The sequence below is a fragment of the Streptomyces sp. NPDC039430 genome, from assembly GCF_055639435.1.
Window position 1 is genome coordinate 412,792 of the sequence record NZ_JBVKAK010000005.1, and the last position, 106,865, is coordinate 519,656.

The following is a 106,865-nucleotide window of genomic DNA, read 5'->3' on the forward strand; positions in this document are numbered from 1 at the left end:
CGGAGACATGGCTGCGGCAGGCCGCCAGCACGACGAGTTCCAGCTCGCCCCGCCCGGCGCCCGCGGCGGCCTCGGTCAGTTCCTCGGCGGCCAGCTCGCCTCCGTGCAGGGAGAGATACGCGCTGTGCCGCCGGTTCGCCGCGACCGTTCCGTGGCAGGCGAGATGGAGTACGCCGCCGGTGTTCGCGGGGTCGCGGAGCCAGGCGGTCACTTCGTCGGGGGTGGCCGGGCCGGTGGTGTCGGCCGGGCGGTCGGGGGCGGCCGGGCGGTCGGAGGTGGCCGGGCGGTCGGGGGCGGCCGGGCGGTCGCGGGTGGCCAGGCCGCGCCCGAGGAAGCGCCCGGCCGGGTAGAAGGCGTGGCGTACCGCGTCGGCCTCCTCGCCCGCGTACCGCAGGTCCCCGGTCGGGTTGCCGACGACCAGGGCGGCGCCCGTATGTGGGACCGCGGGCCGCTCCGCGACCTCGCAGAACAGCCGCGCGGAGGCGGCGTACGAGATCCCGGCCGCCTCGACCGCGTACCGCCGGCCGCCCGCCGCGCGGGACTCCCAGGCGGCGTGCCAGGGGACCACGCCCAGCGCGCCCATCGGGACGAGGACGAAGGTGGGCGGCGGTTCGCCGGGCGCCTCGCCCACCCCGAGCCCCTCCAGGAGCGGCTTCATCGCGGCGTACCACGCCCAGCCGCACAGCCGGTCGAGCTGCTTGCGCGGGGTCGACGCCGCCGTCGCGTACGTGTCGCCGCCGCCCGCGCCGCCGCCGTCCGGCACCGGGCCCATGTCACGGGCGGCCAGGGGCGTCGGGTCGTAGGCGCGCAGCGGTGCCGCTTCCTCGCGGAGCAGGGGCAGCGGGAGCGAGCCCACCCGCCCGGCGGCGGTGACGACGACGGCGGCGCCGGGGCGCGACTCGTAGCCGGGGACGAGATAGACCAGGTAGTCGGCGCGTACGGCGGTGAGCGCCGCGCCGATGCGGGCGGGTGGTGGCGGTTCGAGGAGCAGGTCCTGCGGCTGTCCCGGCTCGTCGGGACCGGTGAGTACGGCCAGCACGCGCCGGCGCAGTTCGCTGGGGACGCTCTGTGCCGCGCCGGGCGGACCGGCCTCCACGAGCGGGTCGGCGGGCGAGAGCGGGCCGGTGGGCGAGAGCGGGCCGGTGGCCGGCAGTGGGCCGGTACCCGCCCCCGGCAGCACGTCCGTGCCGCCCGCCGCCCGCCACTCGTCGGCCAGATCCCGGCGCCCGGCGGCGGCCAGCCGCTCGGGGACGGATCGGGACGTGGTCGCCGTGTGCAGGACCAGCCCGCGACAGGAGTCAAGCGCCTGGACCGCCTGGTCGGGGACGTTGTCCTCCAGACACCACGAGGCCACTTCGAGGGCCGCCTGCGTGGCGTTCGCGGCGACCTCGGCGGCGTGCGAGGTACCGGACTGCAGCAGCGCGGCCCAGGTCCAGCCGCGCAGCGCCTTGACTCCGGTACGGCGGCCGGTGCGCCGGTCGTCCCGGCCGGGGGCGGCGCGCAGCCGGTACGCACGGCCGAGGGTCAGCCCCAGCGCCCCGTACAGCCGGTGCTCGGGCCCACCGGTCCGGAGCGCGGCCCGCTCCAGCCAGTCGATGCCGGTGTCGAGATCACGCCGGTCGCGCCCGGCGGCGGCGAGCCCGCAGAGGGAGGTGCCGATGACGTTCGCGTACCGAAGCCAGTCGTCGCTGCCCTCGTCGACCAGCGCGAGCGCCGCTTCCACCAGCGTGAGGGACTCCCGTACGCCCTGCGCATCGCCCCGCGCGCCCGCGCGCAAGCCGCGCGCGATGCCGTTGTCGCCGAGCACCCAGGCATGGTGGTCACGCGGCAGCTTGGCGGCCAGCCGCCGCAGTTCGGCCGTACTCGGCCGGCCGGGCGGCGGCGGGAGCGGGGGGACGCCGAGCCGGGCCGCGAGCTGCTCGCGCTGCGAGTGGACGTTCTCCAGGAGTGTCCAGACCTCGATGCGTGAGGGGTCCTCGGGGTCCATCTCCGCGTGGAGCGCCGCCAGTTTGCCGCGTCCCCGGTCCACGCCGGCCAGATCGCCGCTGAGCGCCGCCCGGTTCGCCTCGAACCCCGCCTGCTGGCCGTCCATGACCCGGCGCATGTACGGGGTGATGGAGGGGCTGTCCCGCAGCCGCTGCCAGGCGGCACCCGCGGTGTCCAGGTCGTCGACGGCGCCGCGCAGCTGGCCGCGCTGGTTCGTGGCGAACGACCGCAGGAGGCCGAAGCTGTCGTGGAGATCGCGCTCGGTGTCGCGCTTGTTGTCGCGCTCGGTCCCGCCCCGGGGGTCGCCCTGGGTGTCGCCCTGGGGGTCGCCCTGGGTGTCGCGCGAACCCGGCCTCTTCCCGCCGCCCGCTCGACTGTTCCCGCCGCCCGCCGCACCGCTCCCGGCACCCGCTTCACCGGACGCGCCGCGCGCTTCACCGGACGCGCCGCCGGTCCCATGGGACCCGCTCAAGGTGGCACTGGCCCGGTCGAGGTCGGCGATGACCTCGTCAAGTCCCGTGCCCGCGCCGGACAGCTCGTCATGGAGCCGGACATACCCGGCGGCCCCGTGCACCGTGCTCTGCCAGGTGGCGTTCTCCGGTCTGCTCGCGCGGGCGGCCTCGAAGAGGGCGGTCTTCCGCTCCTCGGTGATGTGGTTGCCGTGCGGGTCGAGCATCGGCGCCACGCTGAGGAGGTAGCCGGCGTAGAGCCCGTACTCCTCGCTCTCCGGATCCAGGGAGCGCCACCGCTCGTAGAACTGGTCGAACGTACGGGTGAGCCGGTCGGTGCTCGCCACGTCATTGACCAGGGCGCCGTACGAGTCGTCGTCGAAGTCGAGGAAGCTCCGGCCGTGGGAGATGTCCGCCATCATCTCCCGGACCGCCTCCCGGCCCTCGTCGAGCACCCCGTCGGGGTCGTCCGGGCCTTCCGGGCCGGGCGTCATCGCGTGGGACCGTACCCAGGCGAGCATCAGCTTGGCCATGCGCCGCAGCCCCGGGTCCGCCTCCGCCTCCTCGATCGCGAGCACGCGCCGCGCGCAGTCCTCGATGTCCGACAGCCGGGCCGGGTCCTGGTCGTCCTGGTAGCGCGCCTGTTGCAGAGAGGCGAGCACCATCGCGCCGGGCACCGGGTCGCCGTCCCGCTCGGGCCGCCACTCCCGTACGGCCCGCCTGAGCAGGGGGATGGCCCGGTCGCGGGCGGTGTCGTCGTCCTGTTCCGCGGCGTGGTCGTAGAGGAGGCGGCCGAACGCGTCCGCGAAGACGGGCGAGAGCCCCTCCTCGGCGCCGGGCTCGGCGAGCAGGGTGTGCAGTTCGGAGACGGCCGGTGCCAGGTGCGCCCGCTCGCGCCAGTTGAAGTGCAGAGAGGCGCGGACGAAGACGCTTCTGGCCCGCGCCTGCCAGGCCCACCAGGGTTCTTCCATATGCGCCGGGTCCGTCACGCCCTGTTGCTGTTCGCCTTGCTGTTCGCCTTGCTGTTCGCTTTGCTGTGTGCCTTGCTGCTCGCGCTGCCGTTGCCGTTGCCGCTCGCGTGCTTCGGCGAGCGCGTGGACGAACTCGGTGCGGGCCTCGCGCAGCCGGTCACGGTCGGCGGCGGCCCGGCCGCCCATCAGCAGGCTGGTCGCGAGCCCGTACCGGAGCAGCGGGATGTCGTAGCCGGGCGCGGCCCCGGAGATCGCGGTCCGGTAGTGCTCCACCGAGGTGTCGAACTCGCCCTGTTCGAAGGTGAGGTCGCCCAGACACCCGTACAGCTCGGTGGCCTCGTCGGATCCCGCGGCGTGGTCGCCCAGCGCGTCATGCTGCCGGCGCACGGCCGCGGTCAGGAGGTCCGGGCGGCCGGGGTCGTCCTGAGCGGCGCCGCGGTACCGGGCGGCGGAGGTACGGGACAGCAGGAGGCGGGCCAGCGGCGCGTTCCCGGCGGCGAACGGCGAGTTGTCGGGCAGGCCGACGAGCCCGGCGGTCAGCTGCTCCTCCGCCCGCTTCAGGAGCGCGGGGGCGGGCTCCTGGTCGTACTGGTACAGCAGCACCTGGCCGTACAGCACCCGCCAGGCGTACCAGATCTCCTCGCCGTCCTCGCTGCCCTTGCCGCCCTCGCCTTCCTTGCTGCCCTCGCTGCCCTCGTCCTGTGCCGCGCTCGCCGAGAACGCGCGTGGCAGCGCGTCGGCGGCCCGGCGCAGATCGTCGTCCCGGCCCTGCCGCAGATGCAGATGGAAGCTCCACTCCCCGGCCCAGCCCCAGATGTAGGGGAGTTCGGGGTCGTCGTCCGGTGTCCTCGCGGCCATCGCGAGCAACTCGTCGCGTGAGGCGCGCAGTTCGTCGTCGGACAAGTGAGAGACGTCAGGAAACTCGTCCTCGGACAAGAAGAAGCTCCTACGGTGCGATCTGCGCGAGATACGGCGCGAGTACGGAGTTCAGCCAGCGTTCGCCCTCGGGCGTCGCGAAGTCGATGGGCGGCTCGTCGGTCTCCTCGACGATCTCGGTGAGCCCCCGGTCCAGGCATCGGTCCTGGAAGAGGATCACCGCGTGCGCGGCGGGCTCGCGCTTCGACGGCCAGACGAAACCCTGGGCCCAGGGGGCGGTCCGTCCCCGGATCCAGTGCCCCCAGTGCCGGGTGTACGCGTACTGGTCGGGCTCCGACTGGACCAGCCACGCGTCCTGCGCGACGGAGGCGAGATCCGCCCCGGAGACCAGCGAGACGACATCGACGTCGGCGGCCAGCCGCAGAAAGGACAGCCGCTTGCCCCGTACGGAGGCGCGCGGCAGCAGCCGGACCCCACCGCCCGGATCGAACGCGACGGACCGCAGCAGCGACTCGCAGACCGCGGCGGGCGCCGTACGCCCGGCGTAGAGAAAGGGGTAGTCGTCGCAGCGCGTCGCGTCGAACCGGCCGCCGTCGTAGAGGCAGTCGGCCGGTACGGGGTTGAACGCGGTGCCCGGACGCGCGGACGAGTGGACCCGGAAGAGCGGAGTACCGGCGGACAGCGGCACCTTCGTGGGCGTGCGCGGGAGCGCGGTGGGCGGGCGGCTGTTCGGCACGGAATTACTCCCCCTCCACCAAGTAGCGTGCGGTACCGATGAGCTGGCCGTCCTGGCCACTGCCGCCGCCGAGCAGTTCCGCGGGGGCGACGCCGAGGTAGCCGTTCGCCGACAGCCACCAGTCGGCCGCGCCCCAGGGATCACGCGCGGCGTCCAGCAGCCCGTTCACCGTCACGACGACCGGCCAGGGGATGGCCGCGTCGCCGAACTGGAAGGACGGGATCCGGTCCACGGCCCGAGCGTCGGACTCACCGCGCAGCCGGATCAGCCCGGGGGTGCGCGCGTGCGCCTCCGCGGCCCAGTCGTCCAGCATCGGATACGAGAGCAGGCGCTCGCGTACGGGGCCGAGCAGCGGGCCGACCATGGGGTTGCCGTCCAGCAGCAGGAAGGCGAGGTCGGCGGCGGTGAAACCGGCGAAGGTCTCCGACGCGGGCGTCCCGCCTTCCGGTACTCCGCCCTCCGGCACTCCGTCCCCCAGCACTCCGCTCTCCAGCACTCCGGCCTCCAGCGTCCCGCCCTCCAGCGTCCCGGCGAGGCGTCCCGGGCGCCCGGCGACGAGCCGCTCCGCCTCGGCGGGCGGCAGCAGGGCGAGGACGAAGCGCGCGGTCTCGTCGGCCGTCGCCGCGCGGCCGGGCGCATGGCGCTCCATGGACCGCAGCGAACGCAGCGACCGCAGCACGGACGACAGCCCGGCCGGGGCCACGGCCGGGCTGTCGTCCGTGGCCCCGGCGGCGCCAGCCGAACCCGATCGCGGGCCCGAACCCGATGTCAGGTAGGGGCCGAGCCGGCTCCAGTCGGCGGCCACCGCCGCCAGCACACGATATGGATTCACCCGCGCCCTCTCCCCGTGGTGAGCGCCTCGCTCCACCACATCCGTTTCCGGAGCGGGGGCGTCTGCGGCATGCCCGAAAGGATCCCACTGCCGGGCACACCGCTTCAACCGCATCCCCCATCCCATTCAACCGCCCACGCTGGTCGCTTCCCGGTCGCGAACGGGGCGAGTACTGGGGTCTTGACCGCCGTGGACCGCGCGGGCTGCCGTGGCAGCGCGGTGGCGCGCTCGGGCGCGCGGTGTAATCAGCGCGTTACCCCGTGGTTGAAGCGGTGTCACAGTGACCACTGAGACTGGCGGTACGACATTCGGTCCTCCCCCCACAATCCGATCAGGAGGGGACCCCCATAGATGGAGAATCCACCGGCGCGCGCCCAGGCGCTCCGGGGGCTCACCGACGCACGCCCCGTCGAGTCCGGACGGCCGGCGAACGGTCAGCTCTCGCACGCGTCCGCCGTGTCACACCGGCCCACCGTCCTTTCCCGGCGAAGAACCGGCCGATCGACCACCACGTCGACCGCCACTCGGAGTTGTCCCGGAGGCCCGTCCTCCGCCGCGCTCCGCACGTTCTTCACGTTCACGCCAGGAAAGGAATTCCCAGGTGCTCACTTCGCACCAGCCCACCGGCACCGCCGAGGAGACCGAGGCCTCAACCGGCCTCCGCCACGAATCTCCCGGGGAGCCGCCCGCGACCTCCGGTGAGTCACTCGCGACCTCCGGTGAGCCGCCCGCGACCTCCGGTGAGCCACCCGCGACCTCCGGTGAGTCACTCGCGCCCCTCGCGGGACGGGCGCCTCGCGCGCCCCTCGCGGGACGCGTGCTGGCCGTCGGTACGCCGGGGCCGCGGCTGGAGCGGCTCACCCGTACCCTGCGGTCGACCGGGCACGACGTGAGCCATGCCACGCCCGGCCAGGTGAACCCGCGGGTCCAGCAGGCCCCGCCGGACGCGATCGTCGCGCTGTTCGACGAGCGTGACGGCCCCGACGGGCTCGATGTGATCAGAGAGGTACGCGCCGCCCCCGCGGGCCGCGCGCTGCCGCTGGTCATGGTCACCGCCCAGCACGGTTCCGCCGATGTGGTGGACATGCTGCGGCACGGCGCCGACGACTGTGTGGCCGACGAGTCCGACCCGGGCGAGCTGTCGGCCCGGATAGAGGCCAAGCTGCGCCGTGTCCCCGTCCCGGTCGAGAGTCTGCTCCTCGACCCGCGCACCGGCCTCTACTCCGGCCCGCACTTCGAGGAGGAACTCGGCCGGGAACTGAAACGGCCCGGATCCGGCCGCCGCGGCGGGGTGATGGCCATCGTCGGGGTGGTCGAGATGGGCGCCCTGGAGACGCGGCTCGGCCCGCGCGTACGCCGGGAGGTCGCCGAGCGGCTCGCCGCGGTGGCGGAGAAGCTGGGCAGCCCCTGCGACCGGCTCGGCTGGGACGAGGACGGCCATCTGCTCATGCTGATGCCCGGCGTCGACGACGAGACGGCGCTCCTCGGCCTCCAGCGCTTCGCCAGCACGGTGGCAGGCACGCGGTTCATCGTGGCGGACGAGAACGTACGGCTGACCCCGGCGATCGGCTGAACCCCGCTGGCCGGATGCGCCGACCACACGCAGGCCGTGGGCGAGGCCCGGGACGCGGTGGCCGAGGCGATCGGCCACCGGGATCTGCGTCCGGTCATGTACGCGCCCTGGATGCGCGGGGGCCCCGGGCCACCGGCGCCCCCGCCGGCTGGGCAAGGCGGTACGCGCGGCGCTGTCGGCGCTCTCCCCGTTCGTGGTGCTGCTGCTCGGTGCGGGGCTGCCGTTCCTGCTGTACCAGCGGCTGTACGAACGGGGCTGGGACCTTGGGTCGGCGATGTACTGGGTCGTGGTGAGCGGACTGCTGGTGTCCGCCGTACTGATCGTGCTGGAGTGCGTGTTCGCGCTGGACGCGCGGCAACGCCCCGCCGGACCCGGCGGGCTGGACACGCCGATGGGCCGGGAGGGTCAGCCCGACGGGCTCGCCACCCCCGACGCCGCCCCCAACAGTGCCCCCGAAGCCGCCCCCAACAGCGGTCCTGACAGTGCCCCCAACAGCGCTCCTGGCAGCGCCCCCGGCAGCGGTCCCGGCAGCCATGTCGGCAGCGGTCCCGGCAGCCGTCCCGACGTGCCCGGCCGCCCGTACCCACCGGCCAGCGCGGTCATCGCCGCGTATCTGCCGAACGAGGCCGCGACCATCGTGGACACGGTCGAATCGTTCCTGCGCCTCGACTACCCGAACGAGCTGGAGATCGTGCTCGCGTACAACACGCCGCACCCGCTCCCCGTCGAGGTCACGCTCCGCGAGATCGCCGCCCGTGACCCACGCCTGGTCCTGCTGCCCGTGCCCGGCAGCATCTCCAAGGCGCAGAACGTCAACGCGGCCGTCACCCGCGTACACGGCGAGATGGCCGGTATCTTCGACGCCGACCACCACCCGGCGCCCCACGCCTTCACGCACGCCTGGCACTGGCTGTCGAACGGTTACGACGTCGTCCAGGGCCACTGCGTCATACGCAACGGGGACAGCTCCTGGGTCTCCAAGCTGGTCGCGGTGGAGTTCGAGTCCATCTACGCGGTGAGCCACCCGGGCCGCACCCGGCTGTACGGGTTCGGTGTGTTCGGCGGCTCCAACGGATTCTGGCGCACCGATCTCCTCGCCAGGACCCGGATGCACGGATCGATGCTGACCGAGGACATCGACTCCACCATGCGCGCCCCGAACGAGGGCGCGAAGATCACCGTGGACCGCACGCTCGTGTCGCGGGAACTGGCCCCCACCACACTGAAGTCGCTGTGGAACCAGCGGTCGCGCTGGGCTCAGGGCTGGCTCCAGGTCTCGCTGAAGTACCTGTGGCGCGGCCTGCGTTCGCCCGCCTTCACCCCTCGCCAGAAGGCGGGGCTCTTCGTACTGCTCGGCTGGCGGGAGGTACAGCCCTGGCTGACGCTCCAGATGCTGCCCATCCTGGCGTTCGCGGTGTGGAAGGCGGGCGGCCTGAGCCAACTCGACTGGATGGTGCCGGTCTGCCTGCTCGCGACGCTGTTCACACTCTCGGCCGGGGTGGTGCAGGCCGCGTTCGCCTGGCGGCTGGCCGTACCGGAACTGCGCCGGCGCAGGCGCTGGTTCTGGCGGTACGTCTTCGTATCGACCTTCTTCTACTCCCACTTCAAGAACATGCTGGCGCGCCAGGCGTGCCTGAAGGAGGCGCTGGGGGACCGGCAGTGGCGGGTCACACCCCGGGCGGCGGCGAAGGCGACCGCGGCGGAGGTGAACCAGCCGTGAGTACGCGGACAGCGCGGACACCCCCGTCGTCGCGGACACCCTCGTCGTCGCGGACACCGCCGTCGTCGGGGACGCCCGAGTCGTCCCAGTCGTCGCGGACACCCCAGCGGCCGTCGCGGTCCGCCTCGGGGGCCGGTTCCGGGCCGGAGGGCGCCCCGGCCCGCAGCAAGGCCCTGGAGATCCAGGGCTTCCGGGGCCTGGCGGCGCTGAGCACGGTCATCTTCCACGTATGGCAGCAGTACTACCGGTACGACGCGGACGGCTCCCATCCGCCGCTCGACAACCCGTACATCGGGTCGCTGATCTCCCTGGAGGTGATCGACCTCTTCTTCGTGATGTCCGCGTATCTGCTGACGCTGTCGTACGCGCGCGCCGCGATCGACGGCGGCTCCCTGCGCCCCGCCGGGGTGTTCCTGTTCCGGCGGGCGATCCGGATCGTGCCGCTGTACTTCATCGCGGTCCTGGTCGTCTGGTCGAGCCGTAACTCCACCCTGCCGGGCAACTGGCTGGACCTCCTCGAACACCTCACCTTCACCCATGTGTTCGACCGCGAGCAGATCTTCTACACCCTGGGCCCGGTCTGGTCCCTGTCGCTGGAGATCGCGTTCTATCTGGCGCTGGTCGCCCTCGGGCCGCTCGCGGTACGCGCCTGCCGCCCCCTGCGGCGGCGCGCGACACGGGTGGCGGTGTGCGCCGGCGGATGTCTGGTGCTGTTCGTCCTCCCGCTCATCTGGATCGCCGTCGCGCGCTACGTATTCGATGTGCCGCACACCAACTGGCCCGTCTACTTCGGCCCGCAGGCCCGCTTCGGCGGCTTCGCGGCGGGCATGGGGCTGGCCGTCCTGAGGGTCGCCCTCGGCGAACGCGGCCGGTTGCGCACCCGCTGGGCCGTGGCCCTCCCGGCGCTGGCGGTGGCGGGCGCGTACTCCGTGTCGCTGGACTCGAAGCCGGAGAACTTCACGTTCACCTTCTACCACCCGCTGACCAGCCTGCTCTGGGCGCTGATGCTCTTCGGCACCATCCATACCGCCCAGCGGATGCGGTGGCACGGGCTGTTGCGGGCCCGTTGGCTGACGTACACCGGACTGGTCAGCTACAGCCTCTTCATCTGGCACGAGCCGGTCATGCTCCAGCTCCACGCCTCGGGCCTGCTCCCGGCCGGCCAGTCGGGATTCCCGCTGGCGGTGCTGGTCGTCCTGCTGGTCGCCGTGCCCACGGCGGTGCTGAGCTACTGGGTCATCGAGTACCCGTCCAGCCTGCTCGGCCGCCTCAAGGACCGCTCCGGCAAACCGCGCGACTTCTATCCGGAACTGGCGCGGTAGCAGAGCGACAGCGGGGGAGTGCGGGAGTGCGGCCCCTGCGGGGCGCACGGGATCCTCCGCCGCGCGTGACCCCTCACATCCCGGCCGGCGCCGTTCGCCGGCCGGGACGCTTTTTCTCCGCGTGCGCGTGCGCGTCCGAATCAGAATCCGGAACCGGTGAAACATTTCCGCCGGGCCACCGCGTCAGTGAGGTGAGGGGCGGGACGGGGGACCGTGCGCCAGGGGGAATCGGGGGAGCGGGGGACGATGAGGCGCACGGGATGGCTGGGTAAGGGCGGTGACCGGGGACGTACCTCCCGGGCCGATGACTTCAGGGAGTTCGCGGTCGGCCGTACGAACCAGCTCTTCCGTTCCGCCTCTCTGCTGACCGGCGGCGACACCCACCTCGCCGAGGATCTGGTGCAGGAGACCCTCGGCCGGATGTACACGTTATGGGGCCGCGTCGACCGGATCGACAACCCGGCCGGGTACGCGCAGACCGTCCTCGTCCGTACGTTCCTCACCCATCGGCGGCGCCACTCGGCGACCGAACGGCCCCTCGGGGAGATCCCCGAATCGGCCCCGGTCCCCGGCGACGACGTCGACCTGCGCATCGCGCTGCTCGATGCCCTCGCGCAACTGTCCGTCAAGGACCGCGCGGTGGTGGTGCTGCGGTACTGGGAGGACCGCAGCGTCGAGGAGACCGCCGACGCCATGCATGTCAGCTCCGCCGCAGTACGCACCAGATCGGTGCGGGCGCTCGCGCAGCTACGGCAGCGACTGGACGGCAGATTCGCCGAGTTGGCTGCCCGCTGAGCGCCCGCCCACGGGGCTCGGCGCTGATTCTGTCCGGTACATGAGCAAGGAGTGGGGCCGACCATGCCCTCTGAAAAGCCATTTGAAGCACCCTTCGAGGACGGTCTCGGTGAGGCGCTGCGCCGCACCGGCGAAACGTTCGCACCCCCGGACCGGACCGCTCTGGTGGACGCCGGGCTGACCCGGGGCCGCCGACGGGTGGCCCGGCGGCGTGCGGCGGTGGTGACGGGAAGCGCCCTCGTGCTGGCCGCCGTGGGGATCGGCGGCGCGTACGGCGGCGGACTGCTGGGTGGGGGACAGGGGGGCGGCCGGGGCGGCGAGGCCCCCCTCGCCGCAGGCTCCACGCCCACCGGCCCCACGCGCACCGGCTCCACGCGCACCGGCTCCACGCCCCCTGGCTCCACGCGCATCGCCCCCGCGCCGGGCGCCGATCCGGACCTCATGGCGATTCTCACCGGGCTGCTTCCCGACGGAACGCTGAAGAATCCGACGACGAACAGCTCCGACGGCGGCCCGGGCTTCCTCAGCGTGCGCGGGGTGTTCGACGACGGAAAGGGCGACGCCGAGGTCTCGGTCGCCCTCACCCGCGCCACCGGTACCGAGTCGGAGGATCAGGTGACCTGCCCCGACAAGGTCTTCACCGGGCACGACGACTGCGTGGAGAGCGAACTGGCCGACGGCTCCCGGCTCATGGTCTTCCAGGGGTACGTGTACCCGGACCGCCGCGCGGACACCAAGAACTGGCGGGCCGTCCTGCTCACCTCCGACGGCTTCCTGGTCGACGCGAGCGAGTACAACGCCCCGGCCGAGAAGGACGCCGCGATCTCCCGTCCGGATCCGCCGCTGAGCCCCGCGCAGCTGAAGGCGCTGGTCACCTCGGACGCGTGGCGCGCGAAACTGAACGAGCTGCCCCCGCGGCCGTCCGCGCCGCCGCCCGGCAGGGGTTCCGGGACCTCGGCCGGCGCGTACGGGGTGAACGTCCGTGACACGCTGGTCTCGCTGCTTCCGGCCGGGCTGGAGGTGACCGGCGAGGGCGGCCAGGGGGAGTTCGTGTATCTGGTGGTGGACGACGGCAAGGGCCCCAGCAATGTCCAGATCAATGTGCAGGCCGGCATGTGGAATACCGCGAAGGAGCTGTTCACCGACGCGACCACCCTGCCGGACGGCACGCTGCTCACGACCGAGAAGGGCGCGGGGGAGAAAGGGGTCGGCGGCATCAAGATGTGGACCGCCGACACTCTCCGGCCCGACGGGCTGCGCGTCGTCGTCTCCGCCTTCAACGCGGCCGACCACGTCTCCCCGGCCACGCGCGAGAACCCCGCGCTCACCTTGAAGCAGCTCACCGCGATCGCGACCAGCCAGAAGTGGCTGACGCGCCCGTAGTCCTCAGCCCCTAGTCCGCAGCCGCAGTCCGCAGCCCGCGTTCGCGGTCCGCCGCAGCCCGCTGCCCGTAGCCGGTCCTCGTCGTCGGTTTCCGTCCTCCGTTCTCCATCGTCCGTCCTCCGTTCTCCATCGTCCGTCCTCCGTTCTCCATCGTCCGTCCTCCGTCCTCCGTCGTCCGTTTCCCCGGCCCGCGGCGAACGCGGCCCCGCGGCGTACGCGACTCGCGCCGCCCGTGCCACTGCGACCGGCCCGCTGCCCTCACTTCGCGTCGGAGTACCGCTCCACCGTCGCCGTCGTGAACGTGAACCGCACCGGCGTCTCCCCGAAGGCGATCCGCCCGGCCAGCTCCCCGGCCGCGCGGATCGCCTCGGCCACTTCCTGGGCCTCCTGCTCCGGGCAGTGCACGATCACCTCGTCGTGCTGGAAGAAGACCAGCTCCGCCCGCATCCCGGTGGTCGCCCGCCGCAGCGCGGCCAGCATCAGCAGGGCCCAGTCGGCCGCGCTGCCCTGGACGACGAAATTACGGGTGAAGCGCCCGCGCGCCCGTCCGTTCGACGAGGCGTATCCCGGGGTGAACTCGCCGCCGGACGAGGGCGATCCCTCCCCGTCCGCCCCCGGCGCCGGGGATATCTCCTGCGGGATACCGGCTTCGCCGTCGTCCTCCTCGGCCCCGGCCGCGCGCGGGCTCGTCCGCCCCAGCCAGGTCCGTACGAGCCTGCCCTCCTCACCCGCCCGCGCCGCGTCGTCCACATACGCCACGGCCAGCGGGAACCTCCGGCGCAGCGCGGCCAGGTTCTTCAGCCCGTCGCCGGACGTCTGGCCGTAGATCGCCCCCAGCAGCGCGAGCTTCGCGTGGGCGCGGTCGCCCGAGAACGCCCGAGCGGAGAGGGCCGTATACAGATCCCCCTCGTGCCCGGCCACCTCCATCAGCCCCGGGTCACGGGAGATCGCGGCCAGCACCCGCGGCTCCATCTGGTCGGCGTCCGCGACCACCAGCCGCCAGCCCTCGTCGGCGACGACCGCCCGCCGGATGACCTTGGGGATCTGCAGCGCCCCGCCGCCATTGGTCGTCCACCGGCCCGAGACCGTACCGCCCGGCAGGTACTCGGGTCTGAACCGGCCGTCCCGTACCCAGTCCTGGAGCCAGCTCCAGCCGTGTGCCGTCCAGATGCGGTACAGCTTCTTGTACTCGATCAGCGGCTTCACCGCCGGATGGTCGATCTCCGCCAGCTCCCAGCGCCGGGTGGACTTCACCTTGATGCCGGCCTGCCCGAAGGCCCGCACCACATCCGCCGGCAGATCCGGCCGCACCCGTCGCCCGAACGCCGCCGACACCTCGTCCGCCAGCTCGGCCAGCCGCCGGGGCTCGCCCCCGCCCGCGTACCGCTCGCCGAGCAGATCCCCCAGCACCTCACGGTGCACATCGGCGCGCCACGGCAGCCCCGCGCGATGCATCTCGGCGGCCACCAGCATCCCCGCCGACTCGGACGCGGTGAGCAGTCGCATCCGCCCGGGGTGCTCGGCGGCCGTATGACGTCGCTGCTGCTCCGCGTACACATCGAGCAGCCCTTCGAACGGCACCTCCGCGCCCGCGTGCGGCTCGAAGAGCGAGGACTGAGACCCCGGTGCCGCCGACCGGGGCGGCGGATCGGGCGGTACCGGTCCGTGCCGCAGCCTGGCCCAGGCGGCCGCGGCGGACCGGGGCTCCCCGAGCCGCCCCTCGTGGCCGAGCAGCAGCAGCTCGGCCGCCTCGATGTCATAGCACCGCTCGACCCGCACCCCCGCCGCGAGCAGCCTCGGATACACCTCGGCGGTGGAGCGCCACACCCAGCGTCCGACCTCCGGCAGCCGCGCCCGCACCGCCGCCACCAGATCGGGCTCCCGCACCACGGGACCGGCCGCGCGGCCGTCCGTGCCCAGCGGAACGAGCAGCGCGCCGCCGCCCTCCGCCGGGGCCAGAGCCCATCGTTCGGTCATATCGCCGAGTCTCGCAGGAGGGTCTGACAACGACGGGCGGACCCGTCCGGCAGGCGCGCCGGGCCTCGCACCGGGAAGATCGAATCCGTAGCCAGAACCGTGGTCAGAACCGCAGCCGGAACCGCAGTCAGGACCTGATCCGGGACCCGAGCCGGGGCAGGGACCGGAGCCCCCGTCACCGGGGGCCCGCCCCACCGTCATCACTCTATGGAGGCCGAGATGCAAGCGATCGTTTTCGAGGAGTTCGGCGGCCCGGACGTCCTGCACGTCAAGGAGATCGCCGAGCCGCACGCGGGCCCCGGCGAGATCCGCGTGGTCGTGAAGGCGGCCGGAGTCAATCCGATGGACTACAAGATCCGCCACGGATGGATGGAACAGGTCTTCCCCACTCGGCTGCCCGCCGTGCCAGGTCAGGAGATCGCCGGGGTGGTGGACGAGATCGGCGCCGGGGTCACGGGCGTCGCGGTCGGCGATGACGTGCTGGGGTGGTCCACCACCGGCGCCTACGCGCAGTACGCCCTGGCCGAGACGGTCGTACCCAAACCGGCCTCGCTGGGGTGGGCCGAGGCCGCGGCCGTTCCGGTCGCGGGGGAGACCGCCGCGCGGGTGCTCGACGAACTGGCGCTGCGTGACGGCGAGACCCTGCTGCTGCACGGGGCGGCGGGCGCCGTCGGTTCCGTGGCCGCCCAGCTCGCGACGGCCCGTGGCGCGATCGTGATCGGCACGGCGTCCCCGGCCAACCATGAGTACGTGCGCTCGCTGGGCGCCATCCCCGTCACGTACGGCGACGGGCTCGTCGAACGCGTCCGCTCCGTCGCGCCGCAGGGCGTCGACGCCGTCTTCGACGCGGCGGGCATGGGAGCGCTGCCCGACTCGATCGAGCTGCGCGGCGGGACGACCGACCGGATCGTCACCATCGCCGACCCCGCCGCGGCCGGACTCGGCGTCCCCTTCTCGTCCGGCATGTCCGGCGACGCGTTGGTCGAACGGAAGCGCGCCGGCCTCGCGGAGAACGCGCGCCTGGCGGCGGAGGGCGCGCTGCGGCTGCGGATCGCCGGTACGTTCCCGCTCGCGGAAGCGGCACAGGCGCAGCAGACGAGCGAGGAAGGTCACGCGCGCGGGAAGCTCGTCATCGCGCCCTGAGAACCCGCCCCCTGGAGCGTGACGGCCCGACCGACGGGGCCCGCGGCCCGAACGACAGGACACGACGCCGGAACGACAGGACACGAGGCCGGAACGACAGGACACGAGGCCGGAACAGCGGAACGCCCGGCGCGCGGCCGGAATGGCCGATACGGCCTCGTATGGGTGATGTGGCATGGCGGCACTCCCCTCGGGCAACATAGGTTGCTTTCGGTGACCTACTGATGTCCGAGAGTAACGATGCTCACTGACAGTGGACTTGCGCACGACGTCTACGGCCAGGATCCGCCCTGGCTGCCCCTCGCGCGGATCCCGCTCCCGCACAGGCCGGAGGCGGCTCCCAAGGCCCGCCGTCACGCCCGTGAGGTTCTCGCGCTGCGCCGCGTGGACAGTGAGCTGATCGCCACCGTCGAGCTGGCGGTGAGTGAACTCGTCACCAACGCCGTGCGCCACGGCATCTGCGTCTGCGGCTGCACCCGCGGCACGGTCTCCCTCACCCTGCTGCGGGCGGGGGCCCGCCTCCGGGTCGAGGTCGCCGATCCGTCCCGTACGCCCCCGAGGTGGCCCACGGGGATCGAGTCGGTCGACGCGGAGGCGGAGGAGGGCAGGGGGTTGTTGCTGGTCACGGCCCTGGCGGCGGACTGGGGCGACCAGGCGGGCCCCACCCGGGGGAAGGTGGTGTGGTGCGAGTTCGCGTCCGCCGCCCAAGCGGCCCCTCGCCCCCGCGCCGCCCCGCGCGCGGCCACCGCTCCAGCCGCCCCGCGCGCGGCCGCAACCCCAGGCACCCCCGCAGCCCCGGCCGCCCCCGCAGCCCAGGCCGCGTCCGCCGCCCCGCCTGCCCCGGCCGCCCCCGCCGTGGACGCGCCCGCGACATAGAGGTCACGCCCCGGCTCAGCCCTCCAACTCGCGGATCACGCGCGCCGGATTGCCCACCGCCAGCACGCCCGCCGGGAGGTCCTTCGTCACCACCGACCCCGCGCCGACCACCGTGTTCTCGCCGATCGTCACTCCCGGGCAGACGATCACCCCGCCGCCGAGCCAGACGTTGTCACCGATCGTCACCGGCGACGCCCGCTCCCAGCCCGCGCGGCGCCGCTCCGTGTCGAGTTCATGGGTCGGGGTGAGGAGTTGGACATTCGGCCCTATCTGGACGTCGGAACCGACGGTGATCGGCGCCGCGTCGAGAAATACCGCGTTGAAGTTGATGAACGTACGGGCGCCGATACTGATGTACGTCCCGTAGTCGCACTGAAAGGGCGGCCGGATATGGACACCCTCCCCCACCGAACCGAGCAGCTCCGCAAGGATCTTGGCGCGGTCGGCCGACGCCGCGCCGCCGTTCGCGTTGTACGCCGCGCACAGCGCGAAGCGCCGTTCGTTCTCCGCGCCCAGCTCCTCGTCGTCGGGGAGATACCACTCCCCGGCCAGCATGCGCCGCTTGTTCTCGCCCATGGATGCCCGTGCCCTCTCTCGTCCGTCCCGCCGTCCGCCGCAGGCGTCCACGGTAGTGCGCCGTGCGAACCGGCGATGAGATATCCACAGCCTGTGGACAACGATCGGGAACGCGGACCTGCGACCATCGGAGCGCGGCAAGGAGCAGTTCCGAGGAGGCACCCCGCATGATCATGGAGCACACCGAGGCCGCGGCATGACCGGCGACGACTCCGCCGGCGCGGCGGCCCGTACCGTCGAGCGCGCCCTCACGGCCGTGCTCTCCGCGCGGGCCGGGGACGGTGGCGGCGCCGACGGCATCGACACCGGCGCCTCCCTCCTCGCCGCGGATCCGGCGGCGGACGCGGAACTGCGGCGGCGCGGCGAGCAGTTCGTACGACTGGCCTGGGAACGCGGCTGGCAGCCCGCCGATGTCGTACGGCTCGTACGCCGCGACCTCGACGGCCCGCACCTGCGCCTTCTCGCCGAGCTGACAGCGGCCGAGGCGCGGCGTTACGAACGGCTGCCGCCCCGCTGGGCCGCCCAGCTCGCGGATCTCGACGAGGAGCGCGGCACGCGCCCCTACCGGGCCGACCGCTTCTCGTACGCCACCGCCGTGCTGGAGTTGTATCTGCTGCTCGCCCGGCTGCCCGCGATCGAACCGGTCGGTCCCGTGCCCGGTACGCCCGTGCATCTCGCCGCCCCCGCGGACGGCGAGCCGCGCATGCTCACCCGGATCCGCGCCCTGCTCGCCAAGGCGGAGGCGACCGGATACCCGCAGGAGGCGGAGGCGCTCACCGCCAAGGCGCAGGAGCTGATGGCGCGGCACAGCATCGACGAGGCACTGCTCGCCGACCGTACGCACCGGGGCGATGTGCCCGGCGCGGTGCGGATCGGGGTGGACGCTCCGTACGAGACGGCGAAGGCGATCCTGCTCGACGCCGTGGCCTCCGCGAACCGCTGCCGCGCCGTCTGGAACAGCGCGTACGGCTTCTCGACGGTCGTCGGCTTCGAGTCGGACCTGGAGGCGGTCGAACTGCTCCATACGTCGCTGCTGGTGCAGGGCACGGCCGCGATGACCCGTGCGGAGGCGGCCCAGCGCGCGGCCGGGCGTAAGCGGACGAAGACATTCCGGCAGTCGTTCCTGCTGGCGTACGCCCACCGCATCGGCGAACGCCTGGCCCTCACCACGGAACAGGTGACGGCGGAGCAGGAGTCGGCGACGGCCGCGGCAACGCGGGCGGCCGAAGCGGGTGCCGGCGGGCTGCTGCCCGTACTCGCCGCCCGCGAGGCGGCGGTGGCCGACCGTACGGACCGGATGTTCCCGGAGACGGTGGCGACGCGCGTGCGCGGGGCGACGGACGCCGAGGGCTGGACCCATGGCACCTCCGCGGCGGACGCGGCGCGGGTGCCGGGCGGACCGGGCGGACCGGGCGCGGCGGACGGGCCGGGCGGGACGGGGCGGCGCGGCCGGATACGCCCCACCCGTTGACCACCCCGCCCGCTCGGGCAACAGCTCGACCGGTCATCCGGCCGACCGGTCAGCGGTCGGGACGGATACGCCGTGTCCGCTTCACGACCGCATCACGACGGCTCACGACGTCGGCGGGTCCGTCGGCAGATCGCTCGGCATTCCCTCCGGCAGCTTGTCGTCCCCGGCCTTCGCCAACGTGTCCTTCACGCCCTTGCCCCAGGAGATCACCAGGGTCTTGCCGTCGTTCGACTCGATCGTCCCCATCGTGCGGTCGGTGTTGCCGTCGACGCACGTGAGGGAGAACATCGGCTCTCCCATGTCCTCCACCGCGCCCTGGCAGACATGCCGGTCCGCGACCAGGGCGACCTTGCCGGACTTGACCGACAGGGCGACGGTCTTGCCGTCGCTCAGCCCGGCCCACGTGCCCTCGACGCTCGCCGTGTCCGTGTCCCTGTCCGTGTCCGAGCCGGAGCCGGAGTCCGCGCCCGAGCCGGAGTCCGCGGTCGCACCGGAGTCCGCGGTCGCACCGGAACTCTCGCCGCCGGTCGCGCTCGGCGCCGCGGCGCCGCCCCCGTCCTTGGCCGAGTCGCCGCCGTCACCGCCGCAGCCCGTGAGCGCGAGTGCGAGTGTCACCACGAGCCCGGCCGCGGCCGCGCCGCTCTGCACGATCTTCCGCACGTTCAAGTCCCCCTGGAGCCTGGAGCCTGGAGCCTGGAGTCCGTCGACCGGATCCTGCCGCCGGCCGGACCGCGCAAAACTACCAGGACGACTTACGCACACCCGGCAGGAATCCGGCGTGCGCCTGCTCACGCATCCGCACCCTGGAGAGGCCGAACTTCCTGAGATGGCCGCGCGGCCGGCCGTCCACGCTGTCGCGGTTCCGCACCCGCGTGGCGCTCGCGTCGCGCGGCTGACGTCGCAATTCCTCACGCGCGGCCAGCCGTTCCCCGTCGGTTGTGCCGGGGCGCCGGATGATCTCCTTCAACTCGGCGCGGCGCGCGGCGTACCGCGCCACGATTTCCTTGCGCCGCTCATTGCGGACGATCTTGCTCTTCTTCGCCATCAGACGTTCACCCCGCGGGCGCGGATCCGGGCGACGGCGGCCTCGATACCGATGGAGTCGATGGTCTTGATCGCCTTCGCGCTGAGGGTGAGCCGGACATTCCTGCCCTCGCTGGGCAGCCAGTAGCGCTTCCGCTGGATGTTGGGGTCGAAGCGGCGGGAGGTGCGCCGGTGCGAGTGGGAGATCTGGTTGCCGAAGCCGGGCTTGGCCCCGGTCAGCTGGCAGTGCGCGGACAAGGTCACACATCCTTCTCTTTGGAAATGGAAACCATTTCCATATACTAGCCCCATGGCACGTAACGAACTGCGCCCGATCATCAAGCTCCGCTCCACCGCGGGGACCGGCTACACGTACGTCACCCGCAAGAACCGCCGGAACGACCCCGACCGCCTGACGTTGCGCAAGTACGACCCGCTCGTCCGCCGGCACACCGACTTCCGCGAAGAACGCTGACCGGCGACGACAGCCGGGCGAAGAAGCATGACGAGCGCGAAGAGAAGACCGAAGCAGAGAACGAAGCAGAGAACGAAGAGGCCGATATGAAGCCCGGAATCCACCCCGCGTACCAGCCCGTCGTCTTCCGCGACAAGGCCGCCGGGTACGCCTTCCTCACCCGCTCCACCGCGACCGCCGAGAAGACGGTGGTCTGGGAGGACGGCCGGACGTACCCCGTCATCGATGTCGAGATCTCCTCGGCGAGCCACCCCTTCTATACGGGTACCGCGCGCGTCCTCGACACCGCTGGCCGCGTGGAGCGCTTCGAGCGCCGCTACGGCCGCCGCCCCGAGGCCCGCTAGGTGGGACCCATCGACGACAACAGACTCCCTGTCGCGATCGTCTGCGGGCTGCACTCCGACGCCCGCGAGGCAGCCGTACGACGGCTTCTCGCCACCGTGCCCGGCAGTGTCGCGCTCCATCACGACCTGTCGACGGCCACCCGCGGCACGGTCATACGCACCGTCCGCGACGCCACCGAACTGGTCTCCACGGGCGAGGCACCGCTGGTCAACGACTGCGCCTGCTGCGCCCTGCGGGAGGATCTCGTACCCGAGCTGACCCGGCTCGCGGACGGCGGCCTGACCCGGCTCGCGATCGTCGAGCTGTGGGACTCGGTCGAGCCCCGGGCCATGGCCGAGGTCATCGCCGCGCACGGCGAGCGTCTCGTCGTCAGCTCCGTGCTGACGGCGGTCGACCCGGCGCTGCTGCTGCCGTATCTCGGCAACGGCGACGATCTGGCCGACGCCGGGCTCGCGGCCGCCGCCTCCGACCAGCGGACGATCGCCGATACCTGGGCGCGGCAGCTGGAGTACGCGCCGGTGCTCGCCGTCGTGGACAGCCCGCTCGCGGACGACGAGGACCGCGCGCTGCTCGCCCAACTGCACCCGACGGCACGGCAGGTACGCGTCGACGGCGAGGGCGCGTCGGCCGGGGAACTGGCCGAGGCCGCGTTCGGCGGCTTCGATGTCGAGGCCGCCGCGGCCCGCCAGCACCCGGCCTGTGCGCTGCTGCCGCAGGAGGCGGACGAGTGCGGGGTCGGTACGTACGTCTGGCACCGCGCGCGCCCCTTCCACCCGGAGCGGCTCTACCAGGCGCTGGAGGATCTGACCTGCGCCGCCGCCCGCAGCCGCGGCCGGTTCTGGCTCGCCGACCGTCCCGACACGCTGCTGCACTGGGACGCGGCCGGCGGCGCGCTCTGTGTGGAGAGCGTGGGGCCCTGGCTGGCGGCGCTGCCCGACGCCGCCTGGGAGACCGTTCCGCCGCCGCGCCGGGCCGCCGCCTCGCTGGACTGGCATCCGCTGCACGGCGACCGCTGCCAGCATCTGGTCTTCACCTCGCCCGGCCTCGACCGGGAGGGCATCGAACAGCTGCTGGACTCCTGTCTGCTGACCGATGCCGAGTACACCGCGGGCCGCGCCGCCTGGAAGCGCCTTCCGCCCGCCTTCGACAACCTCCTGGAGGTCTGATGTCCACCCGTCCGATGTCCACCCGTCCGATGTCCACCCGTCGTGGGGACCGCAAGCCGCCCGCGCCCCGTCCCAATCCGCTGGACACCGCGGGCATCACCTATGTCGACTACAAGGACACCGCCCTGCTGCGGAAGTTCATCTCGGACCGCGGCAAGATCCGCAGCCGCCGCGTGACGCGGGTCAGCGCCCAGCAGCAGCGGCAGCTGACGCGCGCGATCAAGAACGCCCGGGAGATGGCGCTCCTGCCGTACCGCTCGACGCCACACTGACGCGCCGGGCGGCGCTGTCCAACCGCTGTCGGGCGGCCGCCAGTTCAACCGCTGTCGGGCGGCCGCCAGTTCAACCGCGGTCGTACGGGGCCGCACCGCCGCCGTGCGGCCGACGTACCGAGACTCCCCGCGCCCGGACCGCGCGGGGAGTCTTCTTGTCCTCACCGGGTACACGGTCACTATTCCGCCACCATTCCACCCGCCGAGGGATCCGCGGAGCCCTTCAGCGCGTCTCACTACACAGAGCGGGCGATCGGATGCCGGGGGGCGGGCCTGTAACCAAGGGAACACCCCGCGTGCACGTGCATTTGCTCATGCAGCGGCACATGAAACACAGCTATGATCCGAGAAAGTTGACGACTGCACCTTGCAACTCGGGGAGCGACCTGTGCACCACGTGTTCAACGGCATTACGGCCACAGAGCTTCACGGAGTCGTCTGGCAGAAGAGCAGGCACAGCAACTCCCAGGGATCCTGCGTGGAGTTCGCCAAGCTGCCCGGCGGCGAGGTGGCGGTACGGAACTCACGCCACCCCGACGGGCCCGCGCTGGTCTACACGATCGCCGAGATCGAGGCCATGCTGCTGGGCGTCAAAGACGGGGAATTCGACCATCTGACGGCGAGCGGTTGACCGACGGCGGGCGGCCGAGCGTGCGGCTCAGCCGGTCGATCCCGTCCGCCGTCAGTCGGCCACCCGCAGCTGGAACAGCGCCCAGACCACCTTGCCGTGCAGCGACCCCGCCAGCGGATGCCAGCCCCAGGTGTCGCTGAACGACTCGACCAGGAACAGCCCCCGGCCGGACTCCGCCGCGCAGTCCTCCTCGGTCTTCCGTGCCTCCGGGCTCGCGTGGCTCGGATCCCGCACCGCGCACACCAGTCGCGACGACCACCGCATCAGATGCAGCCGTACGGAAGCGTCCTGGGGATCCCGCGGGGTGTCGGCGGGCAGGGCGTGCCGCAGCGCGTTGGTGACGAGTTCGGAGACGACCAGCGCGACATCGTCGAAGCGGTCGTTCAGCTCCCACTGGGACAGCGTGTTCCTGGTGAACTGCCTGGCCCCGCGCACCGCTTCGTAGCGGGCGGGCAGAGCACACGAAACCGAGCCCGCGGCCGCCGAGGGATCGATGGGGGGAAGCCCCTGCCTTAACGGCTCGAGCATGGTCGATCCATTCGTCCCCATGCGAGGCACTCCCGGGATTCGCGGCCGTAGCGATACTGCGGTGGTCCAGCGTCACAACACGTCAATCACGAACGAGCACGCAGGTGCGCGGGGACCATGGTTCCGAATGCGTACGGCAGATGCAAGGGCAGATGCACGTGCACGCGCCGGACTTCACCCCTCCCGTGACGGTTCCGGCCTATTTCTCCTCGTGACCAGTTTTACCCTCTCCGCAAAGCCTTCTTATTTCCGTAATCGAATGAGTACGGGCTGAAGCGTTTTGATGGCAGAATCCGGCACTTGGAGTTCGGGGGTGCTCCGGGGAGATCCACATGTGATGGGGAGGGTTGGAGACGTGACCGCAGCCGAATCGGGCGGTTCCGTGGTGCGGCGCATCCTGCTGGGCTCACAACTGAGGCGGCTGCGCGAGACGCGCGGCATCACTCGTGAGGCCGCCGGCTACTCGATCCGCGCATCCGAGTCCAAGATCAGCCGTATGGAGTTGGGACGGGTGAGCTTCAAGGCCAGAGACATCGAGGACCTGTTGACCCTCTACGGGGTCGCCGACGAGGGCGAGCGCGCTGCCCTTCTCGGCCTCGCCCGGGAGGCCAATGTCGCGGGGTGGTGGCACAGCTTCGGCGACGTGCTGCCCGGCTGGTTCCAGACATATATCGGTCTCGAAGGTGCCGCCTCACTGATCCGTATCTATGAAGTGCAGTTCGTGCACGGTCTGTTGCAGACCGAGGCGTACGCGCACGCCGTCGTCACCCGTGGCCAGCCCGACGCGCCCTGCGCCGAGGTGGAGCGCCGCGTCGCGCTCCGGCTGGAGCGGCAGAAGGTCCTCGTCTCCGAACGCGCGCCGCGTTTTCACGCCATCCTCGACGAGGCGGCGCTGCGCCGTCCGTACGGCGAGCGCTCCGTGATGCAGGGACAGCTGAGACATCTGATCGAGATCTCGGAGCAGCCGAACATCACGCTCCAGGTGATGCCCTTCAGCTTCGGCGGCCACGCCGGCGAGAGCGGCGCCTTCACCATGCTGAGCTTCCCCGAGTCGGATCTCTCCGATGTCGTCTTCCTGGAGCAGCTGACCAGCGCGCTGTATCTGGACAAGCGCGAGGAGGTCGCCCAGTACGAACGAGTGATGGGCCGACTACAGCAGGACAGCCCGGGACCGGAAGAGAGCCGAGATGTCCTGCGCGGACTGCTCCAACTGATCTGAGACATCAGTACGATGACCTCATATCAGGAGTTTGCACCTGCAGCACCTGCAGTAAGGGATCGCATGTCCTACTTCACCGACCTGGCCCACCAGTACATCGACGGCGAGTGGCGGACCGGCAGCGGCTCGTGGGACATCATCGACTTCAATCCGTACAACGGGGAGAAGCTCGCGGCCATCACGATCGCCACGGTCCAGGAGATCGACGAGGCGTACCGCGCCGCCGAACGCGCGCAGCGCGACTGGGCCGCGACCAGTCCGTACACCCGTCGCCGGGTCTTCGAGCGTGTCCTCAGGCTGGTCGAGGAGCGCAGGGACGACATCATCGAGGCGATCATCGACGAGCTGGGCGGTACGCGGCTCAAGGCGGAGCACGAGGTCGGTGCGGCGCAGGAGTTCCTGCGCGATGCCATACAGCTGTCGCTGCGGCCCGAAGGCCGGATTCTGCCGTCCCCGGTTGACGGCAAGGAGAACCGCGTCTACCGGCTGCCGGTCGGTGTCATCGGTGTGATCACCCCCTTCAACTTCCCCTTCCTGGTCACGATCAAGTCGGTGGCGCCCGCGCTGGCGCTCGGCAACGCCGTCGTGATCAAGCCCAACCAGAACGCGCCCATCGTCGGCGGCGGGCTCATCGCCAAGCTCTTCGAGGACGCGGAGCTGCCGGCCGGTCTGCTCAACGTCGTGGTGACGGACATCGCGGAGGTCGGGGACGCGCTCATCGAGCACCCCGTGCCGAAGGTGATCTCGTTCGCCGGCTCGGACCGGGTCGGCCGTCATGTCGGAGCGGTGGCGGGCGGCAACTTCAAGCGGGCGATACTCGAACTGAGCGGTAACAGCGCGCTGGTCGTCCTCGACGATCTCGACGAGGCGGGGCTCGACTACGCGGTGGACGCGGCGGTCGCCAGCCGCTTCATCTACCAGGGCCAGGTCTGTGTGGCCGCCAACCGGATCCTCGTGGACCGCGCCGTCGAGAAGCGGTTCACCGAGAAGTTCGTGGCGAAGGTGGCGTCGCTCAGGACGGGCGACCCGCGCGACCCCGAGACCCAGATCGGTCCGGTCATCAACACCTTCCAGGCGGACGCCCTGGCGGCGGTGGTGGACCAGGCGCTGGCGGAGGGGGCGACCGCGCTCGTACGGGGGCGTACGCGCGGCAATCTCGTGGAGCCGACGGTGCTGGCGGGCCTGGACGAGGACTCCCCGCTGATGCGCCAGGAGATCTTCGGACCCGTGGTGCTGCTGGTCCCGTTCGACGGGGAGGATGAGGCGGTACGGCTCGCCAACAACACCCCGTACGGGCTGAGCGGGGCCGTGCACACCTCGAATATCGAGCGTGGCGTCGCGTTCGCCAAGCGGATCGTCACGGGCATGATGCATGTCAATGACTCGACCGTGCAGGACGAGCCGCTGGTGGCCTTCGGCGGGGAGAAGTCCTCGGGGCTCGGCCGGCTCAACGGCGACGCGACGGTGGAGGCGTTCACGACGCAGAAGTGGATCTCGGTGCAGCACGGCCGGACCGCGTTCCCCTTCTGACGCCGACGCCGACGCCGACGCCGACGCCGACGCCGACGCCGACGCCGACGCCGACGCCGACGCCGACGCCGACGCCGACGCCGACGCCGACGCCGCGCCGACGTTGACGCGTCGCACGGTCGTGCGGTCGTACGGTCGCGGGCCCGGCGGGGGTGCCCCGCTCCGGGGTCATAACCTGGAGCTATGTCAGCGATCCGTTTGCTCGTGCTCTGCGCGGTCCGCCAGCACGGCCGGGCCCATGGCTATCAGGTACGCAACGACCTGGAGTACTGGGGCGCCCACGAGTGGTCCAACGCCAAGCCCGGGTCGATCTATCACGCGCTCAAGCAGATGGCGAAGCACGGCGTCCTGCTGGCCCACGAGGTCGCGCCGAGCACGGCGGGCGGGCCGCCGCGTACCGAGTACGAGCTGACGGACGCGGGCCGCGAGGAGTATCTGCGGCTGCTGCGCGAGGCGCTGACCACCTACGACCAGAAGATGGACGTGCTGTCGGCGGGGATCGGCGCCATCGTCGATCTGCCGCGCGCCGAGGTCATCGAGCTGCTCAAGGAGCGCGTGGCCGGGATCGAGGCGTGGCGGGCCGCGGTGACCGAGCACTACGTGCCCGAGGAGGGCCCGGAACAGCTCGGGCACATCGGCGAGATCATGAACCTGTGGGTGCACTCGGCGGACTCGGGCGCGGAGTGGACGCGGGGGCTGATCAAGCGCATCGAGGGCGGCGCGTACACCTTCGCCGGTGAGGGCGAGCCGTTCGTGGGGGTGCTCGCCGAGGGCCAGGAGAACCCGTACGCGACGGGTGTCCCCGATGACGGGGATCAACACTAATCAAGTTTGACTAATCGAAGGGCCAGGGTTACTCTTCCGGCTCGGTAGTCAAGTTTGATTACCTGGGTGGGAGGCGAAGACATTGACCGACGTGGCCGATGTGGCCGATGTGACCGACGTGATCGTGGTGGCGGGCGCACGAAAGCGATACGGCGAGAAGCGGGCCCTCGACGGGTTCGATCTGAGGGTGGAACGCGGCACGGTGCACGGCGTGCTCGGACCGAACGGCGCGGGCAAGACCACGGCCGTACGCATCCTGACCACGCTGCTGCGGGCCGACGAGGGGCTGGTGCGGGTGGCCGGGCTCGATGTGCGGACCCACGCGCGCGAAGTGCGGCGCAGAATCGGGCTACTGGGACAGCACGCGGCCCTCGACGAGGACCTGAGCGGCCGGCAGAACCTGGAGATGTTCGGACGGCTCTACCACCTCGGCGCCCGGCGCGCCGGGCAGCGGGCCGGTGAGCTGCTGGAGCGGTTCGGCCTGACGGACACCGGCCGCAAGGCCGTCAAGCAGTACAGCGGCGGCATGCGGCGCCGGCTCGACCTCGCGGCCTCTCTGATCACCGACCCGGAGGTGCTGTTCCTGGACGAGCCGACGACCGGACTCGACCCGCGCGGCCGGGCGGAGGTGTGGAGCGCGGTGCGCTCGCTGGTCGGCGGCGGTACGACCGTACTGCTGACCACGCAGTATCTGGAGGAGGCCGACCAACTGGCCGACCGTATCTCGGTGGTGGACAGCGGACGGGTCATCGCGGAGGGCACGGCGGACGAACTGAAGGCGCGGACCGGCGGCGACCGCATCGATGTCGTCCTGCGCGACGCGGACCGGCTCGCGGACGGCGCACGGGCGCTGGCGCGCGCGACGGGTACGCACGCCGTCAGTACGGACGTGGACCGGCGGCTGCTCAGCGCGCCCGTGGCGGACCGGATGGCGGCGCTGACCGAGACCGTACGCGCCCTGCACGCGCAGGGGATCGAGGCGGCGGACATCGCGCTGCGCCGGCCGACGCTGGACGAGGTCTTCCTCCATCTCACGGGCAAGGACGACGCCGAGCGCGGGGAGAGGGACGGGGACGCCCCTCAGGAGCGACAGGAGGTGACGGCGTGACGACGGTGAACGCCACGGCATCGGGGTCCGCGGATCCGGACACGGCCACCGGAGGCGGCGGGCTCGGCTGGGCCCTCGCCGACTCCTGGACCATGACCAGGCGTGAACTCGCCCGCTGGGCACGGCAGCCGGTCCAGGTCGTCGTCGGACTGGTCTTCCCGGTGATGCTCCTGCTGATGTTCGGCTACCTGATCGGCGGCGGCCGGGGGATCGAGGGGGAGTACGTCGAGTTCCTCGTACCGGGCATGCTCGCCCTGACCATGGCCTTCGGCCTGGAGTCCACGATGCTCGCCGTCACCCAGGACCTGAACAAGGGGGTGGTGGACCGTTTCCGTTCGATGCCCATGGCGTCGTCGGCGGTCCTGGTGGGCCGGAGCGTGGCGGACATGCTCCAGTCGGCGGTCAGCCTGCTCGTGATGACCGGCGTCGGCTACGCCATCGGCTGGCGCTGGCACGCGGGCACCGCGTCCTTCCTCGGCGCTCTCGGACTGCTGCTGCTGTTCCGGTTCGCGATGCTCTGGCTCGGGATCCAGCTGGCGATGGTGGCGGGCCGTCCCGAGATGGTGCAGGCGGTGCAGATCCTGGTCTGGCCGATCGGCTTCCTCTCCAACGCGTTCGCGACACCGGAGTCCATGCCGGGCTGGCTGGGCGCGGTCGTGGAGTGGAACCCGATGTCGGCGACGGCGACGGCGGTACGGGACCTGTTCGGCAACCCGGCCGCGGCGGGCGGCTCCTGGGCGGCGGAGCACGCGGGGACCCTGGCGGTCCTCTGGCCGGTGGCACTGCTCGCGCTCTTCTTCCCGCTGGCGGTACGGCGGTTCGGGAGGCTCAGCCGCTGATCCGGACGCGTACGGCCGGTACGAGGCCGGCCCCGCCCCGGCCCCCGCCCCCGGCCCCCGCCCACGGAGCCACTCTCCGCGGGCGGGGTCCGGGGTCCGGGGGTCGGACAGGGCCGGGCGGGGCAGGCCCCGGGCGGTCAGTGGTGGAAGGCCGTCGCCGTGGACCTGTCCCGGCCCAACGGGCGGTCCTGGCCGCGCAGTTCGGGCAGTACCCGCTTCAGATCGGCCACCAGCAGCGCCGCCAGGTCGGCCGAGAAGCCGTTGCGGCAGACCACCCGCAGCACGGACAGGTCCTCGCGATGGGCGGGGAAGGTGTACGCCGGCACGAGCCAGCCGCGCTCGCGCAGCCGGCGCGAGACGTCGAAGACGTCGAAGGCCGTCACACCGGGAGCGGTGGTGAAGGCGAACACGGGCAGTTCGTTCCCGCGCGTGAGCAGCCGGAAGTCGCCCAGCTCCTCGATCCGCCCGGCCAGCTTCCCGGCGATGTCCCGCGCGGTCTGCTGGACGGCGCGGTAGCCGTCCCTGCCCAGCCGCAGGAAGGTGTAGTACTGCGCGACGACCTGCGCGCCCGGCCGGGAGAAGTTCAGCGCGAACGTGGGCATGTCACCGCCCAGGTAGTTGACGCGGAAGACCAGTCCCTCGGGCAGCTCGGCGGGCGAGCGCCACAGCGCCCACCCGACGCCCGGGTAGACCAGCCCGTACTTGTGCCCGGAGGTGTTGATGGAGGAGACGCGCGGCAGCCGGAAGTCCCAGACCAGGTCCTCGTCGAGGAAGGGCGCCACCATGGCCCCCGACGCCCCGTCGACATGGACGGGGATGTCGAGCCCCGTACGCTCCTGGAGCGCGTCCAGCGCCGCGCACAGCTCGGCGACGGGTTCGTACGAGCCGTCGAAGGTGGAGCCCAGGACGGCGACGACCCCGATGGTGTTCTCGTCGCAGAGCTCGGCGGCGGCCTGGGGGTCGAGATGGAAGCGGTCGCCCTCCATGGGCACCTGCCGCGCCTCGACCTCCCAGAAATTGCAGAACTTGTCCCAGCAGACCTGCACGTTGACGCCCATGACGAGATTGGGCCTGGCCGTCGCCGGGTAGCGTGCGGTATTGCGCGCGGCCCAGCGGCGCTTGAGCGCCATCCCGGCCAGCATGCAGGCCTCGCTCGATCCCGTCGTCGAGCAGCCGACGGTCGTCGCCGGATCCGGTGCGTTCCAGAGGTCGGCGAGCATCGCCACGCAGCGCCGCTCCAGCTCGGCGGTGCGCGGGTACTCATCCTTGTCGATCATGTTCTTGTCCCGGCACTCCGTCATCAGCGCCGTGGCCTGCGGCTCCATCCAGGTGGTGACGAAGGTGGCGAGATTGAGCCGCGAGTTGCCGTCGAGCATCAGCTCGTCATGGACCAGCTGGTACGCCGTGTCCGGCGGGGTCGGGCCGTCGGGAAGCCGGTGCATGGGCGGCGCCGAGGTCATCTCGCTGGTCGGATCGGCCTCCCCGTAAAAGGGGTTGATCGACAGTCTGCTCAGCTCGTCGCGTTCGCTCGGGGGCATTCCGGCTGCCCGGTCCGCGCCTCGGTGGAGTGGCATCGGCGGATCTCCTCGGGATGGGTACGGTTCCCCTCGCGAGAATACGGACGAAAGGGGTGAACCGCCCGCCGGGTCCGGGGGGTCATCGCAGGGCCGTGCCGTCCTCGCGCAGTTGCATCCACGGCCGGCCGGTGACCACCAGCCAGGCGGGCAGGGCGGCGACGCAGAGCAGCGCCAGCACATCGGGGTCGGCGACCAGGACCGCCGCGGTGAAGAGGCTGAGCCAGCCCTGCCGGGTGATGGCGAGCAGGACGCCGAGGACTCCGCAGACCACTCCCAGGCCGGGCTGTACGGCCGGGACCAGCGCGTGGGCGCAGAGGCCCAGCGCGGTCCCGACGAAGACGGCGGGGAAGATCCGCCCGCCCCGGAAGCCGCAGGCGGCGGCGGTGAGCAGCGCGGCCAGCTTCACCACCGTCATCAACGCGAACGCGCCCGCCGACCAGCCCTCCGGGTCGGCGGCCAGTGTCTTCACCTCGTCCAGTCCCTTGAACAGCGTCAGCGGCCCGCCGAGCGCCCCCAGCAGACCGAGCACCAGCCCGCCGGCGGTGACCGCCAGGACGGGGTGGCCGAGACGCCGGAAAGCGGCGTGGACGTACGGGAACGCGTAGCAGGCCGCCAGCCCCAGCGCCGCCGCGAGCGGAGCGATCACGAGCGCCGCCAGCAGATCGCTCCAGTGGGTGCCGGTGTACGGGGGCAGGGCGAGGTCGAAGGCCGGGTGGGCGATCAGGGCGGTGACGAGCGCGCCCGCGCCGGCCGCGATCAGCGGACCGAACAGCTTGTCCCAGAGCGAGCCGGGGCCCGGCCGCGCGGCGAGCGTCTCGCTCAGGACCAGGGCCGCCGCCACGGGCGTACCGAACAGCGCCCCGATCGTGCCCGCGGCGGCGAGGGAGAACCAGAGCGCCGCCGGGGCGCCGGGCGCCGCCTTGCGGCCGAGCCAGTAGGTGAGCGCGACATTGGCGGCGGTGACCGGATTCTCCGGGCCGAGGCTCACCCCGCCGGCCAGCGCCAGCACCGCGACCACCAGCAGCCCCGGCACCACCCCGGGGCGCAGCGGCTTATCGACCAGCCCGGTGGTGGCCGGGTCCGGCCCGGCGTGTCCGTGTACCTGCCGTACGACGATCCCCACCGCGAGCCCCGTGGCCGTGAGCATCACGATCATCCAGAGCGTGGAGTAGCGGCCGGCCCCGAGCGCGTCGGGGAGCGTCCCCCACAGCACGTCCTTCAGCTGATCCGCGACCTCGCTCACGCCCAGCAGCACGAGCGCCGAGGCGGCGCCGATCAGGAGGGAGGGAGCGACCAGCGGCAGCAGCGTGCGGGCCGAGGGTGAGGGTGAGGGGGAGGAGGGGGAGGTGGACGGAGTGTCATGGGCCACGCGCTCACCGTAACCGTCCGTAATGCCCTCGCTTCCCGCTCCCCGCTCACGCCTCCTGTGGGGCGGTCGCGCCGGACGGACAGGGCCCGGGGCACGGTGGCGCCCGGCGGGCACGCTGCTTTGGGTGGGTCTGCACCGGCTGCGTCCGGTGTGGGACCCCGGCCGGATCCGGGGTGTGCCCGTAAGGGCCCGGGTGGAACCTGGAAGGGACGGTAGGCGTTGATAGCTTGTGCGCGGCCGAATACGCCGAATCGACGATCGACCGACTAATGACACAGGAGTCCGGAACCCGTGACCACCCTTGCACTCGGACCCAGCTGGCTGGATCCGGATTATCTGATCGGGACCTTCGGGCTGATCGGTGTTCTGGTCATCGTCTTCGCCGAGTCCGGCCTTCTCATCGGCTTCTTCCTGCCGGGCGACTCGCTGCTCTTCACCACCGGCCTGCTGGTGACGGCCGGCACCCTCAAGACCCCGCTCTGGCTGGTCTGCCTGCTGATCGTGATCGCCGCGATCATCGGTGACCAGGTCGGCTATCTCTTCGGCCGGAAGGTGGGGCCCGCGCTGTTCAAGCGTCCGGACTCCAAGTTCTTCAAGCAGGAGAACGTCGAGAAGGCGCACGAGTTCTTCGAGAAGTACGGACCCAAGTCGCTGGTCCTCGCGCGCTTCGTGCCCGTCGTCCGTACGTTCACGCCGATCATCGCCGGTGTGAGCCGGATGAACTACCGCTCGTTCATCACGTACAACGTCGTCGGCGGCACGCTGTGGGGCGCGGGCGTCACGCTGCTGGGAGCCGCGCTCGGCAAGATCGAGTTCGTGACCAAGAACATCGAGATGATCCTGATCGGCATCGTGGTGCTCTCGGTGCTGCCGATCGTGATCGAGTTCCTGCGGGCGCGGTCCAAGTCCAAGAAGGCCGCCGCGCGGCAGCCCGCGGTCGACGACGGTCTGGTCGGCCCGGGTACGGCCGCGACGGACGGGCGCGCCCCCATGACGCCCCCCGGCGCCCCGGGTGCGCCGGGCGCCCCCGGCCCTGGCCCCGGCAGCGGTGGCCGCGGCCGTCACGCCAAGCGCTGACCCGCCCCCGACCCGTCAGAAGCCGCGCGTCCGCTTGGCCGCGCGGCGGCTCGACGCCCGGCCCGCCCCCGGCACCGTGAGGAACAGCCGGGCGATCTCCCCGCCGAGGTTCACCCCGACGGCGATCGCCAGCGCCAGTGCCACCGCCTGGGACAGCGAGGTCAGCCCGCGGGCCGGCTCGTTCTGCGCGAAGCCCAGCAGCCCGAAGTAGGTCGCCGAGCCGGGCAGCAGCGGTCCGATCGCCGCCGTGATGTAGGGCAGCGCGGAAGCGAACTGGTAGCGCGAGAAGAGCTGCCCGAACAGCCCCACGAGACCGGCGGCGACCGCCGTCGCGGCCACCGGCGAGATACCGCCCACGTCATGCATCGCCGCGTAGACGATCCAGGCCACACCGCCGTTGAGCGAGACCATCAGGACGGTCGAGCGGTCCTGCTGGAGCAGGATCGCGAAGGCGAAGCTCAGCGTCACCGCCGCGAGCGTCTGGGCCACCGGCCGTACGTCACTGTGCAGCGCCGCCTCCGGCGTCAGCTGCGCGTGCAGCTGAACGCCCAGATAGAGCACGAGCAGCACCCCGACGACGATCGCGATGAAGAAGTACATGACTTCCAGGAGCCGTGCGGCGGCGGTGATGTAATAGCCCGTCAGCCCGTCCTGCACCCCGGCCACCAGCGCCCGCCCCGGCAGCAGCGCGAAGAGACCACCGGTGATCACCGCCGACGGCCGGCCCTCCCACGACACGAGCGGGCCCAGCAGCGTCAGCGCCACCCCCATCGCGGCGGGCGGCATCGCGGCCACCACGAACTGATAGAACTCCGGCAGCCCGCGCCCGGCGCACAACCAGGCCAGCCGGTCACCGAGCATCGCGCCGAGCGCCGCCGCCGCGAACACCACCACGCCACCACCGACCAGCACGGACGCCGCCCCGGCCAGCAGCCCGCTCGACACGGTCAGCGCCCAGCCGGGGTACGGGTGCCGGTTGCGGCGGATCTCCGCGAGCCGCCGGTACGCCTCCTCCAGCGTGACGTCCGTGTCCTCGGTGGTGATGTCGTCGATGAGCGTGTAGACGGCGGACAGCCGGGTGTAGTCGGTGCCCCGTCTGCGTACGGTCCTGCTGGCCGTCACCGGGTCGTCCACGAGCGACGGCTGATGGGAGATGGACAGCAGGGTGAAGGTGACGGTCGGCTCGCAGCGGTCGAGGCCGTACGCGCGGCTGACCGCGAACATGGCGGCCTCGACGTCCTCGGCGCCCTCGCCGCCGGCCAGCAGCAGCTCACCGATACGGAGCGTCAGGTCGAGCACCCGGGGCACGGCGGGCCCCTGGTCGTCGTGGCGCTGGACCCTCTCCGGTACGGGGCGCTCGCCGGACGGCATCCGCAGCAGGGTGCGCATCCGGTCCTGCCAGGGCGCTTCCTTGTTCAGCCGGACCACCGGGACGCCCCGGGCGGGCGTGTACGCGGGGGACGACTGCCGGCCGCCGGCCACGCCGGCCGGCGTACCGCCCGGCAGATCGAAGGCCGAGCCCTCCGGCTCGGCCTGCTGCTCCGTGCTCAGCCCCTCGGGAAGCGCGAACTCCGATGTCGGATGGTCGTCCTCGGGAAGCGGCGGCTGCTCCATCCCGGACGGTGGAGTGAAGGCGCTGTGCGCCTCGTCCGTCTGAGGCTTCCGGTCCTCGGGACCGTCCGACTCCGCCACCACCCTCTGCTCCCTCGTTCCTGGGGCCGGATCTCGGCGCCGCGCAGCCACACGTCTGCCCAGTATGGGCATGGACATGGGCAACCACACACGCGGACGGGCGGCGCACCCCTCGGGGGGTACGCCGCCCGTCATCCGCCTCTCGGCCGCCCGGCGGCCGGCCGGTCACACGCGCGGGCGCGCGGCCGGTGCGCGGTTCAGCGCCTGGTCAGTGCGCGCCGCCCTGGGCCTCAAGCCGCTTGTACGAGGCCTCGATCTCGGCCTCGGCCTCGGCGCGGCCGACCCAGTCGGCGCCCTCGACGGACTTGCCGGGCTCCAGGTCCTTGTAGACCTCGAAGAAGTGCTGGATCTCCAGGCGGTCGAACTCCGAGACGTGATGGATGTCGCGCAGGTGCTCCACCCGGGGGTCGGACGCCGGGACGCACAGCAGCTTGTCGTCCCCGCCGGCCTCGTCCGTCATCCGGAACATGCCGATGGCACGGCACTTGATGAGGCAGCCTGGGAAGGTCGGCTCGTCCAGGATGACCAGCGCGTCCAGCGGGTCGCCGTCCTCGCCGAGGGTGTTCTCGACGAATCCGTAGTCCGCGGGGTAGCTGGTCGAGGTGAAGAGACGACGGTCAAGACGGATCCGACCGGTCTCGTGGTCCACCTCGTACTTGTTCCGCGAACCCTTAGGGATCTCGATGGTGACGTCGAACTCCACGGGTGGCTCCTCCATGATCAACACATTTGTCAGTGGTGCTGCGTCTTCACGCAGGAGACCCCCCGTCCGGGAGCGGACGGAGAGCCCACTGCTGGCCGGGGTGCCATGCTCGTCGCAAGGCGCAGTGATTAAGTGTCCCCCACGCAGCAGTGTGATCGCGAAAGGGGCTGGTCAACCATGCTTGAGCCGAAAGTGTGGCAGCTCACGGCGGGTTCCGTCGTGGTCGGCATGGCGCTCGCCGCCGCGGCGGTGGCCGCGGCCGGCCCCTGGGACTCCGGTCAGCGTAGGGCCGAGCGGGACTGGGCGGTCGCGCAGAGCCGTACGGGTGGCGCACATCACGGCCCGTCCGCCCCCCGCACACCCGCGCCCGCCCCCAGCGCCGCCGGCGTGCTCCCCGAGCTCTCCGCGCCCGGCGCCGCGCCCCCGAATGCCGGAACCGCGTCCGTGGATCTCAGGAAGAAGCTCGGACCGCTCCTCGACGACCCCGCGCTCGGCAAGTCCCGGTCGGCGTCCGTCATCGACGTCACCACCGGCCGACCGCTTTACGGGAGGGCGGCCGGCACCCCGATGACCCCGGCCTCCACGGTCAAGATCGCGACGATGGCCGCCGCGCTCTCCGCCCTCGGCCCCGACCACCGCATCGCCACCACGGTCACCTCCACCGCGGACGGCCGGAGGATCACCCTGGTCGGCGGCGGCGACGCCACCCTCGGCCGGGCAGGACTGCGCGCCCTCGCCGACGACACCGCCCGCGCGCTGCGCGACCGGGGCGTCACCAAGGTCGAATTCCGCTACGACACCTCCCTCTACTCCGGCCGCCGCGAACACCCGATCGGCCCCAACGACAACATCGCCCCCGTCGTCGCCCTGATGGCCGATCAGGGCCGGCTGGACACGTCCCGCAGCGGACCGGCTCCCCGCAGCGGCAACCCGGCGGGTGACGCCGCCCGCCTCTTCGCCGGACTGCTGCGCGAACGCGGCATCCGCACCTCGGCCGCGCCCGAGCCCGGCACGTCGCCCAAGGGCTCGAAGACCGTCGCCAGGACCTACTCCCGTCCGCTCTCCGACCTCGTCGAACGCGCGCTGACCGAGAGCGACAACGACATCGCCGAGTCGCTGGCCCGGCAGACCGCCATCGCGGCCCGCGAGCCCGCCAGCTTCGAGGGCGCGGGCCGGGCCGTCGGCGCCGAGCTGAAGAAGCTCGGACTGCCCGTCACCGGTGCCCGCTTCGCCGACGGCAGCGGCCTGAACCGCCAGGGCAGGATCAGCGCCGCCCTGCTCACCGCGCTGCTGGCCCGCGCGGCCGACCCCGCCCGCCCCGAGCTGCGCCCCGTGCTCACGGGGCTGCCGGTCGCCGGATTCAACGGCACCCTCCGCGGCCGGTACGCGGACGCCGGACCCGCCGCCGGACTCATCCGCGCCAAGACAGGCACGCTCACCGGGGTGAACGCCCTGGCGGGCACGGTCGTCGACGCCCGGGGCCGGCTGCTGGCCTTCGCCTTCATGGCGGGCTCCACCCCCGCGCCCGGCACCGCCCAGAAGGCCCTGGACCGGCTCTCCGCGGCGCTCGTCCCGTAACGAGCGCCCGCCAGGCTCCGCGGGCCCGCCCCTGCGGGTCCCTGAGGGTCCGCCGCGCCCCCTAAGGGCCCGCTAGGGGAAGAACCGGGCCACCCACACCCCACCGCTCCCCGGGCCGAGCACGTACGGTTGACGCATGACGAGCATCGGTGGTGCCCAGATGGTCGACTGGAATCTCGCGGTGGCGACCGCGACCCGCCTCGTGCGGCCGGGACCGGAAGTGACCCGCGACGAGGCGCGAGAGATCGTCGCCGAGCTGCGGCGGCACGCGAAGTCCTCGGAGGAGCACGTCCGCGCGTACACGCGGATGGTCCCCGACGGCCACGAGCCGCCCGACACCCCCGTCCTGGTCGTGGACCGGGCGGGCTGGGTCAAGGCGAACGTCGCCGGGTTCCGCGAGCTGCTCAAGCCCCTCCTGTCGAAGATGCAGGACCGCCGCCCCGGTGGTCCCGGCGGCGCCGTGCTCGGCGCGGTCGGCGGCAAGGTGACCGGCGTGGAGCTGGGCATGCTCCTGTCGTTCATGTCGTCCCGCGTCCTCGGCCAGTACGAGACGTTCGCCCCCGCCACCCGCGATCTCCCCGCCTCCGCGGACGGCGGCGGCCGGCTGCTGCTCGTGGCCCCCAACATCGTCCACGTCGAACGCGAACTGGACGTGGAACCCCACGACTTCAGGCTCTGGGTCGCCCTCCACGAGGAGACCCACCGCACCCAGTTCACCGGTGTGCCGTGGCTGCGCGACCACCTCCAGGGCGAGATCCAGTCATTCCTCGACCAGACCGAGGTCGACCCGATGACCCTTCTCGAACGGCTCCGCGAAGCCGCGCAGACCCTCGCGGGCGGGCGCCCGGAGGGCGAGGAGGACGAGGACGGCCGCAGCATCGTCGAGCTGGTGCAGACCCCCGGACAGCGCGAGATCCTCGGCCGGCTCACCGCCGTGATGTCCCTGCTCGAAGGCCACGCCGACTATGTGATGGACGGCGTGGGACCGGCCGTCGTGCCCTCGGTCGCCGAGATCCGCGAGAAGTTCCAGCAGCGCAGGGCCCGCGGCGCCGGCCGCCTCGACCAGGCACTGCGCAAACTGCTCGGCCTCGATGCCAAGCTGCGCCAGTACCGGGACGGGGAACGGTTCGTACGGGCCGTGGTCGAGGAGACCGGCATGGACGGCTTCAACCGGGTCTGGACCTCGCCGAACACCCTCCCGACCAAGGCGGAGATCGCTAAACCGGCGGACTGGATCGCACGGGTGCACCGCGGGGCGGACTCCTGAGCCGGGCGCGGCTCACGGCAGAAGTACGCCTCAGGTATCACCCATCCGAGGGACCGTGGGTGAGGGATAGGCGTGCAATGCTCGGGTAATGGCTCGGTTCTGTCACCATCGACGCACTCTGAGTGACGCTCTCCGTCCTTACTCCGACCGAGGCACCCCCCAAATAACATCACGAAGGGCACCGGATATGGGTCCCCATCCTGCGGTCGCGGCGATACGCCTGGCGGTCCGCCGCGTACTCCACGACGTCCTCACCGACCGGGCGGAGAATCATTCCGCCGCCCCGCACGTCCCCCTCGGCGAGCAGCCGCTCGTGCTCGTCGCCTGCTCCGGCGGCGCCGACTCCATGGCGCTCGCCTCCGCCGTCGCCTTCGAGGCCCCCAAACTTTCCGTCCGCGCCGGAGCCGTCACCGTCGACCACGGACTCCAGGCCGGCTCCGCCCTCCGCGCCGCCGAAGTCGTCACCCGACTCCGCGCCATGCGCCTCGACCCCGTCGAATCCGTCGCCGTGACCGTCGGCCGGGAAGGCGGTCCCGAGGCGGCCGCGCGCGACGCACGCTACGCCGCGCTCGACGCCGCCGCGGAGCGCCACCGCGCCGCCGCCGTCCTGCTCGGCCACACCCGCGACGACCAGGCCGAGACCGTGCTCCTCGGGCTCGCCCGCGGCTCCGGCACCCGCTCGCTGTCCGGGATGGCCGCCGTCTCCGGGGCGGCCGGCCGCTACCGGCGCCCCTTCCTCCAGCTCGACCGGCAGACCGCCCGCAAGGCCTGCCTCGTCCAGTCCATCCCCGTCTGGGACGACCCGCACAACACCGACCCCGCGTACACCCGTTCACGACTGCGCCACGAAGGACTGCCGGCCCTGGAGAAGGCGCTCGGCAAGGGCGTCGTCGAGGCCCTGGCGCGTACGGCACAGCTCTCCCGCGACGACGCCGACGCCCTGGACACCTGGGCGGCCACCGTCGAGGAGTCCGTACGGGACGAATCGGGACAACTGCAGTGCGCCAAGCTGTACGTCCTCCCGGCCGCCGTCCGCCGCCGCGTACTGCGCCGCGCGGTCATCGCCGCGGGCGCCCCCGCGGGTTCGCTGTTCGCCCGTCACATCGAAGAGGTCGACCGCCTGATCACCGGCTGGCGCGGCCAGGGAGCCATCAACCTGCCCGGCCGCGTGGAGGCCCGGAGGCAGGGTGGCAGACTGGTCATCCGGCAGGGCTGAAGCGCTGATGCACTTACGGCTGTGTCTCCCGGGCCGCCAGTGCCTTGGCCCCGGACCCCCGGCCGACGACGAAAGTGATGCGGGTGGACGACAAGGACATGGGCAACGACCTCCAGTCGGTGCTCATTACCAAGGAAGAGATCGACGCGAAGCTGGCCGATCTGGCCGCGAAGATCGACGCGGAGTACGCGGGCAAGGACCTGCTTCTCGTCGGAGTCCTCAAGGGCGCCGTCATGGTCATGGCGGATCTGGCGCGGGCGCTGTCCACCCCCGTGACGATGGACTGGATGGCCGTCTCCTCGTACGGGGCGGGTACGCAGTCCTCCGGCGTGGTCCGGATCCTCAAGGACCTGGACACCGACATCAAGGGCAAGCACGTACTGATCGTCGAGGACATCATCGACTCGGGTCTGACCCTGTCGTGGCTGCTCTCCAACCTCGGTTCGCGGGAGCCGGCCTCGCTCGAAGTCTGCACCCTGCTCCGTAAGCCGGATGCCGCAAAGGTCGCGATCGACGTCAAATGGATCGGCTTCGACATTCCCAATGAGTTTGTCGTGGGATATGGCCTGGATTACTCGGAAAAGTACCGCAACATGCCTTTCGTCGGGACGCTCGCTCCGCATGTGTACGGCGGTTAGAGCGCACCTCGGCGCAGCTGAGCGCTCCGAAGAGCGGCGAAGTTCCACGGAAAGGCTTCGCCGCGACCGGGAACCCCAGACCCCCTCGCGCCGTTGGAGCATGGGAGGACGGGTTTGTCACCCGTCCCGTGCGGTCGCGGGCCACAATGCTGGGGTACCGTCCGAAGAACAGTCTTTTCTCACAGCAGCATTTACCTACGGGCAGGAGGGACGGGGCGACTTCGCTCCGTATGGATGGACGTGAAGCGATACTTCCGTGGGCCGGTCATGTGGATCGTGCTGGCCGTCCTCGCCGTGGTCGTGTTGATGCAGGTCGTCGGCTCGTCGGGCGGCTACAAGACGGTGGACACCGGTGAGGTCGTCCAGGCGATCGACAAGAACCAGGCCGAGCAGGTCAGACTGACCACCGGCGACGAACAGATCATCAAGGTCGATCTCAAGAACGGCCAGAAGATCAATGGCAGCGACAAGATCCAGGCGAGCTATATCGGCAGCCAGGGCGCGACGCTGGCCAAGACGCTCCAGACCAAGTTCCAGAACGGCGACATCACCAAGGGCTATACGGTCTCGCCGTCGAAGCAGAGCCCGTTCGTCTCGGTGCTGCTCTCGCTGCTCCCCTTTGTCCTGATCGTCGTGGTCTTCCTGTTCCTGATGAATCAGATGCAGGGCGGCGGCTCCCGTGTCATGCAGTTCGGGAAGTCCAAGGCCAAGCTGATCACCAAGGACACCCCGAAGACGACCTTCGCCGACGTGGCGGGGTCCGACGAGGCGGTCGAGGAGCTCCACGAGATCAAGGAGTTCCTCCAGGAGCCGGCGAAGTTCCAGGCCGTCGGGGCCAAGATCCCGAAGGGTGTGCTGCTCTACGGCCCGCCCGGTACGGGCAAGACGCTGCTCGCCCGCGCCGTCGCGGGTGAGGCAGGAGTGCCCTTCTACTCGATCTCCGGGTCCGACTTCGTCGAGATGTTCGTCGGCGTCGGCGCCTCGCGCGTGCGTGACCTCTTCGAGCAGGCCAAGGCGAACGCCCCGGCGATTGTCTTCGTCGACGAGATCGACGCCGTCGGCCGGCACCGCGGCGCGGGCCTCGGCGGAGGCCACGACGAGCGCGAGCAGACGCTGAACCAGCTGCTCGTGGAGATGGACGGCTTCGACGTGAAGGGCGGCGTCATCCTGATCGCCGCCACGAACCGGCCCGACATCCTCGACCCCGCGCTGCTGCGCCCGGGGCGCTTCGACCGGCAGATCGCCGTCGACCGCCCGGACATGCAGGGCCGGCTGGAGATCCTGAAGGTCCACCAGAAGGGCAAGCCGGTCGCCCCGGACGTCGATCTGGGTGCTGTCGCCCGTCGTACGCCCGGCTTCACCGGCGCGGATCTGGCGAACGTGCTGAACGAAGCGGCGCTCCTGACGGCGCGCAGCGACAAGAAGCTGGTCGACAACCACTCCCTGGACGAGGCGATCGACCGCGTCGTGGCGGGCCCGCAGAAGCGGACCCGGATCATGTCCGAGAAGGAAAAGAAGATCACCGCGTACCACGAGGGCGGTCACGCCCTGGTCGCTGCGGCGTCTCCGAACTCCGACCCGGTGCACAAGATCACGATCCTGTCGCGCGGCCGGGCCCTGGGTTACACCATGGTCCTGCCCGACGAGGACAAGTACTCGACCACGCGCAACGAGATGCTGGACCAGCTCGCCTACATGATGGGCGGGCGCGCGGCCGAGGAACTCGTCTTCCACGACCCGACGACCGGCGCGGCCAACGACATCGAGAAGGCCACGGCCACGGCTCGGGCGATGGTCACGCAGTACGGCATGACCGAGCGGCTCGGCGCGATCAAGTTCGGCGGCGACAACACCGAACCGTTCCTCGGCCGGGAGATGGCGCACCAGCGCGATTACTCGGAAGAGGTCGCGGCGCTGGTCGACGAAGAGGTCAAGAAGCTCATCGAGACCGCGCACAACGAGGCGTGGGAGATTCTCGTCGAGAACCGCGATGTGCTCGACAATCTGGTCCTGGCCCTCCTGGAGAAGGAGACGCTGAACAAGGAACAGATCGCCGAGATCTTCTCCACCATCGTGAAGCGCCCGTCCCGTCCGGCATGGACCGGCTCCTCGCGTCGTACACCGTCGACGCGGCCGCCGGTGCTCTCGCCCAAGGAACTGGCACTGACCAACGGCGCCTCCGGCTCGAACGGCATGCCCGCCGTGACGAGCGGCGAGACGCCCACCGAGGCGGTCCCCGAGGAGCGCCCCGAGAGCTGATCCCGGCGCCTCACCTGGCCCGGAATGGATGCCGCGCCCCCCAGGTTTTAGCCTGTGGGTGCGCGGCATTCGTTTGCCCGCCCACAGGACGGCACAGGAACGAGGCACACATGACCGACCCGGTGATGCTGGACGGGGAGAGCCCCATCCGCGAATTCGATGAGAAGCGGGCCGAGAATGCCGTGCGCGAGCTGCTGATCGCGGTCGGGGAGGACCCGGACCGCGAGGGCCTGCGGGCGACTCCCGGCCGGGTGGCGCGGGCGTACAGGGAGATATTCGCGGGGCTCTGGCAGACGCCGGAAGAGGTGCTCACCACGACGTTCGATCTCGGCCACGACGAGATGGTCCTGGTGAAGGACATCGAAGTGATGTCTTCGTGTGAACATCATCTTGTCCCCTTTGTCGGGGTGGCTCATGTCGGCTACATCCCGTCCTCGGACGGGAAGATCACCGGTCTCTCCAAGCTGGCCAGGCTGGTGGATGTGTTCGCCCGCCGGCCGCAGGTCCAGGAGCGGCTGACCACACAGATCGCCGATTCACTGATGGAGATCCTGGATCCGCGCGGGGTGATCGTGGTCGTCGAGTGCGAGCACATGTGCATGACCATGCGAGGGGTACGGAAGCCGGGTGCCAAGACGATCACGTCGGCCGTCCGCGGCCAGCTGAGGGTTCCCGCCACCCGCGCCGAGGCGATGAGCCTGATAATGGCGCGCTGACCCAAGGGCGTCCGGCGCGCGCCGCCCGCTCGGGGAACGTGTCCGCTCAGGCGGCCGGGCCCGCTGGGGCCGTGCCGTTCTTGTCGTGGTCTTCCGGGAGTTTGCAGACCCGCTCCAGGAAGAAGGCCGCGATGATCACCGCGATGCCCGCCAGGACGGAGAACGCCGCGTAGATGGCCTGGTCGCGGCGGGCGGGGATGTCGAGGGAGCCGAGCAGGAAGACGCCCGTGCCGCCGTACATGCCGGAGACGAGGGCCGCGACCAGGGCGCTGGCCTGGCCGAAGACGACCGCGCGGGCCGCCATCAGCGGGTTCACGCCCTGCGCGCCGGGGCGGCGCTCCCGCTGGGCCTTCAGCCGGGCGCGCAGCGAGAGGGCCGTCGCGGCCAGGACGACGGCGATCACCGCGAGGACGATCGGCGCCGCGAGGGGGACGCTCGGCAGTGTGCCGACGGAGTCCCACAGGCGGGCGGCGCCCCAGGAGAGCACGCCCGCCACCACGAACAGGCCGGCGAGGACGCCGATCCGCAACTGCTTCACCGAGAAAGCCCTTCGCCTCGCTGTACCGACCCTCGCCGTGCTGACACGCGCCGTGCTGACACGCGCCGTACCGGCCCGCGCCGTACCGACCCCGTGAGCCTAACCACTACTCGGGCAGGCGGAGTTCCAGATCGGTCCTGGTCCGGACACCGCCGCGGTCGACGTCCGCCAGCAGTTCGGCGACCGGGCCATGGCCCGGGACCTGCGCTTCCGGTTCCACGTCGTGCCACGGCGCGAGCACGAAGGCGCGCTCATGGACCCGGGGGTGGGGGAGGGTGAGCAGCGGGTCGTCCGAGACGACGTCCGCGTACGCCACGATGTCCACGTCGATGGTGCGCGGTCCCCAGCGTTCCTCGCGGACCCGGTCGAAGGCTTCCTCGATGGCCTGGCCGCGCTCCAGCAGCGAGGACGGCGGCAGCGTCGTCTTGATCACGACGACCGCGTTGAAGTAGGACGGCTGGGAGCCGGGCTCGACGCCCCAGGGCTCGGTCTCGTACACCGGGGAGACCGCTTTGACCCGCAGCCCCGGGGTGTCCTCCAGGGCGTCGATCGCGCCCTGGATCGTCTCCAGGCGGTTGCCGAGGTTGGAGCCGAGGGAGACCACGGCGCGTTTCGGGTTGGACAGTGTGGTGTCCGCGGCGTCGACCTGCGCGACCACGGAGGCGGGTACCGGCTGTACGGTCGGGTCGCCCTGGGGACCCCTGGCGGAAAACACACTCATACTCGGCTCCGGGTGATGGTGATGGTCACATCGTCGAAGGGGACGGTGATCGGGGCGTCCGGTTTGTGCACGACCACCTCGACCTCCTGGACGCCGTCGTGTTTCAGGCACTGCTGGGCGATCCGTTCCGCCAGCGTCTCGATCAGGTCGACCGGCTCTCCCTGGACGACCTCCACGACCTCTTCGGCCACGATCCCGTAGTGCACGGTCTTCGCCAGGTCGTCGTCGGCGGCCGCGGGGCGGGTGTCGAGGCCGAGCATCAGGTCCACGATGAAGGTCTGGCCCTCCTCGCGCTCCCGGGGGAAGACGCCATGATGCCCGCGGGCCTTGAGGCCGCGCAGCGCGACACGATCCACGCGAATCACTCCTGCTGTCGTTGGTCGTCGGGGCACCCGGCCGGTGCGGGCGGCTCGGTGTCCTCATGTGAATCTACCCGCGGGCACGGACAGTGCCGTGGCGTGGGGGTGAGGGACAGGTGCGGGATTGCCCGGCAGCCGCCCCTGCCCCGGGCCCGCCGATCGGTCCGCAGGGGCTGCCTACCCACTCACGCGGGTGTCTCGTCGTCCGTTTCCTCATCGGTTTCGGTCAGAACCGGTGAGCCGTGATGTGACCAGATTTTCCACCCTTCGGGTGTCCGGCGGAAGACGTTGGTCGCGACGACCAGCTGGCCGACGAGCGGTCCGAGCTCGCCGCTCTCCTCGGCCGGACCGCCGCTGAGGATGTTCTCCGTGCAGGTCACGAGGGCGGTGTCGGCGCAGACCGACACCACGACATCGGTCAGGAAGAACTGGATGTACTCGGTGTTCGCCATGATCAGCGCGTACGAGCGGAGGACCTCGCCGCGGCCCGTGAGTACGGGCCAGCCCGGGTGGACGCAGGAGATCCCGTCGTCGTCGCCGTCCAGCCAGAGCTCGGACAGCGCGTCGAAGTCGCCGCGCTCCATGGCCTCGTAGAACGTGGTGTTGGCGACCTCGACCTGTTCGTTGTCCGTACGCGCGGTCACTGGGCTCCCTCGACGGCGCGGGCCACCCGTACCGCGTCGGCGGTCGCCCGTACCTCATGGACGCGGACCGCCCAGGCGTGCTGGTGGGCGGCGATCGCGGAGACGGCGGCGGTGGCCGCGTCGCGCTCGCGGGCGGGCGGCGGCGGGGAGCCCTCGCCGCCGGCGAGGACATGTCCGAGGAAGCGTTTACGGGACGCCGCGACCAGAAGCGGCCGGCCCAGGGCGCGCAGCTCGGCGAGGTGCGCGAGGAGCGCGAGGTCGTGCTCGGCCCGCTTGGCGAAGCCGAGACCGGGGTCGATGACGAGCCGCTCGGGGGCGACGCCTCCGGCTATCACCGCGTCCATGCGCGCGCGCAGTTCGGCGACGACCTCCGCGACGACGTCCGTGTAGACGGCGCGGCTGTTCATCCGGTCGCTGAAGTCGCGCCAGTGCATCACCACGAAGGGCACGCCCATGGCGGCGACGGCCGGGACCATGGCCGGGTCGGCGAGTCCGCCGCTGACGTCGTTGACCAGCGCGGCGCCGGCCGCGACCGCCTGCTCGGCGACGGACGCGTGCATGGTGTCGACGGAGACGGTGACGCCTTCGGCCGCCAGGCCCCGTACGACGGGGACCACGCGCCTCAGCTCCTCGTCCTCGTCGACGCGGGTGGCGCCCGGCCTGGTCGACTCACCGCCGACGTCCACCATGTCCGCGCCCTCGGCGACGAGATCGAGGCCGTGTTTGATGGCGGCGGTGGTGTCGAACCAGCGGCCACCGTCGGAGAAGGAGTCGGGCGTCACATTGACGACCCCCATCACCGCACAGCGGTCCCAATCCGGCAGCCCCTCGACCGTGCCCCGCGCGCGCAACGTACTCATACGCCCACCCTAGGGGGTCTGCCCGGGGGCGGGCGGCCCGGCCGGATCCGCGCGGCAGGCGCGTGACGGGCGCCGGACAGGGTCTTCTCGGACGGACCGGGTCCGCTCGTTTAGGCCGTACGGATCTCGTGGTCGGGCGGGCTCTGGATGTCGTGGGCGCAGGGGCGGGGGTGGCGGTCGCGGGCGAGGTGGCGCAGGGGGCGTGGCAGCGAGAGGGTGACGAAGCCCTCGGCCCGCATCGCGGCGAAGCCGATCCTGGGCAGTTCGCCGGTGCTGCGGAAGACCACGTAGCGCGGTTCCCAGCGCGGCTGGAACTTGGCGTTGAAGCGGTACAGCGACTCGATCTGGAACCAGCGGGAGAGGAAGACCAGCAGCCCCCGCCAGCCGCGCAGGACGGGTCCCGCGCCCAGCCGTTCGCCGCGGGCGAGTGCCGAGCGGAACATCGCGAAGTTGAGGGAGATCCGCTCCACGCCGAGCGCGGGGGCGGCGTGCAGCGCGGCGACGATCAGCAGTTCGTTCATGCCGGGGTCGGCGGAGCGGTCGCGGCGCATCAGGTCCAGGGACATCCCGTCCGTACCCCAGGGGACGAAGTGGAGGACGGCCTTCAGGTCGCCGTACGGGCCGGTCGTGTCCTCGCCCGGTCGGTGGGCCGTGGCGAGGACGGAGTCGCCGTCCGCGGGGTCGCCGATCCGGCCGAGTGCCATGGAGAAGCCGCGTTCGGTATCGGTGCCGCGCCAGTCGTCGGCGGCGCGGCGGATCCGGGCCAGCTCGCCGTCGGAGAGATCACGGACGCGCCGTACCCGCGTTTCGTAGCCGGCGCGCTCGATGCGCTTCACCATCTGGCGTACGTTGCGCATGGCGCGTCCGTGCAGGGAGAAATCCGGTACGTCCACCACCGCCTCGTCGCCGAGCTCCAGCGCGTCGAGTCCGGTCTCGCGGGTCCAGACCTCGCCGCCCGTCTCGCTGCAGCCCATGACGGCGGGGGTCCAGGAGTGGGCCTTGGCCTCGTCCATGAAGCGTTCGATGGCGCCGGGCCAGGCCTCGACGTCGCCGATCGGGTCGCCGCTGGCGAGCATCACCCCGGAGACGACGCGGTAGCAGACGGCGGCCTTGCCGCTGGGCGAGAAGACCACGCCCTTGTCGCGGCGGAGCGCGAAGTGGCCGAGGGAGTCGCGTCCGCCGTGCCGGGCGAGCAGGGCGCGCAGCCGCTGTTCGTCGTCCTCGGTGAGGCGGGCGGCGGGGTGTTCGGGGCGGAAGGCGAGATAGCAGGTGGTCAGGGCGGTGAGCAGGCCGAGCGCGCCGAGGGAGTCGCCGACGGTGCCGCTCACGATGCCGTTGTAGTCGATGGGGCCGTCGAGGCCGAACAGGCCGTACAGCACGTGTTCGAGCCGTTCGGCCAGGCCGGGGTTGCCGACGGTCCGGTGCGGATGGACGCTGACGATGATCAGCCCGAGGCCGATGGAGCCCGCGCCCATCAGGAAGAAGTTGGCCAGCGCCTTCCAGCGGCTGCGCGGGTCGGGCAGGGCGGCGAACTCCCCGCGGTGGCGCAGCAGCAGGGTGAGCAGCGCCACGGAGAGCAGGGCTCCGAGGAGTGAGTGCCGGTAGCCGAACTGCGCCACGGCGCCCGCGGGCAGCAGGATGACGGCGGCTCGCCAGGCACGCCGCTTCCGGCGTTTCAGACCGTGCGCGAGCAGGAGCAGGAGTACGCCGGCGCTGATGGAGAGTGCGGCGGAGAGCGGGCCGAGCGCCCCCGGCAGTACCTCGGCGAAGGTGTGCATCCGGCTGTGGCGGAAGCGGGGGAAGACCCCGGCGGCGATGTCCAGCAGCCCGATGAGGGTGCAGGCGGTGCCGACCAGCGCGGGGACGGATTCGGGGCGCGGGCCGCGGAACAGCCGACGGGTCCACCGGAACAGACGGCGTGTCAGTGGCTTGGGGGGTATGGGCGTGCTGTGCTGGAACCGACCCGGAACCGATCCTGATTTATCCCCATCTAGCGTCACAGACATCGCTTCCCGTGGCTCCGCGAGAGAGTGTGGTGCCCGAGTCCGCTTCTTCTTCGCGGGCCGGACATTTTGCGACCTCTAGGACGGGGGTTTCGGAGGTCGGGTTCCTCAGCGTTTCGGAAAATCTCACAGGAGAAAGCTCGGTCGACATGGGTCTTACCAGCCGTAAAGTCCTGGCCTTGGCCGTCCTGCTGGCTGTTGCGCTGTTCGTCGTGACCATCTGGCTCTGGCCGCGGCTGTCGCGGAGCACGCCGCGTGTCGTGCTCGGCCGGGTCGGACTGCTGTTCTCCACGCAGGTGGCGGTGTTCATGGCGGTCGGTCTCGTCGCCAACAACTCCTTCCTCTTCTACGGTTCGTGGTCCGACCTGTTCGGCCGGAAGCAGGATCTGGGGGCGGTCGTCGACCACTCGGCCAGTGGCCATCACGTGACGGTGATGGATACGCAGCGGACGCCCACGCCGGGCGGCTCGGTGCCCTCGGTGGCCGGCCAGGTCCAGCGGATCGTCGTCAGCGGCCCGAAATCCGGGATCGACAGCACCGCGTATGTCTATCTCCCGCCCGAGTACTTCCGCCCCGGGTTCGTGCACCGGACCTTCCCGGTCGCCGTGGTGCTCACCGGCTATCCGGGGATGGCGGAGAACCTGATCAAGGGGCTGAACTATCCGAAGACCGCCTGGCAGCTGGCCAATGACGGCAAGATGCAGCCGATGGTGCTGGTGATGCTGCGGCCCACCGTGGCGCCGCCGCGGGACACCGAGTGCGTGGACATCCCGCGCGGTCCGCAGACCGAGACGTTCTTCGCCAAGGACCTGCCGCTGGCGGTGTCCCGGACGTACCGGGTCGGGCGCGAGCCGAAGAGCTGGGGGATCATGGGCAACTCCACCGGCGGCTACTGCGCGCTGAAGATCGCCATGCACCATCCGGAGCGCTACTCCGTGGGCGTCGGGCTCTCGGCGTACTACAAGGCGCCCGTCGACCCGACGACCGGTGATCTCTTCCGGGGCGACAAGCAGCTGCGGAACCGCTCGGATCTGCTGTGGAGCCTGGACAACCGGCCGCAGGGCAGGGTGTCCTTCCTGGTCACCTCGTCCAAGAAGGGCGAGGGGAATCTCAGGGCCACGCGGACGTTCATCAGCAAGGTCAAGGCGCCCTCGCATGTGTCGTCGATCATCCTCGACAGCGGCGGGCACAACTTCAACACCTGGCGCCGGGAGATCCCGCCGGCCCTGGAGTGGATGAGCGGGCGGCTGTACTCGAACTGACGCGCAGGGCCTGGTCGCGGTGGCGTGAGGCGGGCGCGGGCCTCGGGCGGGCGCGGGCCTCGGCCGGATGCGTCGGCCGGATGTGTGCCTCGGGCAGACACCGCCCTCAGGCGGAGGCGACCTTGCTGACCGTCTCCAGCTCCACCTCCGTACGGGGGATGGCCTGCGCGTCCGCGTCGATCGACCGGCGCAGCGCCTCGTGCAGCCTGGCCGGTGTGAGGACCCCGAGGAAGCGCCCGGTCTCCTCCTTGTCGATCACCGCGATCCACCCCGCGTCGTGCTGGAGCATCGTGGCGAACGCCTGCTTCAGGGAGGCGCCGACCGGCAGCCACGCCTCCATCCGGCGGGCGTGCTCCCGTACGGTCCCGGAGGCGCCGGTCCGCTCGGTGGAGATCCAGCCGTGCAGATTGTCGGCGGAGTCCAGGACGACGGCCCAGCGCGCGCCCTCCTCGGCGAGCTTCGCCGCGGCGCGCTCCAGCGAGTCGTCGAGATGGACGAGGGGCGGCTGTTCGAGGTCGCCCTCCTCGATGGAGGTGACGGAGAGCCGCTTCAGACCGCGGTCCGCGCCGACGAAATCGGCGACGTACGGGGTGGCGGGTGTGCCGAGCACGGCGGCGGGGGCGTCGAACTGTTCGATCCTGCCCTGTCCGTAGACGGCGATACGGTCGCCGAGCCGGACCGCTTCCTCGATGTCGTGCGTGACGAACAGCACAGTCTTGCGGACCGCCGCCTGGAGCTTGAGGAACTCGCTCTGCAGGTGGTCGCGTACGACGGGGTCGACCGCGCCGAACGGCTCGTCCATCAGCAGGACGGGCGGGTCGGCCGCCAGGGCGCGGGCCACGCCGACGCGCTGGCGCTGGCCGCCGGAGAGCTGCTCGGGGTAGCGGTCACCGTAGACGGACGGGTCGAGTCCGACCAGGTCGAGGAGTTCGGCGGCGCGCTCCCGGCCCTTGCCGCGCTGCCAGCCGAGCAGATGCGGGACGGTCGCGGTGTTCTCCAGGACCGTCTTGTGCGGGAAGAGGCCGACCTGCTGGATGACATAGCCGATACGGCGCCTGAGCTGGACCGGGTCGATGGCGGATATGTCGTCCCCGTCGAGGAATATCCGTCCCTCGGTCGGCTCGATGAGGCGGTTGACCATTTTCATGGTCGTGGTCTTGCCGCAGCCGGAAGGTCCGACGAGCGTGACCAGTTCGCCCTGGTGGACCTCGAAGGAGAGGTCGTCGACGGCGGTCGTGCCGTCCGGGTACCGCTTGGTGACGTGCTCGAATCGGATCATGGTTCCCCATTGTGCGGCGTGTTGTGTGAAGGCCATGTTGCTGGAATGTGGCGGGCTTCCGCGAATGTCAGTGGTCGGGGTTAGGGTCGCCAGGACATAGAGCCAGACATACGTTCGGGAAGACGGGGGAGGCGGGGATGGATGAGTACGCAAGGGTGCCTGGCGGCCAACGACTGGATCTGCGGGGAATATCTCCGCTCCCGTAGCCAGGAGTTGATCGACGCCACGGTCCAGCATGTGTGGATCACCGCGGTGTCGGTCGTCGTAGGGCTGCTGGTGGCATTTCCGCTGGCCCTGCTGGCGCGGAGCAGGCCGGCATTCGCCGGACCTGTGCTGGGGCTGACGACGCTGCTCTACACGATTCCGTCGCTCGCGATGTTCTCGCTGCTGCTGCCGGTCTTCGGGCTCTCCGCGGGGCTGGTGATCACCGGCCTGGTGCTCTATTCGCTGACCATTCTCGTGCGCAACATCATCGCGGGGCTCGAATCGGTGCCGGAAGAGGCACGGGAGGCGGCCCGCGGGATGGGGTACGGACCGGGGCGGCTGCTCTGGGAGGTCGAGCTGCCCCTGGCGCTGCCCGCGCTGATGGCGGGCCTGCGCATAGCGACGGTGTCGACGGTCGCGCTGACCACGGTCGGATCGATCGTGGGCCGGGGCGGTCTCGGCAATCTCATCGAGGACGCGCTGCCGAGCTTCTTCAAGGCGCAGGTGCTGACGGCCTCGGTGCTGTGCGTGCTGCTCGCCGTCGTCGCCGATCTGCTGCTGCTCGGAGTGCAGCGGCTGCTGACGCCCTGGACGCGGATACGGCCGGCGCGTACGGCCCGCCGTAAGGACGCGCGGACCGGCCCCGCCGGGGCCGGTCCCGCCGATGCCGTGAAGGTGGCGGGCTGACCATGGGAGTTCTGGGAGAAGCGGTCGGCTGGCTGACGACCGGGGCCAACTGGTCCGGCGACAGCGGCGTGTGGCGGCGGCTTGAGGAGCACATATTCGTCAGCGGCATCGCGCTCGCGCTGGCGTGTGCGATCGCCCTGCCCATAGCGCTCTATCTGGGGCATATCGGCAAGGGTGGCGCGCTCGCGATCAATATCTCCAATGTGGGCCGGGCGGTGCCGGTGTTCGCCGTGCTCGCCCTGTTCATGGTCTCGCCCCTGCGCAACTCGGGCTCGGTGCCCACGATCATCGCGCTGGTGCTCTTCGCCGTGCCGCCCCTGCTGACCAACGCCTACGTCGGGATGCGGGAGGTGGACAGCGCGGTCGTGGAGGCCGCCCGGGGGATGGGCATGTCCGGGCGCCAGCTCTTCGTACGGGTGGAGCTGCCCCTCGCGTACCCGCTGATCATGACCGGGCTGCGCTCGGCCTCCGTACAGGTGGTGGCCACCGCCACCATCGCGGCGATGGTGGGACAGGGCGGCCTCGGCCGGATCATCACCGCCGGCTTCAACACGTACAACACCCCGCAGGTGGTCGCGGGTGCGCTCCTCGTCGCGCTGCTCGCGCTGCTCGTCGAAGGGGTGCTGGTGGCGCTGGACCGGGTCATCGACCCGGCGCCCTCGCCGGCGGCCCGCCCCTCCGGCACGGACCGTGTGACGACCGAGTCCGTATGACCGACCCCGTGTGACGACCGACCTTTCTGGCTTCTTGGAGATGGTGAACCTCATGAGCAAGACCTCGCGCCTCGCGGGTGCCGTACTGGGAGTGGTGGCCCTGACCACCTCGCTCGCCGCGTGCGGCGGCGACAGCCTGGAGAAGGACAAGGGCGGCTCCGCCGACTCCGCTTCCGGTTCCGGTTCGGGGAAGAAGGGGTCGCTCGTCATCGGCGCGGCGGCCTTCACGGAGTCCAAGGTGCTGGCGGAGCTGTACGCCCAGATCCTGGGCGACGCCGGCTACTCCACGTCCGTCACCACGGTGAAGAACCGTGAGCTGTACGAACCGTCCCTGGAGAAGGGCGAGATCGACGTGGTGCCCGAATACGCCGCGACGATCACGGAATTCCTCAACGCCAAGGTGAACGGCGCCAAGGCGGCGGAGGAGAAGCCGCTCGCGTCCAGCGACTCCGCCGCGACGGTCGCCGAGCTGAAGAAGCTCGCCGAGCCGCGCGGACTGAAGGTGCTGCCCGCCGGTCAGGCGGTTGATCAGAATGCCTTCGCGGTCACCAAGGAATTCGCCGAGAAGAACAAGCTGAAGACCCTTTCCGATCTTGGAAAGTCGAAGCTCAAGGTGAAGATCGCGGCGGGCGACGAGTGCGAGGTGCGGCCGTTCTGCGCCCCGGGCCTGAAGAAGACGTACGGCATCGACGTGGCGGGCATCGACCCCAAGGGCGTCGGCACCCCGCAGTCCAAGCAGGCCGTCAAGGACGGTGTGGACCAGGTCGTCCTGAGCAGCACCACCGACGGCACGCTCGACAGCTTCGGACTGGTCGTCCTCGAAGACGACAAGAAGCTCCAGAACGCCGACAACGTACTGCCCGTGGTCAATGCGAAGGACGCCGGTTCGGCGGAGATAGCCGAAGTCCTGGGCAAGCTGACCGACGCGCTGACGACGGACGATCTCGCGGGGCTGAACCTCAAGGTCGATGCCGAGAGGGCGAAGCCGGAGGATGTCGCCAAGGAGTACTTGGAGTCCAAAGGTCTGGTCAAGAAGTAGCGGCCGGACGGCATCGGTTCGGTAACCGCCGCCAGGCAAAACGGAGTTCTGTAGAGGAAACAGGAGTGGAAGGGGAGGAGGGCCGGCAACGGGCCGGGAAAGATTGTCCGACCGGCCCCCCATTCGGTCTCCACGCACGGTAAATTTCAGGCCATGCCACGTGGACGCCACCGCCATTCCCCACCCCTCCACAAGCTTCTGCCGCCGACGGCGGTCGCCGGAGCCGCGGTTCTCTGCGCCGCGGGCGCCTGGTTCCTCGCCGAGCCCGTGGTGCTCCGCGGTCTGGTCGCGGTGGCGGCCGCCGCGGCGGTCACCGGCGCGGGCTTCATGCGTGGCTGGGACCGCAGCGCCGGGCGCCGGGTCGCCGAGCTGACACGCGCGCGGGAGAGCGACGGCTGGAAGACCGAGGAGCGCATAGCCGAACTGGAAGCGGACGTCGAGGAGTCGCGCGAGCTGCGCCTCAAGCTCGAAGCCAAGCTGCGCGTCAAGCGGATCGAGCTGGCGGGGCTGCGCGGTGAGCACGCCGCGCTGCTGCGCCGCTACGCGACCGCGGAGACCGAGCGCGCGACCGCGCTGGAGGGGCGGCGTCAGCTCGCCCTGGAGGCGGCGGCCGAGCCCAAGGCGCTGACCGCGGGCGGCACGCCGGGCAAGGCCGCGTACGTCAGCGCCGCGCGGGCCCTGGACGAACTGCCGCGCAACGCCGCGGTCCAGCAGGCGAAGCGCACGGTCGAGGCGGCCCGCGCGCGCGACCTCGCGGAACGGGCCACGGAGGCGGGGGAGTCGCGGGGGAAGCACGCGGCGGGCGCCGGGGCCGAGCAGCACAGCCGCCCGTCGTCCGCCCTTCCCGCCACGCGCGTGCCCACGGCGTCCGCGATCGTCCCGTACGCCCCGGCGGACCGTCCCGCCCGCCGTCCCGAGGGCGGCTTCGACTTCTTCGGCGCGCAGGCCGCCGCGCAGAACGCCCGCGACGGCCTCAGGACGGCGGACGCCGACGACACGGAGCAGCCCGCACCGGCCGCCGCACTGGCCCGCGTCGAGCGTGAGGACCTCGCCGACGTGGTGGGCGAGGAGGCTCTTGCCGAGCGGCGCAGGGCCGAGGAGCGCGGGATCGGGCAGGTCATCGATCTGACCGCGCACGACGAGACCGAGCCGCTCGAACTGGGCGAGCTGCGCAACGCGATCAGCGGCTGATCGCGGGCGGTCGCCCCATCACCCCGGGCCGGGAGACGCGCGACTCGCCGGGACCTGACCGGACGGTGCCAAGGGCCTGCCCCGGACTGTCGCCGGGCGCGAACGGCCGCCCGGAGCCGGCTCCTGAAGTGCTCCTCGGACCGGCTCCTTGAAGCGGCTGCCCGGACCGGCTACTTGTCCCGGACCGGCTACTTGTCGATGTCGCCGACGACGAAGAACAGCGAGCCCAGGATCGCCACCATGTCGGCGACCTGCGTCCCGGGCAGCAGCTCCGTCAGCGCCTGGATGTTGTTGAACGAGGCCGAGCGCAGCTTCAGCCGGTACGGCGTCTTCTCGCCCTTCGACACCAGGTAGTAGCCGTTGATCCCGAGGGGGTTCTCGGTCCACGCGTACGTATGCCCCTCGGGCGCCTTCAGCACCTTGGGCAGCCGCTGGTTGATCGGCCCGGGAGGCAGCTCGGCGATCCGGTCCAGACAGGCGTCCGCCAGGGCCAGCGCGTTGTGCGTCTGCTCCAGCAGGCATTCGAACCGTGCCAGGCAGTCGCCCTCCTCGCGGGTCACGACCGTGAGCGTGTCGCGCAGTTCGCCGTACGCGAGATACGGCTCGTCGCGGCGCAGATCGAAGTCGACGCCCGAGGCGCGGGCGATCGGCCCGGACACCCCGTACGCGTGGACCGCTTCCCGCGACAGCACCCCGACCCCGCGGGTACGGCCCCGGAAGATCTCGTTGCCGAGGACCAGCCGGTCGTACACGTCCATCCGCGAGCGCACCGAAGCGATCGCGTCCCTGGCGCGTCCCTGCCAGCCCGCGGGGAGGTCCTCCTTGAGGCCGCCGACCCGGTTGAACATGTAGTGCATCCGGCCGCCGGAGATCTCCTCCATCACGCCCTGAAGCTCCTCGCGCTCCCGGAACGCGTGGAACACCGGGGTGATACCGCCCAGTTCGAGGGGGTACGAGCCGAGGAACATCAGATGGTTGAGCACCCGGTTCAGCTCGGCGAGCAGCGTTCTGGTCCATACGGCGCGCTCGGGCACCTCCATGCCGAGCATCCGCTCGACGGCCATCACCACGCCCAGCTCGTTGGAGAACGCCGAGAGCCAGTCGTGGCGGTTGGCGAGGACCAGGACCTGCCGGTAGTCGCGCGCCTCGAAGAGCTTCTCCGCGCCCCGGTGCATATAGCCGATGACCGGTTCCGCCTGCTGGATCACCTCGCCGTCGAGCACGAGGCGGAGCCGGAGCACCCCGTGGGTGGAGGGGTGCTGCGGGCCGATATTGAGCACCATGTCCGTGCTCTCCGCCGCGCCGCCGATACCGACCGTCGTCCGGGTGGTCTCCGTCATGGGCGACATCCTCTCAGAGCGCCTGTCATGCTCCCCGGCCCCGTGCCCCGTCAGCCGGGAAGCCCCCCGGGGCCTCCTGAGCCGGGAAGGTGCCCTGCCCCGGGAAGGCGCCCTGCCCCGGGAAGGCGCCCTGACCTGGGACGGCCTCCTGATCGGGGAAGGCGCCCTGACCCGGGAGGCCGACGGGCTGGACGAGCCAGCGGAAGTCCCCCAGGCCGCCCCGGGCCGTCAGCTCCGCCGCCTCCCCGGCCGCCCCGAGCGCCCGTACGTACGCCGCCGGATCCGTGGTGGCGAGGGACAGCGGCGGCCGTTCGCCGCTCACCCCCAGCCGGTGCAGGGCCTCGCGCTGGGCCAGCAGCTCCGCGCCGGGCAGCGCGCAGGCGTCCAGGGCCACATGGGCGGTGAGATCGCAGCCGCCGTCCGGTACGGGAGGCACCTCCCGGCCCGCCCGGAAGCCGGTCAGGGTGCCGAAGGGCGGCCGCGCGTCCCGTACATGCGCGTAGTCGACCGCGACCGCGAGCCCCCGCTCCAGGGTGGCGACGGCCGCCGCCCACGCCTCGTCGCGCGGCCGGCCGATCTCCGCGCGGGTGCCGGGGCCGGCCGGCGGCCACCAGCGGGCGAGCCACTCGGCGTCGGGCCCTTCGACCGGCTCGCCCGGCTCCTCGGAGCCGTCCGGCCGGACGAGGACGTACCGGGCGACCCCGTCGGAGCCGGTCTCCGCGAGGTCGAGGGGGATGTTGTCGAGCCACTCGTTCGCGAAGAGCAGCCCGCTGACCCCGGCCGGCGGCTCGGTACACCACTCGATACGGGGATCCAGGCCCGCGGGCCGCGGCGCGCGTTCGACGGCGTACGGGCGTACCGCCAGCCCGTCCGGGACCGCGGCCAGGATTCCGGAAAGCAGCTCTCCGCGGCCCGCGCCGACATCGACCAGCGCCACCTCGTCCGTGCCCAGCCGCTCGGCGGTCAGGGCAAGCAGCCGGGCCACGGCGGCGGCGAAGAGCGGCGAGGCGTGGACCGACGTCCGGAAGTGCCCGGCCGGTCCCTCGGGGCGCAGATAGAAGCCGTCGGGGCCGTACAGCGCACGCTCCGCGGCCGTGCGCCACCGGACCGGTCCGGTGGCGCACCGGCCGTCCCTCGCCCCCCGCGGCCTACCCGGCACCCCGCGCGACTTACACGTCTCATCCGTCACGGCGTCAAGTCTCCACCTTGGGGAGTACGATTCCGCCGACCGGATCGGCCCTCCGGTTGACCCTCCGCCTTGTCCGCCTCACTACGCTGGGTTACGTGCAGCGCTTCTACGACTTTCTCCGAGGACACCCGACGGGCGTCGACGGCTTCTGGGCCGTCCTGCTCTTCGGGCTTTCCCTGTTGTGGGTGGTCCAGGAGAACCAGGGCGTGGTGGCGATTCCGCTGGTCCTGCTTCTGAGCGTCTCCGTCGCGCTGCGCCGACGCGCGCCCGAGAAGGTGCTGCTGCTCATGCTGGGCCTGGGCCTCGCCCAGGTCGCCCTGGACGTGGAGCCCAACCCGGCCGACTTCGCGATGATGGTGATCATCTACACCGTCGCCGCGCAGGGCGGGCCGCGCTGGGCCTCGCGGCTCGCGCTGATCGGCGGGCTGCTCGCCGCGCCCTTGTCGCAGGTGCGCTGGCCCGAGGGGGGCATCAGCATCGCGGGCCGGGTCGGCTACGCCATCGTCATGGGCGTGCCGTTCGCCCTCGCCTGGGTGCTGGGCGATTCCGTTCGTACCCGCCGCGCCTACTTCGACCAGCTGGAGGAGCGCGCCACCCGGCTGGAGAAGGAGCGCGAGGCGCAGGCCAAGGTCGCGGTCGCAGCCGAGCGGGCCAGGATCGCCCGTGAGCTGCACGACGTCGTCGCGCACAACGTCTCGGTGATGGTGGTCCAGGCGGACGGCGCCGCCTATGTGCTGGACGCCGCGCCCGACCAGGCCAAACAGGCCCTGGAGACCATTTCGAGCACCGGCAGACAGGCGCTCGCCGAGATGCGCAGGCTGCTGGGCGTGCTGCGCACCGGGGACGGCAAGGAGAGCGGCGAGTACGTGCCGCAGCCCGATGTCGGGCAGATAGAGGATCTGGTCGAGAAGGTACGGGACGCCGGTCTGGCCGTGGACTTCCGGATCGAGGGCACCCCGCGTCCGCTGCCCAGCGGGGTGGAGCTGACCGCGTACCGCATCGTGCAGGAGGCCCTCACCAACAGCCGCAAGCACGGCGGACCCGATGTGGGCGCCAGCGTGCGTCTGGTGTACTTCGACGACGGGCTCGGACTGCTCGTCGAGGACGACGGGCGGGGCGCGGCCCACGAGCTGTACGAGGACGGCGGGGCCGACGGGCGCGGTCATGGGCTCATCGGCATGCGGGAGAGGGTCGGTATGGTCGGCGGCACACTGGACGCCGGGCCGCGGCCCGGCGGCGGCTTCCGGATCAGCGCGCTGCTGCCGCTGAAACCCGCGAACTGAGGCGCGCGGGGGCGTACCGGCTCCCGCCGTCACGCTCCCGCCGTCACTCGCTCCACCGGCCCCCACCGGCCCCCACCGGCTGCTCCCCCTCTCGCTGCTCCCCCTATCGGACAAGGACCCCGCAGATGTCGATCCGCGTCATGCTCGTCGACGACCAGGTGCTGCTGCGCACCGGATTCCGTATGGTGCTGGCCGCGCAGCCCGACATGGAGGTCGTCGCGGAGGCCGGGGACGGCGCCGAGGCGATCGAGAACCTTCGCTCCACCGCCGTCGACGTCGTCCTGATGGACGTCCGTATGCCCCGGCTGGACGGCGTCGAGGCGACCCGCCGGATCTGCGCGGAGCCCGACGCTCCGAAGGTGCTCATCCTGACCACCTTCGACCTGGACGAGTACGCGTTCTCCGGGCTCAAGGCCGGGGCGAGCGGATTCATGCTGAAGGACGTGCCGCCGAGCGAGCTGCTCAGCGCGATCCGCTCGGTGCACAGCGGGGACGCCGTCGTCGCCCCGTCCACCACGCGGCGGCTGCTCGACCGCTTCTCGCCGATGCTGCCCAGCGCGGGCAAGCCGCGGCACAAGGAGCTGGACCGGCTCACCGACCGGGAGCGCGAGGTCATGATGCTGGTCGCGCAGGGGCTGTCGAACGGGGAGATCGCCGGCCGGCTGGTGCTCTCCGAGGCCACCGTGAAGACGCACGTCGGCCGGATCCTCACCAAGCTCGGACTGCGCGACCGGGTGCAGGTGGTCGTCCTCGCCTACGAGACGGGACTGGTGCGGGCCGGGGGCGGCGGTCCCGTCTGAGCCGCGTCAAGCCGCGTCAAGCCGCGTCCGCGCGCCGGCATCTCGCGGCCGTTCAGCTGCTTTGCCACCCGCGTCCGCGTCCGCTTCTGCTTCCGTGTCCGCTTCGGCTGAGGACCGCCGGACGGAGGTGGCGCGCCGTCAGCGCAGCACCCCCTCCAGGAAGTCGCTCCCGAGCCGGGCCACCACGGCGACATCCAGCTGATGCAGCACATAGCGTCCGCGCCGCTGGGTCGTCAGCAGCCCCGCCTTCCGCAGCACCCCCAGATGCCGGGAGACCTCGGGCGCCGTGATCCCGTACGTATCGGCCAGCTCGCCCGTCGAGTACGAGCCCCGGGCCAGGCTCCGGCACAGCCGCATCCGCATGGGGTGCGCGACGGCCTCCAGTCGCTGCCGGACCGTGTCGACGGGGGTGGCGTCCGTCAGCTCCTGCGTGGAGACCGGGTACTGCACGACGGGCTGCCAGCCGGGCGCGGCCAGCGCCAGCAGATGGGGCCAGCCGAAGGCGGTCGGCAGGAACGTCAGCCCCCGTCCCGTCGCGGCCGTACGGCCATCGGTCAGCTTGTCCACCACGATCCTCGTACGCGGCTCCGCCTCCTCCAGCGTGACGGCGGGGGAGACGGCGGCGACGGCCTCCGCGAGGCCCTTGCGGCGCAGTATCTCGGTCTTGTGCCGGGCGTCGGCCGCGAGCTGGACCCGGACGCGCCGCCAGGTGTCCGCGAAGAACGCCTCGTCGCAGTCCTCCAGGAGCCGCCGTATCCAGGCCCTGACCCCAGGAGGATCGGCCAGCATCTGCCGCACGAACGCGGCTTGGCGCGGACCGCGGGCCGCCGCCAGCTCCAGCACGCGCTGCCGCACGCCCGCGTCGACGAGCGGTGACGGCAGCCCCTCGCCGTACGGGCTGGAACAGGAGATCTCCAGCGCCGCGCCCACATACTTCTCGTCGTCCATCAGATCGAGGTCGTCCAGCTCCTCGGCGAGCGTCTCCCGGGGCGTGGCGGGCAGCAGGATGTCGGCGCGGGTCGACCGCCACAGGAAGTCCGCTTCGTGCAGCCGGTCGGCCAGCTCGGGTTTGAGCGCGGCGGAGGTGGTGGTGATCCAGCCGTGCAGCCGGGCGTGGTGGGCGGGCTCGGAGAGCGTGTGCAGCGCGGCACCCAGCTCCGCCAGCGGGGACGGGCCGAAGGTGATCCGCTCCCGGGGCAGGCCGGTGATGTCGATGAACACGCTCATGAGGCCATGGTGCACGCCGCCACTGACAATCGGGCCGTCGATTGACGGCCCGCGTCAAACGGTGCGACCGGAGGCTCAGGACCGCGCCTCCAGCACCCGGGTCACGAACTCCTCGACCGCCGCCCGTACCTCCTGCGCCGTCCACTCCAGCCCCGGCTCCGCCACCGTGACCTCCGTGCAGGAGACACCGGGAAGAGCGGCGGCGGCCGGGGCCGACCAGACCCGGAACAGCGCGGTCTTCGTCTCCTCCGCCTGCCGCACCGCCGCTTCGTTCAGCACGTCCGGTGGGTACGGCAGCCACACCTGGAACTGATGGGTGTGCGGCGGCTCCGGGTGTACGCGGAACCACGGGACGGCGGACGCCGCGAAGCCCTCGGCCAGCGCCGCCGCCACCACGCGCGCGTGCTCCACGTACGCGGGCAGTCTGGGCAGTTCGCGCTCCAGGCCCATGAGGGCGGCCAGCGCCGCCGGGTACTGCTGGAAGACCTGGCCCCCGTAGCGGTGGCGCCAGACCCGCGCCTCCTCCACCAGCTCCGGGGGACCGGCGAGCACCGCGCCCGAAAGCCCGTTGAGCGACTTGTAGAAGGACACGTACACGCTGTCCGCGAGCCCCGCGATCTCGGCCGGTGAGCGCCCGAAGTGCGGGGCGCATTCCCACAGCCGCGCGCCGTCGACATGCACCACCGCGTCCCGCTCGCGCGCCGCCGCCACGGCCGCCACCAGCTCGTCCCAGGACGGCAGGACGAACCCCGCGTCGCGCAGCGGCAGTTCCAGCATCAGCGTGCCGAAGGGCTCGGCCAGGTCCTGGATCTCCGCGGCGGTCGGCAGCCGCGGCTCCTTCGTCGGGTGGACCGTACGCAGCCCGCTGACCACCGACAGCGCACCGGCCTCGTGCACCTCGGGGTGGGCGAGCGGGTGCAGCGCCACCGTGCTGTTGCCCGTACGCCCCGCCCAGCAGCGCAGCGCCACCTGCTGCGCCATCGTGCCCGTCGGGAAGAAGGCCGCGGCGGGGAAGCCGAGCAGCGCGGCCACCCGCCGCTCCAGCTCCGCGACGATCCCGTCGCCGTACACGTCCGGATGTTCGTCCATGTCGTACACGGACGCCGCGTCGGCGGCGAGGGCGGTCAGCTGTTCGCCCATCGGCCGGTCCATCGGCGTGCGGACCAGGACGCGTTCCGACGCCCGCCACGCGGCCAGCCTGCGCCGCCGCGCGTCCTGTGCGGTCTTCTCGCCGTCCGGCCCTGGCGTATGAGGCGTTTCGCCGTCCGGCCCGGTCGCATGGAGCTTCCCGCCGTCCGGTCCGGCCTTGTCGGCCCGGTCGGTCCGATCGGCTCCACCGGCCTGCTCACTTGTCTCTCCCATGGACCGATCATTGCCCACGCGCGGCGCCCTGCCCACAGCCTGTGGACAGTCAAGTGGCGGAGCGCGACGCTGGCGTAGCATGGCGGGAAATCGTCCGGTACCCACCGCGGACTGGAACGGAAGGCCCCACCGCGTGAACTCCACAGCACAGGAACCCTTCGATCCCCGGGACCGCCCCGCGCGGCTCACGGTCGGCGTCGTCGGAGCGGGCCGTGTCGGCCCCGCGCTGGCCGCGTCCCTGCGGCTCGCCGGGCACCGTCCGGTCGCCGTCTCGGGCGTATCCGACGCCTCGGTACGGAGGGCGGCGGCACTGCTGCCCGACATCCCGCTCGTCACCCCCGCCGAAGTCCTCGCGCGCGCCGACCTGGTGCTGCTGACCGTGCCCGACGACGCCCTGCCCGGACTGGTCGAGGGCCTCGCCGAGACCGGTGCCGTACGGCCGGGGCAGCTGCTCGTGCACACCTCGGGGCGGTACGGCGCGAAGGTGCTCGACCCGGCCCTGCGCGCCGGCGCCCTGCCGCTCGCCCTCCACCCCGCGATGACGTTCACCGGCACGTCCGTGGACGTCCAGCGGCTGGCCGGCTGCTCCTTCGGCGTCACCGCTCCCGAGGAACTGCGCCTGGCCGCCGAGGCACTGGTCATCGAGATGGGCGGCGAGCCCGAGTGGATCGCGGAGGAGTCCCGTCCGCTCTACCACGCGGCCCTGGCCCTGGGCGCGAACCACCTGGTCACGCTGGTCGCCCAGTCGATGGAGCTGCTGCGCACCGCCGGGGTCGAGGCGCCCGACCGGATGCTCGGCCCGCTGCTCGGCGCCGCCCTGGACAACGCGCTGCGCTCCGGGGACGCCGCCCTCACCGGGCCGGTCGCGCGCGGGGACGCCGGTACGGTCGCCGCGCATGTCGCCGAGTTGCGCGCGCACGCGCCCGGCGCGGTGGCCGGGTATCTCGCGATGGCCCGTACGACCGCGGACCGGGCGCTGGCGCACGGTCTGCTGAAGCCCGAGCTGGCGGAGGACCTCCTCGACGTCCTCGCCGACGGCGACACCCTCGGGGACGCCCGTGGGGACGGCGCCGGGGGCACCCGATGACCTCGCGCCCGCGTCCCGGCGCCTCGCGCCCGCGTCCCGGCGCCTCGCGCCCGCGTCCCGGCGCCTCGCGCCCGCGTCCCGGCGCCTCGCGCCCGCGTTCCGACGCCCTGCGCCCGCGTTCCGACGCCCTGCGCCCGCGTCCCGACATCCTGACGCGCATCCCGAAGACGACCGCGCACGCGCATCCTGGAGACGTGGAGAGAGACGTGGAGACCATTCGATGAGCCTCGAACTCGCCCCCACGCGCGCGGACCTCGACCGCCTCCTGGAGAGGCGCCCGGCGCCCGGCCGTATCGCGGTGGTGATGACCATGGGCGCGCTCCACGACGGGCACGCGAGCCTCGTACGGGCCGCCCGCGCCCATGCCGGACCCGACGGGTTCGTCGTGGTCACCGTCTTCGTCAACCCGCTCCAGTTCGGCGCGGGCGAGGACCTGGAGCGCTACCCCCGCACGCTCGAAGCCGATCTGAAGACCGCGGCGGAGGCGGGCGCCGACGCCGTCTTCGCGCCGTCAGCCGACGAGGTCTACCCCGGCGGCGCCCCCCAGGTCACGGTCACCGCGGGCCCCATGGGCGCGCGCCTCGAAGGCGCCTCGCGCCCCGGACACTTCGACGGGATGCTGACCGTCGTCGCCAAACTGCTCCACCTCACCCGCGCCGACGTCGCCTTCTTCGGCCAGAAGGACGCCCAGCAGCTCGCCCTGGTCCGCCGGATGGCCCGCGATCTGAACTTCCCGGCCGAGATCGTCGGCGTACCGACGGTCCGCGACGACGACGGTCTCGCGCTCTCCAGCCGGAACCGCTATCTGTCCGTCCCCGAGCGCCGCACCGCCCTCGCGCTGTCCCGGGCCCTGTTCGCCGCCCGCGACCGGCTCGGCGCCCAGCAGGCCCTGCGCGCCCGCGCCGAGTACGCGCCCACGCCCGGCGCGCGGGCCGCCGCCCTCTCCGCCCTCGGCGAGGCCCGGCTCGCGGCCGACGCCCACGCGGTGGCCGCCGCGGGCGGCGCGGGCGAGGACTGGAACGGAGCCGACGGCGTACGGGCCGCGGCCCGCACCGTCCTCGACCAGGCGACCAGGACCGTACCGCCGCTGACCCTCGACTATCTCGCCCTTGTCGATCCCGCCGACTTCACCGAGGTCCCCGACGACCACACCGGCGAGGCGGTCCTCGCCGTCGCCGCCCGCGTCGGGACCACGCGGCTGATCGACAACATCCCGCTGACCTTCGGAGCCTCCCAGTGACCGGAACCGGTATACGGCTGACCGCCCCCGCGCCCGGGTGGGCCATCGACGCCGATGTCGTCGTGGTCGGCTCCGGCGTCGCCGGTCTCACGGCGGCCCTGCGCTGCACCGCCGCCGGTCTCCGTACGGTCGTCGTCACCAAGGCCCGGCTCGACGACGGTTCCACGCGCTGGGCGCAGGGCGGCATCGCCGCGGCGCTCGGCGAGGGCGACACCCCGGAACAGCATCTGGCGGACACCCTCGTCGCGGGCGCGGGCCTGTGCGACGAGGAGGCGGTCCGCGCGCTCGTCACGGAGGGCCCCGCGGCCGTACGGCGGCTGATCGGCACCGGCGCGCACTTCGACACCTCCGCCACCGGCGAGCTCCAGCTCACCCGTGAGGGCGGCCACCACCGCCGCCGTATCGCCCACGCGGGCGGCGACGCGACCGGCGCCGAGATCTCCCGCGCCCTGGTCGAGGCGGTGCGCGACGCCGCGCTCCGTACGGTCGAGAACGCGCTGGTCCTGGACCTGCTGACGGACGAGCACGGCCATACCTCGGGCGTCACCCTCCATGTGATGGGCGAGGGCCAGCACGACGGAGTCGGCGCGGTCCGCGCCCCCGCGGTGATCCTGGCCACCGGCGGCATGGGCCAGGTCTTCTCGGCGACGACCAACCCCGCCGTCTCCACGGGCGACGGGGTGGCGCTGGCGCTGCGGGCGGGCGCGGAGGTCTCCGACCTGGAGTTCGTCCAGTTCCACCCGACGGTGCTCTTCCTCGGCACCGGCGCCGAGGGCCAGCAGCCGCTGGTCTCCGAGGCGGTACGGGGCGAGGGAGCCCATCTCGTCGACGCGGACGGCGTCCGGTTCATGCTCGGGCAGCACGAACTGGCGGAGCTGGCCCCGCGCGACATCGTCGCCAAGGCGATCATGCGCCGGATGCTGGAGCAGGGCGCCGAGCACATGTACCTGGACGCCAGGCACTTCGGCGCCACGATGTGGGAGACCCGCTTCCCGACCATCCTGGCGGCCTGCCGGGCGCACGGCATCGATCCCGTCACGGAACCGGTGCCGGTGGCGCCGGCCGCCCACTACGCGTCGGGCGGCGTCCGTACGGACCTGCGCGGGCGGACGACCGTACCGGGGCTGTACGCGTGCGGCGAGGTCGCCTGCACGGGCGTCCACGGCGCGAACCGGCTGGCCTCCAACTCCCTCCTGGAGGGCCTGGTCTTCGCCGAACGGATAGCGGCGGACATCGCGGCGAACAGCCCGGCGGGCAGCGGGGAGCGCACGGCCGCGCCACGCGCCGCCGCGGCCTCCGGTCCCGCCGCCCTCCGGCCCGCGTCAGCCGGACCGGCCGAACCCGCCGGCACCGTCCCGCTGCCGCTCATCGCCCCCGAGGCCCGCGCGGTCATCCAGCGGATCATGTCCGAGGGCGCGGGCGTGCTCAGATCCGCCGCGAGCCTGTCCACGGCCGCGGCGGCCCTGGAGACCGTGTACGAACAGGCCCAGGAGCAGGACCAGGAGGCCCGGTCCCAGTCCCGGTCCCAGACCCTGTCCCGGGTCCAGGACGGCCCCGGCCACGGAAAGGCCGCCGTCCCCGGTGTCGAATCCTGGGAGACGTCGAATCTGCTCTGCGTCGCCCGGGTCCTGGTCGCCGCCGCCCTGGAGCGCGAGGAGACCCGCGGCTGCCACTGGCGCGAGGACCGTCCGGAGCGCGACGACACCGACTGGGCCCGCCATCTCGTCATCAGCCTGACGCCCGACCGCCGGCCGGTGCTGCGCCGCACGGCCACGGCCGCGTTCCCGCCCGTGGAACCCGGCTCCGCGGACCCCGGCCCCGCGCCCCTCGCCGTATCCAGCCCCGCAACCCCACCCCCCGCCGACGCCCCCAGGGAGCCGTAACCGTGAGCACGCCCGAAGACAGTCCGCGCCCCGAGCCCGTGGACGTACCGCTCATCCAGATCGGCGCCCCGGCCGCGACGCCCGCCGCCCAGGGCGGCTGCGGCGACGGCTGCGGCTGCTCCGCGGGCGAGGACGGCTACGGCCCCGACGACCTGGAGTGCGGCCTCGACCCCGCCCTCGCCGAGCTGCTCGCCGCCGCGGGACTCGACCCCGTCCAGGTCGAGGACATCGCGCATGTCGCCGTCGCGGAGGACCTCGACCACGGCGTGGACGTGACGACCGTCGCGACCGTCCCCGAGGACGCCGTCGCCACCGGCGACTTCACCGCCCGCGAGAGCGGTACGGTCGCGGGTCTGCACATCGCCGAGGCCGTGCTCTCCCTCGTCTGTACGGAGGAGTTCGCCGTCGAGCGCCATGCCGCCGACGGCGACCGCGTCGAGGCCGGCCAGAAGCTGCTCAGCGTCACCACCCGCACCCGCGATCTGCTCACCGCCGAGCGCAGCGCGCTCAACCTGCTGTGCCGGCTCTCCGGTATCGCGACCGCCACGCGCGCGTGGGCCGACGTACTCGAAGGCACCGGCGCCAAGGTCCGCGACACTCGCAAGACCACGCCCGGACTGCGCGCCCTGGAGAAGTACGCGGTGCGCTGCGGCGGCGGGGTCAACCACCGGATGTCGCTCTCCGACGCGGCCCTCGTGAAGGACAACCACGTCGTCGCGGCGGGCGGGGTCGCCGAGGCGTTCAAGGCCGTACGGGACACGTTCCCCGACGTACCGATCGAGGTCGAGGTCGACACCCTCCACCAGGTCCGCGAAGTCCTGGACGCGGGCGCCGATCTGATCCTGCTGGACAACTTCACCCCGGCCGAGACGGCGGAGGCCGTGGGCATCGTCGCGGGCCGCGCGGTGCTGGAGTCCTCGGGCCGGCTCGTCCTCGGCAACGCGCGCGCCTACGCGGAGACGGGCGTCGACTTCCTCGCGGTCGGCGCGCTCACCCACTCCTCCCCGATCCTCGACATCGGCCTCGACCTGCGAGAGGCCGGCGCCTGATGCTGCTCACCATCGACGTCGGCAACACCCATACCGTCCTCGGACTGTTCGACGGGGAGGAGATCGTCGAGCACTGGCGCATCTCCACCGACGCCCGCCGCACCGCCGACGAACTCGCCGTGCTCCTCCAGGGACTGATGGGGATGCACCCGCTGCTCGGCGACGAGCTGGGCGACGGCATCGAGGGGATCGCGATCTGCTCGACGGTCCCGTCCGTCCTGCACGAACTGCGCGAGGTGACCCGCCGCTACTACGGCGACGTCCCCGCCGTCCTCGTGGAGCCCGGCATCAAGACGGGCGTGCCGATCCTGATGGACAACCCCAAGGAGGTCGGCGCGGACCGCATCATCAACGCGGTCGCGGCGGTCGAGCTGTACGGGGGCCCGGCGATCGTCGTCGACTTCGGCACGGCGACGACCTTCGACGCGGTCAGCGCGCGCGGCGAGTACGCGGGCGGTGTCATCGCCCCCGGCATCGAGATCTCGGTCGAGGCGCTCGGCGTCAAGGGCGCCCAGCTCCGCAAGATCGAGCTGGCCAGGCCGCGCAGCGTGATCGGCAAGAACACGGTCGAGGCGATGCAGGCGGGCATCCTGTACGGCTTCGCGGGCCAGGTCGACGGGGTGGTCGCGCGGATGGCGCGCGAGCTGGCCGAGGACCCCGAGGAGGTCACGGTCATCGCGACCGGCGGCCTCGCTCCCATGGTGCTGGGCGAGGCGTCCGTGATCGACGAGCACGAGCCCTGGCTCACCCTGATCGGGCTGCGCCTGGTGTACGAGCGCAACGTCTCGCGTATGTGAGCACCGCGCGCGGGCGCGGGCGGGGAGCACCGGCGTACCCCGTTCGCCGTCCCTCGTTCGACCGTCCCTCGTTCGGCGGGCGGGCCGCGCCAGAAGAGGGGCGTTAAGCGGATTTTGTCCCTTTGGCGCGTAGTGTCGCCGCATGCCCACGCCATACGGATCCCGCGGCGGCATGGCCTTCGGTGCGGACGAGCTGAGTGTGCTCCGACGTGCCCTCGCCGTTGCCCTCCATCCCGCCCCGCTCCCGAACGAGGACGTCCGGGCCTGCCTGGCCCTCGCCGAGTCCGTGGACGAGGCGGTGCGCGAGGCCGGGCGCCTGCGGGCCTTTCTCCAGGCCGACCTCGCCAGGTACCGGGAAGCGCTTCCCGGGTCCCTCACGGGCTATCTGGAGCTGCTCCAGGACGCTCTGGCGGCCGGCTACCGCCCCCGGCCCGACGATCTCGCGGCGCTGCGCGCCCTGCGCGGCAATCCGGTCGCGGCGGCCCTGCTCGACCGCTGCCGGCGGCTCGCGGACCGGTCGGCGCGCGCCGGGCTGGCCGGTCTCCCCGCCGTCACGGCCCCCGCGCCCCGCACCCGCCTCCTCGCGCTCCCCGGCGGACGCGCCGCCGACGAACCGGCCCGGGAGCCCCGCGAGCCCCAGAAACCCCAGAAGCCCCGCGGACCCGGCCGGCCCGGCCAGCCGGAGCGCCCCGAGAAGGACCGGCCGATGCCCAAGCCGTCCGAGGTCTTCCCGCCCCGCCGCCGGCCCTCGCCCCCGCCGGAGGAGCGCGCCGCCGGCTAGCTACTCTGGACGGCATGGACTACGTATCCGCGCTCCTGCCCCCCGTGGTGATGGCCGCTTTCTTCATCGGCCTGGTCGTGACGATCGTCAAGAGCCAGGGTGGTCCCAACAAGTCCAAGGAGGACGCCGCCGTCGACGCGGCGATGGCCCGCGCGGAAGCCGCCCGGCAGCAGGGCGGTACCCCGGGTCCGCACAAAGCCTGAGGTACGCGCGGCGCTCACCATATGACCAGGACGTACGACTGATTCCAGTCGTACGTCCTTTTTGTTACGTCAATAACCGGCCATTCGGACATCTCGCACTATGGTGACGCTGTGCCCCGACAATTGGGAGACCTGGAAGACGCCGTCATGACACGCGTCTGGCAATGGAACCGTCCGGTCACCGTCCGGGAAGTCCTCGAAGACCTTCAGCAGGAGCGGTCCATCGCCTACACCACCGTCATGACCGTAATGGACAATCTCCATCAGAAGGGCTGGGTGCGCAGGGAAGTCGACGGCCGCGCCTATCGATATACGGCGGTCTCCACCCGCGCCGCCTACGCCGCGGCCCTGATGAACGAAGCCTGGTCGAAGAGCGACAACCCCGCCGCCGCGCTTGTCGCCTTCTTCGGCATGATGTCGTCGGAGCAGCGTCAGTCACTGGAGGACGCGGTCCGCCTGGTGAACCGGGACCGGCCGGAAGGTGACCGGCCGGAAGGCGACCGTGCGGAAGAGGGCCGCGCGGAAGAGGGGCGTACGGAAGAACTCGCCGCCGAAGAAGCCGATTCGGAAGCGATCAGTACGGAAACGGAAGCGGTCAGTAACGAAGGGGTCGGTGTGCAAGACCCGGAACAAGACCGCGAAGAACCGGAAGGACCGGAAGGGCGGGAAGCGTCCGAAGAGCCGGCCGAGGGCGCCGACGCCGGGCGCGAGTCGGGGCGATAGCGTCCAGTCATGCCGTCAGCCGTTCCGCATCCCAATGCCGAAGCAAATGCCCTCACCGTCCGACGGGCCAGGACCAGGGATGTACCGGCGGTCCGCCGTCTCGTGGACCCTTACGTGAGCGAAGGCATCCTCCTCGACAAAGCGCCGGTGACGCTTTACGAGGACATCCAGGAGTTCTGGGTCGCGGAACGCGACGAGGACGCGAGTGTCATCGGGTGCGGTGCCTTGCATGTGATGTGGGAAGACCTCGCCGAAGTGCGCACACTCGCCGTGGATCCCGCCGTCAGGGGCACCGGCGCCGGGCATCAACTACTGGACAAGCTGCTGGAGACCGCCCGCTGGCTCGGAGTGCGGCGCGTATTCTGTCTCACCTTCGAAGTCGAGTTCTTCGCGAAGCGCGGCTTCGTGGAGATCGGCGAGACGCCGGTCGACGGAGATGTGTACAGAGAGCTGCTGCGTTCCTATGACGAGGGTGTTGCCGAGTTCCTCGGTCTCGAACGGGTGAAGCCGAACACCTTGGGCAACAGCCGGATGCTTCTGCACCTGTGATCGCCGGGAAGACACCAGACCCTATGTCCGAATCGCGCACGTTTCCCGTGTTCTCGCTGCACTGAACCCCTGCCGGGGGTTTGTGTTTTCCTGAGAAAAGCGGTTTCCTTTCCGCGTACTGCATTTTCGATGAAAGGAAATCCGGTGGCACAGAAGGTTCAGGTCCTTCTTGTCGATGACCTCGACGGCGGCGAGGCGGACGAGACCGTGACGTTCGCTCTGGACGGCAAGACCTACGAGATTGACCTCACGACCGCCAATGCGGACAAGCTGCGGGGTCTGCTCGATCCCTACACCAAGGGTGGCCGGCGCACCGGCGGTCGTGCCGCGGGCAGCCGTGGCAAGGGCCGTGTCGCCGTCGGCGGTAACAAGGACACCGCGGAAATCCGCAAGTGGGCGAAGGAGAACGGCTACAGCGTCAACGACCGCGGCCGTGTTCCCGCCGAGATCCGTGAAGCCTACGAGAAGGCCAACGGCTGAGTTCTCGTACGAAGAGTATTTCCGCGCAGCAAACGGGCCCGGTGGCACGCAGTCGCCGCCGCGTCCACGAGTCGTACGAGATCGGGGGCACCCCCACCGCTGCCCCCGTCACCGCCTTCGTACCCGAACGGTGCGAGCGCCGGCAGTGTCGGCTCCACCTCGCGTCCGGGCTCGGGGGGCCGCAGCCAGACGGCGGCCCCCTGCGCGGCGGCTCCCGTGGCACAGGGCCACCGGGGCGGTACGGGGGCCGGCATCCGTCCGCCCGCGCCGAGCGCGGTCAGGCCCAGGGCGATCCCGCCCCACTCCAGCCAGTCGAGCAGCCCCGGCACCTCGTCGGCACTCCCCGCGGCCACCAGAAACGCCATCCGCTCCCCGTGGAGCGCCACCGGCCCTGTCGTGCCCGTCCGCCGCAGCACCGCGTCCCCCGCGTCGGCGGGCAGCTCCAGTACGTCGAAGCGGAGCCCGGTGAGCAGCTGGACCGGCGGCCCCGCGACGGTCGCCCAGCTCAGCCCCTTCTCGTACCACCACGCGAACGCCCCCTCGGGCGCCCCCGCGGACGACTTCCCGGATGCCCCCTCGGACGCCCCCGCGTGATGCGCCTGGGCGTGCGACTGCGCGCTGCCGCCTCCGAGCGGGGCGCGGGGGAGCGGAACGGTGAAGGACATACCCGGGGCAACTCCCCAACCCCGCCCGGAGTTACGCTGGGTCCGCATCCGATCGCGGAGAGTTCCGGGTGCGGGGGCGCGGGAGCGCGTTCGGGAGCGCAAGGGTGTTCGCCCGTAGCGGAGGGAACCGGGGTGCGCCGCATGGAGTGTCACTGCTTGCGGGTAAGACATTCCTAGTGGGAAGGGGCGACACGCGGTATCCGGGCGTCTCACGTTCGCCATCGGCGTACTGATGGTGGGGGTATATGCCTGGCCTGCGGGAACATCGTCTCGCACCATCGGGTTGGAGCTGTTGTCCGGCGTTCGGGGCTGGGAGCCTGGGACAGGTAGTCGGCAGTTGGAATGAGCGGTCCCCGCTTGCGGGACTAAGCTGCGGAAGGACAGGGAGGGGACCGACCCCTTTACTGCCTGACCGCTCTGAGGAGCGATTAACGATGTTCGAGAGGTTCACCGACCGCGCGCGGCGGGTTGTCGTCCTGGCTCAGGAAGAAGCCCGGATGCTCAACCACAACTACATCGGCACCGAGCACATCCTCCTGGGCCTTATCCATGAGGGTGAGGGTGTCGCCGCTAAGGCCCTGGAGAGCCTCGGGATTTCGCTCGAGGCGGTCCGCCAGCAGGTGGAGGAGATCATCGGGCAGGGGCAGCAGGCCCCGTCCGGCCACATCCCCTTCACCCCCCGTGCCAAGAAGGTCCTGGAGCTGTCGCTCCGCGAGGCTCTTCAGCTGGGCCACAACTACATCGGCACGGAGCACATCCTGCTCGGCCTGATCCGCGAGGGCGAGGGCGTCGCCGCCCAGGTCCTCGTGAAGCTGGGCGCCGATCTCAACCGGGTGCGGCAGCAGGTCATCCAGCTGCTCTCCGGATACCAGGGCAAGGAGGCCGCCACAGCGGGCGGTCCTGCCGAGGGCACGCCCTCCACGTCCCTGGTCCTCGACCAGTTCGGCCGGAACCTCACCCAGGCGGCCCGCGAATCCAAGCTCGACCCGGTCATCGGGCGCGAGAAGGAGATCGAGCGGGTCATGCAGGTGCTGTCCCGCCGTACGAAGAACAACCCCGTGCTCATCGGCGAGCCCGGCGTCGGAAAGACGGCGGTCGTCGAGGGGCTGGCCCAGGCCATCGTCAAGGGCGAGGTGCCCGAGACCCTCAAGGACAAGCACCTCTACACCCTCGACCTCGGCGCGCTCGTCGCCGGTTCCCGCTACCGCGGTGACTTCGAGGAGCGGCTGAAGAAGGTCCTGAAGGAGATCCGCACCCGCGGGGACATCATTCTCTTCATCGACGAGCTCCACACCCTGGTGGGTGCGGGTGCCGCCGAGGGCGCGATCGACGCGGCGAGCATCCTGAAGCCGATGCTGGCCCGTGGTGAGCTGCAGACCATCGGTGCGACGACGCTCGACGAGTACCGCAAGCACCTGGAGAAGGACGCGGCCCTGGAGCGCCGCTTCCAGCCCATCCAGGTCGCGGAGCCGTCGCTGCCGCACACGATCGAGATCCTCAAGGGTCTGCGCGACCGCTACGAGGCGCACCACCGCGTGTCCATCACGGACTCCGCCCTGGTCGCCGCCGCGACGCTCGCCGACCGCTACATCTCGGACCGCTTCCTGCCGGACAAGGCGATCGACCTGATCGACGAGGCCGGCTCCCGGATGCGTATCCGCCGGATGACCGCTCCGCCGGACCTCCGCGAGTTCGACGAGAAGATCGCGGGCGTCCGCCGTGACAAGGAGTCGGCCATCGACTCCCAGGACTTCGAGAAGGCGGCGTCTCTCCGTGACAAGGAGAAGCAGCTGCTGGCCGCGAAGACCAAGCGGGAGAAGGAGTGGAAGGCCGGCGACATGGACGTCGTCGCCGAGGTGGACGAGGAGCTGATCGCCGAGGTCCTGGCGACGGCCACGGGCATCCCGGTCTTCAAGCTCACCGAGGAGGAGTCCTCGCGGCTGCTCCGCATGGAGGACGAGCTCCACAAGCGCGTCATCGGCCAGAAGGACGCCATCAAGGCGCTCTCGCAGGCGATCCGCCGTACGCGAGCGGGTCTGAAGGACCCCAAGCGTCCCGGTGGCTCGTTCATCTTCGCCGGCCCGTCCGGTGTCGGTAAGACGGAGCTGTCCAAGACGCTCGCCGAGTTCCTCTTCGGCGACGAGGACGCGCTGATCGCGCTCGACATGTCGGAGTTCAGCGAGAAGCACACGGTCTCGCGTCTCTTCGGCTCGCCCCCCGGATACGTGGGGTACGAGGAGGGCGGCCAGCTCACCGAGAAGGTGCGCAGGAAGCCGTTCTCCGTCGTCCTCTTCGACGAGGTCGAGAAGGCCCACCCCGATATCTTCAACTCCCTGCTCCAGATCCTGGAGGACGGTCGGCTGACCGACTCCCAGGGCCGGGTCGTGGACTTCAAGAACACGGTCATCATCATGACGACCAACCTCGGGACCCGGGACATCTCCAAGGGGTTCAACCTGGGCTTCGCCGCCCAGGGCGACACCAAGACCAACTACGAGCGGATGAAGAACAAGGTCAACGAAGAGCTGAAGCAGCACTTCCGGCCCGAGTTCCTCAACCGCGTCGACGACACGGTGGTCTTCCACCAGCTCACCGAGGAAGACATCATCCAGATCGTCGACCTCATGGTGGACAAGGTGGACGAGCGGCTGAAGGACCGGGACATGGGCCTTGAGCTCAGCGCGAACGCCAAGTCGCTGCTGGCCAAGAAGGGTTACGACCCGGTCCTGGGCGCCCGGCCGCTGCGCCGGACGATCCAGCGCGAGATCGAGGACGTCCTCTCCGAGAAGATCCTCTTCGGCGAGCTGCGCCCCGGTCACATCGTGGTCGTGGACACCGAGGGCGAGGGTGAGGCGAAGAAGTTCACCTTCCGCGGCGAGGAGAAGTCGCCTCTGCCGGACGTCCCTCCGATCGAGCAGGCGGCCGGTGGCGGCCCGAACCTGACGAAGGACGTGTGAGGCTCACACCCCTGGGGTGAGTGACTGAAGGGGCTGCCCCGGACCGTGTTTCCCACGGTTCCGGGGCAGCCCCTTCTTCTCGGCGCAGGCCCGTCTCAGTCGTGCACGGTCGGCTGGTCGAAGAGGATCTCGTCGCCGACGACGGTGTGCGGTACGGAGACCCAGCGGGGCGAGATGGTGACCCGCAGGCCGTGCAGGGGAGGCAGATCAGGCTCCCAGCCCTCTGGCATGGTGGTGATGATTTCGAGCTGTGAGAGCGAGGTCCACTCGGGGAGCGAGGAGAAGTCGATCGGCTTCTCACACTGGATGGTGAGGCTCTTCACCCGGGGGTGACCGGTGGGCAGTTGTTGTGCGAGCGGCGAATCTCCGTAGGTGAGCCGCAGCGACGACAGTTCCGGCATCCGGTGGATGGGGGAGAGATCGGCGTGCGTCAGCCGGTCCACCTCCAGCTGGAGCACTTCGATCCCTGACTCCCGCAGGCCCGAGAGGTCTTTCAGGGCTGAACAGCCGGATAGCGTCAGGTTGTTCAGCCGCGGCAGTTCACGGAGGAACGACAGCTCGTCCAGCGCTTTGTTGGAGAGGACGAGCAGCCTCTCGAAGCCAAAGCCCGTAAGAAATGAGCCGAGTCGTGCTCCGCCGTAACTGCCGAGGAGCATGAGCGAGGGAAAGGCGGGCAGTTCGCGAAGATGCCGCAATTGGCCGGCATCGGTCACGGTGAGCATCGTGCCCGCGAAGGGCATGCGGGCCAGTACCTCCCGCGCGTACGGTCCCGCCGGGAATCGGCTCCAGCTCGTCGCGAACTGCACCCGCACCAAAGCGCTTTCGTGCGGCGCGTACCGGCGCGCGAGGGGAATGGCCTCCGGGCCGCCGATTGCGCAGATGAGCCGGACGACGCGTTGGGCCGTCACCGAATCGGCATCGGCCGGTCCGGGAAGAAAAGGCAGTACATAGGGCCCCAATGAGGCGAGTTTTTCCACCGGCGCCATCGGGTGAGGCGGAAGAATGGCGCGTACACGCGACTCGACCTCTTCGGCGACCGTCTCGTCCACCACGACGGCGTCGAGGAAACAGCGGGCCGCGAGTACGTACAGCTCCGCGCGTCGCGTCCGGTCGGAGGCGGCCTCCCCGGCGGCGAGCAGGCCGCCGATCAGCTTCCGGATCTCGTGGGGCCGGCAGTGGCCGACCGCCAGCAGAATCGTGTCGTGCCACCGCTCGTCGTGGGCGTTCTGGAGCAGCTCAAGGAGCGACCCGTCCTCGATGAACGCGCGGGCCGCCAGATAGTCCTGGAAGGTGCGGTGGATGAACTGGACTTCTCTGTCGCCGCGTTCCTGGAGGAGACCACTGCGGTTCAGCAGATGCGTGAGCACGGTCGTCGCCGTGCCCTGCGCGCTCACCAGGGGCAGCCGTCGCATCGCCACCTCGATCTGGCGCTCGGCGTCCTGGTACGAGAGCTGGGTCTGACCCGCCCGCACCAGCCAGACCGCGACGGACTGCAACAGCTCCTGGTGCTCCTCCAGACCCATCGTGATGCCTTCGGGGCGCCGGATCCCGCGCTGGCTGTCCCGGCTGCCGAGGAGCATGGCCAGCGTGGAGCGGTACAGCTCCCAGCGGGTGTCCGGCAGCAAGCCGCGCCTGCGGCGGTGCAGGGCGCAGATGACCGCGCAGAGCAGCGGGGTCCGGGCGAGGGCGAGCAGGGCCGCGTGCTGCCGGAAGCGTGTCTGTAACTCCGTTTCCAGCGCGCGCAGTTCGGCCTGTTCCTCGGCGGCGAGCGCCTGGTCGGCGTAGCCGTCGCACTCCCGTCGCGCGGCTCGGTGCCAGGCCGCGACGAAGGCCTGGATGTCCTCGTCGCGCATGGGCAGGAGGTGCAGCTCCGCGAAGCCCTGGGAGCGCAGCCAGCCCTGCTCGACCGCGAGCGGTCGTACGGTGGTGAGGCAACGGGTCCCGGGGTAGAGGTCCAGCAGCTCGGTGAGCCACGTACGGGCCTTCTCGCGCTCGGCGGGCGGCACTTCGTCGATGCCGTCGACCAGCAGGAGGGCCCGGCCGGACGCGAGCACCCGGTCGGCCCAGCCGTCCGGTGCCCTGCCCACCGGGATCTGGGCCGCGGTGTGGAGCTGGTCGAGGTCCGCGAGGCCGGTACCGCGGGCGTGCAGCGTACGCAGCGGGACGACGAACGGCACCAGCCCGTTGAGGTCGGCGAGTTCGGCGTCGAGCGTGCCGGACGCCGCGTGGGAGGCGAGCCACCAGACGAGGGTGGTCTTGCCCGCGCCCGCCTCGCCGCGCAGCAGCGTACGGGGCCGGTCCGCCAGCAGGTCGTCGATCCGGCGGGGCAGGGCGGGTCCGGATCCGAAAGGGACCTCGGGTCCTGGGACGAGCCCGTCCCGCCGGCCCGCCTCCAGGCTCAGATACGCCGTGTCCAGGTCCCAGCTCGTCTCGCGCGTGCCCAGTTCGTCGATCCCGAAGACGCGGGTCTTGCGGTACCGGGCCCGCAGCGCCCGCGCGTACCGCTCCTCGAAGCGCTGGTCGCCCGGGTGGAAGTCGGTCACCCGCTCCGACCGGAACGAGTCCAGGAAGACATCGGTGGCCAGGATCCGGTCCATCGGTATGCCTTCGACCCGCAGCTGGCCGCGCCCCTTCGGGACCTGCGTGACGATGCCGAGCAGCACCGGGCCGGCGAAGACCGGTGAGCCGGACAGGCCCTGGAGCGGCGACGTGCCGTCGTGGCGCTCGGCGGCCGCGGGGTGATCCAGCTCACAGACGAGGAGGGAGCGCAGCGAGCCGGCCGAGGGCAGTACGGTCGCGCGGTACTGGTCCAGTTCCAGGGCGCCGTCGTGCCCGTACCGCTGGATGTCGGGGAACCCCACGATCTCGCAGTGCGGGAGCGGTGAGGTGGTGGCGAGCGCGCCGATACGGAGCCGGCCGAGCGGAGCGGCCCGTTCCGCGTCGATGAGGTCGTGGTCGGCGAAGAGCAGCGCCGTATCGAGCGACGCGTCGCGCCACTGGACCTCGGAGGTGACCCGCCCCGCCCGGCCGGGGTGGGCGATCATCGGTCTGTCGTCGCCGCCGACCACATGCGCGCAGGTCAGCACGAGGCGCGGGGCGAGCAGCACGCCCGTGCCCTGCGTCTCTCCGCATACGGCGACGACGCGGGCGGTGCTCATCGCGCTCCGCGGCCGAATCCGGCCGTACTGCCCTGGTCGTCGTTGCCGACCTTCCACGGGGTGCCGGTGCGGGCGTCCCGGGGCGTCAGTGTGAACGCGACCCTGTGGGTGCGGCCCGTCGCGCGGGTGCCGTCCGCGCCCGCCTCGACCACCCAGGCCTTGACCTTGGCCCCGCCCTTGATCTCCTTGCGGAGTTCCAGCGTGAATTCCATCTGGATGTCGCCCACCTCGAAGGCCAGGGGCCGGTCCGTGGCGCGGGTGGCGGCGTCGAGGAGCTGGTCGCGTACGGACTCGATGGCGTCGGCGAGTTCGATGCCGTCGAAGTCATGGCCGTGGCCGTCGGACGGGGCGGTCATGGTGGTGTCCCCCTTGGGCGCGATCGCCCCGGTATGAGGCGGTGGTCCCTGCCGGTGATCGGTCGGATTAACCGGGACTTTGGTCCTGAATCGGAAGGCATTCCTACCCGGTGGCCGTGACAAGCAGCACAGGCGTTTCCGAGCCTACTAGCCGTCGTAGTCGCGGCGCCGGGCGTCGGCCGGGACGTTCGGCCCTGTCGCGGGCGGGGCTTTCGGGGGGATGGCGCCGACTGCGCCGCGCACCGGGGCCGGCCGCCGGTCCCAAGGCGTTCCACGTGCGGTTAAACCAGTTGAAATCAGCACATAAAGCATGCCTGTGGCGCGTCCGCCGGGGGCGTCAAGAGGCGGATTGCCCGGGGGATCGCTACGACGTGATGCCGTAGATGGGGTGTTTTGGGATGAGGTGGGGTCCGGGTTACCAAGGTGAGGCCAGCCCGGCGCTCGTGTGCCGGGTCCCTTGATGCCCGGAGGTTTACCCGTATGTCGCAGCGCAAGCTGTCCCGTCTCTCCCGACCGTCCGTCCTTCGTACCCGTGCCGGTGTCCTGGCTGCCGGACTCGGAGTGTCGCTGGCGGCCGGAACCGGGGCCGCGTTCGCCGCGACCGGTGGTGACGCGACCACCGGCGCCGCGGCCACCGCCTCGACCGTCTCGGCCGCCACGCACCAGGCCGCCGCCCACGCCAAGCCCGCCTCCAAGGCGGACGACGCCAAGGCGAAGGCCGCGAAGGCGAAGGCGAACGCCAAGAAGGCCGTCTCCTGGACCGACCCGGTCAAGCACTACAAGCTCAGCGCCGGCTTCGGCATAGGCGGCGGTATGTGGGCGAGCAAGCACTCCGGCCAGGACTTCGCGGTTCCGACCGGCACGCCCGTCCACGCCGTCCACGGCGGCACCGTCGTCAAGGCCGGCCCGAACGGCGCCGGTGACGGCCCCGCGTACGGCAACGCGATCGTGATCAAGCACAAGAACGGCACGTACTCGCAGTACGCGCACCTGTCGCAGGTCAAGGTGTACGTGGGTCAGCAGGTCAAGACCGACAAGGTGATCGGGCTGTCCGGCAACACCGGCAACTCCAGCGGCCCGCACCTGCACTTCGAGATCCGTACGACCCCGAACTACGGCTCGGGCGTCAACCCGGTCCCGTTCCTGCGCTCGGTGGGCGTCAAGGTGTGACCGTCGCGGTGTGACTGTCACGGTATGACTGTCGAGGTGTGACCGTCACTATGTGATCCGGTGAGCCTGGCTCATCAGCTCGGTGGAGACCTCCAGGATGGCCTTGCGCTTCTCCTCGGGGTCTCCATCGACGTCTCTGAGGGCGAGCATGCCCGCGTGCATCGTGAAGAGCGCGCTGAGGCAGCGGACCCGGTTCTTCATGGAGGCGTCCGGGTCCTGGATGAGATCGAGCATGTTCATCATCCGCCCCTTGAACGTCTCGCCGACGCTCAGCTCGCGGACGGTCGCCTGGTTCTCCTGCATGAAGCGGAAGAGCGGGGCCGCGCCGTGCAGCGCCTCGCTGTAGCGGCGCAGGATCTCCTGCTTGGTCTCCAGGGTGTGCGGCTGTGTACCGCCCCAGGCGATCAGATCGTCGAGCGGGCGCGTCAGATCCTCGAAGAGGCTGATCAGGATGTCTTCCTTGGTCTTGAAGTGGTAGTACAGCGCCGCCTTCGTGACGTCCAGCCGCTCGGCGATCTCCCGTAGCGACGTCTTCTCGTACCCCTGCTCGGCGAAGAGCTCCAGCGCGATGTCCTGGATGCGCTGGCGGGTGTTTCCCCGCCGCGGGTGCTGTGTGCTGCCCATGGGTGCTCTCCCGAGAAATAACTTACTTGACGCCCGGCAAGTTGCGGTCTACCTTATCCCACTGTAGTCGACTTGCCGGGCGGCAAGTAAGTACCAGGGGAAGTACAGGGGAGTGGGGACGATGAGTCCGACCGGTAAGCAGACGAAGCAGCTACAGAGCCCAGGAAGTCCAGCGGGCGCGGGAAGTCCAGCGGGCTCGGGAAATCCGGCGAGCCCGGCGGATCCAGCGGGTCCGGGAAGCGTGGAGAAGTCCGCGCCGCAGCCGCGCAGTGTGCGCGTGGTGCTGCTCGCGCTCATGATCGCGATGCTTCTGGCGATGCTGGACAACATGATCGTCGGTACCGCGATGCCGACCATCGTCGGTGAGCTGGGCGGCCTCGCGCATCTGTCCTGGGTGGTGACCGCGTACACCCTGGCGACCGCCGCCTCCACGCCGATCTGGGGCAAGCTCGGTGACATCTACGGCCGCAAGGGCGTCTTCCTCGCCTCGATCGTGGTCTTCCTGATCGGCTCGGCGCTCAGCGGCATGGCCCAGGACATGGGCCAGCTGATCGGCTTCCGGGCCGTGCAGGGCCTGGGCGCGGGCGGTCTGATGGTCGGCGTCATGGCGATCATCGGCGACCTGATACCGCCCCGGGAGCGCGGCAAGTACCAGGGCATGATGGCGGGCGTCATGGCGCTCGCGATGATCGGCGGACCGCTCGTCGGCGGCACCATCACCGACCACCTCGGCTGGCGCTGGAGCTTCTACATCAACCTGCCGCTCGGCGCGCTGGCGCTCGTGATGATCACGGCCGTCCTGCACCTGCCCGCCAAGGACCGGAGCAAGGCCAAGGTCGACTATCTCGGTGCCGCGCTGCTGACCGTCGGCATCACGGCGATCGTGCTGGTCACCACCTGGGGCGGTACGGAGTACGCCTGGAGCTCCGCGATGATCATGGAGCTGATCGCGATCGGCGTGGTCTCCCTCGTCGCCTTCGTCTTCGTACAGACCAGGGTCCCCGAGCCGATCATGCCGCTGCACATCTTCCGCAGCCGCAACTTCTCGCTGATGTCCGTGATCGGGTTCCTGACCGGCTTCGTGATGTTCGGCGCGGTGCTCTTCCTCCCGCTCTACCAGCAGGCCGTACAGGGCGCCTCGGCCACCAACTCCGGTCTGCTGCTGCTGCCGATGCTCCTGTCGATGATGGCCGTCTCGCTGGTCGCGGGCCGGATCACCACCAGCAGCGGCAAGTACAAGATCTTCCCGATCCTGGGCGGTGGCCTGATGGTCGTCGGCCTGTTCCTGCTGGCGCAGATGGACACCGGCACCTCGCGGCTGACCTCCGGCGTCTACATGGCCGTCCTCGGCGCGGGCATGGGCTTCCTGATGCAGATCACCATGCTCGTCGCGCAGAACAGCGTCGAGATGAAGGACATGGGCGTCGGCTCGTCCACCACCACCCTCTTCCGTACGCTCGGCGGCTCCTTCGGCGCCGCCATCATGGGCGCCCTGTTCACCAGCCGGGTGCAGGACGAGATGGCCGCCCGCGCCGGAGCGGGCGCGACGGGTGCCACCCAGCAGTCGGCCCAGCTGGACGCGGCGAGCCTGGCGAAGCTGCCGGAGATGGTGCGCGAGGCGTACCAGCACGCGGTGTCGACCGGTACGCACGCGGCGTTCACACTGGGCGCGGCGATCGCGGTGATCGGTTTCGTCGCGGCGTTCTTCGTCAAGGAGGTCCCGCTGCGGGGCGGGGAGCCGAAGCCGGCCGACGCCGCCGACCAGGGCCCGGCCCCGGCCCCGGCCCCGGCCTCGGCTCCGGCGGCTGACGGCAAGGTCACGCAGTCGGCCTGAGCCTCCGGCGTACGACGCATCACTCAACGGCTCACGGCCCCTGGCGCTCACCGGCGCCGGGGGCCGTGGTCAGTGCACGGGAGAGCCTCAGCCGCGGTCACGCGGGCATACGGTCACGCGGGCATACGGTCACGCGGGTCGCGCGGTCAGCCCGGCAGCCGCAGTATCGGGAAACTGCCCGTCGTCGTCGGAGCGTGCTCCGGCAGCCACAGGACCGCGATCGCGCCTCCCGAGCCGTCCCGGCCCTCGATCCCCTCGGGCGACGCGTTCCGGAAGGTCAGCCGCGCTCCGAGGACCCGGGCCTGGCCCGCCGCGATGGTCAGGCCCAGCCCGTGGCCATGGCCCGCGCGGTCGGTCGCGCCCGTACGGAAGCGGCTCGGGCCCTCCCGCAGCAGGGCGTCGGGGAAGCCGGGGCCGTGGTCCCGTACGCGTACCACCCGGCCCTCGACCGTCACCTCGACGGGCGTCCCGCCGTGCTTGGCGGCGTTGGCCAGCAGATTGCCCAGGATGCGTTCCAGCCGGCGCGGATCCGTGCTGACCCAGGAATCGTGGACGACCTTGATCTTGATCGCGGGGTTCAGCACCCCCACCCGCCGCGCGACGAACTCACCGAGAGCGATCTCCTGGAGTTCGGCGCGTTCCGAGGCGCTGTCGAGCCGCGCGACCTCCAGCACGTCCTCCACCAGCGTGCGCATGGCCTGGGCCCGGTCCCGTACCAGCTCCGTGGGGCGGCCGGGCGGCAGCAGCTCGGCGGCGGTCAGCAGCCCGGTCACCGGCGTACGCAGCTCATGGGCGATGTCCGCGGTGACCCGGCGCTCGGCCTCGATGCGCTCGTTCAGCGCGTCGGTCAGCGCGTCCACCGCGCGGGCCAGCTCATCGGTCTCGTCCCGTACGACGCCGCCGACCGCGTCCCCGACCCGCACCTCCGTATTGCCCTGCGCGACCCGCCCCGCCGCCGCGGCGGCCCTGCGCAGACGCCGCGAGAGCTGTCCGCCGATCAGCACCCCCAGGGCGCAGCCCCCGAAGACCACCGAGACCGAACCTATGATCAGCGACCGGTCCAGATCCTTCATGATCGTCGTGGAGTCGGCGAACTTGCTGTGCAGCGAGAGCACCGTGCCGTTGCTCAGCGGGACGGCCGCCCACACATCGGGCACACCGCTCGCGGTCTCCTGCACATGGGTCGCGCGCCTGCCCTGGTTCATCTTCGCGCGCAGATCGCGCGGGAGCGTCGGGTCATTGAGCTTCGTGCCGAGCCTGGGCTCCTTCGTCGACTCGTACATCCGCTCCGCGAACAGCAGCCGCTCCATCTGCACCTCGCGCGAGTTGTCGAGCATCGAGACCCGCGCCGAGTTGTGCACCACCAGGCTCAGCGCCACCGCGACCAGCGCGCCGACCGCCGCGATCGCGATGCTGATCTTCCACCGGACACCGGTGCGCAGGGTGAGCCGCTTCATGCCTTGAGCTTGTATCCGAAGCCGCGGACCGTATCGATCCGGTCCTGGCCGATCTTGGTGCGCAGCCGCTGGACATGGACGTCCACCACCCGGGTGTCTCCGCCCCAGCCGTAGTCCCAGACGCGCTCCAGCAGTCTGTCGCGGGAGAGCACGGTCCCGGGAGCGGACGAGAACTCCAGCAGCAGCCGCATCTCCGTCGGCGTCAGCGCCACCGGCGCGCCCGCCCTGCGCACCTCCATGCCCTCCGTGTCGATCTCCACATCGCCGAAGGTCAGCACCCCGTTCTCATCGGGCTCGCCCGGTCCGCCGCTCTCCCCGGCCGGCCCGCCCGCGTGCCCGAAGCGGCGCAGTACGGCGCGGATCCTGGCGACCAGCACCGCGCCGTCGAAGGGCTTGGTCACATAGTCGTCGGCGCCCGCCTCCAGCCCGAGTACGACATCGATCGAGTCGGCGCGCGCGGACAGCATGATCACGGGGACGGTCGACTCGTCACGGATACGCCGGCACAGGCTGACGCCGTCCAGACCCGGCACCATCACATCGAGCAGAGCGATGTCGGGACGGTCCGCGCGGAACGCGTCGAGGCCGGCGAGCCCGTCCGGCCTGGCGGTGACCACGAAGCCGTCGCGCTCCAGCGCCAGCTGGGTGGCTTCGCGGATGACATCGTCGTCCTCGACGAAGAGGACATGGGTCTCGGCCATCCCGTGGTTCTCAGCTCTCAGTTCTCGCTCGTCGGGGCGGGCACGACGGATGAGGAACCCTCGCCGTTGCCCACCGCTCTGCTGTAGTCGTTGCGCACGCGGTAGCGCTCGCTGAACTTGCTGTCGGCCCAGCCGTACGTCACGACGTCCTCGCCCGACGGGAAGGACAGCGGATCGCCCTTCGCGTACACCTGCTGGGTGACGACCAGCTCACCGCGGTCGATCGTGGCGTAGACGGCGGGCTCCTCCGCCGCGAAGACGTTCTGGTATTCCTCGTTCCGCTCGCGGTACACATACGTCCCGACGCCCACCGAGTCACCGCACGTCATCACGTTGACCACCAGATCGGGCGCGGTACCGCCGGTCAGATTCCCGTACGACGTGTCCACCGGGTACGAGTCCTCGCCGCACGGTTTGAGGTCGGCCTTCACACGCGGGCTGACCGCGGGGTCCTGCCGGAGCAGCGTCACCGCGTTGACGGTCTTGGCGGGGGTCACCGCGGACACCCTGGGGGTCGGCGCGCCGCGCTCCACGGGGGAGGTCACGGCCGCGCCCTCGTCCCTGGTGCCCGTACCGCCGGTCGAACAGCCGGACACGAGCAGGCCGGCAGCGGCGAGCGCGGACAGTGCCGTACCCACCGCGAAGGGTCCGCCTGCCGGCCGCCCCGGGTCTCTCAGGCCGCGCACCTCTCCCGCCCCCGCTCCTCATGACCGCCGTGGCCGCCGCGTGTGACGCGAGCGCCCCGGCCGTCACCTCTGTCGCTCCCGTAACTCCCGCCGCTCCTGCCGCGACGGAGATCCGACTGCTCCGGCGCGTCGGCGTCCAGGCCCTGGCCGGCCAGTTCCCGGCTCTCCAGCTCCTGACGGAGCCGGGCCAGCGCGCGGTGCAGCGTGCTCTTTACGGTACCCGCCGACATGCCGAGCGCGGCAGCCGTCTCCTCCGTGCTCATCTGCTCCCAGTGCCGCAGCACCACCACGCTGCGCTGCTTGGGCGCGAGCACCCCCAGGATGTCCATCAGCAGCGCGCGGTCGGCACGCTGCTCGGTGCCGTCGTCGATGCTCGCGTCGGGCAGCTGCTCGGTGGGGACCTCTTCGAGCTTGCGGGCGCGCCACCACTCCGTACGCGTATTGATCATGACGCGGCGCAGATAGGCGTCGGCGAGCGACTTGTCGGCGATGCCGTCCCAGCGTCCGAACGTACGGGCCAGCGCGGTCTGGAGCAGGTCCTGCGCGTCGACGGGATCGGGCACGAGGCGACGGGCGCTCCGCAGCAGGGCCTCCTGCCGGGTCCGTACGTACTCCTCGAATCCGAGCACCTCACCGTGCGCCATGACAACCGCCTCCCACCCCGTGACCATCCATGCCGTTCGCTTACGGCACCGAAATTACGGAGCGGTTGTCACGAGGCTGTGCGGGACAGCCGTCGGAGGACGCACGGCTGTCCATCGGTTGTGTAACGGCCGCCGGACGGGCAGCCGTGACACGGTGCGCGGCGGGCGCGGGATCAGCGCGGTTCTGCCCGGTTCTGCGGCAGCCGGTAGACCCCGTTCTCCATCGGCTCGACCAGCCCGTCGGCGACCAGCCCGTCCAGCGCCCTGGCCCGCTGCACCGGTTCGTCCCAGACCGCGTCCAGGACCCCCTGCGGCACCGGCGCGACCGCCTCGCGCAGGACGGCCAGGAGCTTGCCGCGCACCTGACGGTCCGTACCCGCGTACGTCTGGCCGCGCCGCGCGGGGCCCTCGTACCGCGGTTTCCCGGCCAGCCGCCAGGCGCACCGGTCGGCGATCGGGCACCGTACGCAGCCCTCGTTCTTCGCCGTGCAGATCAGCGCGCCCAGCTCCATGGAGGACGCCGCCCAGCGCGCCGCGGTCGGGGCGTCCTCGGGCAGCAGCGCGCGGGCCAGCTTGCGTTCGGCGGCGGTCGTCGCGTTCGGCGGGTACTGGACACCCGCCACGGCGCGCGCGAAGACACGGCGCACGTTCGTGTCGAGCACCGCGTGCCGCTGTCCGTACGCGAACGAGGCCACGGCCGCGGCCGTGTACTCACCGATCCCGGGCAGCGAGAGCAACTGCGCGTGCTCGCGCGGTACGTCACCGCCGTGCCGCTCCGTTATCGCCTGCGCGGCGCCGTGCAGCCGCAGCGCGCGGCGCGGATAGCCCAGCCGGCCCCAGGCGCGGACTGCCTCGCCGGGGGCCTCGGCGGCCAGATCGGCGGGGCGCGGCCAGCGGCCGAGCCACTGCTCGTACACCGGGAGCACCCGGTTCACCGGGGTCTGCTGGAGCATGAACTCGCTGACCATCACCCCCCAGGCGCCCGCTTCGGGGCGGCGCCAGGGCAGATCGCGGGCGTTCGAGTCGAACCACGCGATGACGGGGGTGTGGAGGGCGGCCGGATCGACGGCGGTCGGGGAGGACGCGGAGTGCGCGGAGGTAGCAGTCATGGCACCACCGATCCTGGCATGTCCCGGGCCGTGGAGGGTGCGGCAGGCGCGGGCGGGGCCGAGGTGTCACGCGCCCGGTCCCGCGCACGCCCCACGTTCACCCCCGCCCGCCCGTCCCACGCGCCCGGTCACGCTTGCCTTGTCACGCCCGCCCGGTCACGCTCGTCTCGTCACGCCCGCCCGGTCATGCCCGCTCGGTCATGCCCGTGTGATCGGCTGTGCGTGTCCGCCCCGGTCCGGCGAGGAGGAGGGCCAGACCCGACCCGCTCGTCCGCATCGTCCGGACCAGCGTGCCCACGGGCCGTGCCGCCGCCAGGACCACGACCGTCGCCACCACGCCGCCGAACACCAGCCCCACCGCCACGTCGTGCGGATAGTGGACCCCGACGAAGACCCGGGAGAACGCCATCAGCAGGGCCATCGGGACGGTGAGGTAAGCGAGTACGGGACGGGCGACGGCCAGCGCGATCGCCGCCGCTCCGGCGATCGTGGCGTGGTTGCTGGGGAAGGACCAGTCGCCCACCGGCGGACAGGGGATGAGCGAGGCCCCGGCTCCGGCGACCGCACGGCACGGCCTCTCCTCGGTCAGCGCCGACTTGGTCAGTTCACTGCAGACATACGCGACGGCGGTCGCGAGCGGCGCGAGGACCGCGACGGCCACGGCGCGTGAACCGGCCGGCCGCGCGTACCACCACACCGTTATGAAGAGCACGCCGAACAACAGCAGTCCGGCCTCTGTCCAGAGTTCTGCGAGGTGTTGGAACCAGGAAGGGGTCGTACGGGCGAAGTCGGTGATTTCGCGATAGAGATCGCTCGTTGCGCTGCTGTTCATGGGGAGAACGTACAGAGATCATCGGGAGTTCCCCTCACCCGAAGACCGGGGTGTACCCCTGCCGAAAGGAAGGAAGTCCCGGTCACCGGCGGCCGCTCCGTGATGATGATCCGTAAAACTTGCGAGACGGGCGGCATGGGGGGCGGGAGTTGGCGCCGATCTCTCGTACAGTTTGCGCCGTGGGATCTTTGCGCAATCCGGTCGGGCCGCTTCCCTCCACCATCTACTGGCGACGGAGGGCAGTAGCGGCGACGCTGATCGCGCTGCTCGCGTTGCTCGTCGTATGGGTCGTCACCTCCCGCGGGGGTGACGGCAAGAACAGCGGGGACACAGCGGACGGCGCCAATCCCGCGACGTCCATCACCCCGGGCCCCTCCGGTTCCGGGCCGGCCATCAGTGAACAGCCGGGCGGACGCGACGAGTCGGGCTCGACCGACGGGACCGGCGGAACCGGCGGCACCGGTGGGACCGGCGGCGGCCAGGGCGGTACGGACGGCGGCGGCGACGGCGGCAAGAACGGCGACACCGGCGGCGCCGGCGGGGCCGGTTCCGGCGGTCCGGACGGCGCCGCGAGCACCGGCGGCGCCAGTGGCGGCGGTTCGGCGGGCAGCGGTGGCGGAAGCACCAGCTCCGGTCGGCAGGTACCGGCCGGCTCCGGACTGCCCAACTGCCCGCCGAGCGCCCTCACCCTGCGCCTCACCACGACGAAGGTCGCCTACGCGCCCGGCGAGAAGCCCGCGTTCCGGCTGACCGCCACGAACACCTCGAACACCGCCTGCAAGGCCGACTTCGGGCCGAAGGCCGTGGTGCTGACGGTCGCCAACGCCGACGACGAGGACGTCTGGTCGTCCGAGCACTGCCCGAAGACCGGCGCGGTGCTCTACGAGGTCCCGGCGGGCGGAACGATCACGCGCACTGTCGAGTGGAACCGCGGACGGAGCGCGCCGGGCTGCGCCACGCCGCCCGCGGGGGCCGTGGGCCCCGGCACGTACCTGGTGGAGGCCAAGACCTCGCGCGCCTCTGTGAAGCAGGGCCAGGCGTCCATCCGCCTGGAGAAGGACTGACAGCCGTCCGCACCGGCGCATGAGACGGCGCCCCGGCCCGGGAGTGGGCCGGGGCGCCGCCGTCGTTCACGCGCCGAGGTCGCTCGCGTGGCGCCGTTGTTCGCGTGCCGCAGTCGTTCACGCGCGGCCGTCGTTCGCGTGCCGCCGTCGCTCACGTACGTACGCCGCTGAAGGCGCCGTGTGGAGACGCCGCTAGACGTACCGCTCCAGGATCGAGGACTCCGCCAGCCGCGACAGCCCCTCGCGCACGCTGCGGGCCCGCGCCTCGCCGACGCCGTCCACCGTCTGCAGATCGTCGACGCTCGCCGCCAGCAGCTTCTGGAGCCCGCCGAAGTGCTCGACGAGCCGCTCGATGATGGCGCCCGGCAGCCGCGGCACCTTGGCCAGCAGCCGGTAACCGCGCGGCGAGACCGCGGAGTCGAGCGTCTCGGGCGCGCCGCTGTAGCCCAGCGCCCTTGCCACGATGGGCAGTTCGAGCAGCTCGGGATGGCTCAGCGAGTCCAGCTCGCCGAGCGCCTCGTCGACCGTACGGGAGCGCTTGGCGGTCGGCTCGGGGACGTAGTCCCGTGCGACCAGGTCCCGCTCCGGCTCCACGCCCGCGATCAACTCGTCCAGCTGGAGCGAGAGAAGCCGGCCGTCGGTGCCCAGCTCGACCACGTACTCGGCGATTTCCGTGGCGATCCTGCGCACCATCTCAAGACGCTGGGCGACGGCCGTCACGTCCCTGACCGTCACCAGGTCCTCGATCTCCAGCGCGGAGAGCGTGCCCGCGACCTCGTCGAGACGGAGCTTGTACCGCTCCAGGGTCGCCAGCGCCTGGTTCGCCCGCGACAGGATCGCCGCCGACTCCTCCAGGACCCGGCGCTCCCCGTTCACGTACAGCGCGATCAGCCGCATCGACTGCGAGACGGAGACGACCGGGAAGCCGCACTGCTTGGACACGCGGTCGGCCGTGCGGTGCCGTGTGCCCGTCTCCTCGGTGGGGATGGACGACTCGGGGACCAGCTGGACGCCGGCCCGCAGGATCTTGGTGATGTCCTTGTCCAGGATGAGCGCGCCGTCGAGTTTGCACAGCTCGCGCAGGCGGGTCGCGGTGAACTCCACGTCCAGCACGAAACCGCCCGTGCACATCGACTCGACGGTCTTGTCCATGCCCAGGACGATCAGACCTCCGGTGTTGCCGCGCAGGATCCGCTCCAGGCCGTCGCGCAGCGCCATGCCCGGCGCGACAGCGCTCAGGGAGGCGCGCATCAGCGCTTCGTTGCCGGAGCCCGCGCCGGACTTTCCGGGCGCTGATGCCCGGTCGTTGGCTGCCACTGCACTCCTCCGGCTCGTACGGATGGGCGAGACCAGGGCAAAGTCTACCGGCGAGCGTTGTCTTCCCGTGGGGCGTCCGCACGACCGCGGCGCGGCAGCACCCTGAGAGCATCACCCATGTCGGCGACTTCCGTGACCTTCATACCGGCGGGGATCTTCCCCGGATCGGTGGGAACAAGCGCCTGCGTGAAGCCGAGACGGTGGGCCTCGGCCAGCCGCCGCTGGACGCCCGTAACCCGTCTGACCTCGCCCGCGAGCCCGACCTCCCCGATCGCGACCAGGTTCTTCGGCAGGGGCGTATCACTGGCCGCGGACGCCAGCGCGAGGGCGATCGCGAGATCGGCGGCGGGCTCCGTGAGCTTCACCCCGCCGACCGTCGCGCTGTAGATGTCGCGCTTGCCGAGCGCGCTGATCCGGCCGCGCTGCTCCAGCACGGCGAGCATCATCGACACCCGGGAGGTCTCCAGACCGGACGTGGTGCGCCGGGGGGAGGGGATCTGCGAGTCGACCGTCAGCGCCTGCACCTCGGCGACGAGCGGCCTGCGCCCCTCCAGCGTGACGGTCAGGCAGGTGCCGGGGACGGGCTCGTCACGCCGGGTGAGGAACAGACCGGACGGGTCGGCGAGCCCGGTGATCCCCTCGTCGTGCAGCTCGAAACAGCCGACCTCGTCGGTCGTCCCGTAGCGGTTCTTGATCCCCCGGACGAGCCTCAGCCTGGCGTGCCGGTCGCCCTCGAACGACAGCACGACATCCACAAGGTGTTCGAGCAGCCGCGGCCCCGCGATCGCGCCGTCCTTGGTGACATGCCCCACCAGGAGCGTCGACATGGCGCGCTCCTTGGACGCCCGGATGAGCGCGCCCGCGACCTCACGGACCTGGGCCATACCGCCCGGCGCGCCCTCGATCTCCGGTGAGGCCACGGTCTGGACGGAGTCCAGGATCAGCAGCGACGGCTTGACCGCGTCGAGGTGACCGAGGACCGCGGAGAGATCCGTCTCCGCGGCCAGATAGAGATGGTCGTCGATGGCCTTGATCCGGTCGGCGCGCAGCCGCACCTGGCTGGTGGACTCCTCGCCCGTCACATAGAGCGTGCGGTGCTCGTCGCTCGCCGACTTCGCCGCGACATCGAGCAGCAGCGTCGACTTGCCCACGCCCGGCTCGCCCGCGACCAGCACGACGGCGCCCGGCACCAGCCCGCCGCCGAGCACCCGGTCCAGCTCGTCCACGCCCGTGGAGCGCGCGGTGGCCGTACGGGCGTCGACCTGGCCGATCGGCAGCGCGGCCGTGGAGACCCGGCCCGCCGCCGTGGTCCGTACCGCGGGCGCGCCGTACTCCTCGACCGTGCCCCACGCCTGGCATTCGGGGCAGCGGCCGAGCCACTTGGCGGTCGTCCAACCGCACTCGGTGCAGCGGTAGGACGGCCTGTCCTTGGCGGATTTCGTACGGGCAGCCATGGCGTCACCGTATAGGGACCCACTGACAGCGCCGACCACGGGCGCTACCGGGCCTGAAGGAAGAGGAGCGCATCGGGGCGTGCGATTCCTGTCCCCTTTTGAGGGATACCTTCACCCGTAAGGATTAAATGTGCTCAAGAGGTGTGAAGGCTGTGGGTCCCTCTGTCTAACGTCGCCGGGTGATGAGCAGCAGCCCCGACACCTCCACGCACACCACCGGCGCACACCGCGCGCCCCGTCGTGCGCCCCATCCGGTGCCGCACCGTCAGGCCGCACGTTACGAGCCGTACCTCGACGGTCTGTTCACCTACTGCCTCTCCGTGCTGTGCGACCACGACGTCGCGACCGAGGTGCTCGGTGAGGTGCTGTCCATCTCCGAGCGGCAGTACAGCCGTTGCCCCTCGGGCGCCGGGGAGCGCAAGGCCTGGCTGTACGCGCTCGCCCGCTGGTCCTGTCTGCGCAGGCTCACCGAGCAGCGCCGCAGCCGGCTGGGGGCGCATTCGGCCCAGCGCGAGCCCGAGCCCGCCCCGGCGGAGACGCTCCCGCCGGAGACCGCCGAGCGCCGACGGCGTGAACTCGCCCTGCTGGCCTGGCCGGAAGCCGCCGGTACGACGCCCGAGCAGCGCGAGATCCTGGAACTGGCCGTACGCCACCAGCTGGGCCCGGTGGAGGTCGCCGCCGTGCTGTCCATGGAGCCCGCGGCGGCCCGTGAGCTGCTCGCCTCCGCCGCCTGCGAGGTGGAACGCACCCGCGCCGCGCTCGTCGTCGTGGACACCGGCGGCTGCCCGTCCGTCGCCCGGCTCACCGGCGACCATCAGGTGCTGCTCTCCGCCGCGCTCCGGCGCGAGCTGGTCCGGCACGTCGACGACTGCCCGCGCTGCCGCCGCGTCGCCGAGCGCGCCGAGGCGGCGGGCCCTTGGCCGGGGTCGCGCCCCTCCTCCCTCACGGGGCCGGAGCGCGCGGGCTCGACGGCCGCGGACCCGACGGTCTCGGACCCGACGGTCTCGGACGGAGCCGCCGCGCGGTCCGCCCCGCCCGCCGTGCTGCCGCTCATCGTGGCGCCGAGGAAGGCCACGTACGAGGCGATGGACCGGGCACCCCGGGCGCGGGCGGCGGCGCCGCGCTTCGGCCGCAACGGCTTCCCCATGGACCCCAAGGACCGCGCCGCCCGCCGCGACCGGCTGCGGGCGCGGGCCGTGACCACCACCGTCGTGGCGACCGTCGTCGCCGCCCCCGTGCTCGCGCTCTGGGCGGCGTACCGCGGCGCGCCGGAGACGGGGGACGGCCGCGACGGCCCGTCGGTCAGCGCCGGCGCGACCGAGGGCCCGGCCGGGGCGGACGGGAAGCCGCGCAAGTACTACGAGATCGCGGGCACCGCCCAGGACGGCTCGGGCCCCGGCCGCGGCCCCGGCGGGGAGGGCACCGCGCCCGGCGTCTCGGTCGAGGTCATCAGCGACGGTCTGCCCGTACCGCCGGCCCTCCCGGGGCAGCCGGCCCTCGGCAGGCTCTCGGTCGAGGCGCGGCCCCAGGGCGACACGACGATGATCACGCTCAGGGCGTCCGGCGGCGCGCCGGTCTCCTGGACGGCGGGGACCAAGGCCCCCTGGCTCCGGCTGAGCCGCCACTACGGCACGCTCGCGCCCGGCGAATCGTTCACGGTCCAGGTCTTCGTGGACCACCGGCGCGAACCGTCAGGGCCGTGGAGCGCGCGGGTGGCGATCTATCCGGCGGGATCGGTGGTGAAGATCTACGGCTACGGCTCCAGACCGCCGTTCTCCGGTCACGCGGGCCGGCCGGGTCACCCCGCGTACTCCACGCTCCCCGGACATCCGGGACACCCCGCCGATCCAGGCCCCGGCCAGGGCCCCGGCGCGCCGACGCCTACCGGCCCCGGCCCGTCCCAGCCCTCCGGCCCCGGCCCCGGCCCGGGTCAGGGGTCCTCGGATCCGACCGGTCCGACCGGTCCGGCCGCTCCGGCCGATCCGGCCGATCCCGGTACCGGAGCCCCCGTCTCCGGCGATCCGCAGCCGACCGACCCGCCCCCGGACCCGAGCGTCACGCCCTAAGGCGTGTCTTCGAAGTCCCGCCTGCTCGGCCTTCGGACGGACGGCGCCACTTTGAAGACACGCCCTGGACCCGTCCGGCCGATCTGCGCGGGCCGAAGACCGGCCGGACAGGAACTAGGCCCTGTCCGAACGCTGCCGCGCCGGGTCCGCCGGGTGCGGTGCCACCAGCGGAAGCTCGCTCGCCAGGCGCTGCTCGCACAGCTCGGCCAGCCGGTCGTACCCCTCCTTGCCCATCAGCTCGGTCAGCTCGGGCCGGTACGTCTTGTACACCGGTTCGCCCGCGCCGTGCGCCGAGGTCGCCGAGGTGCACCACCAGTGCAGATCGTGGCCGCCCGGCCCCCAGCCGCGCCGGTCGTACTCACCGATGGACACCTGAAGCACGCGCGTGTCGTCGGGCCGCTCGATCCAGTCGTACGTCCGCCGTACCGGCAGCTGCCAGCAGACGTCCGGCTTCGTCTCCAGCGGCTCGCGGCCCTCGCGCAGCGCCAGGATGTGCAGCGAGCACCCGGCGCCGCCCGCGAAGCCGGGGCGGTTCTGGAAGATGCAGGAGCCGTCCCAGCGGCGCGTCTGACGCTCGCCGTCGTCGTCGGTCTGCGTCCAGCCGGTGGTCGTGCCCTCCTTGTGGAACTGCCAGAGGTCCGGGGTGAGGCGCCCCACATGACCGGCGACGCGCTTCTCGTCGTCCTCGTCGGAGAAGTGCGCGCCCAGCGTGCAGCAGCCGTCGTCGGCGCGGCCCGCCTGGATGCCCTGGCAGCCGCTGCCGAAGACGCAGCTCCACCGCGAGGTGAGCCAGGTCAGATCGCAGCGGAAGACCTGCTCGTCGTCGGCGGGATCGGGGAATTCGGCCCAGGCACGGGGAAAGTCCAGCCCCTTCTCGTCCGGGACGTCCCGGACGGTGCTCGTGGCCTCCTCCTGCTGGTGCTGCTTCTTCGGGCTCTTTGCTTTGCCCGGCTTCGCCTTTTTCGTCTTTGGCACAGGTCCAGCGTATGCGCGCGGTCGCAGTAGCGTTCCGTTCATGAGACTCGGAGTCCTCGACGTCGGTTCGAACACGGTTCATCTGCTCGCGGTGGACGCCCACCGCGGCGCCCGTCCGCTGCCCGCGTATTCGTACAAGGCGGAGCTGCGGCTCGCGGAACTCCTCGACGAGGACGGCGCGATCGGTCCCGACGGAGTCGACCGGCTCGTCTCGACGATCACCGACGCGCTCCAGGCCGCCGAGGACAAGGGCTGCGAGGACGTCCTGCCCTTCGCCACCTCCGCCGTGCGCGAGGCCAGCAACGCCGAACAGGTCCTCGGGCGTGTCAAGAGCGAGACCGGCGTCGATCTGGAGGTCCTCACGGGCGAGGAGGAGGCCCGGCTCACCTTTCTCGCCGCCCGCCGGTGGTTCGGCTGGTCGGCCGGGAGACTGCTCGTCCTGGACATCGGCGGCGGCTCGCTGGAGATCGCGTACGGACTCGACGAGGAGCCCGACACCGCCGTGTCCCTGCCCCTGGGCGCGGGCCGGCTGACCGCGGGCTGGCTGCCGGGCGACCCGCCCGACCCCGTCGACGTGAAAGCGCTGCGCCGCCATGTACGGGCGCGGATCGCCCGTACGGTCGGGGAGTTCTCGCGGTTCGGCAGCCCCGACCACGTGGTGGCGACATCCAAGACCTTCCGCCAGCTGGCCCGGATCGCCGGGGCCGCGCGCTCCGCCGACGGGCTGTACGTGCAGCGCGAACTGAGTCGTACGTCACTGGAGGAGTGGGTGCCCAGGCTGTCCGTGATGAGCGCTCTCCAGCGCGCAGCGCTCCCCGGAGTCTCAGACGGCCGGTCGTCGCAGCTGCTGGCGGGAGCGCTGGTGGCGGAGGGGGCGATGGACCTGTTCGGGGTCGAGTCGGTGGAGATCTGCCCCTGGGCACTGCGCGAGGGCATCATCCTGCGGCGGCTCGACCAACTCCCGACCACGTAGAGGGTGCCCGTACCCTGTCTCCGTGGCAGAACCTGTGGTGCGCATCCCGGATGCGAAGGTCGCGCTCTCGACGGCTTCGGTCTATCCGGAGTCCACGGCGACGGCTTTCGAGATCGCCGCACGCCTGGGATACGACGGCGTCGAGGTCATGGTCTGGACCGATCCCGTCAGCCAGGACATCGAGGCGCTGCGCCGACTCTCCGACTATCACGGGGTGCCCGTACTGGCCGTCCACGCGCCCTGTCTGCTCATCACGCAGAGGGTGTGGTCCACCGATCCGTGGGTGAAGCTCCAGCGGGCGCGGGCGGCGGCCGAGAAGCTCGGCGCCTCCACCGTGGTCGTGCATCCGCCGTTCCGCTGGCAGCGGCAGTACGCGCGTGACTTCGTCACCGGAATATGGCGGATGGCGGACGAGACGGACGTACGGTTCGCCGTCGAGAACATGTACCCGTGGCGCTACCGCGACCGGGAGATGCTCGCCTACGCGCCCGACTGGGACGTGACCAAGTACGACTACCGGCATTTCACCGTCGATCTCTCGCACACCGCGACCGCCCGCACCGACGCCCTGGCCATGATCGGCCGGATGGGCGACCGGCTGGGGCATGTCCATCTCGCGGACGGCAACGGGTCGGCCAAGGACGAGCATCTGGTGCCGGGCCGGGGCACGCAGCCGTGTGCCGAGCTGCTGACGGGGCTGGCGGGCAGCGGATTCGACGGGCATGTCGTGATCGAGGTGAACACGCGGCGCGCGATGTCGGCAGCGGAGCGTGAGGCCGATCTGGCGGAGGCGCTGGCGTTCGCCCGGCTGCATCTGGCCTCGTCGTCCCCCTCGTCCGCATCGCCCTCGTCGACATCACCCGCGTCCGCGTCCGCGCCGTCCTCGTCCTCGGCGAAGGCGAAGCGGCCGGGGCCGTCCTCGGCGCGGTCGCCCCGTACCGGCTCCCCGGGGATGCGCCCGTCATGAACGGCACGGCTCCGCGCCGCCGCGGCCGCCCCGCCCGCCAGGAGGCCGGCACCGGCCCCAGCGCCCGGCAGAAGATCCTCGACGCGGCCCGTGCGGAGTTCGCCGAGCGCGGCTACGACAAGACCTCCATCCGGGGCATCGCCAAGGCGGCGGGCGTCGATCCGGCGCTCGTCCACCACTACTTCGGTACGAAGGACGAGGTCTTCGCGGCGGCCATCGAGGTCTCCTTCGAACCGGCCCTGATGCTGCCCGCGCTGCTGGCCGGGGGACCCGACGGCATCGGGGAGCGGCTCGCCCGCTTCTTCATCGGCGTCTGGGAGAACCCGGTGACCCGGGCCCCGCTGCTGGCGGTCATCCGCTCCGCGCTGACGCACGAGGCCGCGGCGAAGGTGCTGCGTACGTTCGTCCTGCGGCGGCTGCTGGAGCGGGTCGCGGAGGAGCTCGACGTACCGGATCCGACGTTCCGTGCCGAGCTGGCCGCGTCGCACATGATCGGGATCGCCCTCCTCCGCTATGTGATCCGGGCGGAACCGCTGGCGTCGGTGGACACCGAGGAGATCATCACGATGGTGGCCCCCACGATTCAGCGCTATCTGACCGAAGCCTGATCCCTGCCGGGCCGAGCCCCGACCGATAGCTGAACAGTCGTTCCGCATCCCGGACACGCTGTCCAGATCTTGGATCCGGGGCGTACGCTCGAAGAAGTCATTTCTGCCGAAGGATCTGCTGAAGGAGCGAGCGACGATGCCCGAGCTGAGGTCCCGCACTGTCACCCACGGCCGCAATATGGCGGGCGCACGTGCTCTTATGCGCGCATCGGGCGTAGCGAGCGAGGACATCGGCAAGCCGATCGTCGCGGTGGCCAACTCCTTCACCGAGTTCGTGCCCGGCCACACCCACCTCGCGCCGGTCGGCCGGATCGTCTCCGAGGCGATCAAGGCGGCGGGCGCGGTGCCGCGCGAGTTCAACACCATCGCCGTCGACGACGGCATCGCGATGGGCCACGGCGGAATGCTCTACTCCCTGCCGTCCCGCGATCTGATCGCCGACTCCGTCGAGTACATGGTCGAGGCGCACTGCGCGGACGCGCTGATCTGCATCTCCAACTGCGACAAGATCACCCCCGGCATGCTGATGGCCGCGATGCGCCTCAACATCCCCACGGTCTTCGTCTCCGGCGGCCCCATGGAGGCCGGCAAGGCGACCCTGGTGGACGGTACGGTCCGCAAGCTGGACCTGATCAACGCGATCTCGGACGCGGTCAACGAGAACGTCTCGGACGAGGACATCCTCCGTATCGAGGAGAACGCCTGCCCGACCTGCGGTTCCTGTTCCGGCATGTTCACCGCCAACTCGATGAACTGCCTGACCGAGGCCATCGGCCTCTCGCTGCCCGGCAACGGCTCGGTGCTGGCCACGCACACGGCGCGCAAGGCGCTGTACGAGAACGCGGGCCGCACGGTCGTCGAGATCACCAAGCGCCACTACGAGCAGGGCGACGAGACGGTCCTGCCGCGCGCCATCGCCACCCGCGCGGCCTTCGACAACGCCATGGCCCTCGACATCGCCATGGGCGGCTCCACGAACACCATCCTCCATCTGCTCGCCGCCGCCCAGGAGGCCGAGCTCGACTACGACCTCGCCGACATCGACGCGGTCTCGCGCCGGGTGCCCTGCCTGGCCAAGGTCGCGCCCAATGTGGCCCCCGGCGGCACGTACTACATGGAGGACATCCACCGGGCCGGCGGCATCCCCGCCATCCTGGGCGAGCTGTACCGCGGCGGTCTGCTCAACGAGGACGTGCACACCGTCCACTCGCCGAGCATCAAGGACTGGCTGGAGACCTGGGACGTCCGCGGCGGCTCGCCGTCCGACGAGGCGGTCGAGCTGTGGCACGCGGCCCCCGGCTGCGTCCGCTCCGCCGAGGCGTTCTCCCAGTCCGAGCGCTGGGACACGCTCGACACCGACGCCGCGGGCGGCTGCGTCCGGGACATGGCGCACGCGTACTCGAAGGACGGCGGCCTGGCGGTGCTGAAGGGCAACCTCGCCGTCGACGGCTGTGTGGTGAAGACGGCCGGCGTCGACGAGTCGATCTGGACGTTCGAGGGCCCCGCCGTCGTCTGCGAGTCGCAGGAGGACGCGGTGGAGAAGATCCTCCGCAAGGAGATCGCCGAGGGCGACGTCATCGTCATCCGCTACGAGGGCCCGCGCGGTGGCCCCGGTATGCAGGAGATGCTCTACCCGACCTCGTATCTGAAGGGCCGTGGTCTGGGCAAGTCCTGCGCGCTGATCACGGACGGCCGCTTCTCCGGCGGTACGTCGGGCCTCTCGATCGGCCACGCCTCCCCCGAGGCGGCCTCGGGCGGCACGATCGCGCTGGTCCACGACGGCGACCGGATCCGGATCGACATCCCGAACCGTACGATCGAGCTGCTCGTCGCCGACGACGAACTGGCGAGCCGCCGCGAGGCGCTGAACGGTGTGTACGCCCCCGCTTCCCGTGAGCGCAAGGTCTCGGTGGCGCTGCGCGCGTACGCGGCGATGGCGACGAGCGCGGACAAGGGCGCGGTGCGGGACGTCACGCGCCTGGGCTGACCGCCTCCGTACGCATGTACCCGGGCCGTGCGCCCCGGATCCCGCCGGCGGGATCCGGGGCGCACGGCTTTTCCGTGAGCGGGCCAGGGCCTACCAGCGGTCCGGCCGCCGGCTGTCGACCGCGAAGACGGACCCGTCGGGCGCGGTGGCGAAGACCGCGCCGGGCCCGGTGACGGGCGCGGGCAGGGTGGGCACGAGCGTGCGCGGCCCGTCGTCCATCCGCGGCTTCGTCTGCCCGAGCAGGACGCCGCGTTCGGCGTCCACGGCGAGCAGCCGGCCGTCGCCCGCGCTCAGATAGACGCGGTCACCGGCGACGGTGGGCCGTGACGCCCGGGTGACCGATGTCTCCAGCCGCCAGCGCACACCGGCGCTCCCGCTCCCGCTGCCGCCCGCCGACCCGGCCGCGCCGGATCCGGTGGTGTCGACGGCGAGCAGCGAACCGGTGTACCCCATGACGTACACCGTGTCGCCCGCCACGGTGGCCTGCGCCTGGTCGACCGGCGTGGGCAGCGGGACGCGCCGTACGGTAGGGCTCGACGCGTCGAGCCGTACGACCTCGTTCGTATAGCCGTCGGCGTCCTCGGAGAGCAGGAACAGCGCGTCGCCCGACGCGCCCGCCGGGGTCAGGCTGCCCGTCAGCCTCTTCGTCCAGCGCACGGCGCCGTCGGCCGGATCGACGGAACTCACCTCGGTGGCCCGGCCGTCGGACGACGGCGTGGCGGCGAACAGCGGACCGCCCTCGGCGGCGGAACCGCCCGCCGCCGTCCAGACCGTGCCGGTCCCACCGCGCTGTCGGCTCCAGCGCTCGTCCCCGGTCGCGCTGTCGAGGGACCGTACCCGTCCGTCGTAGGCCACGAGCAGCACCGTGTCACCGACGTGACGGACAGACGCGTACGAGGAGATCGGGACGGACCAGCGCGTGGCGCCGGAGTCCGGATCGAGCGCCTCCAGCCGGGCCCCGCCGGAGCCGGTCACCTGCAGCAGCCCGCCCGAGAGAACCGGCGCCGCGCCGACATCGGCCTCCGCACCCGCCTTGCCGCCCTTGACGGACCAGTCGAGCCGGCCGTCCGAGGGATCGAGCCGGGCCGCCTTGATGCCGGGAGCCGTGCAGTAGACGGCCGCGTCCGCCGCCGAGCAGACGGGTATGCGGCTCTCGCCGCCGCCGGTGCCGGGCAGTTCGACGTGCCAGGGCTGGAACGTGCCGCCGGGTCTGACCGCGGCCGGCCGTGCGGGGGCGGCGGTGTCGTCCTCCAGCGCGGTGCGGACACCGACGAAACCGGCCGCCGCGACGGCGGCCAGCACGACACCGATCGCCGCCCACCGGACGGTCCGCGCACGGCTCGTACCCCCCGCGCTGTTCGTACTCCCCGCGCTCTCCGACTCGTTCGCGCCCTCCGTGCTTTCCGGGCTCTCGTTGTTCTCCGTGCTGTCCGCGCCGTCCAAGGGCCTGATCCGGAGCTGCCGCGTCCGGGACCGGGCGGGGCGGGCATGGGTGGCGGGATCCGGATCCGCGTTCTCGGCGGGGGCGGGACCGCGCTGCGCCGGTACGAGCGGACTCGCCCCCGGCGACGACCGCCGCGCGCGGTGGAGCGCGCCCGCACCGGGGGCCGACGAGGGGCGCAGCGCGGCCATCATCTCGTCCGGCGTCGGCCGGTCGGCGGGCTCCTTGGCCAGACACCGGGTGATCAGCGGCAGCAGCGACTCCGGGACCCCCGCCAAGTCCGGCTCGTTGTGCACGACTTGGTACGCGACGATGTACGGGCTGTCGGAGTCGAACGGCCCGCGCCCGGTCGCCGCGTGGACCAGCACCGCGCCCATGGCGAACACATCGGCGGCGGGGCCGACTTCACGCGGCCGCTGGAACTGCTCAGGCGCCATGAACGGTGGTGTGCCGATCAGCTTGCCCGTCTCGGTCCGCAGATCACTGTCCGCCGGGCGGGAGATACCGAAGTCGATGACTTTGGGGCCGTCCGGCGCCAACAGGACATTGCTCGGCTTGAGATCGCGGTGCACCACACCGGCCCGGTGGATGTCCCGCAGCCCCTCGGCCAGTCCCGCGGCGAGCCTGGTCAGTTCCTCGGCGTCCAGCGGGCCGTTCCGCTTCACCCGCTCGGAGAGGGTCGGGCCATCGATGAACAGGGTGGCCATCCAGGGCCGTCCGGCCTCCGGGTCGGCGTCCACGACGGGCGCGGTGAAGGCGCCGCTCACCCGGCGGGCGGCGGCGACCTCTTGCCGGAACCGGGCCCTGAACTCGGGATCCGACGCATGGTTGGTATGGATGACTTTGACGGCGAGACGCAGTCCGGAAGCGGAGGTGGCCAGATGCACCACACCCATCCCGCCTGCTCCCAGGGCTGATTCGAGCAGGTAGCGACCGGCGTATTCCGGACGCTCCGCTTCCGGGGCCGACCCGGTGTTGCGCAGTGGTGGCATCGCCCACCCCCGTGTATTCGTGCGCAAGCGCGACGCACGGAGCCTAGTCGATGATGCGTGCTATCCAGCCATGGGTTGCTAGCCTGCGCGGCGCAGAGTACGCACCTTCAGTGGGGGAGGACCGAATGTCAGTCGAAGAGGTTGAGAGCGGCGTGGGGAATGCCGTGGGGGATGTCGTGGAGGGTGCCGGGGAGGCACCGGCGGGGACGCTCGCCGAGAGCGCGGTCGCCATGGCCGGGCCCGTGGAAACGCTGGCGGCCAAGCGGTACGCGGTCCACCCGGACTACCGCGTGAACGTGCGCAGCGGCCCCGGCACGAACTACCAGCTCGTCAAGGTGCTCCCGTACGGCGCGAGCGTCCCGATCAACTGCCAGAAGCCGGGGGAGTGGGTCACCGGCCCGTACGGGACGACGAACCTCTGGGACAACATCGCCAACGGACAGTTCGTCTCGGACGCGTATGTCTACACGGGCAGCAGCGGCTATGTCGCGGAGCGCTGCGCCTGATCGGGCTGATGCTGATGGGGCTGATGCTGATGGGGGTGATGAGGGCTGCTGGGGGTGGCCGGGCTGACCGGGCGCCGCGACGCGTGCCGGGGATAATCGCCGCGTGAGCGAGCACCCCGTACCTCCCGTCCACCCCGACCAGCCTGAGCGGTCCGAGCGGTCCGAGCGGTCCCGGTCGCGCGCGCCCCGCGGCGACGGCGGACCCGAGCCCGAGGCCATCCGCTTCTTCGGTACGACCTGGGTCGGCCACGACGGCGGCTACGCACTGCGCCGCGTCGTGGTCGCCGCGGGCTCCCTCGTCACCACCGTCGCCGCCTGCTTCGTGCTGCGCTTCGCGTACGAGGGACTGGAGATCGCGGACGTGGGCGCGTTCGTCGGGGTGCTCGTCATCGCGGTCTTCTCGGTGTGCGGCGCCATCGCGTTCCGCAGGACCTGGGACGGTTTCCAGCGCCGCCCGGCCGGCCCGGCCCGCGAGGAATCCCTGCGCAGCGTCAAGACGATCGGCTTCATCGGCGCGCTGCTCGCGTACTTCCTGCGGTCTCTCGCCGAGGCCCCGGGCGAGGGGCTGCGCCGCGGGGAGTACGAGACGGCCGTCGCCCAGTACGAGCGCCGCCGCGGCGCCCGCGCCGGAAACCCCGCCGCCCGCGCCGGAAACCCCGCCGCCCGCGCCGGAGGCAAGGGCGGGAAGCCCAAGCGCGGGTAGACACCCACGACTCAGGTCGCGCCCCGCCGCCGCGCCAGGATGGGCGCATGACCGAACGCGCTCTCTCCTTCGACGCCGTGGCCGACCAGTACGACGAGGCCCGCCCCGGCTATCCGCCCGCCCTCCTCGACGCCGTCGAGGAACTCACCGGCCGCCCGCTCAGGGGCTCCCGCGTCGTCGACGTGGGCGCCGGCACCGGTATCGCCACCCGCCTGCTGCGCGCACGCGGCTCCCTCGTCACCGCCGTCGAGCCCGGACCGCTGATGGCGGCCAGGCTGCGCCGCGCCGCCCCCGGCATTCCGCTCGTCCGGGGTCTCGGTGACGCCCTGCCCCTGGCGGACGGCAGCGCCGACCTCATCACGTACGCCCAGTCCTGGCACTGGACCGACCCGGCCCGCTCCGTGCCCGAGGCCCTGCGGGTCCTGCGGCCCGGCGGCGCGCTCGCCCTCTGGTGGAACATCTCGGACGGCGATGTGCCCTGGATCGCGGCGCAGGACGAACGGGTCCGCCGCTGGGCCGGCGACGTACACCACGGCGCCCACAGCTCCAGCGGCCGGGCGGGGAATCTGCCGGCCGCGATGGACCGGGTGGAGCGGCGCGTCCCGTGGACCCGCCGCGTCACCCTCGACACCCACCTCGCCAATCTCGGCAGCCATTCCGTCTTCCGTACGCGCGGTGAACAGGCCGCAGCCGACTTCTTCGCGGACGAGCGGGCGGAACTGCTCGCCCTCTTCCCGGACGGGACCGTCGAGGAGGCATATGCCGTCGAACTGACGGTCATCGTCCGCGCTTGACGGGCGCAGCGGCCGCACCCATTATTCATCGCATGATGAATTTTACTGAGGGCGCCATCCGCGCCCGCGGTCTCACCGTCCGACGGGGCGACCGCACCGTCCTGCGCGGCCTCGACTTCGCCGTGGCGCCGGGCCGGATCACCGGCCTGCTCGGCCCGTCCGGCTGCGGCAAGTCGACCCTGATGCGCGCCGTCGTCGGCACCCAGGCCAAGGTCACCGGCGCCCTGGAGGTCCTCGGCCTGCCCGCGGGCGACGGCGCGCTGCGCGCGAGGATCGGCTATGTCACCCAGGCCCCGTCCGTCTACGACGATCTGACGGTGCGTCAGAATCTCGACTACTTCGCCGCCGTGCTCGACCCGGGACGGGCCCGCCGCGCCGCCCGCCGCGAAGCGGTCACCCGGGCCATCGGCGACGTCGACCTCGCCTCCCACGCCGACTCACTCGCCGGCAGGCTCTCCGGCGGCCAGCGCAGCCGGGTCTCCCTCGCCGTCGCCCTGCTCGGCACGCCCGAACTGCTCGTCCTCGACGAACCGACCGTCGGCCTCGACCCCGTACTCCGCCGCGACCTGTGGGAACTCTTCCACCGCATCGCCGCGGAACGCGCCGCGACGATCCTCGTCTCCTCCCATGTGATGGACGAGGCCGAACGCTGCCACCGCCTCCTCCTCATGCGCGACGGCGAGATCCTCGCCGACGACACCCCCGACGCCCTGCGCGCCCGTACCCGCACGGAGACCGTCGAAGCGGCCTTCCTCCACCTGGTCGACGAGGCCAACGCACTCCAGGAGAGCGCCCGATGAGCACCGCGACCCCCGGTACGACGACGGCCCCCGGCACGACAGCGACCCCCCGCACCGCCCCGGCCCCGATCTCCGCCGCCCGCACCCTCGCCACCGCCGCCCGAGTGCTGCGCCAGCTGCGCCACGACCCGCGCTCGATCGCGCTGATGATCCTCGTCCCGTGCGTGATGCTCTTCCTGCTCCGCTACGTCTTCGACGGCAGCCCCCGCACCTTCGACGCCATCGGCGCCTCACTGCTCGGCATCTTCCCGCTGATCACCATGTTCCTGGTGACCTCGATCGCCACCCTGCGCGAACGCACCTCGGGCACCCTGGAACGCCTGCTCGCCATGCCCCTCGGCAAGGCCGACCTGATCGCCGGGTACGCCCTGGCCTTCGGCCTGCTCGCCCTCGTCCAGTCCGTCCTCGCCACCGGCCTCGCGGTCTGGGCCCTCGGCCTGGAAGTGGTGGGATCCGCCTGGCTGCTCCTCCTGGTCGCGCTCCTCGACGCCCTGCTCGGCACGGCACTCGGCCTCTTCGTCTCCGCGTTCGCCGCGTCCGAGTTCCAGGCGGTGCAGTTCATGCCCGCGGTGATCTTTCCGCAACTCCTCCTCTGCGGCCTCTTCGCCCCGCGCCCGACCATGCAGCCCGTCCTGGAGGCGATCTCCAACGTCCTGCCGATGTCCTACGCCGTCGACGGTATGAACGAGGTCCTGCGCCATACGGACGTCACCGGCGACTTCGTCAGGGACGCCGTGATCGTCGCGGGCTGCGCGGCGCTCGTACTCGCCCTGGGCGCGGCGACCCTCCGCCGCCGGACGGCCTAGACGTACCGCTTCCCCCGGACGTACAGCTCGCTCCGTACGTACGGGTTCCCCCGTCCGTACCGCTCCTCGGACACCTCCCGCGCGCGGCCCGGCCCCGGTGCGAGGATGGTCGGGAAGGACAGCACGCAAGGAAAAACAGCACACATCCCACCGGCGAGGTGACCCCGCAATGCCCCAGACAGTCGCAGTCCTCGGTACCGGAAAGATCGGCGAGGCCCTGCTCAGCGGCATGATCCGGGCCGGCTGGCGGGCCGCCGACCTGCTGGTCACCACCCGCCGTGCCGACCGGGCCGAGGAACTCCGTGACCGGTACGGCGTCGAGACCGTCACCAACGCGGACGCCGCCAAGCGCGCGGACATCCTCATCCTCGCCGTCAAACCGCAGGACATGGGCAAGCTGCTCGACGAACTCGCCCCCCATGTCACCGCCGACCGCCTGATCATCAGCGCCGCCGCCGGAATCACCACCGCCTTCATCGAAGAACGCCTGGCCTCCGGCACCCCGGTCGTACGCGTCATGCCCAACACCCCCGTGCTGGTGGACGAGGGCATGTCCGTCATCTCGGCCGGCAGCCATGCCCTCGCCGTCCATCTCGCCCACGCCGAGGAGATCTTCGGCGGCGTCGGCAAGACCCTCCGCGTCCCCGAGTCCCAGCAGGACGCGGCCACCGCCCTCTCCGGCTCGGGCCCGGCGTACTTCTACTTCCTGGTCGAGGCGATGACCGACGCCGGCATCCTCCTCGGCGTGCCCCGCGCCCAGGCCCATGAACTGATCGTGCAGGCCGCCATCGGCGCCGCCGTCATGCTCCGTGACAGCGGCGAACACCCCGTGAAGCTCCGGGAGGCCGTGACCTCCCCGGCCGGCACCACCATCAGCGCCATCCGGGAGCTGGAGAACCACGGTGTACGGGCGGCCCTGATCGCCGCGATCGAGGCCGCCCGCGACCGCAGCCGCGCCCTGGCCACCGGTAACGGCTGACACCCGGACGGACGCGGCTGCCCGCCGGACCACGGCCCGGCGGAAGACCCCGGCTGAGCCGACGGTCCGGGCTCAGCGAACGGTTCCGGCTCGGCCGACGGTCCCGGATCGGCGGGCGATCCCGGCTCAGCCGGCGGGCAGCAGACCGATGGCCCGATAGGCCGCGTCCACCACCGGACGGGCCATTCCCCTGGCCCGCTCCGCTCCCTCCTTCAGTACCAAGTCGACATAACCGGGATCCGCGGCCAGCGCCGCGTGCCGCTCCCGCAGCGGCCGCAGCATCTCGACCACCGCTTCCGCCGTGTCCTTCTTGAGCGCGCCGTACGAGTCGTACGCACCGGCCAGCTCGTCGGGGCTGCCGGTGCCGCAGGCCGCGAGGATCTCCAGCAGATTGGCCACGCCCGGTTTGGCCTCCGGGTCGTACTCGACCTCCCGCCCGCTGTCGGTGACGGCCCGCATGATCTTCTTCCGCGCCACATCCGCGTCGTCCAGGAGATAGACGATCCCCGCGCCGGACTCGTGCGACTTGCCCATCTTCGACGTCGGATCCTGGAGATCCATGACCCGCGCGGCCACCGGCGGCCGGGTGGCCTTCGGCACGGCGAACGTATGCCCGTACCGCTGGTTGAACCGCACGGCGAGATCCCGGGTCAGCTCCACGTGCTGCGTCTGGTCATCACCGACCGGCACCTCATCCGTGCGGTAGGCCAGGATGTCCGCGGCCATCAGCACGGGATACGACAGCAACGAGAACCGCACACTCTCCCCGGACGCCAGCGCCCGAGCGCTCTTCTCCTTGTACTGGATCATGCGCCGCAGCTCACCGTCGGTGGCCGTGCACTCCAGCAGATACGACAGCCGCGCGTGCTCGTCCACATGACTCTGTACGAAGACGGTGCACAGAGCGGGATCCAGCCCGGCCGCCAGCAGGAGCGTGGCGGCCTGCCGGCTGAGTCTGCGCACGCGGGCGGGATCGTGTTCGACGGTCAGAGCGTGCAGATCCACCACGCTGAACAGTGCGTCGGCCCGGTGCTGATCGACCTCGACCCACCTGCGTACGGCCCCGAGGTAGTTGCCGAGTGTCAGATGCCCCGTCGGCTTGACCCCGCTGAAGATCCGCGTCATCTCTCTCTTCACCCTCCGGATCGGAGCCGCCGCCCTCAGCGGCCGGCGACTCCGGGGGGAGAAACGCGAACGGCCGCCGGGGCGGCGGCCGTTGAGTGCACACGTGTGTGGGCGGCCGCCGTCAGGCGGCCCACCACAGAAGGTTGCACGTGTGCGTGGTCATGGCCCCCAGAGTAGCGGCCGACCCCTCAAGTTGACATGCCAAACACAGATCCGTAATGTTCTCCGGGCTGTCCGACGTGAGCACCGGTCCAGGCCGGTCCCCGGACAGTCATTCAGCAGGACCCACTACAAGCGAGCGACCACAGATGTCGCATTGTTTTGCGTGAGCTTTTGCGAATGAGGAATCCGCGTTCGAAGGGACGCGGCCCCGATTAGCGTCGGAGCAGCAGATTCCGCTAAAGTCTCACTCGTCGGAACGGCCCAACGGCCGGGAAGACAGCCCACTCTGACTGGGAATCAGGCCCGAAAGGATCTGATAGAGTCGGAATCGCTGGAAAGGGAAACGCGAAAGCGGAAAACTGGAAGGCGGCCCCGCTCCGACGGGGAATCGGACAGGAAAGAGTCTGATAGAGTCGGAAACGCAAGACCGAAGGGAAAAGCCCGGAGGAAAGCCCGAGAGGGTGAGTACAAAGGAAGCGTCCGTTCCTTGAGAACTCAACAGCGTGCCAAAAGTCAACGCCAGATATGTTGATACCCCGACCTGCCGGATGACCGGTGGGTTGAGGTTCCTTTGTAGTAAACACAGCGAGGACGCTGTGAATCATCGGTCTTATTCCGGCTGATGGTTCCGCTCTCGTGGTGTCAGCCGGATTACCGGCATACATTCACGGAGAGTTTGATCCTGGCTCAGGACGAACGCTGGCGGCGTGCTTAACACATG

General features: G+C 71.5%; 97 protein-coding genes (1 of these 97 running past the window's edge). 57 read left to right on the top strand and 40 right to left on the bottom strand.

From position 1 onward, the window contains the following. The 3 genes in view from ACZ7LS_RS16105 to ACZ7LS_RS16115 are tightly spaced (at most 10 nt apart) and all read right to left on the bottom strand, a layout consistent with a single transcriptional unit that may run on beyond the window. On the bottom strand, positions 1-4,342 hold the 5' portion of the coding sequence (locus tag ACZ7LS_RS16105; RefSeq protein WP_471064757.1) for a CHAT domain-containing protein. Its footprint begins 305 nt before the window's first position; the window shows 4,342 of its 4,647 coding nt (coding positions 1-4,342); the start codon lies at positions 4,340-4,342; its stop codon lies beyond the left edge, outside the window. A gap of 10 nt (positions 4,343-4,352) precedes the next feature. Beyond that, the gene (locus ACZ7LS_RS16110) at positions 4,353-5,018 is read right to left on the bottom strand and encodes an RES family NAD+ phosphorylase (RefSeq protein WP_382520854.1); all 666 of its coding nucleotides are present in this window, start codon (positions 5,016-5,018) and stop codon (positions 4,353-4,355) included. A 4-nt stretch (positions 5,019-5,022) separates the two neighbouring features. Then, positions 5,023-5,850: a hypothetical protein gene (locus tag ACZ7LS_RS16115; RefSeq protein ID WP_385371570.1), complete on the bottom strand. Its 828-nt coding sequence runs from the start codon at positions 5,848-5,850 to the stop codon at positions 5,023-5,025. A 601-nt stretch (positions 5,851-6,451) separates the two neighbouring features. On the opposite strand from ACZ7LS_RS16115, the gene ACZ7LS_RS16120 reads away from it, so the two are divergent. From ACZ7LS_RS16120 to ACZ7LS_RS16140, 5 genes are all read left to right on the top strand, one after another. Then, entirely contained in the window at positions 6,452-7,423 is a 972-nt protein-coding gene (locus ACZ7LS_RS16120) for a GGDEF domain-containing response regulator (protein WP_385135000.1), read from the top strand. Positions 7,424-7,616: 193 nt separating this feature from the next. Beyond that, a complete protein-coding gene (locus ACZ7LS_RS16125) occupies positions 7,617-9,143 on the top strand; it encodes a glycosyltransferase (protein WP_385134999.1) in 1,527 nt (508 codons plus the stop codon). Beyond that, the gene (locus ACZ7LS_RS16130) at positions 9,140-10,465 is read left to right on the top strand and encodes an acyltransferase family protein (RefSeq protein WP_385134997.1); all 1,326 of its coding nucleotides are present in this window, start codon (positions 9,140-9,142) and stop codon (positions 10,463-10,465) included. Before ACZ7LS_RS16125 ends, ACZ7LS_RS16130 begins: the two co-directional genes overlap by 4 nt. Positions 10,466-10,711: 246 nt before the next feature. Beyond that, the gene (locus ACZ7LS_RS16135) at positions 10,712-11,260 is read left to right on the top strand and encodes a SigE family RNA polymerase sigma factor (RefSeq protein ID WP_382520849.1); all 549 of its coding nucleotides are present in this window, start codon (positions 10,712-10,714) and stop codon (positions 11,258-11,260) included. Between the two features lie 63 nt (positions 11,261-11,323). Further along, on the top strand, positions 11,324-12,643 hold the full coding sequence (locus tag ACZ7LS_RS16140; protein ID WP_385134995.1) for a hypothetical protein: 1,320 nt from the start codon (positions 11,324-11,326) through the stop codon (positions 12,641-12,643). Between the two features lie 258 nt (positions 12,644-12,901). On the opposite strand, the gene ACZ7LS_RS16145 is transcribed toward ACZ7LS_RS16140, so the two are convergent. Continuing rightward, on the bottom strand, positions 12,902-14,620 hold the full coding sequence (locus ACZ7LS_RS16145; protein WP_382520846.1) for a bifunctional 3'-5' exonuclease/DNA polymerase: 1,719 nt from the start codon (positions 14,618-14,620) through the stop codon (positions 12,902-12,904). A 219-nt stretch (positions 14,621-14,839) separates the two neighbouring features. Between ACZ7LS_RS16145 and ACZ7LS_RS16150 the strand changes: the two genes are divergently transcribed. Next, entirely contained in the window at positions 14,840-15,763 is a 924-nt protein-coding gene (locus ACZ7LS_RS16150) for an NADP-dependent oxidoreductase (RefSeq protein ID WP_385134993.1), read from the top strand. A 240-nt stretch (positions 15,764-16,003) separates the two neighbouring features. Continuing rightward, on the top strand, positions 16,004-16,639 hold the full coding sequence (locus tag ACZ7LS_RS16155) for an ATP-binding protein (RefSeq protein ID WP_385134991.1): 636 nt from the start codon (positions 16,004-16,006) through the stop codon (positions 16,637-16,639). 15 nt (positions 16,640-16,654) lie between these two features. Here ACZ7LS_RS16155 and ACZ7LS_RS16160 read toward each other — a convergent pair whose 3' ends face one another. Then, positions 16,655-17,215, bottom strand: coding sequence for a sugar O-acetyltransferase (locus tag ACZ7LS_RS16160; protein WP_382520840.1), 561 nt, complete (start codon positions 17,213-17,215; stop codon positions 16,655-16,657). 196 nt (positions 17,216-17,411) lie between these two features. On the opposite strand from ACZ7LS_RS16160, the gene ACZ7LS_RS16165 reads away from it, so the two are divergent. Next, positions 17,412-18,686 (top strand): DUF2786 domain-containing protein, encoded by a 1,275-nt coding sequence (locus ACZ7LS_RS16165; RefSeq protein WP_385134989.1) that lies wholly within the window; start codon positions 17,412-17,414, stop codon positions 18,684-18,686. A gap of 102 nt (positions 18,687-18,788) precedes the next feature. Here the strand turns inward: ACZ7LS_RS16165 and ACZ7LS_RS16170 are convergent, their stop codons facing one another. From ACZ7LS_RS16170 to rpmB, 3 genes are all read right to left on the bottom strand, one after another. Further along, on the bottom strand, positions 18,789-19,346 hold the full coding sequence (locus ACZ7LS_RS16170) for a hypothetical protein (RefSeq protein WP_385134987.1): 558 nt from the start codon (positions 19,344-19,346) through the stop codon (positions 18,789-18,791). 79 nt (positions 19,347-19,425) lie between these two features. Beyond that, positions 19,426-19,731, bottom strand: coding sequence for a 30S ribosomal protein S14 (rpsN, locus tag ACZ7LS_RS16175; protein ID WP_382670493.1), 306 nt, complete (start codon positions 19,729-19,731; stop codon positions 19,426-19,428). Next, positions 19,731-19,967 carry a 50S ribosomal protein L28 gene (gene rpmB / locus ACZ7LS_RS16180; RefSeq protein WP_356515600.1) on the bottom strand — a complete coding sequence of 79 codons (237 nt, stop codon included), beginning with the start codon at positions 19,965-19,967 and terminating at the stop codon, positions 19,731-19,733. Before rpmB ends, rpsN begins: the two co-directional genes overlap by 1 nt. A 52-nt stretch (positions 19,968-20,019) precedes the next feature. Here rpmB and rpmG point away from each other — a divergent pair, with 52 nt between their 5' ends. From rpmG to ACZ7LS_RS16205, 5 genes are all read left to right on the top strand, one after another. Continuing rightward, on the top strand, positions 20,020-20,184 hold the full coding sequence (gene rpmG / locus ACZ7LS_RS16185) for a 50S ribosomal protein L33 (RefSeq protein WP_382520833.1): 165 nt from the start codon (positions 20,020-20,022) through the stop codon (positions 20,182-20,184). Between the two features lie 86 nt (positions 20,185-20,270). Further along, positions 20,271-20,528: a type B 50S ribosomal protein L31 gene (locus tag ACZ7LS_RS16190; protein WP_382520831.1), complete on the top strand. Its 258-nt coding sequence runs from the start codon at positions 20,271-20,273 to the stop codon at positions 20,526-20,528. 9 nt (positions 20,529-20,537) lie between these two features. Continuing rightward, on the top strand, positions 20,538-21,695 hold the full coding sequence (locus ACZ7LS_RS16195; protein WP_382521125.1) for a CobW family GTP-binding protein: 1,158 nt from the start codon (positions 20,538-20,540) through the stop codon (positions 21,693-21,695). Between the two features lie 29 nt (positions 21,696-21,724). Further along, positions 21,725-21,967 (top strand): 30S ribosomal protein S18, encoded by a 243-nt coding sequence (rpsR, locus tag ACZ7LS_RS16200; RefSeq protein WP_382670624.1) that lies wholly within the window; start codon positions 21,725-21,727, stop codon positions 21,965-21,967. Positions 21,968-22,355: 388 nt separating this feature from the next. Beyond that, positions 22,356-22,598 (top strand): DUF397 domain-containing protein, encoded by a 243-nt coding sequence (locus ACZ7LS_RS16205; RefSeq protein ID WP_382520829.1) that lies wholly within the window; start codon positions 22,356-22,358, stop codon positions 22,596-22,598. A gap of 51 nt (positions 22,599-22,649) precedes the next feature. On the opposite strand, the gene ACZ7LS_RS16210 is transcribed toward ACZ7LS_RS16205, so the two are convergent. Further along, positions 22,650-23,147, bottom strand: a complete 498-nt coding sequence (locus ACZ7LS_RS16210) for an ATP-binding protein (protein WP_382520828.1) — start codon at positions 23,145-23,147, stop codon at positions 22,650-22,652. A 316-nt stretch (positions 23,148-23,463) separates the two neighbouring features. Between ACZ7LS_RS16210 and ACZ7LS_RS16215 the strand changes: the two genes are divergently transcribed. The 5 genes from ACZ7LS_RS16215 to ACZ7LS_RS16235 all read left to right on the top strand — a co-directional run bounded on the left by ACZ7LS_RS16215 (position 23,464) and on the right by ACZ7LS_RS16235 (position 28,647). Continuing rightward, positions 23,464-24,345: a helix-turn-helix domain-containing protein gene (locus tag ACZ7LS_RS16215; protein WP_382520826.1), complete on the top strand. Its 882-nt coding sequence runs from the start codon at positions 23,464-23,466 to the stop codon at positions 24,343-24,345. 63 nt (positions 24,346-24,408) lie between these two features. Further along, complete coding sequence (locus ACZ7LS_RS16220; RefSeq protein WP_382520824.1) at positions 24,409-25,875, top strand: aldehyde dehydrogenase family protein; 1,467 nt, start codon at positions 24,409-24,411, stop codon at positions 25,873-25,875. Positions 25,876-26,058: 183 nt separating this feature from the next. Beyond that, positions 26,059-26,700, top strand: coding sequence for a PadR family transcriptional regulator (locus ACZ7LS_RS16225; RefSeq protein WP_385134984.1), 642 nt, complete (start codon positions 26,059-26,061; stop codon positions 26,698-26,700). A gap of 109 nt (positions 26,701-26,809) precedes the next feature. Then, positions 26,810-27,808 (top strand): ATP-binding cassette domain-containing protein, encoded by a 999-nt coding sequence (locus ACZ7LS_RS16230; protein WP_385135007.1) that lies wholly within the window; start codon positions 26,810-26,812, stop codon positions 27,806-27,808. A 92-nt stretch (positions 27,809-27,900) separates the two neighbouring features. Then, the gene (locus ACZ7LS_RS16235) at positions 27,901-28,647 is read left to right on the top strand and encodes an ABC transporter permease (protein WP_382521119.1); all 747 of its coding nucleotides are present in this window, start codon (positions 27,901-27,903) and stop codon (positions 28,645-28,647) included. 137 nt (positions 28,648-28,784) lie between these two features. Here ACZ7LS_RS16235 and ACZ7LS_RS16240 read toward each other — a convergent pair whose 3' ends face one another. Next, entirely contained in the window at positions 28,785-30,221 is a 1,437-nt protein-coding gene (locus tag ACZ7LS_RS16240; RefSeq protein ID WP_382670485.1) for a glutamate decarboxylase, read from the bottom strand. A gap of 82 nt (positions 30,222-30,303) precedes the next feature. Beyond that, positions 30,304-31,593: an ion channel protein gene (locus ACZ7LS_RS16245; protein ID WP_385134982.1), complete on the bottom strand. Its 1,290-nt coding sequence runs from the start codon at positions 31,591-31,593 to the stop codon at positions 30,304-30,306. Positions 31,594-31,884: 291 nt separating this feature from the next. Here ACZ7LS_RS16245 and ACZ7LS_RS16250 point away from each other — a divergent pair, with 291 nt between their 5' ends. Next, positions 31,885-32,670: a DedA family protein gene (locus ACZ7LS_RS16250; RefSeq protein ID WP_382520817.1), complete on the top strand. Its 786-nt coding sequence runs from the start codon at positions 31,885-31,887 to the stop codon at positions 32,668-32,670. Positions 32,671-32,685: 15 nt separating this feature from the next. On the opposite strand, the gene ACZ7LS_RS16255 is transcribed toward ACZ7LS_RS16250, so the two are convergent. After that, entirely contained in the window at positions 32,686-34,365 is a 1,680-nt protein-coding gene (locus ACZ7LS_RS16255) for a threonine/serine exporter family protein (protein WP_382520815.1), read from the bottom strand. A gap of 205 nt (positions 34,366-34,570) precedes the next feature. Then, complete coding sequence (locus tag ACZ7LS_RS16260; RefSeq protein WP_003968257.1) at positions 34,571-35,065, bottom strand: inorganic diphosphatase; 495 nt, start codon at positions 35,063-35,065, stop codon at positions 34,571-34,573. 177 nt (positions 35,066-35,242) lie between these two features. Here ACZ7LS_RS16260 and dacB point away from each other — a divergent pair, with 177 nt between their 5' ends. The 6 genes from dacB to folE all read left to right on the top strand — a co-directional run bounded on the left by dacB (position 35,243) and on the right by folE (position 42,739). Beyond that, a complete protein-coding gene (gene dacB / locus ACZ7LS_RS16265) occupies positions 35,243-36,643 on the top strand; it encodes a D-alanyl-D-alanine carboxypeptidase/D-alanyl-D-alanine endopeptidase (protein ID WP_382520813.1) in 1,401 nt (466 codons plus the stop codon). Between the two features lie 136 nt (positions 36,644-36,779). Continuing rightward, positions 36,780-37,910, top strand: a complete 1,131-nt coding sequence (locus ACZ7LS_RS16270; RefSeq protein ID WP_382874369.1) for a zinc-dependent metalloprotease — start codon at positions 36,780-36,782, stop codon at positions 37,908-37,910. 187 nt (positions 37,911-38,097) lie between these two features. After that, entirely contained in the window at positions 38,098-39,126 is a 1,029-nt protein-coding gene (tilS, locus tag ACZ7LS_RS16275; RefSeq protein ID WP_382670473.1) for a tRNA lysidine(34) synthetase TilS, read from the top strand. A 77-nt stretch (positions 39,127-39,203) separates the two neighbouring features. Continuing rightward, positions 39,204-39,764 carry a hypoxanthine phosphoribosyltransferase gene (gene hpt / locus ACZ7LS_RS16280; RefSeq protein WP_356515478.1) on the top strand — a complete coding sequence of 187 codons (561 nt, stop codon included), beginning with the start codon at positions 39,204-39,206 and terminating at the stop codon, positions 39,762-39,764. 234 nt (positions 39,765-39,998) lie between these two features. Further along, positions 39,999-42,023: an ATP-dependent zinc metalloprotease FtsH gene (gene ftsH, locus ACZ7LS_RS16285; protein ID WP_129770979.1), complete on the top strand. Its 2,025-nt coding sequence runs from the start codon at positions 39,999-40,001 to the stop codon at positions 42,021-42,023. Positions 42,024-42,133: 110 nt separating this feature from the next. Next, a complete protein-coding gene (gene folE / locus ACZ7LS_RS16290) occupies positions 42,134-42,739 on the top strand; it encodes a GTP cyclohydrolase I FolE (protein WP_129770978.1) in 606 nt (201 codons plus the stop codon). Positions 42,740-42,785: 46 nt separating this feature from the next. Here folE and ACZ7LS_RS16295 read toward each other — a convergent pair whose 3' ends face one another. The 6 genes from ACZ7LS_RS16295 to ACZ7LS_RS16320 all read right to left on the bottom strand — a co-directional run bounded on the left by ACZ7LS_RS16295 (position 42,786) and on the right by ACZ7LS_RS16320 (position 47,867). Then, positions 42,786-43,277: a DUF3180 domain-containing protein gene (locus ACZ7LS_RS16295; RefSeq protein WP_129770977.1), complete on the bottom strand. Its 492-nt coding sequence runs from the start codon at positions 43,275-43,277 to the stop codon at positions 42,786-42,788. A 106-nt stretch (positions 43,278-43,383) separates the two neighbouring features. Further along, a complete protein-coding gene (gene folK / locus ACZ7LS_RS16300; protein ID WP_382520806.1) occupies positions 43,384-43,998 on the bottom strand; it encodes a 2-amino-4-hydroxy-6-hydroxymethyldihydropteridine diphosphokinase in 615 nt (204 codons plus the stop codon). Continuing rightward, a complete protein-coding gene (gene folB / locus ACZ7LS_RS16305) occupies positions 43,995-44,354 on the bottom strand; it encodes a dihydroneopterin aldolase (RefSeq protein ID WP_030354471.1) in 360 nt (119 codons plus the stop codon). Before folB ends, folK begins: the two co-directional genes overlap by 4 nt. Positions 44,355-44,542: 188 nt before the next feature. Next, a complete protein-coding gene (locus ACZ7LS_RS16310) occupies positions 44,543-45,001 on the bottom strand; it encodes a nuclear transport factor 2 family protein (protein WP_382520805.1) in 459 nt (152 codons plus the stop codon). Then, positions 44,998-45,861 carry a dihydropteroate synthase gene (gene folP / locus ACZ7LS_RS16315; protein WP_382520804.1) on the bottom strand — a complete coding sequence of 288 codons (864 nt, stop codon included), beginning with the start codon at positions 45,859-45,861 and terminating at the stop codon, positions 44,998-45,000. Before folP ends, ACZ7LS_RS16310 begins: the two co-directional genes overlap by 4 nt. 110 nt (positions 45,862-45,971) lie before the next feature. Continuing rightward, complete coding sequence (locus tag ACZ7LS_RS16320) at positions 45,972-47,867, bottom strand: phosphatidylglycerol lysyltransferase domain-containing protein (RefSeq protein WP_382520803.1); 1,896 nt, start codon at positions 47,865-47,867, stop codon at positions 45,972-45,974. 146 nt (positions 47,868-48,013) lie between these two features. Here ACZ7LS_RS16320 and ACZ7LS_RS16325 point away from each other — a divergent pair, with 146 nt between their 5' ends. Beyond that, positions 48,014-49,126, top strand: coding sequence for an alpha/beta hydrolase (locus tag ACZ7LS_RS16325; RefSeq protein WP_382520802.1), 1,113 nt, complete (start codon positions 48,014-48,016; stop codon positions 49,124-49,126). A gap of 106 nt (positions 49,127-49,232) precedes the next feature. On the opposite strand, the gene ACZ7LS_RS16330 is transcribed toward ACZ7LS_RS16325, so the two are convergent. After that, entirely contained in the window at positions 49,233-50,405 is a 1,173-nt protein-coding gene (locus ACZ7LS_RS16330; protein WP_382670461.1) for an ABC transporter ATP-binding protein, read from the bottom strand. Between the two features lie 141 nt (positions 50,406-50,546). On the opposite strand from ACZ7LS_RS16330, the gene ACZ7LS_RS16335 reads away from it, so the two are divergent. The 4 genes from ACZ7LS_RS16335 to ACZ7LS_RS16350 all read left to right on the top strand — a co-directional run bounded on the left by ACZ7LS_RS16335 (position 50,547) and on the right by ACZ7LS_RS16350 (position 54,239). Next, positions 50,547-51,296, top strand: a complete 750-nt coding sequence (locus ACZ7LS_RS16335; protein ID WP_382872255.1) for an ABC transporter permease — start codon at positions 50,547-50,549, stop codon at positions 51,294-51,296. A 2-nt stretch (positions 51,297-51,298) separates the two neighbouring features. Beyond that, positions 51,299-52,009: an ABC transporter permease gene (locus ACZ7LS_RS16340; protein ID WP_382520796.1), complete on the top strand. Its 711-nt coding sequence runs from the start codon at positions 51,299-51,301 to the stop codon at positions 52,007-52,009. 52 nt (positions 52,010-52,061) lie between these two features. Then, on the top strand, positions 52,062-53,048 hold the full coding sequence (locus ACZ7LS_RS16345) for an ABC transporter substrate-binding protein (protein ID WP_356515500.1): 987 nt from the start codon (positions 52,062-52,064) through the stop codon (positions 53,046-53,048). Positions 53,049-53,201: 153 nt separating this feature from the next. Continuing rightward, entirely contained in the window at positions 53,202-54,239 is a 1,038-nt protein-coding gene (locus ACZ7LS_RS16350) for a coiled-coil domain-containing protein (RefSeq protein WP_385134977.1), read from the top strand. Positions 54,240-54,427: 188 nt separating this feature from the next. On the opposite strand, the gene ACZ7LS_RS16355 is transcribed toward ACZ7LS_RS16350, so the two are convergent. Together ACZ7LS_RS16355 and ACZ7LS_RS16360 are read right to left on the bottom strand one after the other, a co-directional pair. Beyond that, positions 54,428-55,588 carry an NADH-quinone oxidoreductase subunit D gene (locus ACZ7LS_RS16355; protein WP_382520790.1) on the bottom strand — a complete coding sequence of 387 codons (1,161 nt, stop codon included), beginning with the start codon at positions 55,586-55,588 and terminating at the stop codon, positions 54,428-54,430. Between the two features lie 16 nt (positions 55,589-55,604). Next, positions 55,605-56,738, bottom strand: a complete 1,134-nt coding sequence (locus ACZ7LS_RS16360) for an SAM-dependent methyltransferase (protein WP_385134975.1) — start codon at positions 56,736-56,738, stop codon at positions 55,605-55,607. Between the two features lie 125 nt (positions 56,739-56,863). On the opposite strand from ACZ7LS_RS16360, the gene ACZ7LS_RS16365 reads away from it, so the two are divergent. Together ACZ7LS_RS16365 and ACZ7LS_RS16370 are read left to right on the top strand one after the other, a co-directional pair. Next, a complete protein-coding gene (locus ACZ7LS_RS16365; RefSeq protein ID WP_382520788.1) occupies positions 56,864-58,051 on the top strand; it encodes a sensor histidine kinase in 1,188 nt (395 codons plus the stop codon). Between the two features lie 125 nt (positions 58,052-58,176). After that, entirely contained in the window at positions 58,177-58,851 is a 675-nt protein-coding gene (locus ACZ7LS_RS16370) for a response regulator transcription factor (protein WP_382670452.1), read from the top strand. A 138-nt stretch (positions 58,852-58,989) separates the two neighbouring features. Here the strand turns inward: ACZ7LS_RS16370 and ACZ7LS_RS16375 are convergent, their stop codons facing one another. After that, positions 58,990-60,078 (bottom strand): DUF5937 family protein, encoded by a 1,089-nt coding sequence (locus ACZ7LS_RS16375; protein ID WP_382872248.1) that lies wholly within the window; start codon positions 60,076-60,078, stop codon positions 58,990-58,992. 75 nt (positions 60,079-60,153) lie between these two features. After that, on the bottom strand, positions 60,154-61,440 hold the full coding sequence (locus ACZ7LS_RS16380; protein ID WP_382670447.1) for a threonine aldolase family protein: 1,287 nt from the start codon (positions 61,438-61,440) through the stop codon (positions 60,154-60,156). 79 nt (positions 61,441-61,519) lie between these two features. Here ACZ7LS_RS16380 and ACZ7LS_RS16385 point away from each other — a divergent pair, with 79 nt between their 5' ends. The 10 genes from ACZ7LS_RS16385 (at position 61,520) to ACZ7LS_RS16430 (ending at position 70,232) form a co-directional block, all read left to right on the top strand. Beyond that, complete coding sequence (locus ACZ7LS_RS16385; RefSeq protein ID WP_382520782.1) at positions 61,520-62,527, top strand: Rossmann-like and DUF2520 domain-containing protein; 1,008 nt, start codon at positions 61,520-61,522, stop codon at positions 62,525-62,527. A gap of 220 nt (positions 62,528-62,747) precedes the next feature. Beyond that, complete coding sequence (gene panC, locus ACZ7LS_RS16390) at positions 62,748-63,767, top strand: pantoate--beta-alanine ligase (protein WP_382670441.1); 1,020 nt, start codon at positions 62,748-62,750, stop codon at positions 63,765-63,767. After that, on the top strand, positions 63,764-65,650 hold the full coding sequence (locus ACZ7LS_RS16395; RefSeq protein ID WP_385134971.1) for an L-aspartate oxidase: 1,887 nt from the start codon (positions 63,764-63,766) through the stop codon (positions 65,648-65,650). Before panC ends, ACZ7LS_RS16395 begins: the two co-directional genes overlap by 4 nt. Positions 65,651-65,652: 2 nt before the next feature. Next, positions 65,653-66,699, top strand: coding sequence for a carboxylating nicotinate-nucleotide diphosphorylase (gene nadC / locus ACZ7LS_RS16400; RefSeq protein ID WP_382520777.1), 1,047 nt, complete (start codon positions 65,653-65,655; stop codon positions 66,697-66,699). Next, positions 66,699-67,496 (top strand): type III pantothenate kinase, encoded by a 798-nt coding sequence (locus ACZ7LS_RS16405; RefSeq protein ID WP_129770956.1) that lies wholly within the window; start codon positions 66,699-66,701, stop codon positions 67,494-67,496. The genes nadC and ACZ7LS_RS16405 overlap by 1 nt, the downstream gene beginning before the upstream one ends. A 172-nt stretch (positions 67,497-67,668) precedes the next feature. Beyond that, positions 67,669-68,277, top strand: coding sequence for a hypothetical protein (locus ACZ7LS_RS16410; RefSeq protein WP_382521113.1), 609 nt, complete (start codon positions 67,669-67,671; stop codon positions 68,275-68,277). A gap of 14 nt (positions 68,278-68,291) precedes the next feature. Continuing rightward, the gene (locus tag ACZ7LS_RS16415; RefSeq protein ID WP_382520775.1) at positions 68,292-68,480 is read left to right on the top strand and encodes a hypothetical protein; all 189 of its coding nucleotides are present in this window, start codon (positions 68,292-68,294) and stop codon (positions 68,478-68,480) included. Positions 68,481-68,627: 147 nt separating this feature from the next. Beyond that, positions 68,628-69,203: a BlaI/MecI/CopY family transcriptional regulator gene (locus tag ACZ7LS_RS16420; protein WP_385135004.1), complete on the top strand. Its 576-nt coding sequence runs from the start codon at positions 68,628-68,630 to the stop codon at positions 69,201-69,203. A 9-nt stretch (positions 69,204-69,212) separates the two neighbouring features. Continuing rightward, the gene (locus ACZ7LS_RS16425) at positions 69,213-69,752 is read left to right on the top strand and encodes an amino-acid N-acetyltransferase (RefSeq protein WP_385134969.1); all 540 of its coding nucleotides are present in this window, start codon (positions 69,213-69,215) and stop codon (positions 69,750-69,752) included. Positions 69,753-69,896: 144 nt separating this feature from the next. After that, positions 69,897-70,232 (top strand): histone-like nucleoid-structuring protein Lsr2, encoded by a 336-nt coding sequence (locus ACZ7LS_RS16430; RefSeq protein WP_129770953.1) that lies wholly within the window; start codon positions 69,897-69,899, stop codon positions 70,230-70,232. Here the strand turns inward: ACZ7LS_RS16430 and ACZ7LS_RS16435 are convergent. Then, positions 70,211-70,897, bottom strand: a complete 687-nt coding sequence (locus tag ACZ7LS_RS16435; protein ID WP_385134967.1) for an SCO3374 family protein — start codon at positions 70,895-70,897, stop codon at positions 70,211-70,213. The two genes, ACZ7LS_RS16430 and ACZ7LS_RS16435, sit on opposite strands and share 22 nt — an antisense overlap. A 434-nt stretch (positions 70,898-71,331) precedes the next feature. Here ACZ7LS_RS16435 and ACZ7LS_RS16440 point away from each other — a divergent pair, with 434 nt between their 5' ends. Beyond that, complete coding sequence (locus ACZ7LS_RS16440) at positions 71,332-73,854, top strand: ATP-dependent Clp protease ATP-binding subunit (RefSeq protein WP_249952897.1); 2,523 nt, start codon at positions 71,332-71,334, stop codon at positions 73,852-73,854. Between the two features lie 95 nt (positions 73,855-73,949). Here the strand turns inward: ACZ7LS_RS16440 and ACZ7LS_RS16445 are convergent, their stop codons facing one another. Beyond that, on the bottom strand, positions 73,950-77,012 hold the full coding sequence (locus ACZ7LS_RS16445) for an NACHT domain-containing protein (protein ID WP_385134966.1): 3,063 nt from the start codon (positions 77,010-77,012) through the stop codon (positions 73,950-73,952). Then, complete coding sequence (locus tag ACZ7LS_RS16450; protein ID WP_382670423.1) at positions 77,009-77,368, bottom strand: trypco2 family protein; 360 nt, start codon at positions 77,366-77,368, stop codon at positions 77,009-77,011. Before ACZ7LS_RS16450 ends, ACZ7LS_RS16445 begins: the two co-directional genes overlap by 4 nt. 480 nt (positions 77,369-77,848) lie before the next feature. Between ACZ7LS_RS16450 and ACZ7LS_RS16455 the strand changes: the two genes are divergently transcribed. Further along, positions 77,849-78,538 (top strand): M23 family metallopeptidase, encoded by a 690-nt coding sequence (locus tag ACZ7LS_RS16455; RefSeq protein ID WP_382520766.1) that lies wholly within the window; start codon positions 77,849-77,851, stop codon positions 78,536-78,538. Positions 78,539-78,586: 48 nt separating this feature from the next. Here the strand turns inward: ACZ7LS_RS16455 and ACZ7LS_RS16460 are convergent, their stop codons facing one another. Then, a complete protein-coding gene (locus ACZ7LS_RS16460) occupies positions 78,587-79,162 on the bottom strand; it encodes a TetR/AcrR family transcriptional regulator (RefSeq protein ID WP_382520764.1) in 576 nt (191 codons plus the stop codon). A gap of 121 nt (positions 79,163-79,283) precedes the next feature. Between ACZ7LS_RS16460 and ACZ7LS_RS16465 the strand changes: the two genes are divergently transcribed. Beyond that, positions 79,284-80,996 carry an MDR family MFS transporter gene (locus ACZ7LS_RS16465; protein WP_385134963.1) on the top strand — a complete coding sequence of 571 codons (1,713 nt, stop codon included), beginning with the start codon at positions 79,284-79,286 and terminating at the stop codon, positions 80,994-80,996. A 146-nt stretch (positions 80,997-81,142) separates the two neighbouring features. On the opposite strand, the gene cseC is transcribed toward ACZ7LS_RS16465, so the two are convergent. From cseC to ACZ7LS_RS16495, 6 genes are all read right to left on the bottom strand, one after another. Next, on the bottom strand, positions 81,143-82,453 hold the full coding sequence (cseC, locus tag ACZ7LS_RS16470) for a two-component system sensor histidine kinase CseC (RefSeq protein WP_382520760.1): 1,311 nt from the start codon (positions 82,451-82,453) through the stop codon (positions 81,143-81,145). Then, positions 82,450-83,154 (bottom strand): two-component system response regulator CseB, encoded by a 705-nt coding sequence (gene cseB / locus ACZ7LS_RS16475; RefSeq protein WP_382520759.1) that lies wholly within the window; start codon positions 83,152-83,154, stop codon positions 82,450-82,452. The genes cseC and cseB overlap by 4 nt, the downstream gene beginning before the upstream one ends. Before the next feature lie 17 nt (positions 83,155-83,171). After that, entirely contained in the window at positions 83,172-83,792 is a 621-nt protein-coding gene (locus ACZ7LS_RS16480; protein WP_382520757.1) for a hypothetical protein, read from the bottom strand. Positions 83,793-83,827: 35 nt separating this feature from the next. Further along, the gene (locus ACZ7LS_RS16485) at positions 83,828-84,484 is read right to left on the bottom strand and encodes a SigE family RNA polymerase sigma factor (RefSeq protein ID WP_382520755.1); all 657 of its coding nucleotides are present in this window, start codon (positions 84,482-84,484) and stop codon (positions 83,828-83,830) included. Between the two features lie 173 nt (positions 84,485-84,657). Then, the gene (locus ACZ7LS_RS16490; protein ID WP_382520754.1) at positions 84,658-85,593 is read right to left on the bottom strand and encodes an HhH-GPD family protein; all 936 of its coding nucleotides are present in this window, start codon (positions 85,591-85,593) and stop codon (positions 84,658-84,660) included. Between the two features lie 184 nt (positions 85,594-85,777). Continuing rightward, positions 85,778-86,425 carry a phosphatase PAP2 family protein gene (locus ACZ7LS_RS16495; protein ID WP_382670415.1) on the bottom strand — a complete coding sequence of 216 codons (648 nt, stop codon included), beginning with the start codon at positions 86,423-86,425 and terminating at the stop codon, positions 85,778-85,780. Positions 86,426-86,604: 179 nt separating this feature from the next. On the opposite strand from ACZ7LS_RS16495, the gene ACZ7LS_RS16500 reads away from it, so the two are divergent. Beyond that, the gene (locus tag ACZ7LS_RS16500) at positions 86,605-87,489 is read left to right on the top strand and encodes an aldehyde dehydrogenase family protein (protein WP_385134960.1); all 885 of its coding nucleotides are present in this window, start codon (positions 86,605-86,607) and stop codon (positions 87,487-87,489) included. A gap of 192 nt (positions 87,490-87,681) precedes the next feature. On the opposite strand, the gene disA is transcribed toward ACZ7LS_RS16500, so the two are convergent. Next, positions 87,682-88,806, bottom strand: a complete 1,125-nt coding sequence (gene disA / locus ACZ7LS_RS16505) for a DNA integrity scanning diadenylate cyclase DisA (protein ID WP_365912849.1) — start codon at positions 88,804-88,806, stop codon at positions 87,682-87,684. A 44-nt stretch (positions 88,807-88,850) separates the two neighbouring features. After that, the gene (gene radA / locus ACZ7LS_RS16510; protein WP_129770942.1) at positions 88,851-90,260 is read right to left on the bottom strand and encodes a DNA repair protein RadA; all 1,410 of its coding nucleotides are present in this window, start codon (positions 90,258-90,260) and stop codon (positions 88,851-88,853) included. Positions 90,261-90,442: 182 nt separating this feature from the next. On the opposite strand from radA, the gene ACZ7LS_RS16515 reads away from it, so the two are divergent. Next, positions 90,443-92,326, top strand: a complete 1,884-nt coding sequence (locus ACZ7LS_RS16515; RefSeq protein WP_385135002.1) for a hypothetical protein — start codon at positions 90,443-90,445, stop codon at positions 92,324-92,326. Positions 92,327-92,440: 114 nt separating this feature from the next. On the opposite strand, the gene ACZ7LS_RS16520 is transcribed toward ACZ7LS_RS16515, so the two are convergent. After that, on the bottom strand, positions 92,441-93,301 hold the full coding sequence (locus tag ACZ7LS_RS16520; RefSeq protein ID WP_382520748.1) for a DUF3109 family protein: 861 nt from the start codon (positions 93,299-93,301) through the stop codon (positions 92,441-92,443). Between the two features lie 40 nt (positions 93,302-93,341). Here ACZ7LS_RS16520 and ACZ7LS_RS16525 point away from each other — a divergent pair, with 40 nt between their 5' ends. The 4 genes from ACZ7LS_RS16525 (at position 93,342) to ilvD (ending at position 97,836) form a co-directional block, all read left to right on the top strand. Then, positions 93,342-94,274 carry a Ppx/GppA family phosphatase gene (locus ACZ7LS_RS16525; RefSeq protein WP_382874702.1) on the top strand — a complete coding sequence of 311 codons (933 nt, stop codon included), beginning with the start codon at positions 93,342-93,344 and terminating at the stop codon, positions 94,272-94,274. 22 nt (positions 94,275-94,296) lie between these two features. After that, positions 94,297-95,241 (top strand): sugar phosphate isomerase/epimerase family protein, encoded by a 945-nt coding sequence (locus ACZ7LS_RS16530; protein ID WP_385134958.1) that lies wholly within the window; start codon positions 94,297-94,299, stop codon positions 95,239-95,241. Beyond that, positions 95,238-95,849 carry a TetR/AcrR family transcriptional regulator gene (locus ACZ7LS_RS16535; RefSeq protein ID WP_382670407.1) on the top strand — a complete coding sequence of 204 codons (612 nt, stop codon included), beginning with the start codon at positions 95,238-95,240 and terminating at the stop codon, positions 95,847-95,849. The genes ACZ7LS_RS16530 and ACZ7LS_RS16535 overlap by 4 nt, the downstream gene beginning before the upstream one ends. A gap of 136 nt (positions 95,850-95,985) precedes the next feature. Beyond that, positions 95,986-97,836 (top strand): dihydroxy-acid dehydratase, encoded by a 1,851-nt coding sequence (gene ilvD / locus ACZ7LS_RS16540; RefSeq protein ID WP_382670404.1) that lies wholly within the window; start codon positions 95,986-95,988, stop codon positions 97,834-97,836. A gap of 90 nt (positions 97,837-97,926) precedes the next feature. Here ilvD and ACZ7LS_RS16545 read toward each other — a convergent pair whose 3' ends face one another. Continuing rightward, positions 97,927-100,269, bottom strand: coding sequence for a serine/threonine-protein kinase (locus ACZ7LS_RS16545; RefSeq protein WP_385137395.1), 2,343 nt, complete (start codon positions 100,267-100,269; stop codon positions 97,927-97,929). 125 nt (positions 100,270-100,394) lie between these two features. Here ACZ7LS_RS16545 and ACZ7LS_RS16550 point away from each other — a divergent pair, with 125 nt between their 5' ends. The 5 genes from ACZ7LS_RS16550 (at position 100,395) to ACZ7LS_RS16570 (ending at position 103,878) form a co-directional block, all read left to right on the top strand. Next, complete coding sequence (locus tag ACZ7LS_RS16550; RefSeq protein WP_382676395.1) at positions 100,395-100,775, top strand: hypothetical protein; 381 nt, start codon at positions 100,395-100,397, stop codon at positions 100,773-100,775. Between the two features lie 103 nt (positions 100,776-100,878). Then, the gene (locus ACZ7LS_RS16555; protein WP_385137397.1) at positions 100,879-101,478 is read left to right on the top strand and encodes a hypothetical protein; all 600 of its coding nucleotides are present in this window, start codon (positions 100,879-100,881) and stop codon (positions 101,476-101,478) included. 47 nt (positions 101,479-101,525) lie between these two features. After that, the gene (locus tag ACZ7LS_RS16560; protein WP_385137398.1) at positions 101,526-102,272 is read left to right on the top strand and encodes a class I SAM-dependent methyltransferase; all 747 of its coding nucleotides are present in this window, start codon (positions 101,526-101,528) and stop codon (positions 102,270-102,272) included. A 32-nt stretch (positions 102,273-102,304) separates the two neighbouring features. Continuing rightward, positions 102,305-103,072, top strand: a complete 768-nt coding sequence (locus ACZ7LS_RS16565; RefSeq protein WP_382676403.1) for an ABC transporter ATP-binding protein — start codon at positions 102,305-102,307, stop codon at positions 103,070-103,072. Continuing rightward, positions 103,069-103,878, top strand: a complete 810-nt coding sequence (locus ACZ7LS_RS16570; RefSeq protein ID WP_382676406.1) for an ABC transporter permease — start codon at positions 103,069-103,071, stop codon at positions 103,876-103,878. Before ACZ7LS_RS16565 ends, ACZ7LS_RS16570 begins: the two co-directional genes overlap by 4 nt. Here ACZ7LS_RS16570 and ACZ7LS_RS16575 read toward each other — a convergent pair. Then, the gene (locus tag ACZ7LS_RS16575) at positions 103,875-104,003 is read right to left on the bottom strand and encodes a hypothetical protein (RefSeq protein WP_385137400.1); all 129 of its coding nucleotides are present in this window, start codon (positions 104,001-104,003) and stop codon (positions 103,875-103,877) included. The genes ACZ7LS_RS16570 and ACZ7LS_RS16575 overlap by 4 nt on opposite strands. Positions 104,004-104,047: 44 nt before the next feature. Here ACZ7LS_RS16575 and proC point away from each other — a divergent pair, with 44 nt between their 5' ends. Then, positions 104,048-104,857, top strand: a complete 810-nt coding sequence (proC, locus tag ACZ7LS_RS16580) for a pyrroline-5-carboxylate reductase (RefSeq protein WP_382530955.1) — start codon at positions 104,048-104,050, stop codon at positions 104,855-104,857. A gap of 126 nt (positions 104,858-104,983) precedes the next feature. On the opposite strand, the gene trpS is transcribed toward proC, so the two are convergent. Continuing rightward, positions 104,984-105,982: a tryptophan--tRNA ligase gene (trpS, locus tag ACZ7LS_RS16585; RefSeq protein WP_382530965.1), complete on the bottom strand. Its 999-nt coding sequence runs from the start codon at positions 105,980-105,982 to the stop codon at positions 104,984-104,986. Between the last annotated feature and the right edge of the window lie 883 nt (positions 105,983-106,865).

Coding starts and splice junctions, on each gene's coding strand:
- ACZ7LS_RS16135 (WP_382520849.1), top strand. CDS start 10,712: ATGAGGCGCACGGGATGGCTGGGTAAGGGCGGTGACCGGGGACGTACC.
- ACZ7LS_RS16140 (WP_385134995.1), top strand. CDS start 11,324: ATGCCCTCTGAAAAGCCATTTGAAGCACCCTTCGAGGACGGTCTCGGT.
- ACZ7LS_RS16145 (WP_382520846.1), bottom strand. CDS start 14,620: ATGACCGAACGATGGGCTCTGGCCCCGGCGGAGGGCGGCGGCGCGCTG.
- ACZ7LS_RS16150 (WP_385134993.1), top strand. CDS start 14,840: ATGCAAGCGATCGTTTTCGAGGAGTTCGGCGGCCCGGACGTCCTGCAC.
- ACZ7LS_RS16155 (WP_385134991.1), top strand. CDS start 16,004: ATGCTCACTGACAGTGGACTTGCGCACGACGTCTACGGCCAGGATCCG.
- ACZ7LS_RS16160 (WP_382520840.1), bottom strand. CDS start 17,215: ATGGGCGAGAACAAGCGGCGCATGCTGGCCGGGGAGTGGTATCTCCCC.
- ACZ7LS_RS16165 (WP_385134989.1), top strand. CDS start 17,412: ATGACCGGCGACGACTCCGCCGGCGCGGCGGCCCGTACCGTCGAGCGC.
- rpsN (WP_382670493.1), bottom strand. CDS start 19,731: ATGGCGAAGAAGAGCAAGATCGTCCGCAATGAGCGGCGCAAGGAAATC.
- rpmG (WP_382520833.1), top strand. CDS start 20,020: ATGGCACGTAACGAACTGCGCCCGATCATCAAGCTCCGCTCCACCGCG.
- ACZ7LS_RS16190 (WP_382520831.1), top strand. CDS start 20,271: ATGAAGCCCGGAATCCACCCCGCGTACCAGCCCGTCGTCTTCCGCGAC.
- rpsR (WP_382670624.1), top strand. CDS start 21,725: ATGTCCACCCGTCGTGGGGACCGCAAGCCGCCCGCGCCCCGTCCCAAT.
- ACZ7LS_RS16210 (WP_382520828.1), bottom strand. CDS start 23,147: ATGGGGACGAATGGATCGACCATGCTCGAGCCGTTAAGGCAGGGGCTT.
- ACZ7LS_RS16215 (WP_382520826.1), top strand. CDS start 23,464: ATGGGGAGGGTTGGAGACGTGACCGCAGCCGAATCGGGCGGTTCCGTG.
- ACZ7LS_RS16220 (WP_382520824.1), top strand. CDS start 24,409: ATGTCCTACTTCACCGACCTGGCCCACCAGTACATCGACGGCGAGTGG.
- ACZ7LS_RS16225 (WP_385134984.1), top strand. CDS start 26,059: ATGTCAGCGATCCGTTTGCTCGTGCTCTGCGCGGTCCGCCAGCACGGC.
- ACZ7LS_RS16235 (WP_382521119.1), top strand. CDS start 27,901: ATGACCAGGCGTGAACTCGCCCGCTGGGCACGGCAGCCGGTCCAGGTC.
- ACZ7LS_RS16240 (WP_382670485.1), bottom strand. CDS start 30,221: ATGCCACTCCACCGAGGCGCGGACCGGGCAGCCGGAATGCCCCCGAGC.
- dacB (WP_382520813.1), top strand. CDS start 35,243: ATGCTTGAGCCGAAAGTGTGGCAGCTCACGGCGGGTTCCGTCGTGGTC.
- ACZ7LS_RS16270 (WP_382874369.1), top strand. CDS start 36,780: ATGACGAGCATCGGTGGTGCCCAGATGGTCGACTGGAATCTCGCGGTG.
- tilS (WP_382670473.1), top strand. CDS start 38,098: ATGGGTCCCCATCCTGCGGTCGCGGCGATACGCCTGGCGGTCCGCCGC.
- hpt (WP_356515478.1), top strand. CDS start 39,204: ATGCGGGTGGACGACAAGGACATGGGCAACGACCTCCAGTCGGTGCTC.
- ftsH (WP_129770979.1), top strand. CDS start 39,999: ATGGACGTGAAGCGATACTTCCGTGGGCCGGTCATGTGGATCGTGCTG.
- folE (WP_129770978.1), top strand. CDS start 42,134: ATGACCGACCCGGTGATGCTGGACGGGGAGAGCCCCATCCGCGAATTC.
- folK (WP_382520806.1), bottom strand. CDS start 43,998: ATGAGTGTGTTTTCCGCCAGGGGTCCCCAGGGCGACCCGACCGTACAG.
- folP (WP_382520804.1), bottom strand. CDS start 45,861: ATGAGTACGTTGCGCGCGCGGGGCACGGTCGAGGGGCTGCCGGATTGG.
- ACZ7LS_RS16320 (WP_382520803.1), bottom strand. CDS start 47,867: ATGTCTGTGACGCTAGATGGGGATAAATCAGGATCGGTTCCGGGTCGG.
- ACZ7LS_RS16325 (WP_382520802.1), top strand. CDS start 48,014: ATGGGTCTTACCAGCCGTAAAGTCCTGGCCTTGGCCGTCCTGCTGGCT.
- ACZ7LS_RS16330 (WP_382670461.1), bottom strand. CDS start 50,405: ATGATCCGATTCGAGCACGTCACCAAGCGGTACCCGGACGGCACGACC.
- ACZ7LS_RS16335 (WP_382872255.1), top strand. CDS start 50,547: ATGAGTACGCAAGGGTGCCTGGCGGCCAACGACTGGATCTGCGGGGAA.
- ACZ7LS_RS16340 (WP_382520796.1), top strand. CDS start 51,299: ATGGGAGTTCTGGGAGAAGCGGTCGGCTGGCTGACGACCGGGGCCAAC.
- ACZ7LS_RS16345 (WP_356515500.1), top strand. CDS start 52,062: ATGAGCAAGACCTCGCGCCTCGCGGGTGCCGTACTGGGAGTGGTGGCC.
- ACZ7LS_RS16350 (WP_385134977.1), top strand. CDS start 53,202: ATGCCACGTGGACGCCACCGCCATTCCCCACCCCTCCACAAGCTTCTG.
- ACZ7LS_RS16355 (WP_382520790.1), bottom strand. CDS start 55,588: ATGTCGCCCATGACGGAGACCACCCGGACGACGGTCGGTATCGGCGGC.
- ACZ7LS_RS16370 (WP_382670452.1), top strand. CDS start 58,177: ATGTCGATCCGCGTCATGCTCGTCGACGACCAGGTGCTGCTGCGCACC.
- ACZ7LS_RS16375 (WP_382872248.1), bottom strand. CDS start 60,078: ATGAGCGTGTTCATCGACATCACCGGCCTGCCCCGGGAGCGGATCACC.
- ACZ7LS_RS16380 (WP_382670447.1), bottom strand. CDS start 61,440: ATGGGAGAGACAAGTGAGCAGGCCGGTGGAGCCGATCGGACCGACCGG.
- ACZ7LS_RS16385 (WP_382520782.1), top strand. CDS start 61,520: ATGGCGGGAAATCGTCCGGTACCCACCGCGGACTGGAACGGAAGGCCC.
- panC (WP_382670441.1), top strand. CDS start 62,748: ATGAGCCTCGAACTCGCCCCCACGCGCGCGGACCTCGACCGCCTCCTG.
- ACZ7LS_RS16405 (WP_129770956.1), top strand. CDS start 66,699: ATGCTGCTCACCATCGACGTCGGCAACACCCATACCGTCCTCGGACTG.
- ACZ7LS_RS16410 (WP_382521113.1), top strand. CDS start 67,669: ATGGCCTTCGGTGCGGACGAGCTGAGTGTGCTCCGACGTGCCCTCGCC.
- ACZ7LS_RS16415 (WP_382520775.1), top strand. CDS start 68,292: ATGGACTACGTATCCGCGCTCCTGCCCCCCGTGGTGATGGCCGCTTTC.
- ACZ7LS_RS16420 (WP_385135004.1), top strand. CDS start 68,628: ATGACACGCGTCTGGCAATGGAACCGTCCGGTCACCGTCCGGGAAGTC.
- ACZ7LS_RS16425 (WP_385134969.1), top strand. CDS start 69,213: ATGCCGTCAGCCGTTCCGCATCCCAATGCCGAAGCAAATGCCCTCACC.
- ACZ7LS_RS16435 (WP_385134967.1), bottom strand. CDS start 70,897: ATGTCCTTCACCGTTCCGCTCCCCCGCGCCCCGCTCGGAGGCGGCAGC.
- ACZ7LS_RS16440 (WP_249952897.1), top strand. CDS start 71,332: ATGTTCGAGAGGTTCACCGACCGCGCGCGGCGGGTTGTCGTCCTGGCT.
- ACZ7LS_RS16445 (WP_385134966.1), bottom strand. CDS start 77,012: ATGAGCACCGCCCGCGTCGTCGCCGTATGCGGAGAGACGCAGGGCACG.
- ACZ7LS_RS16450 (WP_382670423.1), bottom strand. CDS start 77,368: ATGACCGCCCCGTCCGACGGCCACGGCCATGACTTCGACGGCATCGAA.
- ACZ7LS_RS16455 (WP_382520766.1), top strand. CDS start 77,849: ATGTCGCAGCGCAAGCTGTCCCGTCTCTCCCGACCGTCCGTCCTTCGT.
- ACZ7LS_RS16460 (WP_382520764.1), bottom strand. CDS start 79,162: ATGGGCAGCACACAGCACCCGCGGCGGGGAAACACCCGCCAGCGCATC.
- ACZ7LS_RS16465 (WP_385134963.1), top strand. CDS start 79,284: ATGAGTCCGACCGGTAAGCAGACGAAGCAGCTACAGAGCCCAGGAAGT.
- cseC (WP_382520760.1), bottom strand. CDS start 82,453: ATGAAGCGGCTCACCCTGCGCACCGGTGTCCGGTGGAAGATCAGCATC.
- cseB (WP_382520759.1), bottom strand. CDS start 83,154: ATGGCCGAGACCCATGTCCTCTTCGTCGAGGACGACGATGTCATCCGC.
- ACZ7LS_RS16485 (WP_382520755.1), bottom strand. CDS start 84,484: ATGGCGCACGGTGAGGTGCTCGGATTCGAGGAGTACGTACGGACCCGG.
- ACZ7LS_RS16490 (WP_382520754.1), bottom strand. CDS start 85,593: ATGACTGCTACCTCCGCGCACTCCGCGTCCTCCCCGACCGCCGTCGAT.
- ACZ7LS_RS16495 (WP_382670415.1), bottom strand. CDS start 86,425: ATGAACAGCAGCGCAACGAGCGATCTCTATCGCGAAATCACCGACTTC.
- radA (WP_129770942.1), bottom strand. CDS start 90,260: ATGGCTGCCCGTACGAAATCCGCCAAGGACAGGCCGTCCTACCGCTGC.
- ACZ7LS_RS16515 (WP_385135002.1), top strand. CDS start 90,443: ATGAGCAGCAGCCCCGACACCTCCACGCACACCACCGGCGCACACCGC.
- ACZ7LS_RS16525 (WP_382874702.1), top strand. CDS start 93,342: ATGAGACTCGGAGTCCTCGACGTCGGTTCGAACACGGTTCATCTGCTC.
- ACZ7LS_RS16535 (WP_382670407.1), top strand. CDS start 95,238: ATGAACGGCACGGCTCCGCGCCGCCGCGGCCGCCCCGCCCGCCAGGAG.
- ilvD (WP_382670404.1), top strand. CDS start 95,986: ATGCCCGAGCTGAGGTCCCGCACTGTCACCCACGGCCGCAATATGGCG.
- ACZ7LS_RS16545 (WP_385137395.1), bottom strand. CDS start 100,269: ATGCCACCACTGCGCAACACCGGGTCGGCCCCGGAAGCGGAGCGTCCG.
- ACZ7LS_RS16550 (WP_382676395.1), top strand. CDS start 100,395: ATGTCAGTCGAAGAGGTTGAGAGCGGCGTGGGGAATGCCGTGGGGGAT.
- ACZ7LS_RS16560 (WP_385137398.1), top strand. CDS start 101,526: ATGACCGAACGCGCTCTCTCCTTCGACGCCGTGGCCGACCAGTACGAC.
- ACZ7LS_RS16565 (WP_382676403.1), top strand. CDS start 102,305: ATGATGAATTTTACTGAGGGCGCCATCCGCGCCCGCGGTCTCACCGTC.
- ACZ7LS_RS16570 (WP_382676406.1), top strand. CDS start 103,069: ATGAGCACCGCGACCCCCGGTACGACGACGGCCCCCGGCACGACAGCG.
- proC (WP_382530955.1), top strand. CDS start 104,048: ATGCCCCAGACAGTCGCAGTCCTCGGTACCGGAAAGATCGGCGAGGCC.
- trpS (WP_382530965.1), bottom strand. CDS start 105,982: ATGACGCGGATCTTCAGCGGGGTCAAGCCGACGGGGCATCTGACACTC.